Origin of the sequence: Brucella sp. MAB-22 (assembly GCF_025908475.1) — a bacterium.
GTDB classification, from domain to species: domain Bacteria; phylum Pseudomonadota; class Alphaproteobacteria; order Rhizobiales; family Rhizobiaceae; genus Brucella; species Brucella anthropi.
In genome coordinates this window covers 57,672-173,014 of sequence record NZ_CP109782.1, presented here as the reverse complement: position 1 = coordinate 173,014, position 115,343 = coordinate 57,672, and the positions used below count along the sequence as shown (strand labels likewise).

Genomic DNA, 115,343 nt, shown 5'->3' with positions numbered 1-115,343 from the left:
TCTCAGCGGCGAAAATGGCAGCAAGACAAACGGCCGCTCATCTCAGGCCGCAGCATAGGTTTTTCAGTAAATGAGTTTGGTCAAAAAGTTCGCCACGGTCGCGTCCGGAACGCTGATGAGCCGCATTTTCGGCTTCACACGCGAGATGTTCATGGCGGCAGCGCTCGGCACCGGTCCAGTAGCCGACGCCTTCAATGCCGCTTTCCGGTTCCCGAACACCTTTCGCCGGCTCTTTGCCGAAGGCGCGTTTAATTCAGCCTTCGTGCCGCTTTTTGCCAAGGAAATCGAAAAGAACGGCATGGACGGCGCGCGCCGTTTTTCCGAAGAAGTGTTCGGCGTTCTCTTCACGGTGCTTCTGTTCCTGACCATCGTGATGGAACTTTCGATGCCCTTCATCGTACGGACGATAATTGCACCGGGTTTCACCGACGATCCGGTGAAGTTCGACAATACGGTGCGTCTCGCCGTTATCATGTTCCCCTATCTCGCCTGTATGTCGCTGGCGGCGATGATGGGCGGGATGTTGAATTCGCTGCATCGCTATTTTGCAGCGGCCATTGCGCCGGTATTCCTCAACATCATCCTGATCGGGGTTCTGGCTTTCGCGTGGTGGCGTGGCTATGACGCGCTTTCGGTCGGCTATGGCCTTTCGTGGGGCGTGATGGCTGCAGGTCTGGTCCAGCTTGCCATCGTGTGGATTGCCGTGCGCAATGCAGGCATCAAGATCGGCTTTCGCCGTCCACGCCTGACCTCGAACGTCAAACGGCTTCTCGTGCTGGCACTGCCTGCAGCGATCACCGGCGGCATCACGCAGATCAACCTGCTCATCAACACGAATATCGCATCGGGCATGGAAGGCGCGGTGTCGTCACTTGTCTATGCGGACCGCATCTATCAGCTTCCGCTCGGCGTCGTCGGGATCGCGGTGGCGACCGTGCTTCTACCGGAACTGTCACGCGCACTGCGTGGCGGGCACATGAAGGAAGCGTCGAACCTTCAAAACCGCTCGGTCGAGTTCACCCTGTTTCTGACCCTGCCAGCCGCAGTTGCTCTGCTCGTCATGTCGGAACCCATCGTCCGGCTTTTGTTCGAACGTGGCAAATTCAGCCCGGATTCCACGCTCGTCGTTTCCAATATTCTGGCCATCTACGGCCTCGGCCTGCCCGCGTTCGTGCTGATCAAGGCGTTCATTCCTGGTTTCTTCGCCCGCGAAGACACCCGCACGCCGATGATCTTCGCTGCCATTTCGGTGGCGGTGAACGTCTCGCTTGCGATCACGCTTTTCCCGCATTTCGGTCCAACCGGCATCGCCACCGCTGAAATCGTTGCCGGATGGGTCAATACCGTTCTGCTGTTTGCAACGCTGGTGAAGCGCGGCCACTGGGGACGCGACATTCCACTGCTCACCCGTATTCCGCGTCTCCTCATCGCTGCCGCGATCATGGCATTCGGCATCCATTATGCCATCGGCTATTTTGCCTTTGAGCTTTCCTCCGCAGCGCCGCTTGTCGTGCGGGCGGGAACCGTCACGGCAATCGTTGTTGCGGCAATGGTGGTCTATTTCGGTTTGGCCTTCGGTCTTGGCGGCGCCAATACGGGAATGATCCGTCGCAACATCAAGCGCGATGCGGCAAAGAAAGCCCCTGAAAGCGAGCAATAATTCACGCTTGAAAGGCGGCTGCGTCTCTGCGAAAAGACCAGCATTCAAAATCCCCGCTCTCCACCGGCGGGGCTAACTTTTTAGGGTAAAGCCATGAGCACGTTCAAACCGCTTGTCTTCTCCGGCGTCCAACCGACCGGAAATCTTCACCTCGGCAATTACCTCGGGGCGATCAAGCGGTGGGTCGAGGTTCAGGAAACGCAGGAATGCATCTATTGCGTCGTGGACATGCACGCGCTGACCATTTCGCCCGATCCGGCTGAGCTGATGCAATCGACCCGTGAAGTCACCGCGGCTTTCCTTGCTGCCGGTATCGACCCGAAGAGAAGCATCGTCTTCAACCAGAGCCGCGTCATGCAGCACGCAGAGCTGGCATGGGTATTTAACTGCATCGCGCGCATCGGCTGGATGAGCCGCATGACCCAGTTCAAGGACAAGGCAGGCAAGGACCGCGAAAACGCTTCGCTCGGTCTGTTCGCTTATCCAAGTCTGATGGCCGCCGACATCCTGCTTTATCGCGCCACCGCAGTGCCGGTGGGTGAGGACCAGAAGCAGCATCTGGAATTGACCCGCGACATTGCGCAGAAATTCAACAACGATTATTCGGATCGCATCGCTTCGCTCGGCGTGGGCGTGGATATGCAGGTTGGTGACGAGCAGGTTTCCGGCTTCTTCCCGATGACGGAACCGATGATCTCCGGCCCTGCCATGCGCATCATGTCGCTGCGCGACGGCACCAAGAAGATGTCGAAGTCCGATCCGTCCGATCTGTCGCGCATCAATCTGATCGACGACGAAGAGACCATCACCAAGAAAATCCGCAAGGCAAAGACCGACTCGGACGGCCTGCCCACCGAGCTCGACGGTCTCGCCGGTCGTCCGGAAGCCGATAATCTGGTTGGCATCTATGCAGCACTTTCCTCCCAGTCGAAGGAAGATGTGCTCAACGAATTCGGCGGTCGCCAGTTCTCCGAATTCAAGGCATCGCTCGCCGATCTGGCCGTAGCCAAGCTTTCGCCGATCACTCATGAGATGCGCCGGCTGGTTGCCGATCCCGCCCATATCGACAGCGTTCTGCGCGACGGTGGTGAGCGGGCTGGCGTGATTGCCGAACAGACCATGCGTCATGTTCGCGACATCGTCGGCTGGCTGCAGAACTAAACTTCTCAATGATCAAGCGAGCGGCAACATTTTTGCTGCCGCCGCTCTTCACTTGAAAATCATCATCCGATCTTCAAGTACCTAGTAGAGCGCGTTTCGATCTGATTGAATCAGATCGGCGCATCACATTTTTTGACGTGCATCTTGTCCGAAAACCGTTTCACACTTTTCGGGATGCACTCTAAATGTCAGCTTGCAGACGGTTAATCCCGATGGCAAATTGCGGCCATGGTATCAAAACGACTTAGCCGGGAAGCCGGTCACCGCCGCAAGTTTCTTGCCGTCATCGATGAGACGCCCGAATGCGGACGCGCCGTTGCCTATGCCGCGCGCCGTGCAAAAAATACGGGCGGCTCTCTCATCCTGCTTTTCGTGATTGATGACTCTGATTTCCAGCAAATTCTGGGCGTCGGCGAAATCATGCGCTCCGAAGCGCAGGAACGTGCTCGCGCAGCGCTGGAAAAATTCGCCGCAACTGTGCGTGCAGCCCAGGGCATCGAGCCGGAAATCAACATCCGTGAGGGCGAAACCGCCTCGGAATTGATTAGCCTCATCGAAGAAGATCAGGACATCGCCATTCTGGTTCTGGCTGCCGGTTCGGGCAAGGAAGGCCCCGGCCCTCTCGTGCAATCGCTTGCCAGCCGCTCCCAGTTCCCGATCCCGGTTACGGTCATTCCGGCAGGTATGAGCGACGATGACATTGATGCGGTGACCTAATCACCCTATATTGATGACAACTGATACACGCAGCATCGGGACAGCACTTGCGTCCATGAGTATCTGCGCTTACGAGAATCGTTCCAAAATCTGAAAGCGGGACAACTGGCATGTTCATCCAGACTGAAACCACGCCCAACCCGGCGACCCTGAAGTTTCTTCCCGGCAAAGTCGTGATGCCGGAAGGTACCGCCGATTTCCGCGACGCCTCCACCGCAGGCAACACGTCGCCGCTCGCAGCCAAGCTTTTTTCGGTTCCGGGCGTGACCGGTGTTTTCTTCGGTTATGACTTCATCACTGTCACCAAGGAAGACGGCGAGTGGCAGCATTTGAAGCCCGCCATTCTTGGCACGATCATGGAACATTTCATGTCGGGCGCACCTGCAATGGCTGGCAACAGCAATGCAGACGCTGCCGCCGCTCATGGCGAAGAAGAATTTTTCGATGAAGCCGATGCCGAAACCGTCGAGATCATCAAGGAACTGATCGAGACCCGCGTTCGTCCGGCAGTTGCACAGGATGGTGGCGACATCACATTCCGCGGTTTCGAGAACGGCACCGTGTTCCTGAACATGAAGGGTGCATGCTCTGGTTGCCCGTCGTCGACTGCAACGCTGAAGCACGGCATTCAGAACCTCCTGCGCCATTTCGTGCCGGAAGTGCAGCAGGTCGAACAGATCTGACCTTGCTGAGACTTGTAAAGAAAAAGGCCGCTTGAAGCGGCCTTTTTCATATCTGTCATCATCTGGACTTATTGCTTCACGATGACCTTGGCACCCTGTTCGGTGCGGTCGTAAAGATCCATGATGTCCTGATTCATGAGGCGGATGCAGCCGGAAGACATTGCCTTGCCGATGGACCACCATTCCGGCGTTCCGTGCAGACGATAGCCCGTGTCGCCACCCTTATTGTAGAGATATAGAGCGCGCGCACCGAGTGGGTTGCGCAGGCCGGGGTCCATGCCGTTGCGATATTTTGCCAGTTCCGGTTGGCGCTTGATCATGGCGGAAGGCGGCGTCCAGGTCGGCCATTCCCGCTTCATGGCGACGCGCGCCGTACCGGACCATTCAAATCCTTCACGACCAACACCAATGCCGTAACGCATGGCCTTGCCTTCCGGCATAATGAGATAGAGGAACTTTTCCCGCGTATCGACGATGATCGTGCCGGGGGCTTCGTCCGTTGGATATTTGACGATCTGGCGGCGATATTGCGCCTGGATCTTTTCGCTCGGGATGGCCGGGACGACATAGCCGGCGTCGGTGACCGAAGAATAGGAGGCAGTATAGAAAGTGCCGCCTACGGTCGAGCAGCCTGCCAATGCACCTGCCAGAAAAAGAGCCGTCGTCAGTTTAAGGACGCGAGAATTCATGCATTCCCCCAGATTGGTTCATTCCGTCAATGGGACCACGATGGGCCGGAGATAGAAGCGAATCGCTCATTCATGTCGAAGATGCGGTAGTATTGTTAACCAGGCGTTAACCGTAAATTGAAAATTCCTTGAATAAGACATTTTTTGGCCATGTTTGCCTTGGTAGCGCGGTTTTCGTACGGCTCGTCCCAGTTTTCCGATTGTTTCGATCTGAATCCACGCACAAAATGCGCCCATGCCAATCGTGATTCCCAACCAGACCCATCCTCTTTCCGACGGCCGACAGTCGGAGAACGCCATGCTGGTGCGGCGTGGCGTGCAGCGTCTTTTTCTGGAAATGGGGCTTGCAACATTGCCTGAACTGCCGCTGGCATCCGGCAGGCGCGCCGACCTGATTGCGGTCAACCGCAAGGGTGAAATCTGGATCGTGGAGATCAAATCGTCGATCGAGGATTGGAAGGCAGATCACAAATGGCCCGAATATCGCGCTTACTGCGACCGGCTGTTCTTCGCCACTCATCCGGCGGTGCCGCGCGAAATATTTCCGCAAGAATGCGGCTTCATTCTCTCTGATGGATATGGGGCGGAAATTATGCGTGATGCGCCAGAGCATAAATTGCCCGGCGCAACGCGAAAGGCGTTGATGCTGCGCTTTGCGCGGGCGGGCGCCGCCCGCCTGACAATCGCCGAACTTGCGGGTCTCGACGTGCCCGAGACAGAAATAGATTGATTTAGCTGTCCAAATTAACGAGGCGCGCGTTTGGCCAGAATGCGCTGCAATGTACGGCGATGCATGTTGAGACGACGTGCGGTCTCGGAGACATTGCGTTCGCACATTTCATAGACGCGCTGGATATGTTCCCACCGAACCCGGTCGGCAGACATCGGATTCTCCGGCGGCGCAACCTTTTCGCCGGGACGGCGGGTCAATGCTGCGAAGACCTCATCCGCATCGGCAGGCTTCGACAGATAGTCGATTGCGCCGAGCTTAACAGCGTTCACAGCAGTTGCGATATTGCCGTATCCGGTGAGAACGATGGCGCGCGTATCGGCACGGCGCGAGCGAATAGCTTCTATGATGTCGAGGCCGTTTCCATCCCCGAGCCGCATATCCACGACCGCATAGGCCGGGGCGGCGGCCTTGGCGGCAGCAATGCCTTCCTCAACCGATTCCGCAATTGTCACCTGAAAACCCCGGCTCTCCATGGCGCGGGCAAGGCGCTGCAAAAAGGGTTTGTCGTCATCAACCAGAAGGAGGGTCGGATCGTTGCCTATGGCTTCGGTGTCTTCCTGCTTCAAGTCGTCCATCGGGTGCTTCCTGCCTGTATTTTTCTTTCCTTATTGATACCCCTGCGTCAAAAAGTCAAATAGCCATTGAATTGTTGAAGCAATTTCAGCATTCGCCCATACGCAGGAACAATGCAAGCCATTGTATTTTCAGAATATTTTTAAAAATGGACACAAGGAATTGATAGCAAAATCGTGCGTAAGCCGCAGTCCTTTGCTCAGATGGCCCAATATTGCCGAGCCTCGGCGGATAGCCCAGCCAAAAAGCTGTCGAGCTCCACTTGATCGATATGCGCACGCAGCGCCTTGGCAACATCGTAAATAGCTGAATCCGGTGCAAAATTATGATCTTTGCGCAGAGATTGCACTTCACCGGTCAAGACTTGTCGGTTCTGAAATGGCCGTTTAATTTCGCCAATATCCCAGTTTGCTACAAAAACCGCACGAAGAACGGGTGGCAATATCGTGGCAAAGCGAATCGCTTGATCGACCTCCAACCGGTGGCGGAAGGTGAGCAGCACAGCTTCCACCATCGTATAGGCCTGATTGCGTGTAGCGAGCCCTGCCTCATCCCGAGCCATATGGAGAAACTTGTCGAACTCCTCCGTCGCCCTCTGGATTTCAAGCGGAATCGTCATGCTGCATCCTTCTTCAGCCTGATGTGAATGCTGAACGCGGCCACACCACCTTCACTTCTGCGCCCTGTCCGGGATTGTTGCGATTGCGGAAGGTGATATGCGCGCCTGAACGTTCCAGCAAAGTCTTGGCGATGAACAGACCAAGGCCGAGTCCGCCGCCGTTCCGCGTATTGTCGCGACTCGTCATATAGGGCTCGCCGATACGGTCGAGGATTTCCGGTTTGAACCCCTCGCCATCATCCTGAATGGTCACGCTCACATTACCGTCGGTCCAGCCCCAGGTTACGTTGACCGTACCTCGCGCAAAATCGACGGCATTTTCCACCAGATTGCCGAGACCGTAGAGAAGGCCGGGATTGCGCCGGGTGACGGGTTCCGGTTTCGGACCTTCCGTCTTCTGCACGTCAATCGTGATACCGAAGTTGCGGTGCGGCGCAATCACCTCTTCGATAAGCGATGAGAGCGGCAGGCGCGACATGTGTTCCTCGCCCTCCGAGGAAAGACTGGTCAGCCGCTGAAGAATTTCACGGCAGCGCTGGGTCTGGGAATGGAGCAAGGCGATGTCTTCGGCAAGGCCCGGATCGGTGGTGCGGGCGCGCTGCATTTCCTTTACCACCAGTGCAATCGTTGCCAGCGGTGTACCCAATTCATGGGCGGCTGCGGCAGCCAGTCCGTCCAGCGCCGACAGATGCTGTTCACGCTGGAGAATAAGTTCGGCAGCGCTCAATGCATCGCCCAGCTGACGCGCTTCCTCGGCGATACGATAGGCGTAAACGCCAGTGAATCCGAGCGCCGAAATAATGGCGCACCAGATGCCGATGACGAACAGAAACGGCAGGTCCAGCGTTTCGCCCGGATACCAGGGCAGCGGTTCGTGCCTGATGGTAAGCACCGACGTACAGGCAACCACCAGCAAGGCGAGTACCAGCGTATGACGAGCCGAAAGCGACGTCGCCGAGATAATGACGGGCACGATCATCAAAATGATGAAAGGATTCTGCAGCCCGCCAGTGAGATAGAGAAGACCTGCCAGTTGCAGAACGTCGAACGCCAGAACCAGGCTTGCCGCCGCCGGATTGAGCCGGTGGTTGGTCGGAAAGCGGAAGGCCAGATAAAGGTTGAGCCATGCTGAACAGGCGATCAGAGCAAAACAGATGCCGACTGCAAAAGGAAATTGCAGATAGAGCGCCACGAACATGACGGCGGCGGTCTGGCCGGCAATGGCCAGCCAACGCACACGTATCAACGTGGTCAGGCGCGGGCGGCGCGAAAGATTGGAAGCGCGATTCTCGAATTCTGCGTGCATGAGTCCCTCTACTCGCTCCTTATGAGACAAGGTCGGGTCTCAACGCAAGCGGAACTGCGTTATCCGGTCGCAGGTTGGAATCAGGTTCCGCGTGGCTTGGCGCGACGCGTCGCTTCCGCATTGGCCGGGTCTTCCGGCCAGACATGCTTCGGGTAGCGTCCGCGCATGTCGGAACGCACATCGGCCCATGATCCCTTCCAGAAACCGGGAAGATCACGGGTGATCTGGATCGGGCGGTGGGCTGGCGAAAGCAATTCCAGCAAAAGCGGTACTTTGCCGTTGGCGATGGCCGGGTGACTTCCAAGCCCGAAAAGCTCCTGGACACGAACTGCGATCACCGGCTCTTCGGCGTCATAGCGGATCGGAATATTCGATCCGGTCGGCACTTCGAAATGCGTCGGCGCAAGCTGGTCGACACTACGCTGCAGGTCAAACGGCACAAGGCTCATCAATCCATTTTTTAGCACATGCGTCGGAATGCGGTCGAGCTGTGCCTCGCCGGTCAGAAACGGCAAAAGCCAGTCATCTAGACGCTCGATGAGATTGTCATCATCCATCGACGGCCATGGATCGCCAAGCCCGCGATTGAGCCAGCCAAGGCGACGGCGTAGGATTTCAGCCTCCTTGCCCCAGGGAAGAATATCAAGCCCATGCTCGCGCACGGCAGCGATCACACCTTCATCGGCAATCGCGCCTGAAGGAGCAGCCAGCGGCTTTTCCGACAGAGCAATCGCACCAATGCGCACAGCTTCACGAGCCCGCAGGGCGTTCTTTTCCGCGTCATAGACGACCTGTCGTCCACTTTCGATCCTGTTACCAAGGGCTGCGCGGATTTCGGTTTCCGAAACTTCCGCGGCAGAAAGAATGCGGGCGCGGCCCGCTCTTCCAGACATATCGGCAACCACAAGCCATGGCGCCCTGCTGAGGCTGATAGCGGGATCGACCTCGCCGCCACGTCCATTGGCCAGAAGAAACTGCCCCATCTGCCCGCGAGCCTTGGCTATGCGGTCCGGATAAGCATCAATGAGCATACGACCTACGCTTGAGCCTGCCACCTCACCCTTGTTTGGGACATTTGCTGCAAGCCGCCGTGCCAGCCCTTTTGCACGCTGTGCACGATCTGATCGGTCATTGCGGAACCGCGACATGCGCGTATCAAGGTCGGTTTCATTGCCGCCAAGGCCGCGTTCGGTCAACAAAACAGCGAGTTCAGCAGCCTTTTGCACCTCGCCGCGCTTGCCAGCTTCTGCAACCATATGTGCCAGACGTGCAGGCAGGGCCAAAGAGCGCATGGCTTCACCGTCGGGCGTCAATCGTCCCGCTTCATCCAGCGCACCGAGCCGCATAAGCAGCGCCTTGGCTTCTTTGAGCGCAGGTGCCGGCGGTTTGTCGAGCAGCGATAATATTGCCGGATCGGTCACACCCCACGCAGCCGCATCCAGCACAAGGCCCGACAAATCAGCTTCGAGAATTTCCGGTGGTGAAAAAGCGGGGAGCGACGCCGTCTGCCCCTGATGCCAGAGGCGAATGGCAATGCCCGGCTCGGTACGACCCGCACGGCCGGCACGTTGATCGGCGCTCGCACGCGAAGTCCGCACGGTTTCAAGCCGGGTGAGGCCGGTGGCCGGTTCATATTTCGGCTGGCGTGCAAGCCCGCTATCAATCACCACGCGCACGCCATCAATCGTGATGGAGGTTTCAGCAATCGAGGTCGCCAGCACCACCTTACGGTGGCCTGCCGGTGCAGGCTTGATTGCCGCATCCTGATCGCGGCCTTCCATTGCACCGTAAAGCGGTGCCAGAATGATATTGGCAGGCAGTAATTTTTCCAGAATGCCTGCCGTGCGCTCAATCTCGCCCTGCCCCGGCAGGAAGGCGAGGATACTGCCGGTTTCATTTGCCAGCGCATCACGGATCGTACGCACCATCGCGTCCTCGACCCGTTCATCCGCTTTGCGATCGCGATAGCGAATATCGACGGGATAAGCGCGCCCCTCACTTTCGATCACCGGCGCATCGCCCAACAGTTGAGCCACGCGAGCGCCATCCAGTGTTGCCGACATGACAATAATTTTGAGGTCGTCACGCAAGGCTGCCTGCACATCCAGCGCCAGCGCCAGTCCAAAATCCGCATCGAGACTGCGTTCATGGAACTCATCAAACAGGACTGCGGCGACACCCTTGAGGTCTGGATCGTCCAGGATCATGCGCGCAAAGACGCCCTCAGTAACGACGAGGATCCTGGTTTTCCCTGATACCTTGCTTTCAAGGCGCATCCGGTAGCCGACCGTTTCACCCGGTTCCTCGCCCAGGAGCTGCGCCATGCGGCGAGCAGCTGCACGTGCCGCCAGACGACGCGGTTCAAGCAGCACGATCGTGCCATCCTTGCGCCAGTCCGCGTTCAGCATATGAATAGGTACCAGTGTCGTCTTGCCCGCACCGGGCGGCGCGACAAGGACTGCGCTCGCATGATGCGCCAATGCCTCATCCAGCTGAGGCAGAATTCGTGTCACAGGAAGATCAGGCAGGCTCGTCAAAATAATTTCCGTCAGATAAGGCTTCCGCTTTCGTGCTTATCACACAGGGAACGCACATGATCCATATTCGAAAATCGAACAAGGCCGATGCACCCGCGTTGACCGAAATCTGGCGCGCCAGCGTTCTCGCTACGCATGACTTCCTGAGCCGCGATGATTTTCTGGAAATCGAAAAGCTGGTGGCCGAGCAATATCTGCCGAACGTCGAAGTCTGGCTTATTGAAGACGCTGGCAAGCCGGTCGGCTTCATGGGCATGAGCGAGCGTCATATCGACAGCCTGTTCATCGCACCTGATCAGCGCGGCAAAGGCATCGGCAAACAGATGATAGCGCATGCAAAAACGCTCGGCAGTCCGCTGACAGTCGATGTGAACGAGCAGAACCTGCAGGGTGTCGGCTTTTACCGGCATATGGGTTTTATCGAAACCGGACGTTCAGAGACAGACGACCAGGGACGCCCCTATCCACTCCTGCATCTGCGGCTGGCGACCAACAATTGACATACTCCCCTAGAGTATATAGATTTCGCTGATATCGGGAGTTTCCATGCCGCATTCACCGGAAGACAAGAAGCGCGCCTTGACTCGCCTGCGCCGCATTCGCGGACAGGCCGAAGCGCTGGAGCGCGCGGTGGAGGCTGGCACGGAATGCGCGGCATTGTTGCAGCAGATTGCAGCACTGCGCGGTGCGGCCAACGGGTTGATGGCGGAAGTGCTGGAAAGTCACTTCCGTGAGACATTTGGACAGGAAACCAAAGCTGATCCCGATACACAAATCGACGAAATCATGCGGATTCTACGCACCTACCTCAAATGAGTGCGTTGCTCTAAGATAGACTGAAAGGGAGAAACATCGTCATGAAATCACGCGCAGCCGTTGCGTGGGAGGCGAAAAAGCCGCTCACCATCGAAACAGTCGAGATTGGCGGTCCACGGGCTGGCGAAGTGCTGGTCGAAATCATGGCGACGGGCGTTTGCCATACAGATGCCTACACCCTTTCGGGTCTCGATTCCGAAGGCAAATTCCCGGCGATCCTTGGCCATGAAGGCGCGGGCATTGTTCGCGAAGTGGGCGCAGGCGTGACCTCGGTCAAGCCGGGCGATCATGTGATCCCGCTTTACACGCCGGAATGCCGCCAGTGCAAAACCTGCCTGTCGCAGCGCTCGAACCTCTGCACCTCGATCCGTGCCACGCAAGGCCAGGGCCTGATGCCTGACAGGACCACGCGCTTTTCCTGCGATGGCGGCGAAGTGTTTCATTATATGGGCTGCTCGACCTTCTCGAACTTCACCGTCCTGCCGGAAATCGCCGTCGCCAAGGTGCGTGAAGACGCGCCATTCGACAAGATCTGCTATATCGGCTGCGGCGTCACCACCGGCATTGGCGCGGTGATCTACACGGCAAAAGTTCGTCCCGGTTCCAATGTCGTGGTGTTCGGTCTGGGCGGTATCGGTCTCAACGTCATTCAGGGTGCCCGCATGGTCGGTGCGGACAAGATCATCGGCGTGGACATCAATCCATCCAAGGTCGAGATGGCCAAGAAATTCGGCATGACCGACTTCATCAACCCGCGCGAGATCGGCAATGACAAGGTGGTACAGGCCATTCAGGACCTGACCGACGGCGGCGCGGACTATTCCTTCGACGCCACCGGCAATACCGACGTCATGCGTCAGGCGCTGGAATGTTGCCATCGTGGCTGGGGTGAATCGATCATCATCGGTGTGGCGGAAGCGGGCAAGGAAATTGCCACGCGTCCGTTCCAGCTGGTCACAGGCCGCGTCTGGAAAGGCACCGCATTCGGCGGCGCACGCGGTCGCACGGATGTGCCGAAAATTGTTGACTGGTACATGGACGGCAAGATCAACATCGACGATCTTATCACCCACACCATGCCGCTTGATGAAATCAACACGGCTTTCGATCTGATGCATGAAGGCAAGTCCATCCGTTCGGTGATTGTCTACTGATGAGTGAAAAGCTTCTCGTTTCCCAATGGGATGAACTCGACAATCTGAGCCCGCGCGCGCTTTATGCGATGCTGAAGCTGCGCGTGGACGTTTTCGTGGTGGAGCAGAAATGCCCTTATCCGGAAATCGACGGCAAGGATTTCGAGGCGTTTCACCTGCGCATTCTCGACGGCGAGGAACTTGCAGCATCGCTGCGAGTTCTGCCGCCTGAACAAGCTGGCAAGCCGGTGAAAATCGGACGCGTCGTCGTGGCGCCGGATTATCGCGGTTACAAGCTTGGCCAGCGCCTGATGAAAGAGGCAATCGATTTCGCTCATGCCCGTTTTCAGGGCATAGCGGTCGAACTTGGCGGACAGAGCCATTTGCAGAAATTCTATGGTTCGTTCGGCTTCGTGGCTATTTCTGAAGAGTATCTAGAAGATGGTATACCGCATGTCGATATGCGGTTAGATCCAAAGGAAGTAGCAGCCTGATGTTTCTGCTGCGCCGCCATATGTCGTTCTATCTTGGCGCTCTTGGTGGCGTAACAACATTCATCATTGCCTGGCTTTTCAAAAGCCCTCTTGCCCCGGTCATCGGTGCAAACTGCTTCTTCGTGCTCTATCTGGGGCTGGCGGCGTCTGCCTTGCCAAAGCTCACGGTCAGCTTTTTGAAAAAGCACGCCGCAAGTGCTGACGAACCTGTCTGGATCATCTTTCTGGTGACTTTCGCGACCGTTCTCGTCGCAATCGTCTCGCTGTTCCTTCTCATCAACAGCGAAACAAAGGCCGATACATTCTCACTGGTCATGACACTTGCGTCTGTCCCACTCGGCTGGTTCACCATTCATATGATGACGGCCTTGCATTATGCACACGTATACTGGCAGCCGGGCGAACCGGCTGGCGACGATACCAGCCATGCCAGCCGTTATCGCGGTGGCTTTGAATTTCCCGGAACATCGGAACCTTCCGGCTGGGATTTTGCCTATTTCGCCTATGTCATCGGCATGACGGCGCAAACCTCCGATACGAGTGTGACGACGCCTGCGATGCGCAAGGTCACGCTGCTGCACAGCATCGTCTCCTTCTTCTTCAACACCGTGCTGGTCGCCGCGTCTGTCAATGTCGCAGTGGCGCTCGGAAGCTGAACACAACTGGGAATTCTCTATGGAAACCATTTCGACCGCAAAGAGCTTCGCCGGGATGCAAGGCGTCTATCGCCACAAAAGCGAGACGAACCAGTGCGACATGACCTTTGCCGTCTTCCTGCCGCCGCAGGCAAAAGGCGGTCCGGTACCGGTACTCTGGTATTTTTCCGGCCTTACCTGCACGCATCAGAATGTCATGGACAAGGGCGAATATCGGCAAATGGCCGCAAAGTTGGGAATTGCCGTCATTTGCCCAGATACAAGCCCGCGGGGCGATGACATTCCGGATGAGCCGGACAACTGGCAGTTCGGCAAAGGTGCTGGTTTCTACGTCGATGCCACGCAGGAGCCATTTGCCAAAAACTATCAGATGTATAGCTACATCACCCAAGAACTGACCGATCTGGTGGGACGCGAGTTCCCGCTCGATATGTCGCGACAGGCGATCACCGGCCATTCCATGGGCGGACATGGTGCGCTGACAATTGCGCTCAAGAACCCGGACCGCTTCAAGTCAGCATCCGCCTTTGCACCCATCGTCCAACCTTCTACTGCAGGCTGGTCCAGACCGGCACTGGAAAAATATCTCGGACCGGAAGAACGGGCTTGGCGCGCCTATGACGCCACCCTGCTCATCGAAGACGGCTATCGGTTCCCGGAATTTCTGGTCGATCAGGGTACCGCAGACGGTTTTCTCGATGATGGCTTGCGTCCGTGGCTTCTGGAAGAGGCTTGCAAGAAGGCTGGCATTCCTCTCACGCTCAATATGCGTGAAGGCTATGACCATTCATATTTCTTCATCTCGACGTTCATGGATGATCATCTGAAATGGCACGCTGAACGCCTTAAGAGCTAATCAGCGCTTCATCACTTTCATCGGTAGACCACCTTGCGGCTGAGTAGTGAGCTTCTGCACGGGCCATGGCTTCGTCGTTTCCAGCACCTCGAAACGACGACCGTCGAGCAGGATGGCGAGTGCAATCACAGCCTCCTGCAAGGCAAAGCTTGCGCCGATACAGACGCGCGGGCCTGCCCCGAAGGGCAAATATTGAAAGCGGTCGAGCTTGTCGCGGTTTTCGGGCCAGAAGCGTTCAGGCATGAAAGCGTCCGGCTGATCCCAGTAGAGCCTATGACGATGAATGACCCATGGCATAACCAGCACGGTCGCGCCCTTCGGGATTTTCAAGTCATCGTATGTATCGTCGGTCGCCGCCTCGCGATTGATCGACGGCGCTGGCGGATATAGCCGCATAGCCTCCTCGAAGGCCGCACGTGCGAAAGGCAGCGATGCCAGCCATTCCTGCGGCGGCAGATCACGTCCGCCTTTTGCAAAAAAGCCGTCGATTTCCAATTCGATGAGTTCGCGCTCTTGCGGTGCCTTGGCGAGCAGATAAAGCGTCCAGCCAAGCGCTCGGGCGGTTGTCTCGTGACCGGCGCCAATGAAGGTGATGATGTTGTCCTCAATCTCGGAGCGGCTCAGGCCGTCTGGTCCTTCGGCCCGCAACAGCAGGGTAAGGAAGTCGCTCGGCACGTCTTCTTGCCTGTCCATGCGCGTTTTACGCAGCGCGATGGTGTTTGAGACCAGCTCGCGGAAGAAACCCAGCGATTGCTGTCCGCGCAACCGCGTGAGGCGCGGCAGCCAGTCGGGCAGCCCCAGAAGGTCGAACGGATCGACCCGCCCCATGGTCTCGAACAGCTTGTCGATCTGATGTGCGAAATCGTTTGGATCGCCTGCGATCTCACCGGAAAACAGCGTCTCCGCCAGAATATCATAGGTCAGGAGCGTCATGTCATGGGCGACATCGGTAATCGTACCGGGGGTCTTGTATCGCTCAACGAACTGCAGCGACCGGTCCCGCATGGCCTCGGCAAAACCACCGATATGACGCGGCGTGAAAACCGGCGCCATGGCTTTTCGCGACCGCTTCCACACCTGGCCTTCAGCCGTCAGCAGGCCGTCGCGCAACAAGGGGCGCAGCACGCGCTGACGAATGGCGGACATGGGATAATTGGCTGCATTGTCGACCAGCACATGGCGGATCAGCCCCGGATCATTGGCGATGATGGTTTTCATGCCGAACCAGCTGACGGAAATCCACCGCTCGTTATAGGAAGGCTCACCCCAAAGCTCGAGCGGGTTCTTGTAGACGACGCGCATCATCTCGAAACGCCCCACCGGCTTTTCGCGCGGGCGCGGTGCGGGCGGCACAAATGGAACCGGTCTTTCGCTCATGACGTTCGCAATTTCCATCAAGCGTTCCTTTCGTCATAAAACAGGTCGAGAACGCCCCCGTCAAACCCGATATAAGCGTCAATTGTGGCGGTTCCAGAAGCCAAGCGGTGCCGGTACTGTTCTCATATGAACCAACTGCCGGAATCCCCGGCAAATTTACCGCCAAAATTTGGAAAAAAAGCCTTTAGCACCTATATTAAAGCCATGTTTGTCGCGTGATTCGACATATCTTTGAAGCTGCATTCGCAGCGCGTTTTTCGAAAGATTTTCATGAGCGAGATGCCCGAGATGAATTCCGAAGCCCCCGCCGAGTATGGCGCGGATTCCATTCGTGTTCTGAAAGGCCTGGATGCTGTTCGCAAGCGTCCCGGCATGTATATCGGTGACACGGATGACGGCTCCGGCCTGCATCATATGGTCTACGAGGTCGTGGACAATGCGATCGACGAAGCGCTGGCAGGACATGCCACGCTTGTCACCGTCGCCCTCAACCCGGACGGCTCCTGCACCGTGACCGATAATGGTCGTGGCATTCCGACCGACATCCATAAGGAAGAAGGCGTTTCAGCGGCCGAGGTCATCATGACCCAGCTTCACGCCGGTGGTAAGTTCGACCAGAATTCCTACAAGGTTTCCGGTGGTCTGCACGGAGTTGGCGTTTCGGTTGTGAACGCGCTGTCGATCTGGCTGAAGCTGAAGATCCGTCGTGCCGGCAAGATTCATGAGATGAGCTTTACCCATGGCGTGGCCGATGCCCCGCTCGTGGTAACCGGTGATGCCGGTGCGGAGACGGGTACGGAAGTCAGCTTCCTGCCCTCGCCCGATACCTTCAGCATGGTCGAATTCGATTTCGATACGCTGGAGCGCCGCCTGCGCGAACTCGCCTTCCTCAATTCCGGCGTTCGCATCAAGCTCACCGACCGCCGCCATGCGGACGTGGTCGAGCATGAGTTGCACTATGACGGCGGGCTTGTGGAATTCGTGAAATATATCGACCAGAGCAAGAAATCGCTTCTGGAAGAGCCGATTTATATCCGCAGCGAAAAAGATGGCATGACGGTTGAAGTCGCCATGTGGTGGAACGATTCCTACCACGAGAAGGTGCTGTGCTTCACCAACAACATCCCGCAGCGCGATGGCGGCACGCATCTGGCCGGTTTTCGCGGCGCGCTGACCCGTCAGGTGACGGGCTATGCCGATGCTTCGGGCATGACCAAAAAGGAAAAGGTGACGCTGACCGGCGATGACTGCCGCGAAGGCCTGACCGCCGTTCTTTCGGTCAAGGTTCCTGATCCGAAGTTCTCGTCGCAGACCAAGGACAAGCTGGTTTCCTCGGAGGTTCGCCCGGTTGTGGAAAGCCTCGTCAATGAAGCGCTTTCGACATGGCTGGAAGAACATCCGGCTGGCGGCAAGATTGTAGTCGAAAAGGTCATTCAGGCAGCCGCTGCCCGTGAAGCTGCCCGCAAGGCGCGCGACATCACCCGCAAGAGCAATCTGAGCGTGACGTCCCTGCCCGGCAAGCTCGCCGACTGCCAGGAGCGCGATCCGGCCAAATCTGAAATCTTCATCGTCGAAGGTGACTCGGCAGGTGGCTCTGCAAAGAGCGGTCGTTCGCGCCAGAACCAGGCCATCCTGCCGCTGCGCGGCAAAATCCTCAATGTGGAACGCGTCCGCTTCGACCGCATGATCTCATCCGATCAGGTTGGCACGCTGATTACTGCGCTCGGCACATCAATCGGCAAGGATGAAACGCACGGTTTCAACCCGGACAAGCTGCGCTATCACAAGATCATCATCATGACCGATGCTGACGTCGACGGCGCGCATATTCGTACATTGCTGCTAACCTTCTTCTTCCGGCAGATGCCGGAACTGATCGAGCGCGGCCATATCTATATCGCCCAGCCGCCGCTCTATAAGGTCTCGCGTGGCAAGTCCTCGCAATACATCAAGAACGAGGCCGCCTTCGAAGACTTCCTCATTGAGACGGGTCTTGAAGAAGCCACGCTGGAAATGGCAAGCGGCGAAGTTCGCGCCGGGCCTGACTTGCGTTCGGTGGTGGAAGATGCACGCACCATGCGTCAGCTTCTGGCGGGTCTTCACACGCGCTATGACCGTCGCGTGGTGGAGCAGGCTGCCATCGCGGGGCTCCTGCATCCGGATGCATCAAGGGACAATGCAACCGCACAGCGTTCCGCCGATACTGTTGCAAAGCGTCTCGACATGATCTCGGAAGAAACCGAACGTGGTTGGGAAGCACATGTGACGGAAGATGGCGGCTATCGCTTTGAGCGCATGGTGCGCGGCGTGAAGGACATTGCCATTCTCGACATGGCATTGCTCGGTTCTGCCGATGCTCGTCAGATCGACCGCGTGGCTTCGCGTCTGTCAGAGGTCTTTGCCGAGCCGCCTGTGCTGCGCCGCAAGGACAAGGTGGAGACACTTTCCGGCCCGATGGGCCTGCTCGACGCAATCTTTGCGACGGGCCGCAAGGGCCTGACCCTGCAGCGCTACAAAGGCTTGGGCGAAATGAACGCCGAACAGCTTTGGGAAACCACGCTCGATCCGAACGTGCGTTCGCTGCTGCAGGTCAAGGTGACGGATGCGACCGATGCTGATTCACTCTTTTCGCGCTTGATGGGCGATGACGTGGAACCGCGGCGCGAGTTCATTCAGGAAAACGCGCTGAGCGTTGCCAATCTCGACGTTTAAAAAACACAAACCCCGAAAAGCCGGAAAGCTTCTCGGGGTTTTATAATACCCAAAGAAAAGCCCGCTATTTAGCGGGCTTTTCTTTTATCGTGGTTATTTACTCGCCGCGACGCTTCTTGCTGTAACCGCCGCCTTCAGGCTTTTTACCGCCCTTTTTGAAACCATCTTTCTTGAAGTCGTCTCCACGGGAGAAATCACGTGGCTTGTCCCACTTGTCGCCTTTCGAGCGGTCGCCTTTATAGCCGTCGCTCTTGTAGCCATCCCGGAAGCCGCCTTCCTTGGACTTGTCGCCGCGTGGTTTGAAACCACCCTTGCCTTCGCGCGGAGCAGCGTCACCGCCTGCACCTGCAACGGCAGTGCGGATCACAAGACCCTTTTCACCGGTGCCGCGTTCTTCGACAGAACGGCGGAACTCATCGGCCTTCGAAGCCGTGATTTCGAAGCGGGTTTCATTGTCGAAAATCTTGATCGAACCGACATCGCGCTTGGAAACATCGCCCGCCTTGCAGATGAGCGGCAGCAGCCACTTCGGATCAGCGCGATGCTTGCGACCGGCAGAAACCGAGAACCAAACGCCGTCAAAGTGTGCATTGCGGTCGAAACGTTCGCCCGGCTCGCCACGCTCACGACGCTCGCCGCGTTCGAAGCGGTCGCCACGGTCAGAACGTTCGCCTTTTTCAAAACGATCTCTGGGTTTCTTGCCACCAACCGGATGCACCGGTGCATCGGAAACTTCTTCCGCTGCCGGATAGGAAGCCACTTCGCGGTTGAGGAAAGCAGCGGCAATCTGTTCCGGCGTATAACGCTCGGTCAGCGCCTTCAGGAGATCCTGATATTCTTCTTCAACCGGCTGGTTGAAGACTTCCGCATTCAAAATACGCTCATTGGTCTTGGCCTGAACAGCAGCGATGCTTGGTGCCGGAACCGTCTGCGCATCGAGCTTCGCCATATGCAGAAGGCGCTCTGCAGTGCGGCGACGCGAGAACGGCACAACCAGCACACAGGTGCCCTTGCGACCGGCGCGACCCGTACGCCCCGAACGATGCAGCATCGTCTCGGGATTGTTCGGAAGATCGGCATGAATGACGAGGTCGAGATTGGGCAGATCGATGCCGCGCGCGGCAACGTCGGTTGCCACGCAGACGCGGGCACGACCGTCGCGCATTGCCTGCAAGGCGTTGTTGCGTTCGGCCTGGCTCAGTTCGCCCGACAGCGCAACCACCGCAAAGCCGCGATTGGAAAGCCGGCTTGCCATATGCTTCACCGCTTCGCGGGTGGAGCAGAAAATGATCGAGTTCTGTGAATCGTAATAGAGCAGCGTATTGATGATCGCGTGGTCGCGCTCATGCGGCGGCACCGGCATGGCGACATAGTCGATATCGGCGTGCTGGCTGGTTTCGCTCTGGACGGTGAGGCGAAGCGCATCGTTCTGGAAGCGCTTGGCAAGCTGGGCAATCTGCTTCGGCACGGTTGCCGAGAACATCAGCGTGCGGCGGTCTTCCGGTGCTTCGCCGAGGATGAATTCGAGATCTTCGCGAAAGCCCATGTCGAGCATTTCGTCGGCTTCATCGAGAACGACAGCACGCAGCTCCGACATGTCGAGAGCGTCACGGGTAATATGATCGCGCAGACGTCCTGGCGTACCGACAACGATATGAGCGCCACGTTCCAGCGCGCGACGCTCGGTGCGGATATCCATGCCGCCGACGCAGGATGCGATGCGCGCGCCGGTATCGGCATAAAGCCATTCCAGCTCGCGGCGAACCTGAAGTGCCAGTTCGCGCGTCGGCGCGATGATCATGGCAAGCGGCGCACCGGCATCGCTGAAACGCAGCTCGTCTTCGAGGATGGTGTTGGCCATTGCGAGGCCGAAAGCAACCGTCTTGCCCGATCCGGTCTGTGCGGAAACGAGAAGATCGGCATCAAGCGTTTCAGGCGCCAGAACGGCGTTTTGAACGGCGGTGAGTGTATTATAACCGCGAGCGGCTAATGCTCCGGACAGAGCCGGAGCGATGGTTTCGGGCAAAGACATGAACCACTTTCACGAAAAAAGCTTCTCAAGCCGTATACCCATTGGTCGTGAACCCACTTGTCCACGACTCCCCTGACGACCACCGAAGCAACAGAATTGATGCTTCCCTATAGGGTTGGACCGCTCAGGTCAACCGGCCAAACCTCAGAGCGCAATTCGATCCGATTGAATCGTACCGCCGCTCTGGTCCTTTTTGACGCGCATTTGGCCCGAAAACCGCTTCACACTTTTCGGAATGCGCTCTAATGCGCCTCATCCCAGTTATGCGCTGCGCGCGCATCGACATGCAGCGGCACCGCAAGCGAGACGGCAGGCATCGCCGCATTTTCCATAATGTGACGAACGACCGGTATGGTCTTTTCGACTTCATTATCAGGCACTTCGAAGATCAGTTCATCGTGCACTTGCAACAACATGCGCGCGGCAAGATTTTGCTCCGCCAGCGCATCTTCCATGCGGATCATGGCGCGGCGGATAATGTCGGCGGCGGAACCCTGTATCGGCGCATTGATGGCCGCGCGCTCATTGAACGCACGAACCTGCGGGTTGGATGCCCTGATATCGGGATAATGCGCACGACGCCCGAAAATCGTTTCGACATAGCCATTCTCGCGCGCGAAAGCTTTGGTCGCCTCCATGTAATCCTTGATGCCGGGGAAGCGCTCGAAATAGGTGCGGATATACTGCCCTGCTTCTTCGCGCGGAATCGACAACTGGTTGGCGAGGCCGAATGCAGAAATGCCGTAGATGATGCCGAAATTGATCGCTTTGGCACGGCGGCGCACTTCCGACGGCATACCTTCCACCGGCACGCCGAACATTTCGGATGCCGTCATGGCGTGAATGTCTATGCCGTCGGCAAAGGCCTGCTTCAGTTGCGCGATATCGGCCACATGGGCCAGCACGCGCAGTTCGATCTGGCTGTAATCGGCAGAAACCAGCTTGTTACCGGGCTCGGCAATGAAGGCCGTCCTGATCTTGCGGCCTTCTGCGGTGCGCACCGGAATATTTTGCAGGTTCGGGTCGGATGACGAAAGACGTCCGGTCGAAGTGGACGCCATCGCATAGGACGTATGAACGCGCTTTGTCTCCGGGTTGATGAACCCCGGCAGCGCATCGGTATAGGTGGATTTGAGCTTGGTGAGCTGACGCCAGTCGACGATCTTGCGCGGCAGCGGATGACCTTCGGCAGCAAGGTCTTCCAGCACCTGCGCAGACGTGGACCATTGACCGGTCTTGGTCTTCGACGCGCCCGACAAGCTCATCTTGCCAAACAGAATGTCGCCAAGCTGCTTGGGCGAACCGATATTGAATCTTTCACCTGCCAGTTCGTAAATCTCGTCTTCATAGGCAGCGGCAGCCTGTGCCAGATCGCCGGAAAGACGCGACAGTACCTGGCGGTCAACGGCAATGCCGCGTTCTTCCATGCGCGCCAAAACATCGACCAGCGGACGTTCCAGACGCTCATAGACCGACATCAGCCCTTCAGCTGCAAGACGCGGTTTCAGAACTTGCCACAGGCGCAAGGTCACATCGGCGTCTTCTGCCGCATAAGCCGTGGCACGGTCGAGATCGACCATGTCGAAGCTGACAGCGCTCTTGCCGCTTCCCGCCACATCCTTATAGGGAATTGGCGTATGACGGAGCCAGCGCTCGGACAACGGGTCCATGCCATGGCTACCCGTGCCAGCATCCAGCACATAGGAAATCAGCATCGTATCGTCGAACGAGACTGTATTGATCCCATGGCGGCGCATGACCAGCCAGTCATATTTCATGTTCTGCGCGATCTTGAGAACGGAAGCATCCTCAAGCACGATCTTCAAAGCGGCCAGCGCCTCATCCAGCGGAATTTGTCCTTCGACCATGCCGCCGCCGAGAAGATCACCGGCGCCAGACTTGTGTTGGAGCGGAATATAAGCGGCTCTGCCCGGCGCCAAGGCCAGAGAAAAACCAACCAGCTCCGCCTGCATCGGATCAAGCGACGTCGTTTCCGTATCGAAGGCCAAAACACCGGTTTCAACCGCCTCTGCGAGCCAGAGTTTCAGCGTGGCGATATCGCGAATGCAGGTATAAGCGCTCGTATCGATTGTCTGTGCGGCTGCTTCTGTCGCCCGCTTTTCTGCGAGCGCCTTCGGCGTGTAGCCCTGATCCGAGGCAGCGACAGCGGATGTCGGTTGCGACGCAGCATTATCAGCCTTGGCGGGAACATCGACATCGGGACCATGGGCGTCCGCGCCCCAGTCTGTCTCCACATGGCACGGCTCGACAGCCGATGCGTCGGTGTCAGTCGCTTCGGCCACCCGGCGAGTGAGCGAAGTGAATTCCATAGCCTTCAGGAAGCCGATCAGCTTCGGGCCGTTCTGCGGCTCCAGCACCAGACTGTCCAGATCGACATCCAGCGGCACGTCGGTCTTGAGTGTAACCAGCTCGCGCGAAATCTTCGTCTGGTCGGCAAACGCCAGAATGTTCTCGCGACGCTTGTTCTGCTTGATTTCGGAAGCGCGGGCCAGAAGCGTATCGAGATCGCCGAATTCTTCCAGCAATTGCGCCGCCGTCTTCGGCCCGATGCCGGGAATGCCGGGAACATTGTCGGTGCTGTCGCCGGTCAGCGATTGCAGGTCGATCATCTTTTCCGGCGGAACGCCCCATTTCTCGATCACTTCCGGGATCGAAATCTGCTTGTCCTTCATGCTGTCATACATCGATACGCTTGGCGTCACGAGCTGCATGAGATCCTTGTCGGACGAAACGATGGTGACATCGCCGCCAGCCTGCTCGGCAATACGGGCATAGGTCGCGATCAGGTCGTCAGCCTCGAAACCTTCCTTCTCGATGCAGGGCAGATTGAACGCGCGCGTTGCCTGACGGATGAGGCCGAACTGAGGAATGAGATCTTCCGGCGGCGCGGTGCGATTGGCCTTGTATTCAGGATAGATTTCATTGCGGAACGTCTTCGACGAATAATCGAAGATGACCGCAAAATGGGTCGGCACCACGCCCACATCGGTGTTGCGCGCATCTTTCAAGAGCTTCCATAGCATGTTGCAGAAGCCCGAGACGGCGCCGACCGGCAGACCATCCGTCTTGCGGGTCAGCGGTGGCAGGGCATGATAGGCGCGGAAAATATAGCCCGAGCCGTCAACGAGAAAGAGATGATCGCCTTTTTTCATAAGCTAGAATTAGAGGAAATGACGCCTAAAGAAAACCACTCCCGTGTCAGGAGAAACATCCGTCCACGTGAAAGAAAACCCATCACGTCGCGGTAACACGTTTGTTACAGATTTGTAATCTTCCGTGCCCTTGAATAGCCACAGTTGAAAGGCCAAATCTCAGTCATCGACAGTTCGTCGGTCGCCGGTTTTCTGACCCGTCCCCCGTTGGATGCCGGATGCTAGCGGTAGCCTCATTCCCCTCTCCGGGCTACCGCTTTGAGTGTAGTGACATGGCCGTTGCGGTACCCCCTCACCGTAACGGCCAATTCATTTTATCGAGGCTCTTCTTTCTTCCAAACCGGGTTTCATCCTGACGACGCTGGTTGTAGTGTGCCGCCAGTTTACGTTACGACTCGTCAGGAAATTTCCATGTCCCAGCAATCGTCTGCGCAATCGCTCGACAAAGTACTCAGCCACCTCGACGCCAATCTCGATCAGAGCCTCGATCGCCTGTTCGATCTTTTGCGGATCAAGTCGATTTCGACCGACCCGGCCTACAAGGCCGATTGCCGCAAGGCTGCGGAATGGCTCGTCGAAGATTTGAAGACAATCGGTTTCGATGCCAGTGTGCGCGACACGCCCGGCCACCCGATGGTGGTTGCCCATCATGAAGGCGCGACACCGGATGCGCCGCACGTGCTGTTCTATGGTCACTATGACGTGCAGCCGGTCGATCCGCTAAATCTTTGGGAAAACGATCCTTTCGATCCGGCTATCAAGGACGTGGGTAATGGCCGCAAGATACTGACCGGTCGCGGCACGTCCGACGACAAGGGCCAGCTCATGACCTTTGTGGAAGCCTGCCGCGCCTACAAGGCGATCAATGGCAATCTGCCAGTCAAGGTGACACTCCTGTTTGAAGGTGAAGAGGAATCCGGCTCGCCATCGCTGAAGCCGTTCCTCGACGCCAACAAGCAAGAGCTGAAGGCCGATGTGGCACTCGTCTGCGACACGGCCATGTGGGACGCAGAAACACCTGCCATCAGCGTGGGCTTGCGCGGTCTCGTCGGCGAGGAGATCGTCATCAAGGCAGCCGATCGCGATCTCCATTCCGGCTTCTTCGGCGGTGCTGCGGCAAACCCGATCCACGTCCTGACAAAAATTCTGGCCGACCTGCACGACGAAACCGGGCGCGTGACAGTTCCCGATTTCTATGAGGGCGTCGAAGAAACACCGACGCAGATTCTGAAGTCATGGGAAAGCCTTGGCCGCACGGCTGAAAACTTCCTCGGTCCGATCGGTCTGTCCATTCCATCCGGCGAAAAAGGCCGCAGCGTTCTGGAACTGACATGGGCGCGCCCGACCGCTGAAGTCAACGGCATCACCGGCGGCTATACCGGCGAAGGTTTCAAGACCGTCATTGCAGCGGAAGCTTCCGCCAAGGTTTCGTTCCGTCTTGTCCACAAGCAGGACCCGGTCAAAATCCGCGAAGCCTTCCGCACATTCGTCAAGGAACGTCTGCCAGCCGATTGTTCGGTCGAGTTCCATCCGCATGGTGGCTCGCCAGCCATCCAGCTACCCTACGATTCACCGCTTGTTTCCAAGGCCAAGAATGCGCTTTCCGACGAATGGCCGAAGCCAGCCGTGTTGATCGCCATGGGCGGCTCGATCCCGATTGTCGGCGACTTCGACAAATTCCTCGGCATGGAATCGCTGCTCGTGGGCTTTGGCCTCGAAGATGACCGCATCCATTCGCCCAATGAAAAATACGAGCTGAACTCCTTCCACAAGGGACAACGCTCTTGGGCACGTATTATGGCGGCAATCGCCGCGAAGTAAGGATAACTGAATGACCATCCGTTTTCACAAGAACGATCTGCCGAACCTCGACAACTATCAGGTCGATGCGGTCGCCATCGACACCGAAACGCTGGGCCTGAACCCGCATCGCGACCGGCTTTGCGTGGTGCAAATTTCGCCCGGTGACGGCACGGCAGACGTGATTCAGATTGAAGCCGGTCAGAAGAAGGCCCCCAATCTGGTCAAGCTTCTGAAGGATCGCTCGATCACCAAGATCTTTCATTTTGGCCGCTTCGATCTGGCCGTGCTGGCGCAGGCTTTCGGCACCATGCCGCAACCTGTGTTCTGCACCAAGATCGCATCGAAGCTGACCCGTACCTATACGGACCGCCATGGCCTGAAAGAGCTTTGCAACGAGCTTCTCGACGTTTCGATTTCCAAACAGCAGCAATCATCGGACTGGGCCGCGGAAACACTGTCGGCTGCGCAGCTCGAATATGCGGCTTCCGACGTGCTCTATCTGCACCGTCTGAAAGCCGTGCTCGAACAGCGGCTGGAACGCGATGGCCGTGCGAAACAGGCCGAAGCCTGCTTCAAGTTCCTGCCAACGCGCTCGGAACTCGATCTGATGGGCTGGCCCGAGGACGACATTTTCGCCCATTCGTGATGAGATCAAACGGCGGCGGTAGCCGCCGTTTTCTTTTGCGGCACCTGATCGATATAGGCCCAGCCGGGACGGCGGAACAGAAACTGTCCGTAACCGCTCCACTGGATAAGGCCATAAAGAATGACCGGACCGATGACACCGCTGGCTGTCGTCAGGAGCGAGACTGTACCGATATCGCCAATGCCAAGTTTCAGCAGCGCTGTGCGGGCAATGGCCATCGGCAGGAAGAAAGCCAGATAGACGACAATCGAATGCGCACCGAGCCAGCTCAAGCCTCGATGCAGCCAGTTTCTGGCCGACAGCAGGCTGAGGAGCGAAGATATGGAAATGATTGCCAGCGCACCCACCAGACCCAGGAGAAGTGAAACGACCGGCAGATCGCTGATTGCGCCCCGCCCATCCAGAAGGTCGCTTGCGGGTGATATCAGCGCGGCAAGGCTTTCCGGCACTGGCATGAAGACGAGCTTGTATTCGATCAGGCCCCAGACCAGCAGTCCGGCAACACCGATGAGCGGGCGCTGTCGAAGCCAGTCCGCAGCCCGGAAGATGGCGGGAGCAAAAGCATAGCCCGCATAGAAATAGACGAAACGTGAGCAGAATTCGTCGACCATAATCCAACCCGTATGAATCGGCAGGATTTCGAGAAATGCCAGCGCCGTAAAGGTCACGCCTACCGGCACGCGCTTCAAAAGCCGTGTCGCGATGAAGAAAACAGGCAGGATATAGATGAACCAGAGCGTTCCGAACGGTTCGATGAACGCCATCAGATAGGCGTTCGCCACACCGGAAACTCCGGCTTCGCTGGCAATGCCCGGCGCCTTGAACGCAAACTGGATCGTCAGCCACAGAATATAGAAATAGAGAAAATGCACGACCTTGCGGTCAAGATAGCGCCGCCATGGCCGGTCGATCACAAGACTGAGAAACAAGCCTGATATCATAAAGAAATCCGGCATACGGAAGGGTTTGGCAAAGGCGACCACATAGTGCATCCAGCCCTGGGCGCCGGCTGCTTTCTCCACGCCCAGCGTCGAATGCATCATGACCACGAAGATGATGCAGATACCCTTGGCAATATCGACCCAGTCGACCCGCCCATTCATGCCCTTCGCGTCATGCATTTCCGTTTCCCCCGCAAGTTCTGTCGCTTTCTATAACGCGACAACGGCGGAATTACATCCGGTATAACTTGCGCGTGTCTGCGCCATATTGCGCCTGACGACATCAAGACTCCTCACAGGGTGCTCACGCTAACGTGTACCGCTCTGGCGACATTCCCCTTGATGTGTCTCGTTTGCTACAGACTTTTGACAGCAATCGCTTATATTAGGGACAAATATTGGTTCTGAGACTTTCCTTCAGGAGGTTTATCATGAAGCTCAAGGCCCTTCTTCTTGCATCGACTGTTGCCCTTGTGGCCGCTACAGGCGCAAAGGCTGCCGACGCTGTCATCGAGCAGGAACCAGTTCCGGTTGTGGTTGCACCAACCTTTACCTGGAGCGGTGCTTACATCGGTGGCCAGATCGGCTACGGCTGGGGCAAGTCCGATTTCAGCGGCGACGTCTATAGCTTTGGCAACGTCAAGCCGGATGGCTTCCTCGGCGGCATCTATGCCGGTTACAACTTCGATCTCGGCAACAGCATCGTTCTCGGTATCGACGGCGATGTGACCTACAACGATGTTTCCAAGGACATCGATGTCTACAGCGGTGACCTCGCAGTTGGCGATTTCGAAACCAAGCTTCGCTGGTCCGGTGCCGTTCGGGCACGTGTCGGTTATGCGGTTGATCGCTTCATGCCCTACCTCGCCGGCGGTGTTGCATTCGGCAACATCAAAAACAGCGGCAGCATTGACGGTATCGGCAGCTTCTCCGAAAGCAAGACGCTTACCGGCTGGACTGCAGGCGCCGGCGTTGACTATGCCGCAACCGACAACCTGATCGTTCGCCTCGAATATCGCTACACCGACTATGGCGATAAGGACATTGAGTTTGGCGGCCTGAATGTCAATCAGGACTTCAAGACCAACGAAGTTCGCCTCGGCGTCGCATACAAGTTCTAATTCTGGTTGAATACATATCTGAAAAGGCTCCGCATCGCGGGGCCTTTTTTTCGTTGGCATAGGCCTGAATTTATTTGGATAAATTTTATTGATAACTAAAATACATAGAACGAAAAACATTCGGAGTTTGCTTTTTAGTAAAGCAAAAATTGAATAATAACAAATTGTATATTAAGTTATTTCTAAACTATATTTATGTTGCCATAATGCTACATACATCATGACATAGAAATACTATCTAAAAATCCATATCGAACATATTTTATAGGAGTTTTCGATGAAGTTCAGAATTCTACTTGGCGCTTCCCTGCTCGCAGTCGTCGCCAGCACCGGTGCTTATGCAGCCGACGCAATCGTTTCGCAGGAACCTGCCCCAATGGCAGCTCCCGCCTTCTCATGGGGCGGCGCTTATATCGGTGGTGAGATTGGCTGGGGCTGGGGCCGCGCCAAGCTTGACGACAAGTCCACGGATCAGTCCAACGAGTTCAAGCCGAACGGCTTCATCGGTGGCGTCTATGCTGGCTATAACTTCGACATGGGCAACAATGTCATTCTCGGCGTTGACGGCAACTTCGACTACAACGACCTGAAGAAGTCGCACGACTATATTTCGAACAGCAACGCTGTTCAGACTTCAGCTGAAACGAAGCTGCAGTGGTCGGGCGCTGTTCGCGCACGCGCTGGTTATGCCGTTGACCGCTTCATGCCCTACATCGCCGGTGGCGTTGCTTTCGGCGGCGTGAAGAACTCGCTCAATGTCGGCGGCAGCGACTATAACAACGACAAGACCCTGACCGGCTGGACTGTTGGTACCGGCGTTGACTACGCTGCGACCGACAATGTCCTTCTGCGCCTCGAATATCGCTATACCGATTTCGGCAACAAGGATTTCGACCTTGGCAACACCGCAACACGCGGCTCGTTCAAGACCAACGATATCCGCCTCGGTGTTGCTTACAAATTCTAAGCACATAATCGGGCTTATAACTGAGAAAAGGCTCCGCCCCCGCGGAGCCTTTTTTGTGTGTGAACGATTTACGTCCCTTTAAACTGCCGCATTTACCCTGCACCGGATTAGGCCCTTATTTGCTTTTGCGGCACAAAATCCCGTAAAGCACGCAGACATTATTCAGAATGACCGGTCCACATCACGATTGGACCGGCAAACGGGTGGGCGGATCCAGGCTGACATGACATCGCGTGACGATAAAAACCGGCGCATCGAACCTTCCTTCGGTGGCGAAGAGAAAAAAGATGACGAGGTTTTTCGCGTCGACGAGGAGGATCGCATGGCACGCTCACAGCAGCGCCGACGCAGGCAATCAGAAGAACCGGAACCACGCGCTTCACGACGTGGCAAGAAGAAGCCGCATGGCTTTTTCGGCTTTCTGCGCCGCTCGATCTACTGGTGCCTCGTGCTCGGCCTCTGGGGCGGTATCGCCTTTGCAGGCATGCTGGTCTATTTCGCCGCCAAGATGCCGCCGACGACGGATTGGGCCATTCCTGATCGTCCACCGAATGTGCGTATCGTTGACGTCAACGGAAACCTGATCGCCAATCGCGGGACTACCGGCGGCGAGGCCGTGGGCTTACATGAAATGTCGCCCTTTATCCCGAAGGCCGTCATCGCTATCGAGGATCGCCGCTTCTATTCGCATTTCGGCATTGACCCCATCGGCCTTGCCCGCGCAGTAGTAACCAATGTTGTTTCAGGCCGCGCTGTTCAGGGCGGATCAACGCTGACCCAGCAGCTTGCCAAGAACCTCTTTCTTTCTCCCGACCGCACACTTGAGCGCAAGGTGCAGGAAGTCATGCTCGCGCTCTGGCTTGAGCACAAATACACCAAGGACCAGATTCTTGAGATGTATCTGAACCGGGTTTATCTCGGTTCCGGCGCTTTCGGTGTTGATGCAGCCTCCCGGCGTTATTTCAGCAAGCCCGCCAAGGATGTGAACCTGATGGAAGCGGCAACCCTTGCCGGTCTTCTGAAGGCACCGTCGCGCCTGTCGCCTGCCCGCGATCCGGAAGCCGCCGCTGCACGTGCCAAGCTGGTGCTGGGCGCCATGCGCGAGGAAGGCATGATCGACGACAGCCAGATGGCCATCGCCGAAAGCGAACCGATGACGCGCGCTCCATCCTACTGGCAGGGCTCGGAAAACTATGTTGCCGACAAGGTTGTGGCGGAACTACCCGAGCTGATCGGTGAAGCAAAGGAAGACATCACCGTCCAGACCACCATTGATCTGAACCTGCAGCGCGCAGGCGAAGAGGCGATCAAGGACCAGATTTCCCAAAACGGGAAAAAGATGAATGCCAGCCAGAGCGCGCTCGTTTCCATCGACAGTACCGGCGCAGTGCGCGCCATGGTCGGCGGGGTCGATTACGCCACAAGCCAGTTCGACCGTGTCACCGATGCTCACCGCCAACCTGCATCATCCTTCAAGCCCTTCGTCTATCTGACGGCGCTCGAACAGGGGCGGACACCGGACTCGGTACGCAACGATGCTCCGGTTCGTATCGGCAAATGGACGCCGAGCAACGATAACGGCAAATATATGGGACAGGTGACGCTGGCTACCGCCCTTTCTCATTCACTGAATTCCGTTGCCGCGCAGCTCGTGATGGAAGTCGGCCCACAGACCGTGATCGACACGGCCCATCGGCTCGGCGTTCAGTCCAAACTCGAAGCCAATGCCTCGCTGGCACTCGGCACGTCGGAAGTGACCCTGTTGGAACTGACCGATGCCTATGTGCCTTTTGCCAATGGCGGCTATCGCGCACCTGTCTATTTCATCACCAAGGTGACGGATTCGGACGGTAAGGTGCTTTACCAGAAAGAGGACGGCGTCGGTCCGCGTGTCATCGATGAGCGCAATGTCGGCATGATGAATGCAATGCTGCGGCGAACCGTCGAGGACGGAACGGCAAAGCGCGCCGCTTTCGGGTGGCCTGCCGCTGGCAAAACCGGTACCAGCCAGAATTTCCGCGATGCATGGTTTATCGGCTATACGGCTAATCTCACGACCGGCGTGTGGTTCGGCAATGACGATGGCAAGGGCATGAAGCGCGTGTTCGGTTCGACCCTTCCCGTGGCAGCCTGGAAAAACTTCATGAAGGAAGCGCATAAGGGTGTGCCTATCGCCGAGCTTCCCGGACATTACGATATCCAGAACGTTGTCCCCGGCGGCAGCGATGGCATCGACCCGAATGCGCCGTACGATCCCGGCATGATGCCGCAGGATTCCTATGGCAATCAGCCAATGGCGAGCACTGGCGACGATGGTTACTGGCCACCTGCGCCGGATTCCCCGGTTCGCAGCGGTATCCAGCAGTCGGGCCAGACGGGACGCCCGCTCACCGAACAGCCCGGTGCCGCGACATATCCTGCCAATGCCAATGAAAACTACCGCCCGATGCCGCCCGGCGATGTGGGTGCCGGGCAGCAGCCACAGTCAGGAAAATCCACGACATTGCTCGATATCATCATGGGTAATTCACAGTAACATCAGTAAGGGCCGCCGGTGGCGGCCTTTACTCGCGCCCAAGTGAAGCAGCTTCAATGCAAGCTTGTTGAAGCGCTTTTCGATCTGATTGAATCAGCTCGGCCCTTTTACTAATTTCGTTAGAGTGCATCACGAAAACCGTTTCACACTTTTCGTGATGCGCTTTAATTCCCCTCGAAATCTTGAGCGGCTTGGTCTATTCAAGATTGGAGAGCGAGGTTTCTATGTCCCAAGTTACCAAATCAGACGTTGCCGGTTCCGATGCTCCCAAGGCGGATGCCGAACGTAAAACGCTGGTCCTGACCGGCGCCAGCCGCGGCATCGGCCACGCGACCGTAAAACGTTTTTCGCGGGCCGGGTGGCGCGTCATCACCTGCTCGCGACAGGATTTTTCCGACAATTGCCCCTGGCCTGCCGGTCCGGAAGATCACATCAAGGTCGACCTCGCCGATCAGGAAGACGTCGGCAAGGCAATCGCCGAGATCCGCCGCCGTCTCGAAGCCGATGGTAGCAAGCTTCATGCACTGGTCAACAATGCAGGCATTTCGCCGAAGGCGGAGGGCGGACGCCGCATGAATTCCATCGAAACGCCCATGGCGGTCTGGCGCGATGTATTTCAGGTCAACTTCCTTGCCTCGATCATGCTGGCACGTGGCCTGTTCAAGGAACTCGAGGCTGCACATGGCTCGGTGGTCAATGTGACCTCGATCGCGGGGAGCCGCGTGCACCCCTTTGCCGGAACCGCCTATGCTACATCGAAGGCCGCACTTGCTGCCCTGACCCGCGAAATGGCCTCCGACTTCGGCCCTTACGGTATCCGCGTCAATGCCATTGCACCGGGAGAAATCGATACGGCGATCCTTTCACCGGGAACCGACAAGCTGGTGGAACAGCTTCCGATGCGCCGCCTCGGCAAGACATCGGAAGTGGCGGAAACCATCTACTTCCTCTGCTCCGAGGCCTCATCCTATGTGACGGGTTCGGAAATTCATATCAATGGCGGCCAGCACGTCTGACATCTTAACAAAGCGCGGAGATTGAAATTCTTCGCGCTTTTGTGGTTATGTCTGTTTCAATCGATTTAACAACTGAGTTGTGCCTTCATGATCCTTTGCTGCGGTGAATCCCTGATCGACATGCTGCCACGCGAAACCGCAACGGGGGAAACCGCGTTCCAGCCTTTCGCAGGTGGCTCCGTCTTCAACACGGCCATCGCACTTGGACGCCTTGAGGTCCCAACCGGTTTCTTTTCAGGCATTTCCTCCGATTTTTTCGGCGAGGTGCTGCGCGATAATCTGGCGCGATCCAATGTCGATTATTCTTTTGCCGCAATCTCGGACCGCCCAACGACACTGGCTTTCGTGCGTCTGGTCGATGGGCAGGCGCGTTACGCCTTCTATGATGAAAATACTGCTGGCCGCATGCTGGCCGAGAGCGACATGCCCTATGTCGATGATGCCATCGACGCCATGCTGTTCGGCTGCATCAGCCTGATTTCCGAACCGTGCGGCAGCGTCTATGAAGCGCTGATGACGCGTGAGGCACCAAGGCGGGTCATGTTCCTCGACCCGAATATCCGTGCTGGCTTCATCACCGACCGCGAAAAACATCTGGCGCGCATGAAGCGCATGATCGCGCTCGCCGATATCGTGAAACTTTCAGACGAAGATCTCGCCTGGTTTGGCGAAAAGGGCAGCCACGACGAAATCGCAGCCGAATGGCTGAAGCTCGGACCGAAACTGGTGGTCATTACCAAGGGCGCGCATGGCGCTGACGCCTATACGACCAAGGCAACCGTGCGCGTGCCGGGTGTGAAAGTGGACGTGATTGACACCGTTGGCGCCGGCGACACGGTCAATGCGGGCATTCTCGCCAGCCTTCACAATCAGGGCCTTCTCGACAAGGACGCGCTTGCCGAACTGACTGAAGACCAGATTCATTCCGCTGTCGCGCTCGGGGTCCGGGCTGCTGCCGTCACCGTCTCGCGTGCAGGTGCAAACCCGCCATGGGCGCATGAGATGAAGGATTGACGCAAGGCAAAGCCGTGACATGATGCGTCCGGCCTGCGTCGACCTTTTCCGACAAGGTCCGAACAGGAGTCCAGAACATCATGAGCATCGAATTTCTGCTGACATCCTTCATCATTGTCGCCTCCCCCGGCACTGGCGTGCTGGTAACGCTTGCGGCAGGGCTGTCCCGTGGCGCACGGGCCTCGGTCATTGCCGCGCTCGGCTGCACGCTCGGCATCGTGCCGCATATGCTGGCTGCCGTGACAGGGCTGGCAGCTCTGCTCCATACCAGCGCACTTGCTTTCGAGGTCATCAAATATGCAGGCGTTGCCTATCTGCTCTATATGGCGTGGATGACGCTCAAGGAGCATGGCACACTGAAGATCGAAACCAACGACGCACCGCGTTCGGACCGTGAGGTCATCTGGTCGGCAATTCTGGTCAATCTGCTGAACCCCAAACTGTCGATATTCTTCTTTGCCTTCCTGCCGCAATTCGTAAATACGCAGCAGGGCGGGACGGTTGCCCGCATGGTGGAACTGTCTCTCGTCTTCATGGCGATGACATTCGTGGTGTTTGCGTTCTACGGTGTGTTCGCAGCCGCCGTCCGTAACCAGATCATCTCGCGCCCCGCTGTGCTTGCATGGATGCGCCGCAGCTTTGCTGCCGCCTTCGTCGCGCTCGGGGCAAAACTCGCACTGACCGAACGATAGACCATGGCCCAGAATATTTATGATCGCGACGACTTCTTCGCCGCTTACAGCCAGTTGCCACGTTCCGTGCATGGGCTGGAAGGCGCGCCTGAATGGCCACTTGTCCGTTCGCTTTTGCCTGATCTGACCGGCCGTGACGTTGCCGATCTCGGCTGCGGCTTCGGCTGGTTTTGCCGCTTTGCCCGCGAACAGGGTGCTGCATCCCTCACCGGCTACGATCTTTCGGAGAACATGCTCGAACGCGCACGCCGCGACACACAGGATGACGCCGTTCGCTACATTCAGGCCGACATGGAAGGGCTGGAACTTCCAGAAGCAAGCTTCGATCTCGTCTACAGTTCTTTGGCCTTTCACTATATCCGCGACTTCCCGCGTCTTTTGAAAGCGATCCATGCAGCTTTGCGGCCAGAAGGTCGCTTTGTTTTCACGATTGAACATCCGATCTTCATGGCACCGCTTACGCCTAGCTGGATCGAGGAAGGCAACGGCCAGAAGCGCTGGCCGGTCGATCATTATGCAGTGGAAGGTGAAAGGCGAACCGATTGGCTGGCAGAGGGTGTCATTAAATATCACCGCCGCCTCAGCACCTCCGTCAATGCGCTGATTGAGGCCGGATTTGCCATCAACCGGCTGGAGGAATGGCATCCATCGCCAGAGCAGATCGCGGCATGGCCAGCACTGTCGGAGGAGATGGAACGACCTATGCTGTTGATAGTTTCCGCTAGCCGACAGACTGCTTGACCAGCCACATTTCACGCCTTTTATAGGGGTGGGCGGGACACGAATCAGACTGGCGAGGAGAAACCATGGACGTGTTGCGCATTGCTGCCTTTTCGCAAGGCAATCAGGGCGGCAATCCCGCTGGAGTGTTGATCGCCGATCGCCTCCCCTCCCCGCAAGATATGCAGAAAATTGCAAAGGATGTGGGCTTTTCCGAAACCGCCTTTGCTGCACCGGAGGACGATAGCTGGCGCGTTCGCTATTTTGCACCGGAAATGGAAGTGCCGTTCTGCGGTCACGCTACCATTGCTCTCGGCGCCGCGTTGGCCATGCGCATGGGCGATGGACGTTTCGCACTCAAGCTCAACAATGGCGATATCAGCGTCGAAGGCCGCAAGGAAGGCGAGCTGTTTGCGGCCAGCCTGCAATCGCCGCCGACGCGCCAGCGTGCCGCCAATGATGCGGAAGTGGAACAGGCGCTGGCACTGTTCAGTTTCGAACAGGATGATCTGGCACCCGGTCTGGCACCCGCCCTGATCCATGCCGGGGCGGATCATATCGTGCTTCCGCTTCGTTCACGCGAAAAGCTGGCTTCGATGCATTACGACATGGCGCGCGGGCGCATCCTGATGAAGCGGCAAGGCTGGACGACGATCCTGCTCATCTATTCCGAGACGCCGAAGCGCTTCCACAGCCGCAACCCGTTTGCCTCCGGCGGAGTTTATGAAGACCCGGCGACTGGCGCGGCCACGGCGGCCTTTGCCGCCTATCTGCGTGATAGCGGCTGGCCGCATGGCGGCGAGATCGAAGTCTTTCAGGGCGAGGATATGGGCAGTCCGTCACATCTGCGCGCCCTGATCGGCAATGAGCGCGGCGGCTCTATCCGCGTTTCCGGCACCGCACGGTTGATGGAATAGAGCGCATCCCGAAAAGTGTGAAACGGTTTTCGGATAAGATGTGCGTCAAAACAAAAGATTAGGGCGCCGATCTGATCCAGTCAGATCGAAACGCGCTTTAATCGCTCGTTGCAGCTCGTCACACGCGGACGAGCTGCTCCACCCGCTCCTCATTTCCAAAGAACTTGAGATAACGCGCCACTTCCTTGGGATCGCCGGTCGCCTTTTGCGGATTGTCGGAAAGCTTGACCGCCGGATGGCCGTTGGCATCCGTCACCTTGCAGACCAGCGAGATGGCATTCAGCCCTTCGATTTCCTTCGGGGCGCAACCTGCAAAATCATTGGTGAGATTGGTGCCCCAGCCGAAGCTCATGCGCACACGCCCTTCGAAATGACGGTAAGTCTCCTCGATCGTGTCCACATCAAGCGCGTCGGAAAAAATCAGCAGCTTTTCGCGCGGATCCTTGCCGCGGGACTTCCACCATTCGATGATGCGCTCGCCGCCTTCGATGGGCGGGGCGCTGTCGGGGCGGAAGCCGGTCCAGTCGGCAACCCAGTCCGGCGCATTGCGCAGGAAGGCAGCCGTGCCGAAAGCATCGGGCAGAACGATCAGAAGATTGCCGCCGTAGTAGCGGTTCCAGTCCTGCAGCACGCGATAGGGGGCTGAGCGCAGTTCCTCGTCATTCTTGGCGAGTGCTGCCAGCACCATCGGCAATTCATGCGCATTGGTGCCGAGCGCTTCCACGTCGGTATCCATAGCCAGAAGCACATTGCTGGTGCCGGTAAAGGCATCGCCGATGCCTTCCTTCAGCGCTTCGACGCACCAGCGCTGCCACAGGAAGGAATGGCGGCGGCGCGTGCCGAAGTCGGAAATCTTCAGCCCCGGCAACTGGCGCAGGCGTTCAACCTTGCTCCACATCTTCGCCTTGGCGCGCGCATAAAGCACGTCGAGCGAAAACGGTCCGAGGTTCTTCATCGCCGCGCGCGAACGCAGCTCGTTGATGATGGCAAGTGCGGGAATTTCCCACATGGTCGTGTGCGACCACGGTCCATGGAAATGCAGCTCGTACTGGCCGTCCTTGCGGCGCAGATCATATTCCGGAAGCTGGAAATCGTGCAGCCAGCTCAGGAACTCGGGCTGGAAAATCTGCTTGCGGCCATAGAAACTGTTACCCGCCAGCCAGATCATTTCCTTCTTGGAGAAGCGCAGCGTGCGGGCATGGTCGAGCTGCGCACGCAATTCGCCCTCATCGATCTCATCGGCAAGGCGTACCGAGGTCGTGCGGTTGATGAGCGAGAAGGTTGCGTCCACCTTGGGGTAAAGGCCCCAAATCATCTGCAGCATCAGAAGCTTGTAGAAGTCCGTATCCAGAAGGCTGCGGACGATGGGATCGAGCTTCCATGCGTGATTGTAGACGCGGCGCGCAATATCAGTCTTGGCCATGACGGCCTCCAGAAAAAGCATGTTTCCGATAGCACAAACATCCGGCTTTACTTCGCCGAGTCGTGCAAAAGGCGGGTTTTCACCCGCCTTTTTAATCGGTTCACTTCTGTTTGGGAAGCTCTACGACGATTTCGTGTTCTCCGTCCGGCTTGATCGGCACACCCTCTTCCGGCTTGCCGACCTTGCGACCGTTGAGCTTCACCACCTTGTCCTTGGCACTGGGGGCACCTACCACGACCTTCACGCGGTAGAGCGCTTCGCCGAAGCGGAGCTCGGCTTCATAGCCATCCCATTCCGGTGGCAAGGCCGGGTCGAGATGCAGGCGGTCGCCGCGTTTTGTGACGCCGAGGATACCCTCCGTCGCAACGCGGTAGAACCAGCCGGCGGAACCGGTGTACCAGGTCCAGCCACCCTGCCCGCGACGCGGCTCGACGGAATAGATGTCGGCTGCGATCACATAAGGCTCGACGCGGTATATGTCCGGGTTGCGGCCATGGCTGACCGGGCTGATGAGCGAGAACAGACGCCATGCTTCAGCCGTCTTGCCCATGCGGGCGAGCGCCATGATGGCCCAGGTCGCGCCATGGGTGTACTGGCCGCCATTCTCACGAACGCCCGGCGGATAGCCCTTGATGTAGCCCGGCTCCTGAATGGTGACGTCGAAAGGCGGCGTAAAGAGACGCAGCAATTCGCCTTCGTCATCCAGCAGGTACTTTTCGAGCGAAGCCATCGCCTGTTCGGCACGTTTCGGATCGGCAACGCCGGACAACACGCTCCACGACTGTGCGATGGCATCGATCTGGCATTCGTCACTGTCCTTCGAGCCAAGCGGTGCGCCGTTGTCGTAGAAACCACGGCGATACCACTGGCCATCCCAACCATCGCGGTCGAGCGCTTCGGTCAGGCTTTCCAGATGTGCTTTCCAGATATCGACGCGCTTCTTGTCCTTGCGCGCTTCAGCAATCGGGATGAATTTACCGAGCGTATAGGCGAGGAACCAGCCAAGCCAAACGCTCTCGCCCTCTCCCTTCACGCCGACGAGATTCATGCCGTCGTTCCAGTCGCCGCCAAGGATCAGCGGCAGGCCGTGCTTGCCGGTGCGCTCCACAGCAAGGTCGAGCGCCAGGGCGCAATGCTCATAGAGGCTTGCCGTCTGCTCGGAGATTTCCGGCTGATAGAAGGCATCGTGTTCGCCCTCCTCCAGCTTGCGCCCTTCGAGGAACGGCAGCTTTTCATCGAGGATCGAGCGGTCGCCCGTCGTCTCGACATAAAGCGAAGCGCCATAGCCGAGCCAGACAACATCGTCCGAGATCAGCGTGCGGACGCCCGCCCCGGTCGCTGGCAGCCACCAATGCTGCACATCGCCTTCCGGGAACTGGCGCGATGCCGCATTGAGTATCTGCGCGCGGGCAAGCGTCGGATCGATCAGAAGCAGCGACAGCGTGTCCTGCAACTGATCACGGAAGCCGAACGCACCACTTGCCTGATAGAAGGCAGCGCGGGCCCATATACGGCAGGCAATCGCCTGATAGGGCAGCCAGCCGTTGACCAGAAGGTCGAAAGCCGGGTCCGGCGTCTTCACCTGAACGCGGTCGAACAGACCTTCCCACTGCTGTCTGGCAGCAGCAAGCTTGTCACCGAACGACACCTTGCGGGTTTCGGCGATCAGCGCCTTCGCCTGTCTCTGATCGGCGGCATTGCCGAGCAGGAAGACGATCTCGCGTGCTTCACCCGGCCCCACTTCGATATCAAGAGCGAGCGCCGCACATGGATCGCGGCCTGCTTCGACCGTACCCGAAAGCGCCTTGCCAGCCAGCACGACTTCCGGCTTGTCCACCGAACCGGTGGTGCCGATGAACTCGCTGCGGTCGGCAGTGACGGATTGCGGCTTTTCGGTTGCTGCAAAGAAAGCGATCTGCCCGGACTTGTCCGGATGATACGGATTGCCTGCAAAGAGTGCGCCCAATTCCTCGTCCTGCGAAGGTACAATGAAAGGCACGTTCTTGGAGCGGGCATTGCCCAGCACCCATTCCACATAGCCATAGACGCGCAGCTTGCGCTTGGAACGCCCGTTATTGGTGACGGTCAGGCGTGACAGGCGCACCGGCTTGTCCGCATCCACGATGTGGGTGAGGTCGAGTGCCAATTCGCCATGCTGTGCCCCGAAGCTCGAATAGCCGTGGCCATGACGCGCTTCATAGGTCACGGCCTCATCGCGCAGCACACTTGCCGTCGGCGCAAAGGTGCGGCCCGTTTCGCGGTCGAGGATATAGATCGCCTCGCCCGGACGGTTCGTGACCGGATCGTTCGCCCATGGGGTGAGCTGATAATCGCGGCTGTTGCCTGCCCAGGTGAAGGCCGAACCTTCCGCCGAGACATGGAACCCGAAATTCGGATTGGCGATCACATTGATCCACGGATGCGGCGTGTTGGTGCGGTTGTTGACGCGCACCACATAGCTGCCGTCCTCGGCAAAGCCACCATAACCATTCCAGAAACGAAGATCGTCCCCGAACGGCGCAGGACGGTTTACTACAGGCTTGACCACAGGACGGCGTTCTTCCGTCCCGCGTTCGATGGCGACAGGCGCAAGCCCCGCAGCACCCAGCCCCTGAGCGGACATCTGAGCCGAAGCCTGACCGCCAATGGAAGTCTTGGCATCGCGCGCCGCCAGATCGACGGTGATTTCCTCGCTGCGACGAAGCTGCTCGGCCAGCGAGCCGTTCTGCGCATGCATGACGATGCGCGCCGAGGCGAGCAGCGTGTTGTAGCTTTCGTCGCTCATCTGGTCGCGGCGCACCGCGAAGATGTGCGGCTGGCCACCGCCACGGGCGCGGAAACCTTCCACGATCCAGTCGATGGCGCGCTGCGTGTCCTGCGCATAGGAGAAGGCACGCTCGTTGACCGCCACGACATCGACGGTTAGGCCCTTCGAGCGCCAGTATTCCTGCGCGCGCAGCACGCCGCGCAACACGTCGAGATCAGCTTCGTTGTCGATGCGCAGCGCGAAGATCGGATAGTCGCCGGAAATCGACATTGGCCAAAGGTCGGACTGCTTGCCGAGGCCGCTGGCGATGGTTTCCGGTGGCTGGCGCAGGGTCCGCTCCGGATAGAGCAGATAGGCAGCGACCTTCTGATAATCGGCAGCTTCGGCAGGCTTGATGCCGATATGGTAGAGCTGCACCTGCGAGCTGGTCCATGACAGCGAATATTCGCGGGCGAAGGTTTCTGGATGCCGATGCAGCGCCACGGCGTGTTCTACCGCATCGCGGCTGCCGCCTGCGAAGGTCCAGAAAACGAGGCTCACCTTTTTATGCGCCGGAACGCGGACACGTGTACGCACCGAAGCGATCGGGTCGAGCACGCAACCCTGGCTGCCGTTGAACTTGGCACCCTGATCGAAGGCAGCCGCATCGCGCAAGCTGCGGCCACGACCGACAAAGGCACGGCGGTCAGTTTCGACTTCCGTTTCGCGGATCGAGCCGGAAAGATCGGTCACGAAATGCGCGACGTGGATATCCGGATCGGACGGCGCGCGCTTGCGGCGCTTGGCATAGATGGTCGAACCGTTATCGGAGATTTCGGTCTCTACGAACATCTTGGCAAAGGCCGGATGGGCGGCATCGCTGTCGCTGTCGGTCAGCACCAGTTCCGCATAGGAGGTGACCTCGATCATGCGGTCGCGGGCGGACGTGTTGATGATGTCGAGCCTGCGGCCTTCGCCGTCCGATTCCGACGACACGATCACTTCCATGACGGTCTTGATGTCACCGGCGGTCTTGTAGAATTCCGCCTTGTCTTCGGTGAAGACCGTCTTGGTTTCCTCTTCCGGGTTGCGAACCGGTTCGCCGGTTGCCGACCACCAGTATCCGCTTTCCATGTCGCGCAGGAACAGGAACGTGCCCTGAAGGTCTTCCGACGCATCGGCGTGGAAGCGGGTAATGTCCCAATTGTGCCAACGACTGTAGCCCGAGCCGTTTGCCGTCACCATCAGAGCATATTGCCCGTTCGACATCATATGCGTGGTACGCGGCGCCTTGAATGGCTTGTCGACAATCCGCATCGGCGCATCGTCGAAGCCGCCGGAATCCACGCGCATCGGATTTTCCGTCTTGGCGTAGATCATCGGGATTTCGCGTGGCGCCTTTTCCTGCAGGAGCAGTTCGGCAGCCTCGATCACCGGATCGGAGTGGAAACGCTCGCGCATCCGGCCTTCAAAGATCACGTTGTTGACCGCGATGATCGCCATGCCATGGTGATGGGCGTAGTAGTTCTTCACCACAGCACAGAGTTCGCCTTCGCGAACACGTGACGGCGTGAAGTCCACCGAATCGTGGAAGCCATAGCGTCCGAGCGCGCCAAGCTTGGCAAGGCGCTTCAGGTTCGCGACAGCGGCAGCAGGCTGATACTGCGCGGCGAGCAGGCTCGCATAGGGCGCAATGACCGCATTGCGCGACAGGCCGCGCTGCAAACCAAGATTGGGCACGCCGAAGTTGGAATACTGGTAGTTCATATGCGCGTCGCGCGCATTGAACGCTGCTTCCGAAATACCCCATGGCAGGCCGCGCGAGGTCGCATAGTCGATCTGGCGCTGCACCACGAGCTTGTTGGTCTGATCGAGAAGCGAACCGAGTGGCTCCGACATGACCAGCGGCGGCATCAGATATTCGAACATCGAGCCGGACCAGGAGAGCAGAGCGCCCTTCCAGCCCACCGGCACCAGAAGACGGCCAAGCTTGAACCAATGTTCGACCGGAACGTCGCCCTTGGCGATGGCGAACAGGCTTGCCAGACGCGCTTCGGACGCCAGAAGATCGTAGCAGCTTTCGTCCAGTTCGTTTTCCTGCACACGGAAACCGATGGAGAGAAGGCGGCGTTCCTTCCGTTCAAGGAAACCGAACTGCATATCGAATGCGAGCTGGCGCGAACGGGTAGCAAGATAGCGCAAACGCTCACGCAGCGCGTCCGTATCGTGCTCGCCGATGGAATCCTCGGTATGCGCCTTGCAGGTATCGACGAGAATGCGCGCCCATTCCACGGCTTCAGCGCTTGCCGGGGTTTCGATTTCGCCATCGAGTTCGTCCATCAGGCGAACGATGTCGGTTGCAAACAGCGACAGGTTGATGGTGCGGAAGGAGGCCGTTTCCGGCTCATCCTTGATGGAAATCACGGCGCGGCGGAAATTGGCAATCCGCTCTTCCAGACGGCGGCGCAGCGGACGCAGAATCCGGCGATCATCCGGGATTTTCGCGATTGTCTCTTCAAGGATGTCGTTGACATCAAGGATACCGTCGAGATCGCCCTGCATGTAGACGGATGGTGCTTCCGCCCATTCTTCCAGCGCCGACGACAGCGTGACCAGATGCCCGGCAAGGTTGCCGCTATCCACCGCAGAGACATAAAGCGGGCGCATCGGCGTCAGCGTGTTGGTCTCGTACCAGTTGTAGAGATGGCCCTGATACTTCTCCATCTTCTCAAGCGTATCGACAGTGGCTTGAACGCGGTCCAGCGTTTCACCGAAGCCGATCCAGCCGAAATCGCGCGCGGCGACGACGGACAGGAGATAGACGCCGATATTGGTCGGCGACGTGCGCTGCGCGACAATCGGCGCCGGATCTTCCTGGAAGTTGTCCGGCGGCAGATGGTGGTTTTCCTCGTTTGCGAACTCGGCGAAATAACGCCAGGTCCGGCGTGCATAGCGGCGCAGGTCCGACTTGTCGGAAGAAAGCACTTCCAGCGTGTCCTGCGGCTTTGCCGAACGGCTGACCAGCCATGCAATCAGCGGCGAGGCAAACCAGATGACGGCAAACGGCGCCGCGATCATTGCCGCATGACTTTGGGCAGCAAGCGGGATGAAGATCGCCAGACCCGCAATGGCTATGGCCGGCCACATCAGCTGGAAATAAAACAGCAGCGTATCGGGCGAGGTTCTCGCCTGCGCAGCCGTGCGCCATTCCAGAAGATTGCGATGCGAGACGAACAGGCGATAGACGGTACGCACAATCGCATCCGCCATCAGGAACGCCGAATGGGCGATGAAGGTGGTGCGCAGCGCCACATCGGCCGTGCCGAGCGCGATGTCAGTCAGCACCGACTGCGCATGACCTTTCAGCGAATAGTCCATGTTCGATGGAATGAGATTGGTCACAATGCCGAATGTCGGCGCAACGAACATGGAGAGAATGAGGAAGCCCTGCCAGACGGCAGCAGGCCCGATTGGCAGCACGCTCCAGCCGACGACGGCTGCGATCAGCCACAGGATCGGATTGAGCGAGCGGCGCAGGTTGTCGACCATCTTCCAGCGCGTGATGTGGCTGACGCCACGGCTTGTCGAAAACAGCCAGGGGAGAAGCTGCCAGTCGCCACGCGCCCAGCGATGATGACGCGATACGTCGACATTGTAGCCGGTCGGATAATCCTCGACCACTTCGACATCGCTGACCAGAGCCGCGCGGGCATAGCCGCCTTCGAGAAGATCGTGGCTGAGCAGCGTGTTCTCAGGCACGCGGCCCTTCAGCGCTGCCTCGAAGGCATCGATGTCGTAAAGTCCCTTGCCGGTGAAGGTACCTTCACCGAGCAGGTCCTGATAGGTGTCGGACACGGCGAAGACATAAGGGTCGATACCGCGATTGACCGAGAAGACGCGCTGCAGGAACGATGCCTCGTCACCGGTGGTGAGCGAGGGCGTGACGCGCGGCTGGAGGATGCCGTAACCGCGCACGACCTTGCCGGTCTTTTCGTCGATGATCGGACGGTTCAGAGGATGGCTGAGCTTGCCGGCCAGATGCGTGACGGATTCCGGCGTCAGACGCGTGTCGGCGTCCAGCGTCATCACATATTTGATTTCCTTCGGCAAACGTTCGTCCGGCGGGAAAAAGCTCGTATCCTGATCACCGCGCAGCAGCAGGTTCAGCTCGTGCAGCTTGCCGCGCTTGCGCTCCCAGCCCATCCAGCAATTCTGCTTCTCATTGAAGAGGCGACGGCGATGCATGAGGAAAAAGCGTGGCTGGTCGTCGCCGGTATAATGCTCGTTGAGCTTGGCGATTTCCTCGCGCGCATATTCATAGATTTCCATATCCGCAGGGGTGATTTCCTGCTTCGCATCGGTCCAGTCACTGACCAGTGCAAAGTAGATTTCACCACGCGGATTGGTGAGATAATGAACTTCCAGATTGCGAATCTGCTCGTCGATGGAATCACGCGAGGTGATGAAGGTCGGCACCGCGACCAGCGTGCGCGCCTCCTCCGGCAAGCCTTCCTTATATTCGAAACCGATGAGCCGCGTCGGCTGGACAAACCACGGCACCAGCGCATTGAACAGCGAATAGGACGCGTCCATTGCCGGGAAGATCGCCAGAAGCGTGAACAGCGTGCGCAGATCAGTCGAAAGACCGGCGCGGATCATGCAGTAATTGACGAGCAGAAGGATCAGGATCGTGAAGATCGCCGTCGGGATGAACAGCCCCCAAAGACCGAGACCACGATAGAAGCGCAGCGCCTTGACGCCGAACGGCGCCTTGTAGCCACAGACCTTTTCCAGCTCCTTGCGCCCTTCGCCGGACAGGTAATAGGCGATTGCGCCCTTGCCCTCGGCTTCCTGATGACCGGCCTTTTCCGCACGATGTCCGTCTTCGGCCAGTTTCAGCGCAGCCCATGTGATGTCGATTTCGCTCATGTCCGAATAGCGGGCGAGCTTTTCGATGGTCACGCGATAGGCATTGCGGGAACGGAAATCCAGAAGTTCGAAATCGCTGTGGTCACGCAGGATCGCATCAACCTCGTTGACGGTTTCGAACCAGGTCTCCCAGTCCACGTCATCGATGGATTTCAGGCTGCGGATGACATTGCCCATCGTGACGCCGCCGGTAGACTGGCGGGCATGTTCCTCAACGATGGCGTCTTCCGGATTGCTGCCTTCCTGCTCCAGAATCCGTTCCAGCCAGCTGGCAGCAGCCGTGGTGTCGGTCGATGAGGAACGCAAGCGATAAAGAAGGTGGGTCGCGAAAGTGCTGTCGCGGGCGGCATCGGCATATTGCGCCAGAACCGAATCCAGTTCGGCACCGTCGGTGGCAACCACGATGCGGTCGGCGGCCGTATTGGCGAGATTGCGCATGATGCGCGCGCGATCGACGCGCAGCGCCAGACGGCGTGCATTCTCGATCAGGAAATAGCGCACCGCAGAAGGCAGCGCCCACAACTCACCGATCTTCAGGGGCTCCACGGTCTGGAAACCCTTGACGATGGCCGTCAGCGTCTTCAGTGAGAAATTGCTGTCCGTATGGGCGACATAAAGCCAGGCCAGCGCGAAAATGCGCGGCATGCCTTCATATTTCTCAACCGGCGCCTTGTAGAGCGGCAGCTGACGGATGAAGCGGCGTGGCAGGTCGCGGCGGGCCTGCTGCACGTTCTTGTCGATCTGGTAATGATTGTCGAGCAGCCATTGCGCGGCTGGCGTGATGGTCTCGCCCGCACGCGATGCGGCATCGGAGGCGCGATAGGCATGCAGGATCAGCTTGCCGTTTTCGGAAAGGCGCTGATCGAACGGGAAGGCGATATAGCCCGGCAGCGGAATGTCTTCGCCCCGCGCCACGGCAGCGGCAAGCGCGCCAAGCTCTTCCTCGGTTTTATACAAGGCCCGGATGGGGGATGGTTGTTCGGGCGGAATCCGGCCCGATGCATCGGGCTCGCTGGATTTGGGTTCCATCGAAGGTTTCTGCATCGGCGATTTATTCTCGGTAGAGGTTGAATTGGAGAGCGAAGAAGACAATTCCGGCATCTGCCTTAACAGCCTTTCCGAAGGAAATGAGTTATCTGCGGCGGGTGGATACTGACATTATTCCGAATTTTCATTTCAGGGAAACGGCAGTATCCGTGATCGGTTCCCTGAATGTCGACCGCATTTGGCCAAAATGCGACGGCGCAATGTGCTGATATTCAAACCGTTTGAATCGCAACGCACAATTCTTTCCGCCCATTAATGTTGCGTTATGGAACACCCCGTTTCCTGCAACCCTAACATATTGAAAATAAAAATAATACTACCGCAGGTAACGTGTCAGAAAATTTCAGCGCGGCCCCACCACGCCCGTCGATAGAGAAAAGCCCGACAGGTCTGCGGGAATCACCGCGCATCTGCCGGGCCTCATATTTCACTTCACCGGAAAGTGACGATCAGGAACCTGTTCCGGAACCGGTTTCACTGGCAGGAAAAAGCTTCCAGTAACGCGGTCGGAAGGCGATGCGACTCTTTTCCGCGGCCGGATGTTCGGCTGGAATTTCGATCTCCACCCGCTCACGTGCGCCGCCTACTTCCAGTTCGACACGCCGCTTGCCGCCCGAGCGACGGCTCGCCACCACCGTGCCTGCGATACAGCCGCCGCAACCGTCCAGCAATTCAACATCGTGCGGACGGAAGAAGAGCTGCGCGTCACCATCCGCCACATCCTGGGCTGTCAGGCCGATATTGCGATCCACCAGCCAGATCTCGCCCTTTTCGACCCGCACCGGAAGCGTGCTGGACTCGCCGATGAAGCCATAGACGCCCGGGGAATTCGGATTGTCATAGACTTCGTCGGGCGTACCGACCTGCTCGATACGCCCCTGGCTCATCACCACCACGCGGTCGGCGAGCTCCAGCGCCTCGTCCTGATCGTGGGTCACGAAAACGGTCGTATGGCCGGTCTTGTCGTGAATCTCGCGCAGCCAACGGCGCAGTTCCTTGCGCACCAGCGCATCAAGCGCGCCAAACGGTTCATCAAGAAGCAGGACTTTCGGTTCAATCGCCATGGCGCGGGCAAGCGCCACGCGCTGGCGCTGACCACCGGAAAGCTGCGCCGGATAGCGCTTCTCCAGTCCCTGTAGCTGGACGAGATCGAGCAATTCCAGCGCGCGGTTGCGAATATCGTCACTCGACGGACGTGTCGCGCTTGGACGCACCTTCAGACCGAAGCCGATATTGTCCGCCACCGTCATATGACGGAACAACGCATAATGCTGAAAGACGAAGCCGACATTGCGCTCCTGAACGCTCTTCTGCGAGGCGTCTTCGTCGCCGAAGAAGATGGTACCTTCGGTCGGCGTTTCCAGCCCGGCAATCAGGCGCAAAAGCGTGGTCTTGCCCGAACCGGAAGGCCCCAGCAAAGCGATCAGCTCGCCGGAACGAATATCCAGCGAGACATTATGCAACGCCGGGAAGCGAGCGAACTCCTTACGCACACCGGCAACACGAACTTCCATTCCCAATCCTTTCATCTGCCATAGCAGGACTATGCTTTATTTCTGCCGCCGAGCGGCTAATTGCCAGTTTGGGTGTCAGTGCCCGTTTCCACTGCCAGCCAGTTCATCGCCATAGCGCAGTTCCAGCGCCGTCTTGATTGCAAGCGTCAACAACGCCAGGAAAGCCAGCAGCGACGCCACCGCAAATGCACCGACGAAGTTATATTCGTTGTAGAGGATTTCCACATGCAGCGGCATCGTATTGGTGAGGCCGCGAATATGTCCAGAGACAACGGAAACAGCGCCGAACTCGCCCATTGCACGGGCATTGCAGAGCAGCACACCGTAAAGCAGCCCCCATTTGATATTGGGCAGCGTCACATAGCGGAAAGTCTGCCAGCCATTGGCGCCCAGCGAAATTGCCGCCTCTTCATCGCCGGTTCCCTGTTCCTGCATCAGCGGGATCAGTTCGCGCGCGACAAAGGGAAACGTGACGAACACCGTCGCCAGCACGATGCCCGGAACGGCGAACAATATCTCGATGCCGTGCCGTGACAGCCACGGCCCAAGCAGGCTGTGACTTGAGAAAAGCAGTACGAAAACAAGACCGGAAATGACCGGCGACACGGAAAACGGCAGATCGATCAGCGTCGTCAGCAGCGCCTTGCCCTTGAACTCGAACTTCGCGATTGCCCATGCAGCTGCAATGCCGAAGACCAGATTGAGCGGCACGGCAATGGCCGCCACCATGAGGGTGAGCCTTATCGCAGCCCAGGCATCCGGCTCGACCAGTGCCGCCAGATATTCGCCTGCCCCCTTGCGGAAGGCTTCCACGAAAACCGCTATCACTGGCAGGATGAGGAACAGGGCCAGAAATGCCAGCGCCAGAGCGATCAGCGTGATGCGCGTCGCCGGGCTTTCCGTGACAGCGCTTCGGCTGTTGCGAGGAGCGGCAGAGACAGGTTCATTCGCCATGACCATATTTCCTCCGTGTCCACGACTGGATGAGATTGATGAAAAGCAACATCGCAAAGGAAAGCGCCAGCATCACCGTGGCGAGCGCCGTCGCCCCGGCATAATCATATTCCTCCAGCTTGATCACGATCAGAAGCGGCGCGATTTCCGAGACATAAGGCGTATTGCCCGCAATGAAGATCACCGAGCCATATTCGCCGACGCCGCGTGCGAAGGCGAGCGCGAAGCCGGTCAGGATGGCGGGTTGCAGGCTCGGCAGCAGCACCCGCCAGATGGTCTGAAACCGGGATGCGCCAAGCGTTGCCGCCGCCTCTTCGACCTCGCGGCTGATTTCCTCCATGATCGGCTGGACCGTGCGCACCACGAACGGCAGACCGATGAAGATCAGCGCAATGATAATGCCCGCCCGCGAAAAGGCGATGCGAATGCCGAACGGAGCCAGCAGGCTGCCGATCCAGCCATTCGGCGCATAGATCGCGGCCAGCGCAATACCGGCCACTGCCGTCGGCAGCGCAAAGGGAATATCGACGATGGCATCAACGAAGCGGCGCCCCGGAAAGCGATAACGCACCAGAACCCAGGCGAGGATGACGCCGAAGACCACATTGACCAGCGCCGCGATGAAGGCGGTGCCGAAGCTCGTTTCAAGCGCTTTCAATGTGCGCTCGTCGGTGACGAGGCGCCAGAAGCCGTAAAACCCGACTTCGGTGGAACGCAGCACCAATGCCGCAAGCGGAATGAGAATGAGAAGGGTCAGATAGGCAACACTGAAGCCGAACGTCAGCCCGAAACCGGGAATGACGCTCGGCTTTCTGAAGTGCGACCCTGCTCTGGCCCGTGCAGGGAGCGAAGACATGCGTTGGTTTGTTCCCTCTTCAGTACTTATTGCTACTGATTGCTCTCGAACTCCGGATTATTTTCCCGGCTTGTAGAGCTGGTCGAACGTTCCTCCATCGCCAAAATGATAGGGCTGTGCCTTGGCCCATCCACCGAAAATCGGATCATCGATCGTCACCAGCGTCAAGTCCGGAAACTTGCGCTGCTTGTCGGCAGGGATGATGTCAGGCTTCGACGGACGGTAGAAATGTTTGGCGGCAAGCGCCTGACCTTCCGGCGAATACAGATATTCAAGATAGGCCTGCGCCAGCTTGGTGGTGCCGTTTTCCTCGGCATTCTTGTCCACCACCGCGACTGGCGGTTCAGCCAGAATGGATTGCGGCGGAACAACGATGTCGAATGCATCCTCGCCAAATTCAGCCACCGAGAGATAGGCTTCGTTTTCCCAGGCAAGCAACACATCGCCGAGCTGACGTTGCACGAAAGTGGTTGTCGAGCCGCGCGCACCAGTATCGAGCACTGGCACATGGCGGAACAGTTCGCCGATGTAATCCTTGATCTTCTGCTCGTCGCCACCGTATTGCTTGTAGGCCCAGGCCCATGCGGCGAGATAGTTCCAGCGGGCACCGCCGGAGGTCTTCGGGTTCGGCGTGATGACCTCGACGCCGTCCTTCACCAGATCGCCCCAGTCCTTGATGCCCTTCGGATTGCCCTTGCGCACAAGGAAGACGATGGTTGACGTATAGGGAGCCGAATTGTTGGGCAGGCGCTTGCGCCAGTCCTTGTCGATCTTGCCTGAAAGTGCGGCAATCGCATCGATATCGCTTTCAAGCGCCAGCGTCACCACATCGGCCTTGATGCCATCGATCACCGAGCGCGCCTGCTTGCCCGACCCGCCATGGGAAGCGCGAATGGTGACGGTTTCGCCGGTTTCTGCCTTCCAGTGGGCGGCAAAAGCGGCGTTGTAATCCTTGTAAAGTTCACGCGTCGGATCGTAGGACACGTTCAGAAGTGTCTGATCGGCAAAGCTTGCCTGAACCGTTCCGGTCAGCGAAGCCGCAGCCACCAATGCTGCCAAAGTGAGCGAGAATCTCGATATCTTCATGACCGCCTCCATGTTTCACTGGCCAAGACAGTATCAGAGCTCTTTGAAGACAGGATGCCACAAGCCGGTCGTTATTTGAAACGACTTCGAAAAATCTACTCATTTTGTTGGAGAATTCGGAGATAATTTTTCCACCGGCATGTCGAAACACGCCGATGATAGTATCATTAACTCATTGAGCCGACACCGGTCCGGCAGCCGGTGAAGTTTGGGTGGGGAGGCTGCTCGTGGCCTGCCCCAGTTGGAGCGGAGGCTGCTTCGGCTCATTCCAGCCCATGAAGTTGTAGAGCGTATAGCGCCAGACTCCGATCTCCTCGTGAAGCGCCAGATCGGTCATGAGGAAATACAGGCCCGGCGAAGACATGTTGGTATGCGATCCGGTCAGATAACCGGCCGCAACCGGCTCAGGCTTCACACCAAAATGTGCCAGATAAAGAAGATCGCGCTTCATCATCGGCGCAGCCTGTAGCAGAACAACTTTCGCCGGTCTGATCTCGCGCAGGATTGCTGCCACGTTCCTGGAGTTCTGCCAGCTGTTGCGGCTTTTCTCGTCAAGCAGGACGGAAGCCGGATCGACACCGGCCTTTTCCAGCTGCGTGGCGATTGATGCGGCTTCGGAAGCACCCGTTCCGGCTACATCGGCGCCGCTGGCGATGAACTTGCAGCGAAAACCCTTCTCGACACATTGTCGGTTCATGGCGACCGCCGCCAAAATCGGCCCGTAGGAGAAGGCAAGTGGTTCGACCACCTTCTGACCGTCGCCATCGACTGTCTGGGTTCCCATGCCGAAGACGACGAAGGCAGTATTGTCTTCAAGCTGCGTCTGCAATTGCGATGAATAGGCCGATTGCAGGCGGCTCATCAGCGTGTCGGGAAGAATTGCCGAAGCAATTGCACCGTAAAAGATGGCCGCAAGGCCGATCAGAACGATTCCGGTCTTACGCCAATTGAAAAAATGAAGGAGCAATCCGGTAACAACAAAAGCCACGATCAGATTAAGCGTCATATGGGATCACCAGGCTTCAGTATAAATTTCTAAATCAAGCTCACCCGATATAAGTGCCTGCTATGAGTACGAACAATCCCAATAATTTCAGATACAATCTTTCCAACCTCGGAAGTGAGGCCCGGACTGGGGTTGCGGGGGGCAAGTATTCATCCGGGCCTCCGCCAATCTCGCGACCGGCAGGCTGATAACGGGCGAAACCTGTTTCGGTTGCAGGAAATCGGTCGCAGGCTGATTATTTTTGCTGTCGGGTTACAACTTTACCGCGCCATATGATCGCTCTTGAACCGGGCCGCCGAAGAGTTATTTTCCCTGTATCGATTGGCTGACCAGAGGATTTTTCACCATGGCATATGGCAAGCGTTCCAATTGCACCCTTTTCGCGGTTATAGCAGGCCCGGCAATGCTCTTCGCGCCTTCTGTTTCGGCGCAGGCTCAGGATGCAAACCCCATCGAGCGGGTCGATTACATCTGCGAACGTGGGGTCGTCGTGCCTGTCACCTATATCCGCAATGGTAGTGCGCCCGGCTTTGCGGTTCTCGATGCGGAAGGCAAGATGATCGCGCTGCAATGGCATGACAGTCTCAAGAAATATGTCGCCATCGATGAGCAGGACAGCTACCGCTGGAGCGACAAGGACGGTCAGGCTGTGCTGAGCCATCTCGAAGCCGATCACACCGCCAAGGAAGTGACGCTGCTGTCAGCCTGCCGTTCGGACGACTCGGAAGAATAGACGGCCCTGTTATGGGACGAGGTAGTGCTTGTCCCACTGGTTCTGAGGCACTTCATCGCCGATATCGTAGCGAAACGAAACGATATTGATATGTTCCTCATCCGTCTTGCAGACAAAGGACAGCTTGTACCAGTGCTCGCGGCTGCGGAAGGCAGCGCCATCGGCCTCGATCGAATTCTTCGTGGTCACGGGATCGGAGAAGGCATAGGCCAGAACCTTGTCGACCGAAAACTTTTGTTCCCGCGTGATGCGTTCCATTGCTTCCACGTCGCAACGTTGCTCAAGGCGGGTTGCCGGATCGAGCTTCTCGAGCTGGGCCTTTTCTGAAGCATTCATTGCAAAAGACGGGGAAACCGCCGGGCCGAACGAGAGGAGACCAACAACAGCGGACACAGGCAACACAAGGGATTTGAATTTCATCGGACTTTCGGGAACTCCTCGGTACTCACATTATCGGCGGCGATAATAAGCATGATTTGCGGCAATGTGCGGATCATCACCGGAAAGTTATCGAAGGCCACCCGTAAAAACCGCCATCCCCAAAATTCGTCCGCTCTGTGAACTATCCGTCGCTGTTCGGGTTCAACCCTTCCACATAGGTGCGGTTGCGTCCTTCTTTCTTGGCGGCGTAGAGGATTTTGTCGGCCTTATCGACCGCCTGCCAGAAATCACCCTGCTCCGGCAGACGGACACAGCCTATGCTGCATGTGACGCTGGCTTCCTTTGCGAGGCGCTGGAACCGGTGCCTCTCGATGTTCTGCCGCACGCCTTCCATAAGCTGGAAGACATTATCGGCATGCATGTCGTCGACACAGATCACGAACTCCTCGCCGCCAGTACGCGCAATCAGTGGCCGTTCGCCGATGAGCTTGCGCAGGATTCCAGCGAATTCCTTCAAAACCGCGTCGCCCGCCGCATGGCCATAGGCATCATTCAGCGCCTTGAAGTAATCGATATCGCAAACGGCAACCCAGCCGGGCACGCCCTTTTTCGTCTGTGAAAGCGCATCGTAGCGCATTTCCAGTCCGCGCCGGTTGAGGAGCCCGGTCAAGGGATCGCTGTCACGTTCATGCGACAGTTCGCCGATACGGTCGTAACCGGCAGCGGCCAGCAAGGCGAAGCCGGTGACAACCGCTGCGATAGCGGTAGAAAACACCGTCCATTGCCAGAAAACAGTCGCTGCGAAATCGTCGCCATCGACATCGCCGAGCAGGGAGCGGGCGGTCAGAAGCGTGCGCGGCACGAATTGCAATGCCACCAGAACGAGCATGACCAGCAGCAGCTTGTCCACCAGCGGCCCCTTGAACAGCCGCCGCGCCTGCCATGCGAAAGAAAGGATCAACGTGGCCATGCCCAGATTGAGCACATAGACCCGCGACAGAAGATCGGGCTCAATATAGCAATAATACCAGACACCGCCGACGATGAGGGCAAAGCTCAATATGTAGAAGGCAGATGTAAGCCGCAGCCCGCTTCGCTGCAAAATGCCATAGCCGCCAACCAGCGTGCCTCCGACATAAAATGCGGCGGAAAGCACCGTGTTCAGATTGTCGTCCGAAGGGAAATCACCAAGCTGGACCAGCATTGCGAGGCCGATCAGCAGGAAACAAGCGCCGCAGGACACCAGAAACTGGCGACCGCGATCGGAAAGCCACGCCGAGAAAAAGGCGAACGCGAACAGCAGCAAAACGGCGGGAAGTACAAATTTCATATAAATCGGACGCGCAAATTACAATTTCTGGGAGAAGTCTTATTGCGCCCTCTCAAGAAAATTACAATTGAGTAAATTAAAACCTCCGCGTGAACCAGCCATGCGTGGAGGACAAACCTGCTGCGCCAAACATCGCCATCCGCTATGCTTTCGCTCTTGATTTCGGCGGGCTGTCCGTGTTTGTAACCTGCAAACACTGCTGTGATATCCGCCACGCAGTCCCGTCGCGAAAGGAAGAGACATGAAGCCCGTTTTCCTGCAACTGCAGTGCGCCCCCGGCAAGACCTACGAAGTTGCCGATACGCTCTTTCAGCGCGAAATCGTCTCCGAGCTTTATTCCACCAGCGGCGAATTCGACCTTCTGGCCAAGATCTACATTGCCGAGGATCAGGATATCGGCAAGTTCATCAACGAGAATGTTCTCAACATTCCCAACATCATTCGTTCACTGACGACGCTGACCTTCACCGCCTTCTGACATCGCGGCCTCCAAAACCGGTAAAGGTTTGATTCACCATTAACGAATTATCATGCCGGCGAAGGGAACCTCTGCTTGCGCTCGCGCATTTCTTGCGTGAAGGGCTTACCTCAAAAAGGGAGGCAGCGAGACAAGTGATGAACGATCTTGGACAGCGGCGGGTATTGGTGGTGGAAGACGAGATTTTCGTCGCCCTCGATGTCGCCGCGACTGTCGAGGATGCGAACGGAACCGTTCTCGGTCCGGTCGGCACCGTCCGGCAAGCAATAGATATCATCAATCGCAATGAAGTTGATGCCGCCATTCTCGATGTGAACCTCGCCGATGGCGATGTGGAAGCCGTGCTGGACCGGTTGAAGAGCCGTGATATCTTCGTGGTCATCCATACCGGCGGTGGCCTTCCAGCGCGCCTTGCGGCACGTTATCCCGGAATACCGGTCTTTCAGAAGCCTGTGCTGCCATCCCGGCTGACGCGCGCTCTGGCTTCCGCCTTTTCGTCGCATAGGGTGCAGCAAGCCTGATGCTGCGGAACCGCCCGGATTTCGCAACGGTTCTGAAGGAAGTCGAGGCTGACGCAAGCCCCGAGGAAAACACCCGCCCGCCGCAATTCGGGTTTGCTTCCGCCGTCTTTTCCGTGGGTTTCGGCGATACGCCAGCAACACCCCGCCAGCCGGACAATCTTGAAAGCCTGTTCGATATTGAGAGCGTGCCGGAGGCTGCGCCCGAGCCTGAACAGGAAAGACAGGCGATAGAAGCGCGGATGCAGAAGCAGTCGCCGGATGCAATCCGCCAGGAGCTGGACCTGCATTCCGGCCTGAAACGCTCCGAACTGCAACGGCGGCGGCGCAGCTTTGCCGCCAGCAATCATCCGGACCGCCTGCCGGAAGAGTTTCGCCTTGCCGCGGAACAGCGGATGAAAACGGCGAATGCCCTGCTGGATGCCGCCATGGCTGACGCACCATCTTAAGGCTGAGCAACTTCCTTACGTTTTCAGAGCAATATCTTTTGCATTATAACAATAACGTGCTAGATTGCCGTGTCTGTGCCTGCGAAAGCTGTCGCACGCCGGAACCCTTTCCGTTGTCCGCAAGTCTGCGAATGGTTCAGCCCCGATAGTATGGGGCAATTTGCGCTTTGCTCAGCGGGAACGGTTCTGTCATATCGACGTTACACATTGGAATAGTTCCTAAAAGGTTTGAAAATGCCTCCTTATCGTTCGCGTACAACCACCCACGGTCGCAACATGGCCGGCGCGCGCGGCCTATGGCGCGCCACCGGAATGAAGGATGAGGATTTCGGCAAGCCGATTATTGCCGTGGTGAACTCGTTCACCCAGTTCGTGCCCGGCCACGTGCACCTGAAGGACCTCGGCCAGCTCGTTGCGCGCGAAATTGAAAGCGCTGGCGGCGTGGCAAAAGAATTCAACACCATTGCGGTCGATGACGGCATAGCCATGGGTCACGACGGCATGCTCTATTCGCTGCCGTCGCGTGAACTCATCGCCGACTCGGTCGAATATATGGTCAATGCCCATTGCGCCGATGCGATGGTCTGCATTTCCAATTGCGACAAGATCACTCCCGGTATGCTGATGGCCGCTCTGCGCCTCAATATCCCGGTCGTGTTCGTTTCCGGCGGTCCGATGGAAGCAGGCAAGGTCGTCTGGGACGATCAGGTCAAGAAGCTCGACCTCGTCGATGCGATGGTTGCAGCCGCCGACGACAGCTACACCGACGATCAGGTCAAGGCGATTGAGCGCTCCGCCTGTCCGACTTGCGGCTCGTGCTCTGGCATGTTCACCGCAAACTCGATGAACTGTCTGACCGAAGCGCTCGGCCTGTCGCTGCCGGGCAATGGCTCGACGCTCGCAACCCATGCCGACCGCAAGCGCCTCTTCGTGGAAGCCGGTCATCTGGTTGTCGATCTCGCCCGCCGTTATTACGAGCAGGACGACGAAAGCGTGCTGCCACGCTCGATTGCGAGCTTCCCGGCTTTTGAAAACGCCATGACGCTCGACATTGCCATGGGCGGTTCGACCAATACGGTTCTGCATCTGCTTGCAGCCGCACAGGAAGCCGAGATCGACTTCACCATGGCCGATATCGACCGCCTGTCGCGTCGCGTGCCGGTGCTCTGCAAGGTTGCACCTGCCAACAACACGGTTCACATGGAAGACGTGCACCGCGCAGGCGGTATCATGGGTATTCTCGGTCAGCTCGATAAGGCAGGCCTGATCAATACCGATCTGCCGACCGTGCACAGCGAAACGGTTGCAAAGGCGCTCGATCATTGGGACGTGACCCGCACCAACAGCGACATGGTGCACAAGTTCTATTCGGCTGCGCCCGGTGGCGTGCCGACGCAGGTTGCCTTCAGCCAGGAACGCCGTTTCGACAGCGTCGATGCCGACCGTGAAAAGGGCGTCATCCGTTCGAAGGAACACGCCTTCAGTCAGGATGGCGGTCTGGCCGTACTTTACGGTAATCTGGCCGAAGACGGCTGCATCGTGAAGACGGCAGGCGTGGACGATTCCATCCTGAAATTCTCCGGTCCTGCCCGCATCTTCGAAAGCCAGGATTCGGCTGTGCTCGGCATTTTGAACGGCAAGATCAAGGCTGGCGACATTGTGCTGATCCGCTATGAAGGCCCGCGCGGCGGCCCCGGCATGCAGGAAATGCTCTACCCGACCAGCTATCTGAAGTCGAAGGGCCTCGGCAAAGCCTGTGCGCTGATCACCGACGGACGTTTCTCGGGAGGTTCATCGGGTCTTTCGATTGGTCACGTTTCGCCGGAAGCAGCCGAAGGCGGCACCATTGGTCTGGTGCGCGAAGGCGATATCATCGATATCGATATTCCGAACCGCAAGATTCATCTGGCCGTTGATGATGCAACGCTGGCCGAACGCCGCGCCGAGCAGGATGCGACCGGCTGGAAGCCAGCGGAGACACGCAAGCGCAAGATTTCCACCGCGCTGAAAGCTTATGCCTCCATGGCAACCAGCGCCGCCAAGGGCGCGGTACGGAAGTTGCCGGATTGATGTCAATTAGAAAGAGAAGTAGTTTATTAACTACTTCTCTTTTTACATTAGCGCACACAAATATAAACGGTATTTTTCTATAAAACACTTGAAACAGAACACAATAAGCGGAACGCTATCCTCTTAAGTGAGGAGCGATTCGTGCAGAGCGTATTTTTTTCATATTCGCATGTCGATGAGGCATTGCGAGACGAACTCGAAAAACATTTGGCTGTACTAAAACGACAAGGCGTAATTGACACTTGGCATGACCGTCGAATTGGGGCAGGTCAAGAGATCGATCAATCGATAAACGACCGCATTAATACAGACGATATAATTCTACTGTTAATTAGCTCAGATTTCCTTGCATCGGATTACTGTTATGATCGTGAGATGACTCGCGCTCTTGAAAGGCATAATGCTGGCGAGGCTGTCGTTATACCGGTAATTCTGCGGCCTTGCGATTGGCATACCAGTCCTTTCGGTAAGCTAAACGCTACACCACCGGACGGCAAGCCAATTACAAAATGGCCCAATCGCGATGATGCTTTTTTGGAAGTCACAAAAGCCATCCGAGAAGTTCTAACAAAACGCCCTACTCGTCGAAATGCAGTCGAGAACAGCACTCTAGCTGTCAAAGGTGCGACGGAACGTCCGCTACCTCTTCAAGTTCGCTCATCCAATCTACGAGTTGCAAAAAGCTTTAGTGAACGAGATAAGGATAAGTTTAAATACGAAGCATTCGAATACATTGCTCATTTTTTTGAAAACTCTCTAGCTGAATTGGAAAGCCGAAATCCAGATATAGAAACACACTTTCGGCGTATCGATGGTGCTCGGTTCTTTGCTGGCATTTACCAGAACGGCAATACAAGATCAAAATGTACTATATTTATTGGTGATAGCTTTGGAAACGGAATTTGCTACGTAGATGGTGAAACGACCCAAAATAACACCATGAATGAGTCCCTACATGTAGAAGCGGATGAAAATTCAATGTTCTTTCGTAGCATGGGAATGTTTTCTAGACAGAGAGAGAATAAGCTCACATTTGATGGAGCTGCGGAACTCTACTGGGCAAATCTAATAGAACCTATTCAACGTAATTGGTAGAGAAAATAATGCTGTCACCTCATGAGTTCGAAGTCGGTTCATTAAACGACGCGAAGCCAAATTCAATACTCTTGAGGGCTGAAGATCCACGTGACAAAATATTAGTTGTCGGCAACGAAGGTGCGCGATTTGCTATCTTTATTGAAAGAAATTTTGAGTATTTTGATTATAAAGAAAATAATTATTATAGAGGCCTGATAATCCAAGACGTCAAATTCGAAGTAGACGAAACGAGCATTGGTGGCCTGAATACAGCTAGTGAGCCACTTGGCGCAATTATCGCATCACGAACGATGCTCAAGATTCGAGCTGTACAAGCAGAGCGCTTTAGATCACAATCTTCAATTCCGATATATGGGAAGGAAGATAATAATTACTCTGTTGACAGAATATTCTTCAAAAGATGGAGTATTTACATCAATTCCGACGGCGAGAAAAAAATAATTCACTCAGTGAATACAGACGAAATTTAAAAAATTACTGATCTGAAACCTGCTTTTCCACCGCAGGCATCAGGTCGTTCTTCACCGAATCCGGCGTAAACGGCCCGACGTGCTTGTAGACGATTTTGCCATTCTGATCGACGAGGAAGGTTTCTGGCACGCCGTAGACGCCCCATTCGATGGCTGAACGCCCGGCGCGGTCGGCACCGACTGCGGCAAAGGGATTACCGAGATCGCCGAGAAAACGGCGCGCATTTTCCGGCTGGTCCTTGTAATTGAGGCCAACCACGCGGATGCGCTCGTCCTTGGCGATTTCCATCAGGAGCGGATGTTCCTGACGGCAGGGAACGCACCACGATCCCCAGACATTCACTAGTGTCAGCTTGCCCTTAAACTCTTCGCTGTTGAGGCCGGGAACAGGCACGCCATCACGCACCAGCCCCTCGACGGGCGGCAGGTTCGTCTGCGGTGCCTGCTTGCCGATCAAAGCGGAAGGGATCGTCGTATTGTCCTTGCCCGACAGAAGCTGGACCGCAAACACCGCCGCCAGTCCGACGAAAATCGCCAGCGGCAGCAGGGCAACCCATGTGGAGCGCTTTTTCGGCGCGGCTGGCTTCTCGCTCGTTTCGGTCATTGTGCTTTACCGGGGGCTTTTGCAGAACGGCGGCGCACGCCCTGCGCCTCAAGCTGCTTCAGTTCGTTTTTCTGGATACGCTGATCGATCAATATCCAGCCGATGGTGACGGCGAGTGCCGCGACCGTGATGCTATAGGATGCGAGAACATAGCCAAGATGGTTCATACTGCACCCTCCTGTGCTTTGCGATTACGGTCGGCATTCCGTGCGGCAAGCTTCTTCATCGACGCCACGCGGCGGCGCCAGATTTCATTGCGCATGACCATCATATGCAGGGTGAAAAACAGAAGCGAGAAGCCGATAGCCATCACGAAAAGCGGGCGCAACATGGAGCCGTCGATGGTCGGGCCATCCATGCGGAACACCGAGGCTGGCTGGTGCAGCGTGTTCCACCAGTCGACCGAGAATTTGATGATCGGAATATTGATGAATCCGACCAGCGTGAGCACGGCCACAGGTTTGGCGCTTTTCGCCGGATCGTCCATGGCGCGCGACAGCGCGATAATGCCGAGATACATCAGGAACAGCACGAAAACCGAAGTCAGTCGCGCATCCCACACCCACCACGTGCCCCACATCGGCTTGCCCCAGAGCGAACCGGTGGCGAGCGCAAGCGCGGTGAAGACGGCACCGAGCGGAGCGGCTGCGCGGATCGAGACATCGGCCAGCGGATGTCGCCAGACCAGCGTGCCCAGCGCCGAAACAGCCATGATCGAATAGCACATCATGGAAAGCCATGCGAAAGGCACATGGATATACATGATGCGAACCGTCATGCCCTGCTGGTAGTCTTCCGGCGACAGGAAAAAGACCATATAGAGACCAGCCGCCAGAAACAGCGCCGAAAGCACGGCCAGCCATGGCAACACCTTGCCTGCAAAGGCAAGGAACCGCGTGGGATTGGCCAGATCGAGCCAGCTCGTGGTTTTAACGGCGTCTTTGGTCATGTCTTTTTCCATGGCCTATACTTACCTTCCACCCCCGTGCCGTTCAATTGACCGTAATCAACTGCGTCAATCCGCCGAACTTGATCGATTCTGATCGTAGCGGGATCAGAAAACAGTCCAGTGGACTGTTTTCCCCGCGAAGGCGGTTCCCACTTTTCGGGATCATGTTCAATCCGCCGAACTTTTCAGTGCCGCGCTCGCGGCCAGAGGCCCGAGGACGGCAAAGAACAGGGTGAGTGCTGCAAGAATAAGGAATGGCGCCAGAAAGGGCGCGTTGTCTACTGTCGCTCCATGCGAAGCTGATACACCGAAAATGAGCACCGGAATGGTGAGCGGCAAAACGATCACCGACACCAGCAACCCGCCACGCGGCAGCGCCACGGCAAGGGCTGCACCCACAGCGCCAATGAAGGCGATGGCGGGCGTTCCCACCAGAAGCGTCAGCGATGTTGCGCCGATTGCCGATGCATCCATGTTCATGAACAGGCCGAGCATTGGCGATGCGATTACCAGCGGCAGCACACTTGCCACCCAATGGGCCACGCATTTCACAAAAACCGTGAAGGCCAGCATGTGACTGTCCGCGCCGATCAGCAGCAGGTCGAGCGAACCATCCTCCCGGTCAGCCTGAAACAGCCGATCGAGCCCCAGTAGCGTTGCCAGCAACGCGCCGACCCACAGCATGGCAGGGCCGATGCGTGCTAGAAGATTGAGATCAGGCCCGACGCCGAAGGGCATCACCGAAATCACGGCCAGAAAGAATAGGATTCCGATCAGCGCGCCACCACCAGCGCGGAAACTGAGGCGCAAATCTCTCAGGAAAAGCGCCAGCATCAGGCAGCCTCGACTGAACAGGCGGCCATGTCGAGTGCGCTGACACCTTCAAGGCCAAGAGGAATATGCGTTGCAGCGACGATCATGCCGCCGTCCCGCATATGTCCGCGCATCAGCTCGGCGAAGCGGGCTTCGGACGCCTTGTCGAGACCGGCGGTCGGTTCATCGACGATCCAGAGCGGACGATGACTGACCAGAAGCTTGGCGATGGAAACACGGCGCTTCTGCCCCGTCGACAGATAGCCGAAAGGCAGGTGCCCCACGCCGGGCAGATCGACGGCTTCCAGCGCCTCATCGATCTCCGTTTGTGCAGCACCATTGAACTTCTGCCAGAAGGACAGGTTTTCACGCACACTGAGCGCCGGTTTCATCGCGTTCTGATGGCCGAGATAATGGCAGGCGGCGCGCACCGGAAGAACTGTGCCATCCTCGCGAAGTTCCACCTTTCCTGCTTCTGGCAGAAGCAGGCCGCAGATGATTCGCAGCAGCGTGGACTTGCCCGAGCCATTCGGGCCGGTCACCACCAGCGCCTCGCCTTCACTGAGAGCAAAAGACAGGCCAGCGAAAATCGTTTCCCCGCCTCTCTCGCCCGCCAGATTTTCGGCTTCAAGCCGCATTTTATACCCTCTAAGCCCCGATAGATAATTGCCAGACCAATAGAACCGGAACCCCGGAAGATCTATGGAAAGGCATCGCAACATTTCGCCGCAAGGGGCCGAATTTACGATATTCTGTCTGGAATCGTTTTAGAAAACTCTCTATATGAGGGCTACCACGCCAGCGGTCGGCGTGGAAACCATTTTTGGCCGATCTCAACCTGTTGCCCTCAAGGACGCAGGCATCGGGACGGACAGCGGAAATGACTGCACCCGCACCTTGGCGCGTCCTTGAAACGCAGCAGAGGCGTTCGTCCTGGTTTTCCGGCCAGTAGCATGAAGGACGAACGCAGTGTCGCACATCGACAGCTTTAAATGCCGCAAAACCCTTACCGTAGGTGGTAAGGATTATGTTTATTACAGCCTGACCGAAGCCGAAAAGAACGGTCTCGAAGGCGTTTCCAAGCTTCCATTCTCCATGAAGGTTCTGCTCGAGAACCTGCTCCGCTTCGAGGACGACCGCTCCGTCAAGAAGTCGGACATCGAAGCTGTTGCCAAGTGGCTGAACGACCGCGGTTCCGCAGGCGCAGAAATCGCCTACCGCCCGGCCCGTGTGCTGATGCAGGACTTCACCGGCGTTCCTGCCGTCGTTGACCTTGCAGCCATGCGCGACGGCCTCAAGGCTCTCGGCGGCGATCCGGAAAAGATCAACCCGCTCGTTCCCGTCGATCTCGTCATCGACCACTCGGTCATCGTCGACGAATTCGGCAATCCAAGCGCATTCAAGGCCAATGTGGACCTCGAATATCAGCGCAATGGCGAACGCTACCGCTTCCTCAAGTGGGGCCAGCAGGCATTCAAGAACTTCCGCGTCGTTCCTCCGGGCACCGGCATCTGCCATCAGGTGAACCTCGAATATCTGGCCCAGGCTGTCTGGACCAAGGAAGAAGACGGCGAAGCGATAGCCTATCCCGACACCTGCGTCGGCACCGACAGCCACACCACCATGGTCAACGGCCTTGGCGTTCTGGGTTGGGGCGTTGGCGGCATCGAAGCTGAAGCGGCCATGCTCGGCCAGCCGGTTTCCATGCTTCTGCCGGAAGTCGTCGGCTTCCGCCTGACCGGCAAAATCAAGGAAGGCGTGACCGCGACCGACCTCGTTCTCACCGTCACGCAGATGCTGCGCAAGAAGGGCGTTGTCGGCAAGTTCGTCGAGTTCTTCGGCGAAGGACTCGAAAACATGACGCTGGCCGACCGCGCAACCATCGCCAATATGGGTCCGGAATATGGCGCGACCTGCGGTTTCTTCCCGGTTGACCGCGAAACGCTCAACTACATGAACACCACCGGCCGCGACGAGCATCGCATCGAACTCGTCGAAGCTTATTGCCGTGCACAGGGCATGTGGCGTGACAAGGGTGCTGCCGATCCGGTCTTCACCGACATTCTCGAACTCGACATGAGCGACGTCGTTCCGTCGATGGCCGGTCCGAAGCGTCCGGAAGGCCGCATCGCGCTGGAAAACATCGGTTCCGGTTTCGCAACCTCGCTCGAAAGCGAGTACAAGAAGACCACCGGCCAGACCGCGCGTTATGCCGTTGAAGGCGAAGACTATGACCTCGGCCATGGCGATGTGGCGATTGCCGCCATCACGTCGTGCACCAACACCTCGAACCCGAGCGTGCTGATCGCTGCCGGCCTTCTGGCCCGCAACGCAGTTGCCAAGGGTCTCAAGACCAAGCCTTGGGTCAAGACGTCGCTGGCACCCGGCTCTCAGGTCGTTGCCGCCTATCTCGAATCCGCTGGTCTCCAGAAGGATCTCGATGCGCTCGGCTTCAACCTCGTCGGTTTCGGCTGCACGACCTGCATCGGCAATTCCGGTCCGCTGCCTGCACCGATCTCCAAGACGATCAACGAAAAGGGCCTGATCGCGGCTGCCGTTCTTTCCGGCAACCGTAACTTCGAAGGCCGCGTTTCGCCGGACGTTCAGGCCAACTATCTGGCTTCGCCGCCGCTCGTCGTCGCCCACGCTCTTGCCGGTACGGTCACAAAGGATCTGACCAAGGAGCCGCTCGGAGAAGACAAGGACGGAAACCCGGTATTCCTGCGCGACATCTGGCCTTCCTCTCAGGAAATCCAGGAGTTCATCGCCAAGAACGTGACCCGCAAGATCTTCTCGGAAAAGTATGCGGACGTCTTCAAGGGCGACGAAAACTGGCAGGCCGTTCAGGTGCCCGCAGGCCAGACCTATGCATGGGACGACAACTCGACCTATGTGCAGAACCCGCCTTACTTCGTTGGCATGGGCAAATCGGCCGGTACGATCGGCGACGTCAAGGGTGCCCGCATTCTGGGTCTCTTCGGCGACAAGATCACGACCGACCACATTTCGCCTGCCGGTTCGATCAAGGCACAGTCGCCAGCTGGCAAGTACCTCATCGACCATGGTGTCGGCGTTGCAGACTTCAACCAGTACGGCACGCGTCGCGGCAACCATGAAGTGATGATGCGCGGCACCTTCGCCAACATCCGTATCCGCAACCACATGCTGGGCGAAAACGGACGTGAAGGTGGCTACACCATCCACTATCCGTCGAAGGAAGAAACCTCGATCTATGATGCTGCCATGCAGTACAAGGCCGAGGGCGTGCCGCTCGTCGTCTTCGCAGGCGTCGAATACGGCAACGGTTCTTCGCGTGACTGGGCTGCCAAGGGCACCAACCTGCTCGGCGTCAAGGCCGTGATCGCGCAGTCCTTCGAGCGTATCCACCGCTCCAACCTCGTCGGCATGGGCATTGTGCCTTTCGTCTTTGAGGAAGGCACCAGCTGGCAGACACTGGGCCTCAAGGGCGACGAAATGGTCACCATCGAAGGTCTTGCAGATGTACGTCCGCGCCAGAAGGTCGACGCTTCGATCACTTTTGCCGATGGCACGGTGAAGAAGGTTCCGCTCATCTGCCGCATCGATACGCTGGACGAGCTCGACTACATGAAGAACGGCGGCATTTTGCAGACCGTTCTGCGCGATCTCGCTGCTTAATCAGCACGCGCTTGAAATTCAGAAGCCGCCGGAGAAATCCGGCGGCTTTTTTATTTTAAGATTAGACATGGAGCCTATCGGCCTGATCGGATCATTTCTCTGATTTTTACCGCTTTTTCAAAGTGATCGAGGGTATGGGTCTTGATCCACCACTCGGCAGCTTCCATGAGCAATTCAGGCTCCGTGTTCTTGTTGGCAAAGAACGCATAGAACGAGATACCGACCGTATCGCCCTTTTTCGCTATCTTCTCATCGCAAATGGCGATGGCTTTTTCTCTCAAGCTCGATCTCATGTTCAGCCAGTCTCGTTCTCGCACAATCTGTTGTGGGCTATTTTGGTGATATTCGCCCTTAAGGGTGAGATATGGGAATCGTAACGCCTGCGAATCTCACCGCAACGTGAATTCCTATTGATTGCAGGACTTCTTACATAATAGATGTCAGCGACAATTATTGCAGGATGAAACGAAGTGATACTCCACGCCCCCTTCTATGGGACAGGTTCATGGCTTACCGGCGAGCATTTGCCCGGCTGGCGTAGCATCTGTGCCGTTCTGGGGCTGGCATTCACCGGCTGCATCTCCATGCAGGGGCCGGCCAAGGCACAAGACAGTGGCAAGAAGACCGCCGTTCTGGAGCTCTACACCAGCCAGGGCTGCAAGTCCTGCCCCAAGGCTGACCAGAATTTCGCGAAATATGCCGACGATCCCAATGTTCTGGCGCTGTCGTTCCATGTCAATTACTGGGATTATATGGGATGGCGCGACACGCTTGCCACCCAGGAAAACACCGACCGGCAGAACGCCTATCGCAACTCCTTCAATGCGCGCATGATCTATACGCCGCAAGCCATCATCAATGGTACGACGGAAGTGAACGGTCGCGACAGTGAAGCCGTTCAGGCGCAGATTGCGGCCAACAAGCTGGATGTGCCGGTTTCGATCACACAGCTTGATGATGGGCGCCTGTCCATCGATATCGGTGCAGGCAAGAAGCCGGAAGCGCCGGTGCATGTCGTGCTGTTCTATTTCCGCGATTCCGTGACCATTCCGATCACCGAAGGTGAAAATGCCGGTGAGGCTGTCACCTATCGCAACACTGTCCGCGATACCAATACGATCGGCATGTGGGACGGCAAGCCGCTGAAGATCGAAATCCCGGCGTCGGAACTGAAACGCAAGGATGTTTCAGGCTGTGCGGTGGTGCTGCAGGAAACGCGCGATGACAATTCGCTCGGCCCTATCCATGGCGCGGCCATGTTCAAGCAGAAGAAGCCGATCGGCCTTTGAGCTTTCTGCGATCCTCATCGCTCTTGCGCGATTTACAGCAAGAAATGCGTTTCGATCAGATCGAACAGATTCTCATTTTGGGCTGATGTAGCGTCGGGCATCTGGGTGCGTGTTGCAACTTGGTTCAGCGGGGCTGGAAAAGGTTGGTTCGGCTCGGGCAGTCCTTTGGGCGGGGGGCTTGGGGTCGGACATACCCGAACCGAACCGTCTCAGGCAACGTGTAGATGCTGAAGCCATAATCAGGCTGGAATGCGAAGCTGACAAGGCGAAAATGTGGCCGACAATCACCATTCCAAACAGGCATTCTCTTTTCGTGAATAACTAATATAGAGCCCATAATCCCTATTTATTGGGGCTTTCCCCGCCAGATAATTGGCGATGAAAACCGGCCTGCAAAAGCCTCCCCTTGAAATTGCTTCACAAAAGCATCACCCTGTTGTCATGCGCCGGTTCGGTTCGCTTCGTCGCCATTGCCGAATATCCAAACCGGTTGCGCGCAGTTTGTTCTTGATCCCGCCCGGTCTTCGGTCCGGCTCTGCAAAAGGCTGAAAGGAACGACATGAATACGTCAAGCGTGGCGAATGAGGATTTGTCATCCCCTTCTCCCTCGTCTGCTTCGCCAAAGGTCGTTCCTATCGACCGTGTGCGACCGGCTCCCATCAGTTTCAACCGGCATGAACTTGCCAAAATCCTGAACATTTATGGCCGCATGGTTGCCTCCGGCACGTGGCGTGATTACGCCATTGATCATCTGGCTGACCGTGCGGTGTTTTCCATCTTTCGCCGCGCAAGCGAAGTACCGCTCTTCCGCATTGAGAAGAATCCGAAGCTGGCGCAGAAACAGGGCGCTTACTCGGTCATCGCTGCAAGCGGGCTTATCATGAAGCGCGGCCATGAGCTGGAACGCGTGCTGCGCGTGTTCGACAAGAGCCTCAAGCTCGTCGAAAGCTGATTTCGGCAGCGACTACAGGATCATGAAAGCGGCGGCGTCCCCGGCTCGATTGAACGCCCGCCGTTGAGCGGTAACTGCATCAACACCGTATCCAGCCAGCGTCCATGCTTGAAGCCGGAGCCCTCGATACGTCCGCAATGGGTGAAGCCAAGGCTCTCATGCAGCTTGACCGAACCGATATTGTGTTCGCCATCGCCGATGACCGCCAGCAATTGCCGGAACCCCAATGCAGCAATACGGTCGATGAGTTCCCGCAGCAAAAGCTTGCCGATACCCTTTCCCTTCGCATCCGGGGCGATATAGATCGAATCCTCCGCAAGCCAGCGGTAGGCTGGTCTGACGCGGAAATAACTCGCATAGGCATAGCCCAGAACCCGGCCATCCTCCTCCGCGACGAGGATCGGAAAGCCCTGCTCCACGAATGCCTCAAAACGCTTCACCATTTCGTCCATTGTCGGCGGCTCGATCTCATAGGAGCCCGCGCCGGTCAGTACGGTTTCCGTATAGATGGTGGTAATCGTTTCAATATCGGCAGGCTGGAAATCACGAATGACGGGCATGGGAGGAACCGGAGTAAAGTGTTTTGATAAGGCTTCTACCATGCATCAGTAATCATATGGACAAAAGCAAAAAGGGCAGCGTTTCCGCTGCCCTTTTGTTCAATCACTCTTCAGTCGACTATTCGCGGTTGCCCATGAACTGCAGCAGGAAGGTGAACATGTTGATGAAGTCGAGATAGAGACGCAGCGCGCCCATTACGACCTTGCGGCCATGCGCATCCGAAGAATCGCCTTCGTAGTACATTTCCTTGATCGACTGCGTGTCGTAGGCGGTGAGGCCTGCGAAGATCAGAACGCCGATCACCGAGATCGCGAACTGCAGCGCGGTGGAGCCGAGGAAGATGTTGACGACCGATGCCAGGATCAGGCCGAACAGGCCCATGATCAGGAACGAGCCCATGGCGGACAGGTCGCGCTTGGTCGTGTAACCGTAGAGCGACAGCGCGCCAAAGGAAGCAGCCGTCACGAAGAAGGTGCGAACGATGCTCTGGCCGGTGAAGACCAGGAAGATCGACGACAGCGACAGACCGACGAGAGCTGCATAGCCCCAGAAGACGGCGTTAGCGGTCGAGACCGAAAGACGTTCGATGCGGAAGCTCAGGAAGAACACTGCCGCAAGCGGCGCAAGCATCACGACCCAGCGAAGCGGAGACGTGTAGAGCGCTACACCGAGACCGGTGAGCATCTTGCCGTTGGCGAGCTGGGCGACGGCTGCGGACGGGTCCGTGGTCGTTGCGAGTGCTGCAACGGCAAATGCGGCAAGGCCGGTAACGGCCAAGCCGATAGCCATCATGTTATAGACGCCAAGCATATAGCTGCGCAGGCCCTGATCGATGCCTGCATCAGCGCGAGCGCCGCCTACCGGCCTCTGCTGCGCCTGAATATTGCGAAAGTCAGCCATGACTTAAATCCTCTTGCCATGTCCCGTCCGGTGTCGGGGGCGCTCAAAAGGTCGAGCCGCCGCCAGGCGCCGCTGGCGGGACCCCAGCATGCCTGCCTGACATTATGGGGATTTCGGCCTTCGCGTACAAGTACCACCTGTAAAAAAACGTGATGCAGCAGCCTGGAAGTGTAAACGCTTTCTCCATACGATCCAATGACTTACGTTTTTCTGCCCGTGACGATTACAAATCGTTCATATCGTCCTGAGTACCTGGGCAGGCTTTTGGCCGAGAACGCGCCATGTCCCGGCCAAGCCGAAACCGACAGTCAGCACCAGCGCGATGGCAACGGTCATCAGCGCGACATCAGGCAGGAAGCTCGCTTTCAGCTTCATGATTTCCACCACGACATACCAGCCAGCCACGCTGCCGGCGACAAGCGCAAAGAGCGCCGTTGCAAGTCCGAGCAGCATATATTCAAGCACATAGGCCGTGATCAGCGTGCCGCGCGTGGCGCCCAGCGTCTTCAGCACCACGGCATCGTGGACACGGGCGCGGTTGCCCGCAGCCAGCGCTCCGCCCAGCACCAGAACGGATGCAGCCAGCGCGATGGAAGCCGCAGCGCGAATGGCGGTTGCAAGCTGGCTGATCAGATCATTGGCGACATTGAGCGCATCGGTCACGCTGACCGTCGTAACGGCGGGCCATGTCTTGGTGACCTGCCGCAGCACATCAGGCGCAAGGTTCTTCTGGCTATCGGGAATGGTGAGCGTCGCCAGCCAAGTCGCAGGCGCACCGGCAAAGGTATTGGGCGAAAACACCATGACGAAATTCATCGCAAGCGTTTCCCACTGAACCTGACGGAAGCTTGCAATCTTCGCGGTGATGTTGCGGCCCAGCACATTGACCGTCACCGTGTCGCCGAGCTTCAGGCCCAGTTCCTTGCCCTCGCGCTCCGCGAAGGACACCAGTGGTTCGCCACTATAGTCGTTCGGCCACCATTCGCCTTCCGTCAGTGTCGAGTTTTCGGGGACCGTATCGGAAAAGGTAATGCCACGGTCGCCGCGCAGCACCCAGGCTGCTTCCGGCGGGATGGTCATGTCGCGCACATTGGTGCCGTTGAAGGCAACGATACGCCCGCGCAGCATCGGACCGGAGGTCAGCTTGCCATCGGGCACGATGCCGCTGACCAGCTTGGTGAAATCGCCGATATCGCGGTTCTGGATATCGACGAAGAAAAAGTCAGGCGCCTGCGCCGGAATGTTTTCCGTTACCTGGCGGCGCAGATTGCCATCGATCAGCGCGATTGCCACCATCAGCGTCAGGCCAAGGCCCAGTGAAAGCACCACAGAAGGCGTGAGCGCGCCGGGTCGATGGATGTTGCCCACTGCGAGCCGGAGCGACGTCGAGCGCACGCGCGGAACCCGGCGGGCAAGCCAGCGGATGCCGTCGGCGACTAGCCGCAGCACGCCGAAGGCAGCGATTGCCGAGACAATGAAGATTGCAGCGATACGCCGGTCATAAGCAACGTAGAGCGCCAGACCGGCGAGTGCAGCAATCAGCAGAACCGCAAGGGTGAGATAGAGGAACGGTGGCAGGCCGCGCTGTTCAAAACCTTGTTCGCGGAAAAGCGCCGTCGCCGGAATATCGCGTGCGCGGCCCAGCGGAATAATCGCGAAGGCAAGCGTGGTGATGAGGCCGAAGACAGCGGCAAGCGCCAACGCATCGGGAAAGAAACCGCCACCACCGGCGACCGGCAGATAATTGGCAAGCGCCATCGCGGCAGCAAACGGGATAATCGCCGCCAGTATCAGCCCGAGAACAATGCCTATGAAGCCGATCACCATAATCTGCACGAGATAAACCAACACCGCGAAGCGCGCTGGCGCGCCGAGCGACTTGAAGGTGGCGATCACGCCGCGCTTGCCGTCAAGATAGGCGCGCACCGCATTGGCGACGCCGACACCGCCGACGATCAGGGCTGTCAGGCCCACCAGTGTCAGGAATTGCGAGAAGCGCTCGATATTGGCGCTCAGCGCCGGAGCGGCATTGGTGCGGGAACGGATGTTCCAGCCTGCATCGGGGAAATCGGCAGCGGCCTGCCGCCTGACTTCGGCAATTGCTGCATCCGGCGCGCCGTCCGGAAGGGCAACCTTGTAGATATGATCGACAAGGCTTCCGGGCTGAATGAGACCGGAAGCACGCAGGCCATCCAGCGAAACCAGAAAGCGCGGCGCAAAATTGAAGCCGGACGACAAGAGGTCCGGTTCGCTCTCGATCAGGCCACGCAATTCAAACATTTGCGAGCCGAGCAGCACTTTTGCGCCAAGCGACAAGTCCATGCGGTTGAGAAAATCCTGGCTGACGGCAGCACCATAGGTGCCATCTTTCTCACCGGTCATATCGGCCAAAGATTGCTGCGGCTGGACTTTCAGTTGACCATAAAGCGGATAGGCAGCGTCGACAGCCTTCACCTCGACCAGCGACTGGTCGGAACCATCGGGCATGCGCGCCATGGAGCGCATGGTGGCGCTTTCCGCCATTCTGCCCTGTTTTGCGATGAAGGCGCGTTCTTCCGCCGTTGCTTCCCGCTGATTGAGCGCGAAGCTGACATCACCGCCCAGAATGCTCTGGCCTTCCGACGCAATGCCGGTGCTGACCGAGCGCGCCACCGAGTTGACGCCGCCGATAGCGGCAACGCCAAGCGCGATACAGGCGAGGAAAATATAGAAACCGGACAGGCCACCGCGCATTTCACGCAGCGCAAAGCGGAGAGCAAGCGAGAACGATTTTGCCGCACTCATGCGCCAGCTGCCAGAGATTCGAGAACGGAGCCGCCCTGTGCAGGCTCTTCGATCCGGCCCGAGCGCACCGGAATTTCGATGTCACAGCGCGCCGCAAGCGCCGGGTCATGCGTGACGAGCACCATGGTGAGGCCGTTTTCGCGCTGCTTGGCGAACAGAAGATCAGCGATCTGGCGCCCCGTCGTGGTATCGAGATTGCCGGTCGGCTCATCCGCGATCAGAATTTTCGGGCTTGGCGCAAGTGCGCGCGCAATCGCAACGCGCTGCTGTTCACCGCCGGAAAGCTCCGATGGATAATGGGTGAGGCGCTCGCCAAGGCCGACAGCGCGCAATTCGCGTTCCGCCACCTCGAAAGCATCGCGACGCCCGGCCAGTTCCAATGGCACGGCGACATTTTCAAGCGCGGTCATGTTGGGAATCAGGTGGAAAGACTGGAACACGATGCCGATATTGGCGCCGCGGAAAGCGGCGGCCTGATCTTCGCTCATCTGGCTGATCGTCTCACCGGCAATCTTCACAGTTCCGTTATCGACATGCTCCAGACCGGCCAGAACCATCAGCAGCGTGGACTTGCCGGAACCGGACGGACCAACGATGCCAACCGACTGTCCTTGCGATATATGAAGGGAAACGCCCTTCAGCACATGCACCAATGAGGCGGCGTGACCAAGGGTTAGATGAACGTTCTCAAGTTCGATAATCGGGCCAACAACCTGTTCCGTCACGCGGTTTTTATCCTATATGAATCTTTAGAACCAAACAGCGCGCCACAAATTTGAACTTATGTTGCGCCAATTATTGAAGAGAAGTCCGGCGGGCCATTTGCCCACAGCCCCTCAAATATGGGTTTTCGACGATGCGTTTCAAACTCTCAATTCCGGCATGGCTCCCGATTTTTGCGATGATGGCGTCTTTTATGGCGGCAAGTCCCATCACTACGGCGCAGGCGCAGGAAGATCCGACCGGCCTCGAAGACGCACTGCCGACCGAGCAATTGTCGCAGGTGAGAATTGTCGGTTTCGGCGACAGCCTCATGGCAGGCTATCTGCTGCCGGCCAATGCCGCCTTTCCGCAGCAGCTTGAAAAGGCACTCAACGACAAGGGTGTCGAGGTTTCGATCGAGAATGCGGGCGTGTCGGGCGACACGACCACGGGCGGGCTTTCGCGCATCGACTGGTCCGTTCCCGATGGCACCGATCTGGTCATCCTTGAACTGGGTGCGAATGACGCGCTGCGCGGCATCGAACCCGACATTACCGAAAAGAACCTCGACGAGATGCTGGCGCGCCTGAAGCAGCGCGGCATTTCGGTCATTCTTGCCGGCATGATGGCCCCGCCCAACATGGGCAAGGACTATGCCGCCAAGTTCAACCCGATCTATCCGAAGCTGGCACAGAAATATGGCGTGCCGCTCTACCCGTTTTTCCTCGACGGCGTAGCAACCAAGAAGGACTTTCTGCTCGAGGACGGAATGCACCCCAATGAAAAGGGCGTCGAAACGATGGTGTCTAACTTTATGCCCACTATCGAAAAGAGCCTGACGAACATGCAAAATAAGGGGACATCGGGAGGCTGACGCCGGTCGGGAGCATAAACAGCTTGCTCCCGGACTCAAACTTTGATTCGCTGCAGTTGCATCAACTTAACCGAATCAATTCGGCAGGTACGGTGCACTGACTCTCTAGGCTAGAGTGTCCTTTATGCATCCTTTGGATGCCCGGCGCTCTGGCATGGAACGCTTCGAGGAGGATGCCTTATGCCGCGTCTTTTCACTGCCCTCGAAATCCCGCGCGACGCCGCGCTTTCGCTCTCGTTGTTGCGAGGCGGTCTTCCCGGCGCACGCTGGATTGATGTCGAAAACTACCACATAACGCTGCGTTTTATCGGAGATGTGGAAGGCCACGTGGCCGACGAGGTTGCCAATGCGCTTGATCGCGTGCGGCGGCCGGAATTCATGCTCAACCTGTCGGGTGTCAATGCTTTCGGTTCCAAAAAGCCGCACAGCATCTATGCGGGTGTATCCCCCTCGCCTGAGCTCAACGCATTGCAGGCGGAAATCGAACGGATCTGCCGGCGACTTCACATTCCCGCCGACCCGCGCAAGTTCACGCCCCATGTGACACTGGCGCGGCTGAGAAATCCCCGCATCGAGGATGTGGTGCGCTATCTCTCCTCACGTGGCAACTTCGCGACGCTGCCCTTCAAGGTGGGACGGTTCGTGCTGATGTCGTCACGCGATTCCGTTGGTGGCGGACCTTATATCGTGGAGGAAGCCTGGCCTTTGGTTGCCCGTTCCGGCCAGAACTGGTCGGCAAGCGCGATGGAGGCTGCCAGAACCATCCGGTAGACCTTTTCGAAGTCCCCGGTCCCGCCATAATAGGGATCGGGGATTTCAACTGCCCGCCCTTCTGCAATCTCCGTGAAAAGCCCGATATGCGCGCTTGCAATTGCAGGCCTGCGCTCAGCGATCATCCGCATATTGTAACGGTCCATCCCAAGGATCAGGTCAAAACGGCTGAAATCACCGGCGATGAGCTGTCGGCAGCGCTGTGCAGAAATATCGAGACCATGATGCGCTGCAACGCTGATGGAGCGCTCGTCCGGCTCCTCGCCGGTATGATAGCCATTGGTTCCAGCAGAATCGACCAGCACATGGCGGATGCCGCGCTTTTCCAGCACATGCCCCATCACGCCTTCGGCAAGCGGAGAACGGCAGATATTGCCTGCGCAAACGAAAAGAATGCTGGTCGGGGCTTGTGCGGCTACGGATACGATCACGGAACTCTCGCGCTCATGATAAGTTAGTTCAGGAACCGCAACATAGGCGAAAGACGATGGCACGCAACCGGCTGACAGAAAATGAACTGAACGAAGCGCTCACTGAACTGGATGGCTGGCGGAAGGTCGACGGACGCGAGGCGATTGCCAAGAGCTTCAAGTTCAAGGATTTCAATGCCGCCTTCGGTTTCATGACGCGCGCAGCGCTCCATGCGGAAAAGCTCGACCATCACCCCGAATGGTTCAATGTCTACAACCGCGTCGATGTCACGCTTGCTACCCATAGCGAGAACGGCATTACAGAACTCGACATCAAGCTTGCGCGCAAGATGAATGCGATAGCCTGAATTTAGAGCTTTGAAATATAGACGTAAATCTTCCGGCGATCATAATTGAAGCTGCCATCTGGATTGCGGCTGGAATAGGGTAGAACGCGGGTAAGATTGATGCGATCCTGCCAGTTCTGCCCGAGTTTGCCGCCATGGACACCCCGGATATGAACATCGCCGAGCGAAATTGCGGCATGGAAAATGTGCCCCGCCTGCACGTCATAAAAGCCGATTGCCTGACCGAAGGGTAGAGCCGAATAACCGTTCCATTGTTCGCCCGCCCTGAAATTCAGGATCGGTATCCAGTTCTGGCTGGATGTGCCGCGCAAAGTGTTGAGCGAAATTCCGGCTCCGAAGAGAAACCGCAGATAGACGGCGGCATCGTAGCATCCCGCCTCCGACAGATCGACGGTGATGTAATTATCTTCGCTTCCAGCAGCCAGTAGCTGGTTGCCGCGAAACAGCCGTGTTGAACGGTCGCTGCGGATGAAATTTTCCCCATAGCCGGTCAAATGCATCAAAACCTCCATTCGTTCGGCATCGCTCCAGCGCGGTCCAAGCCGTTTGGTGAGCAATCCGGTCGAATCTGTATTTTGGGGATTTGACGGGGGCGTTGTAGCTGATGGTTCTTGCAGGATAGGACTACGGGGAAATCGAACTGGCCTTGCAAGAGCGATACAAACTCCCCATTTTTTACCGGTCAGAACCCGCATTCGACGATTGGAATCGGGACGACAGGAGTTGAACGAGAATGGATGACGTCAGAATCGGTGAAATCCTCGAACCCGGCAGCGAGAGCGAATTCAAGAAGCGCAGCGAACGGGTGAAGAACGGATTCTGGAAGGCCGCGCGCCGCGCCGGTCGCATGGTGCCATTCATGGATGAGGTGGTGGCAGCCTATTACTGCGCGCTCGACCAGAGGACCCCAACCCGTGTGCGCATGACCCTGATGGCGGCGCTCGCCTATTTCGTCCTGCCCTTCGACGCCATTCCCGATATTCTGGCCGGTATCGGCTTCACCGATGACGTTGCCGTGCTGATGGCAGCGCTGACAGCCGTTCGTGCCCATATCACACCGGCGCACCGGCTGGCCGCGCGACAGGCACTTGAGGATGAGGGAGCAAGGGAATAGCGGCGGCTGATCACAGCTATGTGATTCTGGCTACTTTGCTTCAATTGCCCCCCGCTTTTTTCCTTATTTCCCTAGTTCCGACATCCTATCCCCCTTCAACATATTGCCTTAATCCCCTGCTGCCTTATTGCCTTATCCCCACGAACACACTCTCGCCGCTTTCTTTTAATTCAAGTGGAGCCAAGGGATGGCGGGGCGACTTAGCTGCTCATTCAAGTTTTCTTTCGAAACTTCACCGTTTGGTAACCCAGATTAAGGCAATTTAATCGGCAACTGAGCGGGACGGCGTGATGAACGGCGGCATCCCGATATTCAAGTTTGAAGCAAACGAAAGAGAACCGGTAAAAACCAATGCTTGGAAAATCGATCGTCGCGGCTTCTGTGTTCATGATTGGGATGGCGGGTTCGGCACTCGCCCAGACCCCGAGCCAGATCAGCCAGTTCAATGCCTGGGGCGCCTACAGCTATCAGTCGGGCAACGGCAAGGTCTGCTATGTCCTCTCCGTACCGACCCAGAAGGCTCCGGCCAATGTCGATCACGGTGACAACTTCTTCCTCGTGAGCCAGAAGCCCGGCCAGAACATCTCGTTCGAACCGCAATTCATGGCCGGTTACGACCTCAATACCAATGCCAAGGTCGTCGTCTCCATCGGCAACCGCAACTTCAACATGTTCGTCAACGGTAAGTCCGGCTGGATGGAAAATGCAGCGGAAGAGCCGCAGCTCATCGCAGCCATGCGCGGCGGTTCGGAAATGAAGGTGCAGGCACAGTCGAAGCGCGGCACCAAGACCAACTATACCTATTCGCTGAAGGGTATTTCGGATGCGCTGAAAGCCATCCAGAAGTGCAAGTAATCCTCACGATTGGACAACTTTCAAAGCCGGGCTTGCGCCCGGCTTTTTCTTTTGCAGCCTTGCTCCCGGCCGTCACGCATAGCGACCGGATTTCATGTGGCCGGATTTCATGTGGGATGACGAATGCGATATTGTGTGCTAAGAGCGCGCGCAACAGGGTAGCAAAGCCAAGTGCCGGACCCTATTTATCCATGAATTCGGGCCAGATTATCTGGCGAAGCTTATCGACGCGCTTCAGCCGTCGTCTCCAACAGTTGAAAACAGATGTCCATTTCGTTCGACCTTACCATTGATGATACGCGCGACCAGCTTGCCCGCCATGCGCGCGCCAGCCTGGAGGCAAAGCCGTCGCTCATCGGCATGTCGCGCGAGGAAATGGCCGACGCGCTGATCAAGGCCGGCGTGCCCGAGCGTCAGGTGAAGATGCGTATCAGCCAGCTCTGGCATTGGCTCTATGTGCGCGGCGTTTCCGATTTTGCCGACATGCGCAATATTTCCAAGGATTTGCGCGCTATGCTGGCGCAGCATTTCACCATTGCGCGGCCTGAAGTGGTCGAAGAACAGATTTCGCAGGACGGCACCCGCAAATGGCTGTTCCGTTTTCCGCCGCGGGGTGCCGGCCGTCCGGTCGAAATCGAAAGCGTCTACATTCCCGAAGAAGGCCGTGGCACGCTCTGCGTTTCCTCTCAGGTCGGCTGCACGCTCACCTGCTCGTTTTGCCATACCGGCACGCAGAAGCTGGTGCGCAATCTGACCTCTGAAGAAATTCTGGCGCAGCTTTTGACCGCCCGCGACCGGCTCGGCGATTTCCCGGACAAGGACACGCCCGACGGTGCCATGGTTCCCGCCGAAGGTCGCAAGATCACCAATATCGTGATGATGGGCATGGGCGAGCCGCTCTATAATTTCGAGGAAGTGAAGAAGGCTCTGCTAATCGCCTCCGATGGCGACGGCCTGTCTCTCTCCAAGCGCCGCATCACGCTTTCGACCTCCGGCGTCGTTCCGGAAATCTATCGCACCGGTGACGAGATCGGCGTCATGCTCGCCATTTCGCTGCACGCCGTGCGCGACGAGCTGCGCGACATTCTGGTGCCGATCAACAAGAAGTATCCGCTGGAACAGCTCATCAAGGCTTGCCGCGAATATCCGGGCCTGTCCAATGCAAAGCGCATCACCTTCGAATATGTGATGCTCAAGGACATCAATGACAGCCTTGAGGATGCCAAGCTGCTGGTAAAGCTTTTGCAGGGCATTCCGGCCAAGATCAACCTGATCCCGTTCAACCCATGGCCCGGCACCAATTACCAGTGCTCGGAATGGGAGCAGATCGAGCGTTTCGCCGATTATGTGAACGCGGCAGGCTATGCATCGCCGATCCGCACCCCGCGCGGTCGCGACATTCTCGCCGCCTGCGGCCAGCTTAAGTCGGAATCGGAGCGCATGCGCAAGAGCGAGCGCCTTGCTCTCGAAGCCATGATGATTGCTGGACACGGTGAATAACGGGGTGAATAAACCGATGGGTGAGCGTGCTTGAACGATACTTTCGACTACATAACGCGCTTCGCCATCGTGGTATTCGGCTATTGCTGCGGTGTATTGACGGCAGGCTGGTTTCTCGCCGCTATCCTTTTCCGCACCCTCGGGATCGATTCCTTCATGAATGATTTCGTCATGATGGCAAGCGATGCGGATGCCGGTTCGCTCTTTGCAGCCACCAGCTTTTGGAGCGCCGTCTTCGTTGGCGGTTTTGCCATTGCAGCCATGGCTGGCGGGTTCAGCTTTGTGCCCGCCCTCATCCTCATCATTCTGGCTGAAGCGCGCGGTTACAAATCATCCCTGTTCTATTGCGTTGCGGGCGCCCTGATCGGGCTTGCCGCCGCAGGCGCATCGCTTCCGTTCAGCGATGGCCGGAGCGTGCCGGAAAGCTCGCTCTGGATTGCAACCATTGCAGGCGCCGGTGTCGTCGGCAGCTTCGTCTACTGGCTGCTGGCAGGGCGCAATGCCGGGCGGCTTTTATCCCGCCCGGTTGAATAAAATCCATCTTCTTTTTCGCATTGTCCTACGCATCGAAGCGGGATCAGAAATCAGTCCAGTGGACTGATTTCCCCGCGGAGACGCTTCGCACTTTTGCTGGAAATGCTCTATTTCGCCTGTGCGGTGATGATCTTCAGCGCGAAGGCTGAGAATACGCCCGCAAACATCCAGTCCACGATGCGCGTCACTGTCGGGTTCTTTTTCAGGAGCCCGGCGAAACGATCTGCCGCCACGACCATCGGAATGGTGAAGGGCAGCGCCATCGGAATGAACGACAGGCCGAGGAAGAACAATTTACCCATGGCGTGGGGATCGTCCACCGACACGAACTGCGGCAGGAAGGTCATGTTGAACAGGATGATCTTCGGGTTCAGAAGGTTGATGCCGAGACCCGTCAGCCAGTTCTGGAACAGCGTATGCTTCTTGCCGCCATTCTTTTCCGGCGAGAAGGCCGATCCCTTGCGGATCGCCTGTACGGCCAGCCAGACCAGATAGCCCGCTCCCACCACTTTCAGTGCCGTAAAGGCTGCAGGAGACGCCAGAATGAGCGCCGAAAGGCCGAGCGCCACCATGGTGGTATGAATGACGATGCCGGTGCTGGCGCCAGCCATACAGGCAAAGCCTGCGGCCTTGCCTTCGGACAGGGCACGCCCGACGAAAAGCGTCATGTCGGGACCGGGCGTGATGGAAAGGATCGCGGTTGCTATCGCGAACTGGACAAAAATCGTCCATTCGGGAATGAAGGTCAGGTTTGTCAGAAAAGACATCGAAATGTGCTCCAAGAGATGGCGCACGCTAGAATAATTTCCATGCAAATGGAACCGTGGAATGGAGGCCGAAATGCTGCTGATCGTAGGGACTGTCCGCCTGCCGCCGGAAAATCTTGACCGGGCGCGCGAGGCCATGCAGCGCATGATCTTGGCCAGCCGGGCGGAGGATGGCTGTGTGGACTATGGCTATGCTGCAGATATTCTCGAACCGGGGCTCATCCATGTGAAGGAGATGTGGCGCGACCGTGCTTCGCTCGACCGGCATTTCGCGTCCGCCCATATTGCCGAATGGCGTGCGGCCTGGCCTGAACTTGGTATCGGCGACCGCAATCTCGTTGTTTATGAAGTTGGCGAACCACAGATCACGTAATCCGCATGAGTTTTCGCGATAAGTCGCAGCCCTTCGGCTTGCACGCTGCTTGGCAACTGCTAAAAGAACTACGGACAAATTTTGGGCGCCGCTCTGGAGCGCCTGATGAGACGGAAGTTTATTATGAGCAAGTGGAAAGACGTTAAGAAAGTCGTTCTCGCCTATTCGGGCGGCCTCGACACCTCGATCATCCTGAAGTGGCTTCAGACAGAACTCGGCGCGGAAGTTGTGACCTTCACTGCCGATCTCGGTCAGGGCGAAGAACTTGAGCCAGCCCGCAAGAAAGCGGAAATGCTGGGCATCAAGGAAATCTTCATCGAGGACGTGCGCGAAGAATTCGTGCGCGATTTCGTTTTCCCGATGTTCCGCGCCAATGCCGTCTATGAAGGCGTCTATCTGCTCGGCACCTCGATTGCCCGCCCGCTGATCTCCAAGCACCTGATCGAAATCGCCAGGAAGACCGGCGCCGACGCAATCGCACACGGCGCGACCGGCAAGGGCAACGACCAGGTTCGTTTCGAGCTTTCGGCCTATGCGCTGAACCCGGACATCAAGATCATCGCCCCATGGCGCGACTGGTCGTTCAAGAGCCGCACGCATCTGCTCGAATTCGCCGAACAGCACCAGATCCCGGTTGCCAAGGACAAGAAGGGCGAAGCGCCGTTCTCCGTCGACGCGAACCTGCTGCACTCTTCGTCCGAGGGCAAGGTTCTGGAAGATCCGGCTGTCGAGGCACCGGAATATGTGCATATGCGCACCATTTCACCGGAAACCGCGCCCGACAAGGCAACGATCATCAAGATCGGCTTTGAAAAAGGTGATGCCGTTTCGATCAATGGCGAACGTCTGTCGCCTGCGACGCTTCTTGCCAAGCTCAACGACTATGGCCGCGACAACGGCATCGGTCGTCTCGACCTCGTGGAAAACCGCTTCGTCGGCATGAAGTCGCGCGGCGTCTACGAAACGCCAGGCGGCACGATCTTGCTGGCAGCTCACCGCGCCATCGAATCGATCACGCTTGACCGTGGCGCTGCTCACCTCAAGGACGAGCTGATGCCGCGCTACGCCGAGCTGATCTATTACGGCTTCTGGTTCTCGCCGGAACGCGAAATGCTGCAGGCCGCCATTGATCACAGCCAGCGCCATGTTGAAGGCGAAGTCACGCTCAAGCTCTACAAGGGCAACGTGATGGTGATCGGTCGCGAATCGGACAAGTCGCTCTATTCCGACAAGCTCGTCACCTTCGAAGACGATCAGGGTGCTTACGACCAGAAGGACGCCGCAGGCTTCATCAAGCTCAATGCACTGCGTCTGCGTACGCTTGCTGCGCGTGATCGCAAATAAGCATATCCAATCCAGACAAAAGCCCGCCTTCCCGGCGGGCTTTTTGTTTTTAGAGCAGGACGTGAATTTTGTCTTTCTATCTGGCCCTGCCTGCCTGCATTCTGCTTGGCATTTATCTGCTGGTGCGCTGCATTGCCATCCTGTGGAAAGTGATCGTGCCGGATGTCCGCCACCAATTTGCGGGCAGCGACCGGCCACATAGCTTTCCTTTGCCAAGAGCCGGGCGATACGCGATCAGCATCGTATTTCCGCCATTTACCGTTCTCACAGGAACAGCCTATTTCTCAACGCAATTTGCCATCAAGGCGCGCGCGACCGGCGCCCCGATTGCCTATCATTCCATAAGCCGTTTTCTGTTGAGTGTCCGGCGGACGGACATGCGCGGCTATGCCTCTCACGTCTTGGGATATTTCGACTGCACGACACCCGGCGATTACGAAATTACCTGCCTGACCCCTGAAAAGATCAGGGCGAATTTCCGGCTGGAAATAACGCCCCATGTTTCGGTCCTGAAACTCGTGCCCGTCATCGCAGGGACTATTCTTGCCGCTGGAATGAGTGTGGGCGGGACGATTGTCTTTGTGCTCTGGATGGCGGGCAGAATCGCATGAGATCAAGCGGCGTGTTTTATACCCGTCAGCATCTTTTCTTCACCGGGACGCAAGGTCAGCACCCGCACGCCATTCGCGGTGACTGCAACCGTATGCTCGAACTGCGCTGACAGTTTTCCGTCACGCGTCACCACCGTCCAGCCGTCCTTTTCGGTCTTCACCTTGGCCGTTCCCTGATTGAGCATCGGCTCGATGGTGAACACCATGCCTTCGCGCAGACGAACGCCGGTGCCGGGCTTGCCGAAATGCAAGACCTGCGGCTCCTCGTGCATCTCGCGACCGATACCGTGGCCGCAATATTCCCGCACGATGCTGTAATCATGCCGCTTGGCGTGACGCTCGATGGCATGGCCGATATCGCCCAACGTCGCGCCGGGTCGCACGGCAGCAATCCCTTTCCACAAGGCCTCATAGGTCACGCGGACCAGCCGCGAGGCAAAGGGAGCAACGTCACCGACCATGTAGGTCTTGCTGGAATCAGCGATATAGCCATCCTTTTCCAGCGTGATATCGAAGTTGATGATCTCGCCGTTTTCAATGATCTGGTCATTCGACGGCATGCCGTGGCAGACGACTTCATTCTTCGAGCTGTTCAGCACATAGGGATAGTCATATTGCCCCTTGCTGGCAGGCCGCGCCTGCAATTCGCGGGTAATATAATCCTCGACCAGATCGTTGACCTGCATCGTGGTCATGCCCGCCAGCGGCGTGCGGTCGAGAAGTGTAAAAACGGAGGCGAGCAGCGCGCCGGATGCCGCCATTTTCTCCACTTCGGCAGGTGTCTTGGTCATGACGATTGCACCGCCAGAACCGACAGCTCGACCTGTGCGGCGCGCAACTGCATCTGCACGATCTCGTTGAACGACAGGTCGGGATAAGCCTGCGCCAGCATGCCGATCTTCATCCAGTATTCAGCCTGCGCATTGATCGAACGGCACATGACGTCACTCGCCTTGCGCAGTTCCTCATGCAGTTCGTCAGCGATTTTCACGATACCCATATCATTGTCCAGACCATACGGTTCATATATGGATCATATATAAACCGCATATATCCATCGATCAAGCTCCCCTGATTTTCATTCGCATGTTCAAATCCGCTTGCATTTAATACGGCACCTTACTATCAGGTACCGTATGGAGATAATCGAACAAAAGCATCGCGCCCTTCTGGGTGAAATGGAACGCCGGCACAGCCCGTCCACCGACGCGCTGAAAACCTGCTTTGAAGTTTTGTCGCTTGCTGCGGCCATTGACCGGGATTGCGCCAGCCGGCTGGCACCGCACAAGCTTTCGGAGGGCAAGTTCGTCCTGCTGTTTCTGCTGCACAATGCGCCCGGCGGCCTCTCGCCGCACGAGCTTTCAGAACGCGCAGGTGTCACGCGCGCCACCATCACCGGCCTGCTGGACGGGCTGGAGCGCGATGGTTTCCTCAAGCGTCACGCGGATAGCGAGGACCGCCGCAAACTGACTGTCCGGCTGACATCCGAAGGGGCGCTGCTGGCGCAACAGCTTTTCGAACAACATACCGCATGGATTGCAAGCCTGATGAGCGATCTCTCGTCAGGCGAACAGCAGCTTCTCAGCACCTTGCTGCGCCGTATCTGGAGCCGCACCGATGCCGGTCGCTCTTTCAAGATCAATGAAACCCTAAGGGATATGACATGACCTATTACCTCGCCGAGCTTTATTCCCCGAAATCGAGCTGGCACGCGCTCGATGCTGAAGGCAGGCAGGCCTTCTTTGAGAAAGTCGGCGCGGGTATGGGCGGGCTTGGCGCGCTCGGTATCGAGGCCTTGGCATTAGGTCCCGTCGACGCGACAAAGTCTTTTGCGCCCAGCCAGAGTTTCTTCGCCATCTGGCGTTTCCCGGATGAAGCAGCTCTCGACATGCTGATTGCCGGAATCACCGCCACCGGCTGGCATGATTATTTCGACACGATCAATGCGGCGGGTGCAGGCACCGACCTTCCCGGCCATCTGGCGCAACTGGCAGGCGTGCCTTTCAGGGACGCCGCCTAATCCAAAACCACTATCGCGATGATAGAGCGTATCCCGAAAAGTGTGAAACGCCTACGCAAGGAAATCAGTCCACTGGACTGATTTCTGATCCCGCTTGACTCTTGCCTCGCTCGATTCAATACTAGAACATATAGAGAACAAAAAGATGGAATCTAGACGTGAGCGGCATCGACATCGCGGCGCTGCGGCGCATGGTTACGACCATTGAAGGCAACGATCCGCAAGGCAGTTTTGCAAATCAGGGGCAAACGGGCTTCGGGCGGGCGCGCAGTTTCACGCTCGGCCTTGCCGGAGCGGATGCTGCCTTTCCGCATGGTCTGGCAGGCGACGCGCTGCATGAGGTTTTTGCCGAAAACCCCGGCGCGCATATGGCTGCGACCGGCTTTGCGCTCGCCTTTGCCGCCCGTGCGGCAGAACGCGCCATAGAGCCTCGTCGCCCGATTATCTGGATCGAGGAAGAAAGTGCTGCAAGTGAATATGGCGGGCTTTATCCGCCGGGACTTCATGCCTTCGGGATCGATCCGTCGCGACTTCTGATCGTGCGCTGCCCCACGGCACAGGATGTCCTGAAGGCGGCAAATGATGCGCTGGAAGCCGGAACCGGCGGCAAGGCTTCGCATCTTGTTTCCGGCGTCGTCGCCTCGGTGACAGGCCAGCCGAAATGCCTCGACCTGACCGCTTCGCGTCGTCTGCTTCTGGCAACAGAAACCGCGCAGCTGCCCGTCATCCTGCTCCGGAGCCACCGGACGGCTGTGCAAAGCGCTGCCGTCAGCCGCTGGCGGGTGGCGCCCGCGCCGTCCCGTTCAAGTGGAGCGAACGCACCCGGCAAGCCTGTCTTTTCGGCGGTTCTGGAACGCAATCGCCACGGCACATGCGGGCAATGGATCATGGAATGGAACAATGAAACCCAGGAATTTGGTGCTAACGAACGGGATGGCAGAACGTCTGTTTCTCGCCCTCTGGTTTCCGTTTCTGCCGACCGACCGGCTTCGCAACAGCGCTCCGCCTGACGGCAAACCGCGCCTGCCTTTGGTTGTGACCGAACGCACGGCCAATGCGCTGCGCCTGACAGCAGTGGATGCCGGAGCGGCAAAGCTCGGCCTTTTTCCCGGTATGGCACTGACGGATGCGCGCGCCCGCGTGGAACGGCTTGAAGTGGCAACGGCAGCACCGGAACATGATGCGGCATTGCTCAAGCGTCTTGCCCATTGGTGCGAGCGCTACACGCCGCTTGTCGCCTTCGATGAGCCGCATGGGCTGATGCTCGACATAACCGGCTGTGCGCATCTTTTTGGCGGGCTCGACGCCATGCGTGCCGATGCAATCCGGCGTCTGGAACGGGCCGGGCTTGGCGTACAGGCGGCGATTGCCGATAACAGTTTTGCCGCGCGACTTCTGGCACGGGGAACGAAGGGCAGTGTCTTCAGCAGAGCAGAGGCCGACCGGCTGCTTCCCCGCCTGCCGCTCTCCGCGCTTGAACTGACGCAAGCTGCGGAAACCGGCCTTAAACGCGCCGGATTGAAACGCATCGGCGATGTGATGGGGCTTCCGCGCGCCGCACTCACCGCCCGCTTCGGCACCGATCTTGCGACCCGGCTCGACCGGCTGGCGCGGCAGGAGCGCGCGCCGATTTCCCCCATGCGCATCATGCCGCTCAGTACCGTCGAGCGCCGCCTGTCAGAGCCGGTTACCGCAATGGAACTGGTCGAACGCATCTTGCAGGAACTGGCGCAGGAGCTTTTTGCGCAGCTTGAACCGGAGGGCAAAGGCGCGCTTCTGATTGAGGCCTCCTTCTTCCGTGTCGACGGCGAAATGCGTCATATCCACATCGAGACCGGCCAGCCCTTGCGCAGCGACAAGGTTTTCCTGCGCCTTGCGCGTGAAAGGCTCAACGCCTTGACCGACCCGCTCGATGCAGGTTTCGGCTTCGACATGATCCGGCTGGCAGCGCTGCGCAGCGCGCCAATCGCCCAGCGCCAGACGGGGCTCGACCAGCATGAGGAAGATGAAGCGGGGTTTAGCCAGCTTGTCGACCGGCTTTCGGCGCGGCTTGGACAGAACCGCGTTCTCGTCTCCTTTTCGCGCAACACGCATATTCCTGAACGGGCTTTCGGCCTGCGCCCTGCTCTGCACACGGACAGCAAGGGCGAAGCCGATTACGAAAACACAGCAGCACTTCCCCCAGCACTTCCCAACGACCCGCCTCTGCGTCCCATAAAACTGTTTCGCCCGCCGCAGTTGATTGAAAGCGTGGCGGAAGTGCCCGACAGTCCGCCTTCGTTTTTCCTGTGGCGGCGGGTGCGCCATCATGTGCGCCTTGCCGAAGGACCGGAAAGGATCGAACCGGAATGGTGGCTCGCAATCGGTCACACGGTTCCGGAACTGCGCGATTATTACCGGGTGGAAGACGAGAACGGCCAGCGCTTCTGGATTTTCCGCGAAGGCCTTTATGACGGTGCCAATCATCCGCGCTGGTTTTTACACGGACTGTTTGCGTGATGGCTCCTTATTTCGAAATGGCTGCTGCCAGCAATTTCTCCTTCCTGTGCGGTGCGTCGCATCCGCAGGAACTGGTAGCGCGTGCGCATGAGCTTGGTCTGTCCGGTATCGGCATTGCCGACCGCAACACGCTGGCCGGTGTGGTGCGGGCACATGCGGCATGGAAGGATTTTCGCGACAAGAGCGATTTCCGGCTTTTCATCGGCTGTCGCCTGTCCTTCACCGACGGCACGCCGGATATGGTCGTCTATCCGCGTGATCGCGCTGCCTATGGGCAATTGTGCCGCCTGCTGACGGAGGGCAAGGCACGCGCTGCCATCAAGGGCGAATGCCATCTCGAATGGAGCGACCTGCTGTTTCGCGCCCGGCAGTTCCAGATCGCGGTTTTTCCGCCTGAAGACGACAGACCGGATTTTGCCGCGCGCCTGACCGAGATTGCGCAAGCTGCCCCCGGCTCGGTCTGGTTGGCGCTCGCCATGCCGCATCAGGGCCATGACGGACGCCGGGCCGAACGCATCGCCCGTTTTGCAGCCGAAGCCAATGTGCCGCTGCTCGCCACCAATGACGTGCTCTATCATCATCCCGACCGCCGCGCGCTTCAGGATGTGCTGACGGCAACCCGCCACCACACGACTGTTTTCGCAGCCGGGCAGCTTCTCGAAAAGAACGCCGAACGCCACCTGAAACCACCAAAGGAAATGCTGCGGCTGTTCCGCGACTACGCTGAAGCAGTCGAGGCTACCGCCGATTTCGTCGCGCCCATCACCTTCCAGCTTGATGAGCTGAAATATGATTATCCCGACGAGCCGGTGCCGCCCGGCAAGACGCCGCAACAGCATCTGCATGATCTCACCTGGGAAGGTGCTGCCCGTCATTACGGCGCTAACAGCATCCCGCCGAAGGTGCAGACGCTGATCCACAAGGAACTGGCGCTGATCGAAAGGCTGCAATATGCGGCCTATTTCCTCACCGTCTATGACATTGTGCAGTTTGCAATTTCCAAGAAAATTCTGTGTCAGGGGCGCGGTTCGGCGGCCAATTCCGTTGTCTGCTTCTGCCTTGGCGTCACCGGTGTGGACCCGACACAGGTTGACCTCCTGTTCGAGCGCTTTCTTTCGGTCGAGCGAAAGGAACCGCCGGATATCGACGTCGATTTCGAGCATGAGCGACGCGAAGAGGTGATGCAATATGTCTATGACCGCTACACCAGAGATCGCGCGGCCATTGTCGCAACCGTCATCAGCTATCGGTCCCGCAGTGCGATCCGTGATGTCGGCAAGGCGCTGGGGCTGACTGAGGATGTGACGGCAGCACTCGCCAATACGGTCTGGGGCATATCCGGCGGCGGCATCGACAAGCAGCATATCAGACAGGCGGGTCTCGACCCCGACAATCCCATCATCCGACGCGCGGTGGAACTGGCCATCACGCTGATCGGCTTTCCGCGCCACCTGTCGCAGCATGTCGGCGGCTTCGTGCTCACCCGCGACCGTCTGGACGAGACCGTGCCCATCGGCCCGGCAGCAATGGAAGACCGCTCCTTCATCGAATGGGACAAGGACGATATCGATGAGGTGGGGCTGATGAAGGTCGATGTGCTGTCGCTCGGCATGCTCACCTGCATCCGCAAGGCTTTCGACCTCATTCACCAGCACAAGCCGCAGCTTTATGGCGGCGAAAAGCTGACGCTGGCCAATCTGCCGCGCGAAGACGAAGCCGTGTACGACATGCTGTGCAAGGGGGATTCGCTCGGCGTGTTTCAGGTGGAAAGCCGCGCCCAGATGAACATGCTGCCGCGCCTGCGCCCGCGTGAGTTCTATGATCTCGTCATCGAGGTCGCCATCGTGCGGCCCGGTCCCATTCAGGGTGACATGGTGCATCCCTATCTGCGGCGGCGAAACAATGAGGAACCCTGCACCTTGCCATCGCCAGCGCCGGAATATGGGCCGCCCGACGAGTTGCTACAAATTCTCGGCAAGACCAAGGGCGTGCCGCTGTTTCAGGAACAGGCGATGCGTATTGCCATGGAGGCTGCAAAATTCACACCGGATGAGGCCAACCAGTTGCGCCGCGCCATGGCCACTTTCCGCAAGATGGGCACCATCCATACGATGGAGACAAAGATGATCGAAGGCATGGTCAATCGTGGCTACGACCGGACCTTTGCCGAAAACTGCTTCAACCAGATCAAGGGTTTCGGCGAATATGGCTTTCCCGAAAGTCATGCGGCAAGCTTTGCGCATCTGGTCTATATTTCTGCGTGGATCAAGTGCCACCATCCGGAAGTGTTCGCCGCCGCACTTCTGAATTCCCAGCCCATGGGTTTTTATGCGCCCGCCCAGATTGTGCGCGATGCCCGCGAACATGGTGTGACGGTGCTGCCCGTCGATGTGAACTTCAGTCACTGGGATAATATTCTGGAGGATACGCTCGATATTCGACCGGCGCTCCGGCTCGGCTTCCGCCAGATCGACGGCTTTTCCAAACGGGACACCGAACTCCTGATTGCCGACCGGCAGGAGCCTTACCGCACCATCGAGGACATGCATCGGCGGCTCCGGCTCGACCGGCGCGCCTTCACGCTTCTGGCTGATGCCGATGCCTTCGGCTCGCTTGACATCGACCGCCGCGCAGCACTTTGGGCCGTGCGCCGTCTGCCCAATGATGAAACCCTGCCGCTGTTCCGCGCCGCCGCAACCAGCGAACTGGCGGAGGAACCGCGCACAAAACTTCCTGAAATGGCCGCGTCCGAACATGTGATTGCCGATTACGAGACGACGCGGCTCTCGCTGAAAGGGCATCCGCTGCAATATCTGCGCGAGGGTCTGGCGGCGGAAGGCGTTTCAACCTGTCGTGCTGTGCAGGAAGGTGCCGACGGACGCCGCATGAAAGTGGCGGGCGTCGTCACAGTGCGCCAGCGCCCCGGCAGTGCCAAGGGCGTGGTGTTTCTCACCATCGAGGATGAAACCGGCATCGCCAATATTGTCGTCTGGCCGAAGATTATGAAAGCGTTTCGCCGCGAAGTGATGGGCGCGCGGCTGATCCATATCGAAGGTCGCCTCCAGCGCAGCCCCGAAGGGGTCGTGCATCTGGTGGCGTCAAAGCTGCAGGACCGTTCGGCAGCATTGATCGAAATGAGCGGACGCGAAGCGCAGCGCCTCGTCGCTCCATCCCAGATGGCGCATCATCCGCGGAATGTAAAAATCATGCCGAACTCGCGAGACTTTCATTGAGCAATCACGCGCTCCGAAGCCCGTTCGCTATTTTGGCTATGACGCGACGAAAATGGTGCAATTCGAGAACCGGAGCGGAGTGTACTTTAAAGTGTGTCGCATTTTATCGTAGTCATACGACACGCTTTAAGTTTTTGTTTTCCTGCATGTCTTTATCCCAAAACCGGTTCCCACTTTTGGGAGACATGCATTAGGTACATGAGCACCGGAAGCGCAGAAGTGCGCCATTTGCAGACCGTCAGAGCCGAAATAGAGCGGGCTTCAGTTCCATGCGCCAACGAAAAACACAGCACAATAATGCAGTGCCGCGCCCACCACGACAAAGCCGTGCCAGATGGCATTCTGAAACCGCAGGCGCTCCCAGACATGGAAGATCACCCCCAACGAATAGACCATGCCACCGGCTGCAATCAGCCAGAAAACGGCTGGCGGCAGCGATTGCACCATGGTGTCGTAGACCATGACGCCGCTCCAGCCGAGCGCCAGATAAAGCAGGATCGACAGCCGGTCGAAACGTCCCGGCATGAACAGTTTCAGCATGATGCCGACGAAAGCCACGCTCCAGACGAAGAGAAGCAGCGGCAGAGCGCGGTCGCCCATATGCATGGCAAAAGGCGTGTAGGTTCCGGCGATCAGCAGATAGATCGCCGAATGGTCGAAACGGCGCAGGAACCATTTGGTCGGGGAAACCGGCCAGATATTGTAGACGGCCGAAATGCCGAGCGCCGCCAGAAGGCTCGCGAGATAGACCCCCGACGAAATCGAGGTCGCCGCAGGCATGTTCGGCAGGAAATAGATCAGCATGGCAATGGCGCCCGCAAGCGCCAGCCCGACACCCAGAACATGGATGACGCCATCGGCCCACAATTCGGCCCGGTCATATTTCCATTTGACTGGATGAGGCAGTCTTACATTCATGAAATTTCCCTGTCGTCGGTTCCAGAGCGCGTTTCGATCTGATTGGGTCAGATCGGCGCTCTAGTCCTTTGTTTTAACGCGCATCTTTTCCGAAAACCGTTTCACATTTTTCGGGATGCGCTCTCAACAGGAAACTGCCATCGCTTTGCAGCGTCAAGATGACAGTTGGTTGATAGGAAGTTTATTGCGCTGCCGGTGCGTAGGAAGCCTGAATGGGAGCGACGCCGGGGAGCGGTGCTGTCCCACCTTCCGGCAAGGATGCCGGCTGGATGGAAGCGGCTGCGTCACGGGTCGGTCCGTTGCGCTTCCAGCTTCCGTCGAGGCCGGTTTCCTGCAACAGTCCCTTGCGCTTGGCATCGTAATAATAGCCCCGCGCATAATAGCGGACTGCCTGGCTTTCATCACCGCCCGCGACCTTATAGGCGCCGGACAGATAGCGAACCGCATATTTCAGATTGGTTTCCGCATCGAGCAGACCCTTGGCCGCGCCCGTATAACCCATGCCGCGCGCAGTCGGATGGCTGATCTGCATCAGGCCCCAATAAGGTCCGTTGCGGGCGCCCGGATTGAACCGGCTTTCGCGATGCACGACCCGGCGCACAAGGCGTTCCGGCACGTCATAGGCGACGGAATATTTGGTGATCAGCGCATCGAGTTCTTCCGGCGCATGATCCGGTGTCTCAAACGCCATATTGGCGGCAACGGATGCCGGCGAAGCGGCAGCCTGCGCACCGGCATAGGCCATCATCGGTTCGGACTGGCCACGAATGCCGGGAATGGGAACAACGGCAGGCAGGACCGGATCGGAAGGATCGGTCACGGCTGCGACGGTCTGCGTTCCGGCAGCAGCGCCCGCATCGGCAGTCGCCGTGCCTGCGGCATTGGCCGTGGCACTGGCAGCGCTGCCTGCTGCGGAAGCGGTCTGGCTGGAGGTATCGGTCTGCGTGATCAGCGCCGTTTTCACGGGCTTGCCGTCATTGGTGGTGTTGCAGGCGCTGAGCGCCACGGCACAACCAAGAAGCATGAGGCCCTTGCGGACCAGACCAGCGGAGGAAGAAGAGGAAAGCGCGTAACGCATGACCGGATCCGTTCTCAGGAATCGAAATCTTTTTCGATGCGTTTTTCAAGCTCGACCAGATCTTCAGGCAGAGGCAAACCACTGGCCCGCAGCGTATTGAGCTTCTCGCGAACCGTTTCACGGATTTCATGAGCGTCTTGCGGCTGATTCACCATTTGCTCGAAAAGCAGCGCAATTTCCGCCTTGATGTCCTCGAATGCCATCCAGATCCTCTTGGCTTTACAGGCATCGGAAAGCGCCCGTTTCAGTCAATATTCTTTCGGTCGATGAGGATCATGTACCATGCAAAAGACGGCAAACGGAAGCGCTAAACGTCGGGGCTCGGCCAAAATGAATATTTCAAATGGTAACAAAAAGATTAACGCACTCACAAAATGCGCGGTGACACTGCATCTACCACATTGAAATCAAAAGCAAAAATACCGAGATCATCGAAGTCTAGACCGCCGTTTGGATCGAAGAGATAAATGCTCATCCAGACGAGCGCGATCACGAGCACAATTGCCAGAATCATGAGAATCAAAAGGCGTCGCCCGAGCGCGGTCTTGCGACCCGCTCCTTCCGGCGGCTGTTTGGCCATAGTCAATTGCTGCCTTGTTCAATCGTCATTGGTCGCGTTCAGTTCATCCGGCGGTGTGCCGTGTTCGGGCTCCGCCGACAGATAGCCCTCGCGCACCAGCCATTTGCGCAGGATAAGCGTCATCGCCTCGGTCTGGTTGAGACCAGGATGCTTTTCGGCGATGAAGCGCTCCAGAGCGTCGTGCACGTCATCAGGAAGATAGATGCTCATTCATGCTCCTCCACGTGAAGAGAATCAGACTACGGTAACGGTGAGGGTTGCCACGCCGTCGACCTTGCCTTCCAGACGGTCGCCGCGCTTCACCGGTCCGACGCCCGCAGGCGTACCCGTAAAGATAAGATCGCCGGGTTGCAGCTCAAAGAGCGAAGACAGGTAGGAAATGGTTTCCGCCACCTTCCAGATCATCTGATTGAGGTCGCCCGACTGGCGGGTTTCGCCATTGATGGCGAGCGAAATCGCAGCCTTTTCCGGGTGGCCGATTTCCGACACCGGCACGATGGCCGAACAGGGTGCGGAGTGTTCGAAAGCTTTCGCGACTTCCCACGGGCGCCCGGCCTTCTTGGCCACGGCCTGCAGGTCGCGGCGCGTCATGTCGATGCCAACGGCGTAGCCATAAACATGGTCCAGCGCCTTTTCGACAGCAATGTCGGTGCCCCCGGCCTTCAGCGCCACCACAAGTTCGATCTCGTGATGCACGTCCTCGGTCTTCGGCGGATAAGGGAAATCACCGCCTTCGATCACGAGGCTGTCCGGGTTCTTCTGGAAGAAGAAAGGCGGGTTGCGAGTCGGATCACCGCCCATTTCGATGGCGTGATCGGCGTAGTTCTGGCCGACGCAATAGATGCGATGCACGGGAAAGCGCGCGTCCGTTCCCTTCACAGGCAAAAAAGGCTGCGGGGGCGGCGCAAAAACATAAGTCGTCATGGGGAACTATTCCGGTCGGAAACTGATGAAGCGATTTTCCCATCATGCAGACGCAAGCGCATCGCCGCAACCCTTGAAAGGTGCAATTCCCTGTTATCGCCCGTCCGAGACCACGACAAAATCCGCCTTGCGCGACTGCGCTACCACGAGTTCGGCATTGGGAATGTCGTTGGAAAGGGCGCGGTTTCGGGCGGTTTCGGCATCGAAGCCGAAGCTGAGCCAGCGTTCGATCAGGCGACGCTCCAGCTCTGCAAAGGGCACATCCAGATAGAGCGTCATGTCGAAAAAGGGAGCAAGCTGCGTCCATGGTTGCTGATCGAGCAGCAGATAATTGCCTTCGACCAGAAGCACGCGATGCTCCGGGCCGACCACGGATGCCGCAGCGCGGGACAGCTCCAGAGAACGGTCGAAAACCGGAATGAAGATTTCGCCCTCTGCCTGTTTCAGTCGCTGCAGCAACACCGCAAATCCGGCGCAGTCGAAAGTGGGCGGCGAGCCCTTGCGGCTCAGCAATCCACGCTGATCGAGAATCCCGTCATCAAGATGGAACCCGTCCATGGGCACGACGATGGACGGCGTTTCGTCGCCCTTGTTGATGGCATGGAGCAGATAGTCGGAAATGGTGGATTTTCCGGCTCCCGGCGGGCCTGCGATGGCCACGATCAGGCGCTTGTCGGTTTCCGCCAGCCGCGCAAGAATTTCCGAAGGCAGGGCTTCGCGCTCAATAGGCGTCATGTCCGGTTTCCGTGATTCGTCCTGTCACCGTGTTAAAGGCGCAGCAACCCTGTTCAAGCGCAAGTGGTCAAGCCGCTTCCTTCGGTCTCATCGCCCCGGTCATCAGCGCCACGGCATCAGACATGGAATATTCCTTCGGGTCGATGACCGTCAGGCGGCGTCCGAGCCGGTGAATGTGGATGCGGTCGGCAACCTCGAACACATGCGGCATGTTGTGCGAGATGAGCACGATGGGCATGCCGCGCCGCTTCACGTCTTGAATAAGCTCCAGTACGCGGCGCGATTCTTTGACGCCAAGCGCCGCCGTCGGCTCGTCCATGATGACCACCTTGGAGCCGAAGGCGGCGGCACGCGCCACCGCAACGCCTTGACGCTGGCCGCCCGAAAGGGTTTCCACCGCCTGGCCGATGTTCTGGATCGTCATCAGGCCCAGTTCGGACAGTTTTTCGCGCGCGATCTTTTCCATCGCACCGCGATCCAGCATGCGAAACAGCGAGCCAAGCGGCCCCTTGCGGCGGATTTCGCGGCCCAGAAACAGATTGTCGGCGATGGAGAGCGCGGGCGACAAGGCAAGGTTCTGATAGACCGTCTCGATGCCCGCCTGTCGCGCTTCCATTGGTGAATGAAAGCTGACCGGCTTGCCGTCGAGAAGGATTTCCCCTTCATCCGGCTTGATCGCGCCGGACAGCGCCTTGATGAGCGAGGACTTGCCGGCGCCATTGTCACCGATGACCGCGAGGATTTCGCCGGGATAGAGATCGAAGTCGGCATGATCGAGTGCGGTGACGCGACCATAACGCTTGACCAGACTTCTGCCAGACAGAACAGGCGTGGTGTTCGTTTTCATGCGGCAGCCTTTCTGATCCACTGGTCGATGGCGACGGCGGCAATGATAAGAACGCCGATCAGGAGATAGGTCCATTGCGGATCGGTGCCCCACAGGCGCAGCCCCAGCGAAAACACGCCGACGATCAGCGCACCGAACATGGTGCCCAGAATGGAACCGCGTCCGCCGAAGAGCGAAATGCCGCCGATCACCACTGCGGTGATGGATTCGATATTGGCGAACTGGCCTGCGGTCGGCGACACAGAACCGAGACGACCGATCATCGCCCAGCCTGCAAGCGCGCAGATGATACCGGCCAGCACATAGACCGACATGAGGATCGGCTTGACCGAGACGCCGGAAAGCTGTGCCGCTTCGGGATCGTCACCGATGGCATAGACGTGCCGTCCCCAGGCAGTGTGGTTCAGCACATACCAGAACAGCAGAACCAGAAGCACCATCGCAATGACGCCATAGGTAAAGACCGCGCCACCAAAGCGGATGCTCTCGCCGAAGAATTGCAGGATCGGCGCTTCCGCCGTGATTTCCTGCGCGCGGATCGTCTCGTTGGCGGAATAGAGGAAGTTTGTGGCGAGGATCACCTGCCACATGCCGAGCGTTACGATGAAGGGCGGAAGGCGGACATAGGCCACCAGAAAGCCGTTGATGAAGCCGCATAGCGCGCCGGTAGCAAAGCCGCACAGAACGGAAAGTTCGGCGGGAAGCCCATAGCGGAAGGTGAACTGGCCCATCACCACCGATGACAGGACCATGATGGCACCGACCGAAAGATCGATACCTGCGGTCAGGATCACAAGCGTCTGCGCCACGGCAATGATGCCGGTGATGGCGACCTGTTGCAGAATGAGGGTCAGTGCGAAGGCGGAGAAGAACTTGCCGCCAAGCGTGATGCCGAACACCAGCAGCGACAGGACGAGCACGATCAGCGGCACGGCAGCGGGATTGTGATGCAGGAAATTCCGCATCCGATAAAGCAGCGACTGGTCGCCCGCATCGAAAGAGGCGACATCAGCCGCGCTCTGCGCCAGCGTCTTTTCATAGTCCTGCATAGACGGTTTTTGTGCAGCGGAAGCCGCCTGTGGCTCACTCATGTCTGTCTCCTGCCTTCACCTGCAGAAAGGTTCGGCAAATCCTACGACCTGCCGAACCAGAACCCAAAGAGCCTATCAGCCCCAGCACTTGTCGAGTGCGGTCTTCGTGTCGATGGACGGAACGCCCTCCACCGGCTTGTCGGTGACAAGCGACACGCCGGTATCGACGAAGTCCTTGCCTTCGGTCGGCTTCGGCTTTTCACCCGTATCGGCAAACTTCTTGATCGCCTCGATGCCGAGTGCCGCCATCTGCAGCGGATATTGCTGCGAGGTCGCGCCGATCACACCGGCCTCGACATTCTTCACGCCGGGGCAGCCGCCATCGATGGAAACGATCAGCACGTCTTTTTCGCGACCGACGGCCTTCAGCGCCTCATAGGCACCGGCGGCGGCAGGTTCGTTGATGGTGTGGACGACATTGATGTTCGGATCCTTCTGGAGAAGGTTTTCCATCGCGCGACGTCCGCCTTCTTCGTTGCCATCGGTCAGGTCGCGACCGGCAATGCGCGGATCATCCTCGTCACCGAGTTTGGTCTTGTCTTTCGGGTCGATGCCGAAACCGGTGGCAAAACCCTGATCGCGCAGAACGTCGACGCTCGGCTGCGATGCGGTGAGGTTGAGAAAGGCAACCCGCGCATCCTTGGCCTTGTCACCGAGTGTTGCCGCTGCCCATTTGCCGACCAGTTCACCGGCCAGGAAATTGTCGGTTGCAAAGGTTGCGTCCGCCGCATCGGCAGGCTCAAGCGGCGTATCGAGCGCGATGATGAGCAGGCCCGCATCGCGTGCCTTCTGCAGCGACGGCACGATGCCCTTGGTGTCGGAAGCCGTGATGAGAATGCCCTTGGCGCCGTCGGCCATGCAGGTTTCGATGGCCGCAACCTGGCTTTCGGAATCGCCGTCGATCTTGCCCGCATAGGTCTTGAGATTGACGCCCAGCTCCTTCGCCTTGGCGATAGCGCCTTCCTTCATCTTGACGAAGAACGGATTGGTATCGGTCTTTGTGATGAGGCACGCGCCGACATCGGCAGCATTGGCCGAACTCAGTGGAATGGCGGCAGCGCCAAGCGTGAAGGCAGCAAAGGCTGCCGACAGAACTGTCTTCTTCATGGACTCCTCCCAGATTGAAACCGGTCCTCTTCCCCCGGCAGAAGAGAAGCAAAACACGGCTTCAAAACAGAGTCAATTAATAAATCCACTTGATTTATTAATATGCTGTGTCACTCTGGAAGACGGAGGAGAGAGGATCGGCAAAGCGAACGGCAGGCTGGTCGTTTCATTACGTGGTCCATCTTAAGCGTTTGTTTTTATTTTATATCCCTCACAATGAGGGCTTTTTCTCCTCCGATGGTTGGTTTAGGAATTCCGGCATTCCATGGCTGCATTTCGAGATTGCATTCCATGGCACGGAATCTGGGAGAGGCTATGGTCAGGCATAAAGTTGAAGGCGAACCAGACAGCGGGTCTGCCGATACGCTTTCCAGCACCCTTTCTGGCACCCTTTCCGGCACTCCGGGTCCTGCCATGCTGCAATTCGCCGGGCCGGGCGCGAGCGTCAATCGCGGTTCAAACCAGATCGGCGTGCGCGCCTATAATGAGCGGCTGGTTCTGGCGCTCGTGCGCCGGCATGGCGCTTTGGCCCGCGCCGAAATTGCGCGCCTGACCGGACTTTCGGCACAAACGGTTTCCGTCATCATTCGTGCGCTGGAAAAAGACGGCCTCATTACGCAGGGCGAACGGGTGCGCGGTCGTGTAGGCCAACCTTCCATGCCGATGCGCCTTGCCGCCGACGGGGTTTTCTCCTTCGGTCTCAAGATCGGGCGGCGCAGCGCGGAAATCATCCTGATGGATTTTCTGGGAGCGATCCGCGAACGGCGGCACATTACCTATCGCTGGCCTGTACCGGGTGAAATCCGTCGCTTCGCCGTCGAGAGCGTCGCCGCTTTCACGGCAGCCCTCGAACCGGCCAAGCGCGACCGCATTGCAGGGCTCGGCATCGCATTACCCTTCGAATTGTGGAACTGGGTCGAGGAAGTGGGTGCACCTGCCGAAGATCTGGATGCATGGCTCGGCGCCGATCTCGTCGGCGATTTCGCCAAGGCGTTTTCGTTTCCGGTCTTCGTGCAGAATGACGGAACGGCAGCTTGTGGTGCGGAACTGACCTTTGGTCGCGGGCCAGAATTCACCGACTTCGTCTATTTCTTCATCGGCTCGTTCATCGGCGGCGGCGTGGTGCTGAACAACACGCTCTATCCGGGCCGCACGGGCAATGCGGGCGCGCTCGGCTCCATGCCGATGCGGATGCGCGGCACGTGGGAGCGCGGCGAAACCTTGCAGCTCATCGATACGGCTTCGCTGTTCGTCCTCGAACGCATGTTGCAGGAGCGGCACCTGCCCTCCGACGATCTGTGGCTTTCACCGGAAAACTGGCGCAACTTTGGTACGCCGCTCGACGAATGGGTAGCGCTTGCCGCACGCGGGCTGGCCCATGCAACGGTAGCTGCCGCCTCCGTGATCGACTTTCCCGCCGCCGTCATCGATGGCTGGTTGCCGGGTAATGTGCGTCACCGCATCGTGGAAGCGACCCGCGTGGAGCTTTCATGCCTCGACTTGCAGGGCCTGCGCGCGCCGAAGATCATCGAGGGCAAGGTTGGTGTGCATGCCAAGGCGATGGGCGCGGCAAGCCTGCCGCTTTCCAACCGCTATCTGTTCGACCAGAGCGTCCTGTTCAAGGATGCAGGTTAGTTCCCTTGATCGCCTTGTCGATATCTTTCTTTGGGCCGTAAAGCGCAAGGCCGACCAGATCGGGTGCGTCGGCATTTTCCGCCTTGAATACAGCGCGGTTGGCGACGTCATACCCGGTCTCGAACATGGCGCGCACATAGGGCGCACGGATAAGATCGCGCTGGATCGATTGCTGCCATGCCCGTTGCAGAACGTCCGGTGTTGCCGAGAAGATCAGCATCGGCTGGCCGAGCAGACGCGTATGCTTGCGGCCTGCCGCATCCTCATAAGGATCGCCCATGGCGTGCGGCACAGCGCCGGATATGCCGGTCGCGATAAAGGCAGTCACGTTCAGCTTCTGCCAGACAGGCAGATCATGCAGGACAAGAATGGCTACTTTTGTATCGAAAATCATAAGCTTTTCCTCTTTTCGAGGACAGGGCTAACGGCTTTTCGCTGCAATTTCTGGAACGTTTGTGCGTCCCTTGCGATAAGCAGCAGGCGTCATGCCATAGGCGCGGCGGAACCAGCGCCCCATATGGCTCTGGTCGGCAAATCCGCTGAGCGCGGCTGCTTCTGCTGGCGCCACTTTTTCGCGCAACAGGCGCCGTGCTTCAGCAAGGCGCAACTGCACCAGACAGGCATGTGGCGAGGTGCCGTATTCACGCCGGAACCCGCGTGAAAGCTGGAAACGGTCGGCGGCCCCAACCGCTTCCGCCAGTTCATCGAGGCCGAACTCCTCGTCGAAGCGCGCCCGCAGATAGTCCATCGCGCGTGCTGCGACCGGATGCGGAGCCGACCCTTTTTCTGTCACGTCCTGCCCAAGATGTCGGGCAAGATGGTTCGTCACCTGATCGCGGCAGTCTTCAATCATCAGGCGCGGCGCTTCGAGGAAGATTGCCTCGCAGGTGCGGGCGACCGCATGAAACAACTGTCCGTCATCGGCCAGCGTCTCGCGAAAACCGATATGCGCATCATTGCCACCCATCGCGCTTCTGACCAGCGATTGCGGCATATAAAGCATGTTATAGGCAAAACCGTCCGCGGCGACCGCCTGCCCGTCGTGGCGTTCGCCCGGCTCGATGAGAATCACTCGCCCCGGCGTGCTCTGCCGCCGCTTGCCCCGGCAGAAAAAATCCTGCACGCCCGCATGGGTCACGCCGACGAGCCATTCGTCATGAAAATGCATGTCATAGGCATGGCTGTGAAAACGGGCGGCCACGGCTTCCAGGCCGGTGGTATCGTCGCGTTTCAGCCGCATCACATCGCGCGGGCCATTGATGGGGCGAGCATTGTCGGTCATGGCAGAATTTGTAGCATGGCCAGCGACAACCACACAGTTTGTTATTTTCAATCAATAAGTTTGATCTATGTTGTCTTGCAATGACCGCAAATGCCAACACATTGACTGCTTAATTCATTTAATCGAACGGGAAAGATATGACCGTCAAGACAATCGCCACCACGCCATACCAGGACCAGCAGCCGGGCACTTCAGGCCTGCGCAAGAAGGTTCCGGTTTTCCAGCAGCCCAATTACGCTGAAAACTTCATCCAGTCGGTTTTCGATGTGCTGGAAGGTTTTGCCGGCAAGACGCTCGTGGTCGGCGGCGACGGACGCTATTATAACCGCGAAGTGATCCAGAAGCTCATCAAGATGGCCGCCGCCAATGGCTTCGGGCGCATCATGGTGGGGCAGGGCGGCATTCTTTCGACGCCTGCCGCCTCTAACATGATCCGCAAATACAAGGCTTTCGGCGGCATGATACTTTCGGCAAGCCACAATCCCGGCGGCCCGAATGAAGATTTCGGCATCAAATACAATATCGGCAACGGCGGACCGGCACCGGAAAAGATCACCGAGGCGATCTTCGCCCGCTCGAAAGTGATCGACCAGTACAAGATTGCCAATGTGGCCGATATTGATATCGACACGATCGGCACGAGCCGGATCGGCGACACCGAAGTCGTCATCTTCGATCCTGTCGCCGATTATGCCGAGCTGATGGAAAGCCTGTTCGATTTCGACGCAATCCGCGCCATGATCAAGGGCGGTTTCGGTCTCAAATTCGATGCCATGCATGCGGTGACCGGGCCTTATGCCAAGGAAATCTTCGAGCACCGTCTCGGCGCGCCGGAAGGCAGCGTGATGAACTTCGTGCCCCTGCCGGATTTCGGCGGCCACCATCCGGATCCGAATCTCGTCTACGCAAAAGATCTCTATGATCTGCTCATGTCCGACCACGCGCCGGATTTCGGCGCCGCCTCCGATGGCGACGGTGATCGCAATCTCATCATCGGGCGCGGCATCTTCGTCACGCCATCCGATTCGCTTGCCATGCTGGCCGCCAATGCGCATCTGGCGCCGGGCTACAAGGACGGCATCAAGGGCATTGCCCGTTCCATGCCGACAAGTGCTGCCGCCGACCGCGTGGCTGACAAGCTCGGCATCGGCATGTTTGAAACGCCGACGGGCTGGAAGTTCTTCGGCAATCTGCTCGACAATGGCAAGGTCACGATTTGCGGCGAGGAAAGCTCCGGCACCGGGTCCGACCATGTGCGCGAGAAGGATGGCCTGTGGGCCGTACTGCTCTGGCTCAATATTCTGGCGGTGCGCAAGGAAAGCGTGAAAGACATCGTCGAGGAACATTGGGCGCGTTTCGGGCGCAATTATTACACCCGCCACGACTATGAAGCTGTCGATTCCGATATCGCCAAACAACTGGTGGCCGATCTTCGCGGCAAGCTTGCAAGCCTGCCCGGCACGACCGTCAATGGCCTCACAATCGAGAAGGCCGACGACTTCGCCTATCACGATCCGGTCGACGGCTCGATCAGCGAACATCAGGGCATCCGCATCTATTTCCCGGATGGCGGTCGTGTGGTGCTGCGCCTGTCCGGCACCGGTACGTCAGGTGCTACCATCCGCATCTATGTCGAGCGCTATGAAGCGGATACCACCAGGCACAATCTCGACACGCAGGAAACGCTGGCCCCATTCATCGACGCGGCAGAACAGATCGCCGAGGTGAAAAAGCGCAGCGGGCGGACAGAGCCGAGCGTTATCACCTGACAAAAGAAAAAGGGCCGTTTCCGGCCCTTTTTTCATTCGAAGACAATCGCCGGCGCGGGCTTTCCAGCCCACTTGCCGCCCTTCATGTTGTCCCAGACCTTGCGGGCGATCTCGCGATAGATTTTCGCGTGTTCGCTGTCCGGTTCATGGACGGTGATCGGCGTGCCCGCATCCGAATAGGCGCGCACATCCATATGCAGCGGCACTTCGCCCAGGAACGGCACCTCGAGACGCTCCGCCTCCCTGCGCGCGCCGCCATTGCCGAAAATATCGTAGCGCGCACCGGTGTCGGGCGCGATGAAGTAGCTCATGTTTTCGACGATGCCCAGAAGCGGGACATCCACCTTGCGGAACATGTTCAAGCCCTTGCGCGCGTCGATCAACGCCAGGTCCTGTGGTGTCGAAACGACCACGGCACCCGCCAGCGGCACCTGCTGCGCCATGGTGAGCTGTGCGTCACCGGTGCCCGGCGGCATGTCGACCACCAGAACGTCCAGTTCGCCCCAGGCCACTTCGCGCAGCATCTGCGTCAGCGCCGACATGACCATCGGCCCGCGCCAGATCATCGGCGTTTCCTCATCGACCATGAAGCCCATCGACATGACCTTGATGCCGTAATTTTCCATCGGCTTCAGGATGCGGCCCTCGACCGTTTCCGGACGGCCGGAAAGGCCGAGCAGGCGCGGCATGGATGGTCCGTAAATATCGGCATCGAGAATGCCGACCTTCAGCCCGTTGGCGGCAAGACCGAGCGCAAGATTGACCGCGGTGGTGGACTTGCCGACGCCGCCCTTGCCCGATGCAACAGCGATAATCGCGCCAACGCCCGGAATGCCGGGCTTCGTCGCTGCGCGCTGCGGCTGTGGCGGGTGGCGATGCTGAACCGGAGCGGCTGCAGGTCTGGCCTGCGGCTTTGGTGGTGGGGGCGCATCGTCGCTGGTACGTCCGCCTTTCTTTTCGGCGGTGAGCGTGACCAGCGCGCCAGTGACGCCCGGAATTTCCTTCACGGCCTTTTCAGCGGCAAGCCGCATCGGCTCCAGCGCATCGGCGCGCGCTGCCGGAACCGTGATGGAGAAGAAAACCTTGCCGTCGGCAATAAAGATATCCGACACCAGTCCGAGCGACACAACATCGCTTTCGAAATCCGGTCCCGTCACGGTCTTCAGCCGTTCCTGAACCTGTTCGCGTGTTACGCTTGTCATTTCGATTCCTTTAATGAAGGCAGCAAGGGAATACCGGAGTAAGGAAGTATGTCCGATGTAAGAACATATTGCCCTACTCCCTATTCCCTTTTCATCAAAAGGCCAATGCCCGTTTCAGGCCTCTGTCAGGCTGCCTCCTCGCAGACGGCAGCCTCGGGACGATGACCCATGAGATAGAGCGCGCAGGTGGTGCGCAGCATGGAGGCAAAATTCGGGATCGCGCCATTGGCCTCCAGCGCTTCGTCGTAAAGCGTCGATATGAAGCGGGGCGTGGTCAGGTTCTGGCTGGCCGCGATCTCATCCAGCAGGCGCCAGAAGGTGGCCTCCAGCTGAATGCTGGTGGAATGGCCGCCTATGCGCACGGAGCGATTGATCTGCCGGTAGCCTTCCGGGTCCTGCTCGGCGAAAACCTTGCACATGGGTTCCTCCCTTCATTAAGAGCACGAACTTGGCTGTGGTAGCCGATTGCCACCACGCCGTCGCTTTTTCTTTCATAATCGACAACCAGCAAGACAATCGCAAGCCGCTTTTGAGGAAGCGGCAAAAGAAACAGGAGTAGCTTGTGGCTAAAGCCATTCATTCGATGATCCGTGTTCTCGACGAGGAAAAATCCGTTTCCTTCTATAATCAGGCTTTTGGCCTCGATATTGCCGAGCGCATTGATTTCGAAACCTTCACGCTGATCTATCTGCGCAATGCCGAAGCCGATTTCGAAGTCGAGCTGACGGTCAACAAGGGCCGTACCGAGCCTTACAATCTGGGCGACGGCTATGGTCATCTCGCCGTGGCGGTCGATGACGTCGATGCCGAACATGCCCGTTTCACGGAACTTGGCTTCAAGGTCGGCAAGCTTGTCGATTTCAAGAATAACGGCGTGCAGCTTGCCCGCTTCTTCTTCGCGGAAGATCCGGACGGCTACAAGATCGAAGTTCTGCAACGGGGTGGCCGCTACCAGTAAGCCGCTCCCTATCGTCTTTTCTGGCCGGGAGGAGCGGCCATGGAAGACGGGAAAGCCAGCATTCCCGGTGGTGAGAATCTCCGGGAACGCATAGCCAGCCCGCCCATTCCGGACGGGCAAGCAAAGGAGGAGAACCGAATGACTACCGTTTTTGACGGTCTTTCCACCCGAGAGAAAAAGACACTGTCCCGCCGCGATATTCTCAAGCGCGGCGCAGGCCTCAGCCTCGGCGCCATGCTCGTTGTCAGCGGCAATGCCGTTATCTGCCCGCAATTCGCATGGGCGCTTGAAACCACCACGCTCAAGCCCGAAACCATGGCGACCCTGATCCAGCTTGCGCGCGACATCTATCCGCATGACAAGCTTCCCGACCGTTTCTATGCCATTGCCGTCAAACCTTATGACGCGGATTCCGCCAAGGACGAGACGCTCAAAAAGCTGATCGAGGACGGTGTTGCCGATTTGAACAAGCGGGCTGGAGCCGGAGGCTATCTGGGGCTTGGCTGGGAGGAAGAGCGCGTCGCGATCCTGCGCGAGATCGAGAAAAGCCCCTTCTTCCAGAAGGTGCGCAGCGGGCTTGTGACCGGCCTTTATAACCAGAAGGATATCTGGCCGCTCTTCGGCTACGAGGGCGAAGCCTATTCCAAGGGCGGTTACATCCAGCGCGGCTTCGACGATATCGAATGGCTCTAGGCGCCCCCGGCGCAGAACATACCAATTTCAAAGCGGCACCACCGTCCTGCAAGCGCCTTGCGTTTTGCGGAAACGGGAAAGCATTGGGAGGAAACAATGGCTGCTCCATACAATCTCAAGGACGACAAGGTCGTCGTTATCATCGGCTCGGGCGCTGGCGGCGGCACGCTCGGCAACGAACTGGCCCAGAAAGGCATCGACGTCGTCATTCTCGAAGCCGGAAAACGCCACGAGTTCGAAGATTTTATCAATGATGAATGGGATAGTTTTGCCCAGCTCGCCTGGCTCGACAAGCGCACGACATCGGGCAGCTGGCGCGTGGCGAACGATTTCCCGAACCTGCCCGCATGGATCGTGAAGGCTGTCGGCGGCACCACCACCCACTGGGCTGGTGCATCCTTGCGTTTTCAGGATTACGAGTTCGAGACCCTGACCCATTACGGCAAGATCGAAGGGGCAAATCTGCTCGACTGGCCGATCACGCTGGCCGATCTGGAGCCTTACTACGCCAAGGCCGAGGACAAGATGGGGGTCACCCGCACCAACGGCATTGAGGGTCTGCCCGGCAACAATAATTTCAAGGTTATGAAAGCCGGTGCCGACAAGCTCGGCTACAAGGAATGCCATACGGGTCGCATGGCTATCAATTCCGCCCCGCGCGACGACCGCATGGCCTGCCAGCAGACCGGCTTCTGCTTTCAGGGCTGCAAATGGGGCGCAAAATGGTCGACGCTCTATACGGAAATTCCCAAGGGCGAGGAAACCGGCAGGCTGGAAGTTCGCCCGGAATGCACGGCGCTCAAGATCGAGCACAATGCGGCAGGCAAGGTGACGGGCGTGCTCTATGCCGACAAGGATGGCAAGCAGCACTTGCAGAAGGCGCGCGTCGTCTGCGTGGCAGGCAATTCGATTGAAAGCCCGCGCCTTCTGCTCAATTCGGCTTCGTCGAAATTCCCGGACGGCCTCGCCAATTCGTCAGGGCAGGTCGGGCGCAACTATATGCGCCACACCACCGGTTCGGTCTATGCCTCGTTTGAAAAGCCGGTTCATATGTATCGCGGCACCACCATGGCAGGCATCATCCGCGATGAGGCTGCGCATAATCCGAAACGAGGCTTCGTCGGCGGCTATGAGATGGAAACCGTTTCGCTTGGCCTGCCCTTCATGGCTGCCTTCCTCAATCCGGGCGGTTGGGGGCGCAGCTTCACCTCGGCACTCGACGATTATGTCAACATGGCCGGTCTCTGGATCGTCGGCGAAGACATGCCGCAGGAGAAAAACCGCATCACGCTGAGCAAGGACGTGAAGGACGAACACGGCTTGCCGGTTCCCGACGTCTATTACGACGATCACCCGAACGATATCGCCATGCGCGATCATGCCTATGCGCAGGGCAAGGCGCTTTATGAGGCCGTTGGTGCCGTCCGTACCTTCCCGACCCCACCCTATCCGTCAACGCATAATCTGGGCACCAACCGGATAAGCGAAAAGCCGCAGGATGGCGTCGTGAACAAGCACGGACAGACGCATGACATCAAGAATCTGTTCGTTTCCGATGGCAGCCAGTTCACAACCGGCGGCGCGGAAAACCCGACCCTGACCATCGTAGCTCTCGCTATCCGTCAGGCTGATTATATCGCGGAACAGATGAAGAAGCGGGCGATCTGACCTCGATATCTATTCTCCCGACCGCTGAAAAACAGAAACGGCGCGACCAATTCGCGCCGTTTCTGTTTGATGCTTGGCAAAGACAGCTCCTTTAGGCTAGGTAAATTCGGCTTGAATGGAGAAGCTTTGAGTTGAAGACAAGCATCGGCCAATATCGGATATCCTTGGCTATACGCGTCCTTAGCGTATTCGCCCTGATGTTCGTCGCCTTTGCGCACAAGCCCATCGACCTCAATGCGCCCGACAGCTACCTGCTTGCCCAATACCAGTTGCCTGATGGAACCTACCCGGTGCTCTGCATCGGCGATCATGGTTCCGATCCCAACCATCAGGGTCACGACAAGCATCTGAGCAACAATAGTTGCGAAGCCTGCCGGATTTCATCGGCCTTCCTGTGCCCTGCGCCTACGGGTTCAACCGGTGCAGCCCCGCATATCGCCATGGCGGATGGCATCGTGCCGCCGCAACCGATCCTGCAGCACAACACCTATCCGCCATCGGCACCGCCGCAAGCGCCGCCGCTCGCCTGAATAATATCGTTTGAGCGAATGCGCTCCCCGGATCGCATTCGGGAATGAAACGCGCCTGAACCCTGTTCCCCCGAACTTGGTACCGGCGTGCCTTCCAATGATTATTCAGGTTTGACACAATGAAGAACTATCGTCTTTTCGCCTCCGCCATCTCGATTGCCGCACTGTGCGCCTCTGCTGGCCTGGCCCAAGCCCACTCCTCCCTCGACCAGAGCGAAGCCAAGGCAGGCGGCTTCTACAAGGCAACCTTCCGCGTACCGCATGGCTGCGACGGCAAGGCCACGACTGAAGTGAAGGTCGAGCTGCCTGAAGGCTTCATTTCGGCCCAGCCGCAGGTCAAGGCGGGCTGGAAGATCGAGACCGTCAAGGGTGACTATGCCCAGAGCTACAAGGTGCACGGCAAGGATGTGACTTCCGGCGTCCGCGAAGTCCGCTTCACCGATGGCAACCTGCCCGGTGATTTCTACGACGAGTTCACCGTTGTCGGCCAGCTCGCCAAGTTCGACAAGGACACCACCCTCTCCTTTCCCGTGACGCAGGTCTGCGGAAGCGACGCTTCGGTTGCGTGGACGGAAGTGCCCAAGGATGGCCAGAACCCGCACGATCTGGCGCATCCGGCACCGCAGCTGCTCGTGAAGGCCGCGGGCGCTGACGATGGGCACGGCGGCCATGGTGGGCACGACAAGATGGGCCAGATGGATGGGGCCTCCATGCAGGCAGCAATGCCGACGAAGCTTGGCGAACTGGAAATCACGGCACCTTCGGTGCGCGCCATGGTTCCCGGTGCCAAGGTTGCAGGCGGGTTCATGACCATCGCCAATGACGGCAAGGATGCCGACAAGCTGGTCTCCGTCACCACCGGCGGTGTCAAGCGCGTCGAAATCCATGAGATGTCGATGCAGAACGACGTGATGAAGATGCGCCAGCTTGAAGGCGGTCTGGATATTCCGGCAGGCGAGAAGGTCGAGCTGAAGTCCGGTGGTTATCACCTCATGTTCATCCAACCGGAAAAGCCATACAAGGAAGGCGAGACCGTTCCTGTCACGTTGGAATTCGAAAAGGCCGGCAAGGTCACAATCGATTTCCCCGTCACCGCGCAAAGCGGTCAAAAGGGCGGCCAGAAAGATGGGGAGCATTCGGGTCACTAGAGCGCGTTTCGATCTGACTGAATCAGATCAGCGCGTCTCGGCTTTTTGTTCTAAAGCGCATCCTGAAAACCGTTTCATACTTTGCGGGATGCGCTCCAGCACCACAGTTGCAAATTCGTCAGACCGTGGCGAGAAGAGTGATTTTCGAGTACCGGAGCGGAGCGTGCTTCCAGGCATAGTCCCGAAAAGTTGCGGACTTTTCGGATAAGGCTAAGCGCCAGAGAAAGCTACGTGAGCACCGGAACGGGGAAGATTGCTCTTTGCAACCCGGCATCACGAAGAATGCGACTGTGGTGTTAGCAAAGGGGCGAATGATCCGCGTCCTCTCTCCTTCGCGCATTATGCGCCCGTTTGCCGCAACCGCTGCTCCCCCACAGCGGTTGCGTTCCTTCTCGAATGCTGTAAACATGAGTATTAAAGTCTAGAATAATTCCAAACAATTGAAATCTAATAAGATTTTAAACTTGAGTAATTGACTCCAGATGGATTTTCTGGCTTTTATGCATGGTGCAAATTCACAACCTTTGATGTCTGGGCCTTGAACCCTTTCGATTGGAGGACCCTATGATTGGTCTCGGCGAATGCCGGTCCGCAAATGTCGACGGCCTGCCTTGGCAGCTCAGTCTCTTGCCGACCGGATATTGCAATGTGCGGGGGGAAACCGAACGTCCCTCTGTAAAAATGCAGGGTTCACGCCCCGCATGCATCTCTTCATTCCGTAGCTTCTACGGGAGGCGGACATGAATATGCGCATATCCCAACTGAACGGCGCCAACACTGCGGGCTATTTCGATCGCCTGCCGGAAAAGCTGGTGCTGGAAGGTTATCGCCGCTGGACTGCGGGTTTCGAGACAGGCTCGATCATCCCGTGGGAAATGACCTGGGGCCTCTATTCGGAAGTGCTTGGGCCTTCGGAAGCAAAACGCGCGGTGGGCGAGCTGTCGCATTTCATCCGCGTGCTGCGCCATTGCGCCAGCTGCCAGTTGCGTGCTTTCCCTTTCGACTCGCACCATGTCTGCCGTGAGGAATGCCTGACGCTGGGGCTGATTTCCGGCATCCAGAATCAGGACGCGCTGCTGCTTGATACCTGCCTTGAAGCCATTGCCTGCCATCGCCGCTGCGACGATGTGGCAGGGGCTGCCCGCAATTTTGCCGACACGCTGGCTGATTTCGGCCAGACTTTGTTGCCAATACCGATCCATGCCATCGACAGCGCTTTGAATTTTACGCCGCGCGCGACTTTTCACTGATTGACCCAAGATCGACCCCAGATCGATCCTTGGCCGGAAAGTCCCAGCGTTTTGCGAATGAATGTGATTCCAGATTTCAAGTCGCCGTCACCCGGCGCAAGGAGATAGAAATGCAGGCCAGAACCGAACGACGCCTCGGCATTGCCGCCGCCCTCGTCCTGACCGCAGGAGCGTTTGTCATGCCGGGCGTATCCACCCAGATCGTGCAGAACGATGTGGTGCCGCAGAGCCAGATTCATATGGCTTCGGCAGAAAATCTGCGCGCCGGGCTGCGCCATTTCGTCAATCTCGGCGAAGCCATGCCGAAGTCGGTGCGCTACGAGTAATCGTATCGAACCTGATACAAAAAGGCCGCGCCAGATCTGGCGTGGCCTTTTTATTTGCAGCAGAAACGCTTCAATTTCCAACAGACGCTGATGCACCGTGCGGACCGTTGAGATTTCGGTTATGACGAGCCGAAAATGGTGGGGTGCGACCACCGGAGCGGAGTGTACTTTAGGTACATGAGCACCGGAAGCGCAGCACAACGCCATTTGCAGGCCGTCAGAGCCGGAATTCCTCCGGTCCGGCTATCCGACGATGATCGGAGCCTTGCCCTGTACGCGGTTATAGAGATCGATGATGTCCTGGTTCATCAGGCGGATACAGCCAGATGACATGGACTGGCCGATCGACCACCATTCCGGCGAGCCGTGGATGCGATAGCCGGTGTCCCGCCCGTTCTGGAAAATATAGAGCGCGCGCGCACCCAGCGGGTTTTGCGGGCCGGGCTCCTGACCGTTGCGATATTTCGCCAGTTCCGGCTTGCGCTGGATCATTTCCGGCGGCGGCGTCCAGACCGGCCATTGTTTCTTGTACTGGACATTGGCCGTGCCCGACCATTCGAATCCGGCCTTGCCAATACCGATACCGTAACGCAGCGCTTCTCCACCCGGCAGAACGTAGTAGAGAAGATGATCCTTGAGGCTGACGACAATCGTTCCCGGCGCCTGCCCTGTCGGGTCCGGCACGATCTGACGGCGGAATTGCTTCGGCACCTTCTCGTATGGAATTGCGGGCAGTGAATACGGCCCTTCCTGCACGGCGGCGTACATGACATCCGGCGTCGTGATATCGCGGTCGACGCTGATCTGCGGACGCATCGGCGTAATCCCGCCCGTCGACATCGGATCGACATTCATCTGGAAGGCCGACATATCCATCGTTTGGTTACAACCGGCAGCACCGGTGAGGAGGACGGCACCGGTGCCGAAAAGGAAGCGGCGGCGGCTCAGATCGTCAATGAACTTGGTCATGCAAATTACCCGGACAGAAGGGTTGAAACACAGCCGTCAAGCGACCGCCATACTCAACAGCAATTTGCGTTCTTATGGTTGAAGAACGGTTAAACAACTCGCGCAAACGTGTCTGAAAATTCCGTTTGAAAGCATAAATTGCAGTGAATGTAAAAATTCAATCGATTTAAGTTTCATGGCAAATGCGACGAACGTATGTATCTCATGGCTATTTGATGGCGAAAATGTGGCTTTGCCTCAAAACCGCTATTCTGAATTGTAGCCGGATAGCAAAAGGCCGGGTCATGAAACCCGGCCTTGATTACCTTCAATATTTTGCGGCGATCAATAATCTTTTTCGTAGAAGATACCGCCGCTGGAATCGCCTTCCGCTCCCAGTGAACCCTTGGCTTTCAGGTTACGGGTGATGTCGAGATTGACGGTGCCCTTGGTTGAGCCGCCTGAACCCGCTTCCACGCCCAGATAGATATTGTCGCGGATATAGCGACCGGCACGAACTGCTGTCTGGCCCTTGTCATCCGTCACGACATCAAGATCGTCGAGACCTGTCCCGGCGCGCAGCTTGTTCATGAGCGAGTTGTTGGAGCCGCCCGCAAGTTCGGCGGCGGCAGCGGCAAGCTGTGCGATCTGGAAGGCCGACAACTCGCCGATTGAGCGCTTGAAGATCAACTGCGCCAGCACTTCATCCTGCGGCAATTCCGGCGTCGACGAGAATTTTATGTCGAGATTATCAACCGTACCCGTCACCGTCACGATTGCAGTGATTTCATTGCCTTCCGAACGGGCGACGAAGTTGAGCTGCGGATTAAGATCGCCCACCAGCGTGACATTGCCTTCATCGAAGGTAATGCGCTGCCCGAGAATACCGATGCGGCCGCGGATCATGTCGAACGCGCCGACCGGCTTGATATCGGTCACAGGCCCGGTCAGGCGAAGACGTCCGCCCAGCTCCGTATCGAGGCCGCGACCGCGCACGAAAATCTGGTTGGGCGCATTGATGACAACGTCGAGGCGCGGCACGGTCGGACGCGCTGTCGGCGTCGGCACTTTGCTGCGACGCGTTTCGACCTTGGCGCGATCAAGCGTCACCTGAACGTTCTTAGGCGTGTTCTTGTGGCGAACCGGAACATAGGCTGCGCCGCCGCCCAGATTTTCCGGCACCGAGATTTCTGCCCTGTCGACATCGATGCGGCCTGAAATCAAAGGATCTCGCATCAGCGGCCCGCTGATCGTGATCCCGCCGTCGACGGTCGCCACAACCAGCTTGCCGTCGGCATAGCGGGCACGATTGAGCTTGATCTCGATATTGGCCGGGAAACTCGCTTCGGCATTGGTCGAGATCGTACCGCTGGCAGAAACCGATCCGCCGCTGCCGAGCGCGGCATTGACCTGACGCAGCGTGACGGTTTCGCCATCCAGGCTGCCCATGACATTGATATTGTTCAGGCGAACATTGGTGTCCGGATCGACAAAGGTTGCGCCATTGGTGGAGAACATGCCGCGCAACTGCGGACGGTTGAAGCCGCCCGAAACGCTGGCCGTCAGCGTCAGCGTACCGTTTACCTGCGCACCGCGATCGGCCAGGAAGCGGTTGGCGAGCGCCAGCGGAATGCTACCATTGACATTGACTCCAAGCCCCTGCCCCGAGAACGGAACCTTGCCATTGGCGGTGACATTGAGGCCGCGCGGACCGTCGACGGTCAGCGACGAGAAGTCGATAGCCATGGCCGCATAGCTGCCTGCAGCTTGCAGGGTGAGCGGCGCAAGTCCGTTATCGCGCAGCGGCTTGGCCGCAAGACCTGTACCGCGCAGATTGAAGGTTGCCGCAGGATTGGTGAGAGGGCCCGTGACACGCGCCGTTCCGGTCACATTGCCCGCGAGATCCTGTCCCTTGACCGCACCGTTCAATGCCGTCAGCGGAAGATTGGCGAGATTGACGTCAATGGCAAGATCGCCCTTACTGAGCGGCACGCCGCCATTGGCGCGGACATCGATGCCGCCGCCTCCGGTTACATGCGCATCGACATTGAGCCGATTATTGGCCGAGGTGCCCTTGGCATCGGCATTGAGAGCCGCAATGCCCTGCTTTTTGAGCTCTGCTGCTGTCACGCCTCGCGCCGCCATGTCGAAAGCGACATTGGGCGCTTCTTTCGTGCCGGTGATGCGGGCTGTGCCGTTGACCGTGCCGCCAAGCCCTAGTTCCGGCTTGAACGTATTGGCGAGAGCCAGCGGCAGATTGGAAAGGGCGACCGAAAGATCGAGACGACCATCGACCACGCCATTCACCTTGACCTGCCCCGCGCTGGCATCTGCGCCCGTATTGATGATGATATCCCCGAAGGAGATTTCCTCGCCCTTCATGGAAATGGTGGCGGGCGCGGCCAGATTGGCGCTGAGTGTGCCCTGCTTCACGTGGGCCGAAGCCAGTCCCAGTTCAAAACCGCCATTTTTCGGCTCAAGCGAACCGGCAGCGCTGGCGACTGTGCCGATTTTCAACTTGGTATTGGCAGTAAAATCGGTTTTCGACCCGGTCGCATTGGCCTTGGCATCGAAGCTGTCGATGCCGAAAGTGCCGACCATTATGTCGCGCGCCGCAGCATTGCCGTCCACCACCGGCACGCCGAACAGGTCCTTTGCCGTCAGGGCAATATCAGCCGAGGTGATACGATTGCCATTGACCTTGATGTCCTTGGCATTGGCAGTGACCGATGCATTCTGGCGACCGTCATAGGCGTCGAGCGTGATATCAGCATTGGCCGCACCGGTCGCCTCTGCCAGCGCCAGGGCTGCTGCCGTGGAAATATCCGGCGCATCGAGCTTCAGCGCGCCGGTCAGGAGACCTTTCGCGGTCTGGGTGACATTGCCCGAAAGATGCGCACCGCCTGCATTGAAAACGAGATCGGTCAGACGCTTCTCGTCATTGACGATGTCGATAAGCGTTCCAAGATCAACACGCTGGCCATTAAGGAATGCACTGCCAGCAAGTTTGCCGGAAAGGGCAGCACCTGTCTTTGCATTTCCATCGAGCATGGCATTGAAATCGAGGCCGCCTTCGGAAAGCTTGCGACCGGCCAGAGTGCCCTCCGGCGCATCGGCGCGCAGCGCCAGCGCGATCAGCTTGTCGTCGCCGCGCGCACTGCCCTTGACGGTCATCCGCCCCGATGCCTGATCGGAAAGAAGCTTCAGATCGGACAGCATGACGCCGAAGTCGAAACTTGCCTTGTCGGATGCAAAGGAACCATTGGCAGTGATTTCGCTCAGCTCATTGCCGATACGGAAATCACGCGCCGAAAACCCTTCGCTGCTGCGGCCAAGCGCGCCGCTGAGATTGACGGCACCATCGAGAATGCGGTCGACTGCTTCCGTGCCGGTGCGCATGTTCTGTGCTGTGCCGTTAAGGTCGAGCTGGAATGCACCGCTGACCGGGCGAACAATGCCCTTGGCGTTGACATCGATGCTGCCTGCAAGGTCACGGTCAGCCAGAGCGCCGAACGGCGCAAGGCTTGTAATCTTGGCGGCGATATCGCCATTGAAGGCAAAGTCGTCGATATTGCCCTTGAGATCGAGGCTGAGACCGTTACCGGCAATATTGGCTTGCGCCAGCTCGACCGGCGAACCGGCGCGCCATGCGCCGTCGATGGCGAGCGCAATCTTGCTGCCAAGCGCCTCGGCAATTTCCGCCCGTTCTGCCGAAATGCCATCCATCCCGCCATTGACCTTGAAGGTGATATGGCGATTGGCGGCATCGCTCAGGTTCTCGGCAACGCCGCCCATATCGAGCGCGATGCTGTCGGCGGAAATCGTTGCGTTCTTGAGACCGGCAATGGCAAGCGTTCCCGTCCAGTCATTGGTCGGGCGATCACCGTAAGCGACCTGGAACTTTGCATTGTCGATATAGGTTTCAGCGCCCTTGACCGGCAGGAGGACGCGGCCCTTGCTCTCATCGGCAATGGAGGCATCAATGCGCAGCTTGTTCAGGAAGCGGTCATTGCCGGTTTCGGCAGAAGCCTTCAGTTTCAAGGCAGCGCTGTTCAGCGCCAGATCATCAAGGCGGAAGCCGCCTGCATCCTTCAGGAAGCCATCCGCCGACAGTACGGTTTCGGCACCGAAGAAATCGCGGAATACAGGCGGTACAAGAACCGCGATCGGACCGTTGAAACGGGCAGAGAAAACACGTCCGCCATCGGGCGCCTGACCTTGCCGGTTGAGCGCGAATTCGCCTGTCAACGTGCGGCTACCGTTGGTGTCGAGCGCAAGATCGACCCTCAACTCGTCAAGCGGACCGGCGCCTTTCAAAGTAAGATCGACCGGAGGACGGCCATCGATGTTCAACAGGTTGGCGACGATGCCGTTAGCCGGTTCCGAGACTTTCAGGTCGAGATCGACCTTCTGGTCAGAATTGGCATAGGCCGCGCGAAGGGCAAAATTTCCGCCGGGACCGTCGAGACGCTTGATGTCGAAATTTGAATCGAGCGAACCATCGGCAAGCGACAGGCTGCCATTGGCAGAAACTTCCGATTCAAGACCGAAAATGTCAGGCCCGAAATGCAGGCGCGCAATGGCGAGCTGGTCGAGGCTGATTGAAATCGGCAGTTCCGGCAGGCTGAACGTGGACGATTCCGGCGACGGCAGGCTGTTGTCAGGCAACGGCTTGCGAATGATATCGATACGCTCGGCAGCAAGCGACTGGATGCTGAGACGACCAACAAGAAGTGCGGTACGGCTCCAGTTCAGCTTGGCATTCTCGATGCGCAGCCAGAC

106 protein-coding genes (2 of these 106 cut by a window edge) are annotated in these 115,343 nt (G+C 57.9%); 57 read left to right on the top strand and 49 right to left on the bottom strand.

Annotated features, from left to right (window positions below; translation table 11 throughout):
- The 5 genes from OHI65_RS10350 to OHI65_RS10330 form a co-directional block, all read left to right on the top strand.
- On the top strand, positions 1–58 hold the 3' end of the coding sequence (locus OHI65_RS10350; RefSeq protein ID WP_125300546.1) for a [protein-PII] uridylyltransferase. Its footprint begins 2,747 nt before the window's first position; the window shows 58 of its 2,805 coding nt (coding positions 2,748–2,805); its start codon lies off the left edge, out of view; its stop codon occupies positions 56–58.
- Between the two features lie 12 nt (positions 59–70).
- Entirely contained in the window at positions 71–1,660 is a 1,590-nt protein-coding gene (gene murJ / locus OHI65_RS10345) for a murein biosynthesis integral membrane protein MurJ (RefSeq protein WP_264358817.1), read from the top strand.
- A 93-nt stretch (positions 1,661–1,753) separates the two neighbouring features.
- On the top strand, positions 1,754–2,821 hold the full coding sequence (gene trpS / locus OHI65_RS10340) for a tryptophan--tRNA ligase (RefSeq protein ID WP_071632907.1): 1,068 nt from the start codon (positions 1,754–1,756) through the stop codon (positions 2,819–2,821).
- A gap of 228 nt (positions 2,822–3,049) precedes the next feature.
- Positions 3,050–3,538, top strand: coding sequence for a universal stress protein (locus tag OHI65_RS10335; RefSeq protein ID WP_010657989.1), 489 nt, complete (start codon positions 3,050–3,052; stop codon positions 3,536–3,538).
- 110 nt (positions 3,539–3,648) lie between these two features.
- A complete protein-coding gene (locus tag OHI65_RS10330) occupies positions 3,649–4,221 on the top strand; it encodes a NifU family protein (RefSeq protein WP_010657988.1) in 573 nt (190 codons plus the stop codon).
- A gap of 68 nt (positions 4,222–4,289) precedes the next feature.
- Here the strand turns inward: OHI65_RS10330 and OHI65_RS10325 are convergent, their stop codons facing one another.
- Positions 4,290–4,910 carry a L,D-transpeptidase gene (locus OHI65_RS10325; protein ID WP_010657987.1) on the bottom strand — a complete coding sequence of 207 codons (621 nt, stop codon included), beginning with the start codon at positions 4,908–4,910 and terminating at the stop codon, positions 4,290–4,292.
- Positions 4,911–5,145: 235 nt separating this feature from the next.
- Here OHI65_RS10325 and OHI65_RS10320 point away from each other — a divergent pair, with 235 nt between their 5' ends.
- A complete protein-coding gene (locus OHI65_RS10320; RefSeq protein ID WP_071632905.1) occupies positions 5,146–5,640 on the top strand; it encodes an MmcB family DNA repair protein in 495 nt (164 codons plus the stop codon).
- Positions 5,641–5,654: 14 nt separating this feature from the next.
- Here OHI65_RS10320 and regA read toward each other — a convergent pair whose 3' ends face one another.
- From regA to hrpB, 4 genes are all read right to left on the bottom strand, one after another.
- Positions 5,655–6,218 (bottom strand): global response regulator transcription factor RegA, encoded by a 564-nt coding sequence (regA, locus tag OHI65_RS10315; protein ID WP_125300544.1) that lies wholly within the window; start codon positions 6,216–6,218, stop codon positions 5,655–5,657.
- Positions 6,219–6,415: 197 nt separating this feature from the next.
- Positions 6,416–6,835 (bottom strand): DUF2267 domain-containing protein, encoded by a 420-nt coding sequence (locus tag OHI65_RS10310; protein WP_125300543.1) that lies wholly within the window; start codon positions 6,833–6,835, stop codon positions 6,416–6,418.
- A 13-nt stretch (positions 6,836–6,848) separates the two neighbouring features.
- A complete protein-coding gene (locus OHI65_RS10305) occupies positions 6,849–8,141 on the bottom strand; it encodes an ActS/PrrB/RegB family redox-sensitive histidine kinase (protein WP_010657984.1) in 1,293 nt (430 codons plus the stop codon).
- 80 nt (positions 8,142–8,221) lie between these two features.
- The gene (gene hrpB / locus OHI65_RS10300) at positions 8,222–10,678 is read right to left on the bottom strand and encodes an ATP-dependent helicase HrpB (RefSeq protein WP_125300542.1); all 2,457 of its coding nucleotides are present in this window, start codon (positions 10,676–10,678) and stop codon (positions 8,222–8,224) included.
- A gap of 56 nt (positions 10,679–10,734) precedes the next feature.
- Between hrpB and OHI65_RS10295 the strand changes: the two genes are divergently transcribed.
- From OHI65_RS10295 to fghA, 6 genes are read left to right on the top strand one after another with little or no spacing between them, the layout of a single operon-like run.
- Positions 10,735–11,178, top strand: a complete 444-nt coding sequence (locus OHI65_RS10295) for an acetyltransferase (protein ID WP_125300541.1) — start codon at positions 10,735–10,737, stop codon at positions 11,176–11,178.
- 46 nt (positions 11,179–11,224) lie between these two features.
- Complete coding sequence (locus OHI65_RS10290; protein WP_010657981.1) at positions 11,225–11,494, top strand: metal/formaldehyde-sensitive transcriptional repressor; 270 nt, start codon at positions 11,225–11,227, stop codon at positions 11,492–11,494.
- A 41-nt stretch (positions 11,495–11,535) separates the two neighbouring features.
- The gene (locus OHI65_RS10285; RefSeq protein ID WP_125300540.1) at positions 11,536–12,648 is read left to right on the top strand and encodes an S-(hydroxymethyl)glutathione dehydrogenase/class III alcohol dehydrogenase; all 1,113 of its coding nucleotides are present in this window, start codon (positions 11,536–11,538) and stop codon (positions 12,646–12,648) included.
- On the top strand, positions 12,648–13,121 hold the full coding sequence (locus OHI65_RS10280; RefSeq protein WP_264358816.1) for a GNAT family N-acetyltransferase: 474 nt from the start codon (positions 12,648–12,650) through the stop codon (positions 13,119–13,121). The genes OHI65_RS10285 and OHI65_RS10280 overlap by 1 nt, the downstream gene beginning before the upstream one ends.
- Positions 13,121–13,777 (top strand): DUF1345 domain-containing protein, encoded by a 657-nt coding sequence (locus OHI65_RS10275; RefSeq protein WP_125300538.1) that lies wholly within the window; start codon positions 13,121–13,123, stop codon positions 13,775–13,777. Before OHI65_RS10280 ends, OHI65_RS10275 begins: the two co-directional genes overlap by 1 nt.
- Before the next feature lie 19 nt (positions 13,778–13,796).
- Complete coding sequence (fghA, locus tag OHI65_RS10270; RefSeq protein ID WP_125300537.1) at positions 13,797–14,633, top strand: S-formylglutathione hydrolase; 837 nt, start codon at positions 13,797–13,799, stop codon at positions 14,631–14,633.
- On the opposite strand, the gene OHI65_RS10265 is transcribed toward fghA, so the two are convergent.
- Positions 14,634–16,028: a cytochrome P450 gene (locus tag OHI65_RS10265; RefSeq protein WP_185757977.1), complete on the bottom strand. Its 1,395-nt coding sequence runs from the start codon at positions 16,026–16,028 to the stop codon at positions 14,634–14,636.
- Positions 16,029–16,280: 252 nt separating this feature from the next.
- On the opposite strand from OHI65_RS10265, the gene gyrB reads away from it, so the two are divergent.
- Positions 16,281–18,722 carry a DNA topoisomerase (ATP-hydrolyzing) subunit B gene (gyrB, locus tag OHI65_RS10260; RefSeq protein ID WP_125300536.1) on the top strand — a complete coding sequence of 814 codons (2,442 nt, stop codon included), beginning with the start codon at positions 16,281–16,283 and terminating at the stop codon, positions 18,720–18,722.
- 97 nt (positions 18,723–18,819) lie between these two features.
- On the opposite strand, the gene OHI65_RS10255 is transcribed toward gyrB, so the two are convergent.
- Both OHI65_RS10255 and polA read right to left on the bottom strand, forming a co-directional pair.
- Positions 18,820–20,754, bottom strand: a complete 1,935-nt coding sequence (locus tag OHI65_RS10255) for a DEAD/DEAH box helicase (RefSeq protein ID WP_010657974.1) — start codon at positions 20,752–20,754, stop codon at positions 18,820–18,822.
- A 242-nt stretch (positions 20,755–20,996) separates the two neighbouring features.
- Entirely contained in the window at positions 20,997–23,927 is a 2,931-nt protein-coding gene (gene polA / locus OHI65_RS10250; RefSeq protein ID WP_125300535.1) for a DNA polymerase I, read from the bottom strand.
- Positions 23,928–24,338: 411 nt separating this feature from the next.
- Here polA and OHI65_RS10245 point away from each other — a divergent pair, with 411 nt between their 5' ends.
- A complete protein-coding gene (locus OHI65_RS10245; RefSeq protein WP_125300534.1) occupies positions 24,339–25,748 on the top strand; it encodes a dipeptidase in 1,410 nt (469 codons plus the stop codon).
- A gap of 10 nt (positions 25,749–25,758) precedes the next feature.
- Entirely contained in the window at positions 25,759–26,376 is a 618-nt protein-coding gene (locus OHI65_RS10240; RefSeq protein WP_011982348.1) for a ribonuclease D, read from the top strand.
- 5 nt (positions 26,377–26,381) lie between these two features.
- Here OHI65_RS10240 and OHI65_RS10235 read toward each other — a convergent pair whose 3' ends face one another.
- Positions 26,382–27,497 (bottom strand): acyltransferase family protein, encoded by a 1,116-nt coding sequence (locus tag OHI65_RS10235; RefSeq protein WP_125300533.1) that lies wholly within the window; start codon positions 27,495–27,497, stop codon positions 26,382–26,384.
- A 251-nt stretch (positions 27,498–27,748) separates the two neighbouring features.
- Here OHI65_RS10235 and OHI65_RS10230 point away from each other — a divergent pair, with 251 nt between their 5' ends.
- The 8 genes from OHI65_RS10230 (at position 27,749) to OHI65_RS10195 (ending at position 36,300) form a co-directional block, all read left to right on the top strand.
- Positions 27,749–28,438, top strand: a complete 690-nt coding sequence (locus tag OHI65_RS10230) for an outer membrane protein (RefSeq protein ID WP_010657969.1) — start codon at positions 27,749–27,751, stop codon at positions 28,436–28,438.
- Positions 28,439–28,715: 277 nt separating this feature from the next.
- Positions 28,716–29,405: an outer membrane protein gene (locus OHI65_RS10225; RefSeq protein WP_011982346.1), complete on the top strand. Its 690-nt coding sequence runs from the start codon at positions 28,716–28,718 to the stop codon at positions 29,403–29,405.
- Between the two features lie 223 nt (positions 29,406–29,628).
- The gene (locus OHI65_RS10220; protein WP_125300532.1) at positions 29,629–31,941 is read left to right on the top strand and encodes a transglycosylase domain-containing protein; all 2,313 of its coding nucleotides are present in this window, start codon (positions 29,629–29,631) and stop codon (positions 31,939–31,941) included.
- 224 nt (positions 31,942–32,165) lie between these two features.
- Positions 32,166–32,957: an SDR family NAD(P)-dependent oxidoreductase gene (locus OHI65_RS10215; RefSeq protein WP_125300531.1), complete on the top strand. Its 792-nt coding sequence runs from the start codon at positions 32,166–32,168 to the stop codon at positions 32,955–32,957.
- 87 nt (positions 32,958–33,044) lie between these two features.
- Entirely contained in the window at positions 33,045–33,971 is a 927-nt protein-coding gene (locus tag OHI65_RS10210) for a carbohydrate kinase family protein (RefSeq protein ID WP_125300530.1), read from the top strand.
- An 80-nt stretch (positions 33,972–34,051) separates the two neighbouring features.
- Positions 34,052–34,663: a LysE family translocator gene (locus OHI65_RS10205; RefSeq protein WP_010657964.1), complete on the top strand. Its 612-nt coding sequence runs from the start codon at positions 34,052–34,054 to the stop codon at positions 34,661–34,663.
- Positions 34,664–34,666: 3 nt separating this feature from the next.
- Positions 34,667–35,404, top strand: coding sequence for a class I SAM-dependent methyltransferase (locus OHI65_RS10200; protein WP_125300529.1), 738 nt, complete (start codon positions 34,667–34,669; stop codon positions 35,402–35,404).
- Between the two features lie 65 nt (positions 35,405–35,469).
- The gene (locus OHI65_RS10195; protein ID WP_125300528.1) at positions 35,470–36,300 is read left to right on the top strand and encodes a PhzF family phenazine biosynthesis protein; all 831 of its coding nucleotides are present in this window, start codon (positions 35,470–35,472) and stop codon (positions 36,298–36,300) included.
- A 118-nt stretch (positions 36,301–36,418) separates the two neighbouring features.
- Here OHI65_RS10195 and pncB read toward each other — a convergent pair whose 3' ends face one another.
- The 7 genes from pncB to OHI65_RS10160 all read right to left on the bottom strand — a co-directional run bounded on the left by pncB (position 36,419) and on the right by OHI65_RS10160 (position 51,861).
- The gene (gene pncB, locus OHI65_RS10190) at positions 36,419–37,723 is read right to left on the bottom strand and encodes a nicotinate phosphoribosyltransferase (RefSeq protein WP_125300527.1); all 1,305 of its coding nucleotides are present in this window, start codon (positions 37,721–37,723) and stop codon (positions 36,419–36,421) included.
- Positions 37,724–37,823: 100 nt separating this feature from the next.
- Complete coding sequence (locus OHI65_RS10185) at positions 37,824–46,499, bottom strand: GH36-type glycosyl hydrolase domain-containing protein (protein ID WP_125300526.1); 8,676 nt, start codon at positions 46,497–46,499, stop codon at positions 37,824–37,826.
- A gap of 395 nt (positions 46,500–46,894) precedes the next feature.
- A complete protein-coding gene (locus tag OHI65_RS10180) occupies positions 46,895–47,959 on the bottom strand; it encodes a sulfate/molybdate ABC transporter ATP-binding protein (protein ID WP_011982340.1) in 1,065 nt (354 codons plus the stop codon).
- A gap of 75 nt (positions 47,960–48,034) precedes the next feature.
- Positions 48,035–48,913 (bottom strand): sulfate ABC transporter permease subunit CysW, encoded by an 879-nt coding sequence (gene cysW, locus OHI65_RS10175; protein WP_010657958.1) that lies wholly within the window; start codon positions 48,911–48,913, stop codon positions 48,035–48,037.
- Complete coding sequence (gene cysT, locus OHI65_RS10170) at positions 48,903–49,769, bottom strand: sulfate ABC transporter permease subunit CysT (RefSeq protein ID WP_094514636.1); 867 nt, start codon at positions 49,767–49,769, stop codon at positions 48,903–48,905. The genes cysW and cysT overlap by 11 nt, the downstream gene beginning before the upstream one ends.
- A 57-nt stretch (positions 49,770–49,826) precedes the next feature.
- Positions 49,827–50,855 carry a sulfate ABC transporter substrate-binding protein gene (locus OHI65_RS10165; RefSeq protein ID WP_010657956.1) on the bottom strand — a complete coding sequence of 343 codons (1,029 nt, stop codon included), beginning with the start codon at positions 50,853–50,855 and terminating at the stop codon, positions 49,827–49,829.
- 172 nt (positions 50,856–51,027) lie between these two features.
- Positions 51,028–51,861 (bottom strand): YdcF family protein, encoded by an 834-nt coding sequence (locus OHI65_RS10160; protein WP_125300525.1) that lies wholly within the window; start codon positions 51,859–51,861, stop codon positions 51,028–51,030.
- 346 nt (positions 51,862–52,207) lie between these two features.
- Here OHI65_RS10160 and OHI65_RS10155 point away from each other — a divergent pair, with 346 nt between their 5' ends.
- On the top strand, positions 52,208–52,594 hold the full coding sequence (locus tag OHI65_RS10155) for a hypothetical protein (RefSeq protein WP_125300524.1): 387 nt from the start codon (positions 52,208–52,210) through the stop codon (positions 52,592–52,594).
- Positions 52,595–52,603: 9 nt separating this feature from the next.
- Here OHI65_RS10155 and OHI65_RS10150 read toward each other — a convergent pair whose 3' ends face one another.
- Both OHI65_RS10150 and OHI65_RS10145 read right to left on the bottom strand, forming a co-directional pair.
- A complete protein-coding gene (locus OHI65_RS10150) occupies positions 52,604–53,014 on the bottom strand; it encodes a DUF930 domain-containing protein (protein WP_071632882.1) in 411 nt (136 codons plus the stop codon).
- 142 nt (positions 53,015–53,156) lie between these two features.
- Positions 53,157–54,305, bottom strand: coding sequence for a diguanylate cyclase domain-containing protein (locus OHI65_RS10145; protein WP_125300523.1), 1,149 nt, complete (start codon positions 54,303–54,305; stop codon positions 53,157–53,159).
- Between the two features lie 241 nt (positions 54,306–54,546).
- Here OHI65_RS10145 and OHI65_RS10140 point away from each other — a divergent pair, with 241 nt between their 5' ends.
- The 6 genes from OHI65_RS10140 to OHI65_RS10115 all read left to right on the top strand — a co-directional run bounded on the left by OHI65_RS10140 (position 54,547) and on the right by OHI65_RS10115 (position 59,388).
- Positions 54,547–54,783, top strand: a complete 237-nt coding sequence (locus tag OHI65_RS10140; protein WP_010657951.1) for an Lrp/AsnC ligand binding domain-containing protein — start codon at positions 54,547–54,549, stop codon at positions 54,781–54,783.
- 137 nt (positions 54,784–54,920) lie between these two features.
- A complete protein-coding gene (locus OHI65_RS10135; RefSeq protein WP_125300522.1) occupies positions 54,921–55,304 on the top strand; it encodes a response regulator in 384 nt (127 codons plus the stop codon).
- Positions 55,304–55,750 (top strand): hypothetical protein, encoded by a 447-nt coding sequence (locus tag OHI65_RS10130; protein ID WP_011982334.1) that lies wholly within the window; start codon positions 55,304–55,306, stop codon positions 55,748–55,750. The genes OHI65_RS10135 and OHI65_RS10130 overlap by 1 nt, the downstream gene beginning before the upstream one ends.
- A 234-nt stretch (positions 55,751–55,984) precedes the next feature.
- Positions 55,985–57,820: a dihydroxy-acid dehydratase gene (gene ilvD, locus OHI65_RS10125; protein ID WP_125300521.1), complete on the top strand. Its 1,836-nt coding sequence runs from the start codon at positions 55,985–55,987 to the stop codon at positions 57,818–57,820.
- Positions 57,821–57,961: 141 nt separating this feature from the next.
- On the top strand, positions 57,962–58,915 hold the full coding sequence (locus tag OHI65_RS10120; RefSeq protein WP_125300520.1) for a toll/interleukin-1 receptor domain-containing protein: 954 nt from the start codon (positions 57,962–57,964) through the stop codon (positions 58,913–58,915).
- Between the two features lie 8 nt (positions 58,916–58,923).
- Positions 58,924–59,388: a hypothetical protein gene (locus OHI65_RS10115; RefSeq protein WP_125300519.1), complete on the top strand. Its 465-nt coding sequence runs from the start codon at positions 58,924–58,926 to the stop codon at positions 59,386–59,388.
- 4 nt (positions 59,389–59,392) lie between these two features.
- On the opposite strand, the gene OHI65_RS10110 is transcribed toward OHI65_RS10115, so the two are convergent.
- The 5 genes from OHI65_RS10110 to ccmA all read right to left on the bottom strand — a co-directional run bounded on the left by OHI65_RS10110 (position 59,393) and on the right by ccmA (position 62,392).
- Positions 59,393–59,992 carry a DsbE family thiol:disulfide interchange protein gene (locus OHI65_RS10110; protein ID WP_125300518.1) on the bottom strand — a complete coding sequence of 200 codons (600 nt, stop codon included), beginning with the start codon at positions 59,990–59,992 and terminating at the stop codon, positions 59,393–59,395.
- A complete protein-coding gene (ccmD, locus tag OHI65_RS10105) occupies positions 59,989–60,159 on the bottom strand; it encodes a heme exporter protein CcmD (RefSeq protein WP_125300517.1) in 171 nt (56 codons plus the stop codon). The genes OHI65_RS10110 and ccmD overlap by 4 nt, the downstream gene beginning before the upstream one ends.
- Positions 60,156–60,941, bottom strand: a complete 786-nt coding sequence (locus OHI65_RS10100; protein WP_185757976.1) for a heme ABC transporter permease — start codon at positions 60,939–60,941, stop codon at positions 60,156–60,158. Before OHI65_RS10100 ends, ccmD begins: the two co-directional genes overlap by 4 nt.
- Positions 60,942–61,109: 168 nt before the next feature.
- Positions 61,110–61,775 carry a heme exporter protein CcmB gene (ccmB, locus tag OHI65_RS10095; protein ID WP_125300515.1) on the bottom strand — a complete coding sequence of 222 codons (666 nt, stop codon included), beginning with the start codon at positions 61,773–61,775 and terminating at the stop codon, positions 61,110–61,112.
- Positions 61,775–62,392, bottom strand: coding sequence for a heme ABC exporter ATP-binding protein CcmA (ccmA, locus tag OHI65_RS10090; protein WP_125300514.1), 618 nt, complete (start codon positions 62,390–62,392; stop codon positions 61,775–61,777). Before ccmA ends, ccmB begins: the two co-directional genes overlap by 1 nt.
- 331 nt (positions 62,393–62,723) lie before the next feature.
- Between ccmA and acnA the strand changes: the two genes are divergently transcribed.
- Positions 62,724–65,411, top strand: coding sequence for an aconitate hydratase AcnA (acnA, locus tag OHI65_RS10085; protein WP_125300513.1), 2,688 nt, complete (start codon positions 62,724–62,726; stop codon positions 65,409–65,411).
- Positions 65,412–65,485: 74 nt separating this feature from the next.
- Here acnA and OHI65_RS10080 read toward each other — a convergent pair whose 3' ends face one another.
- Entirely contained in the window at positions 65,486–65,704 is a 219-nt protein-coding gene (locus OHI65_RS10080; RefSeq protein ID WP_040129021.1) for a DUF6500 family protein, read from the bottom strand.
- A 261-nt stretch (positions 65,705–65,965) separates the two neighbouring features.
- Between OHI65_RS10080 and OHI65_RS10075 the strand changes: the two genes are divergently transcribed.
- Positions 65,966–66,700 (top strand): DUF1223 domain-containing protein, encoded by a 735-nt coding sequence (locus OHI65_RS10075; protein ID WP_029375846.1) that lies wholly within the window; start codon positions 65,966–65,968, stop codon positions 66,698–66,700.
- Positions 66,701–67,259: 559 nt separating this feature from the next.
- A complete protein-coding gene (locus OHI65_RS10070; protein ID WP_010657937.1) occupies positions 67,260–67,652 on the top strand; it encodes a DUF2794 domain-containing protein in 393 nt (130 codons plus the stop codon).
- Between the two features lie 20 nt (positions 67,653–67,672).
- On the opposite strand, the gene OHI65_RS10065 is transcribed toward OHI65_RS10070, so the two are convergent.
- The 4 genes from OHI65_RS10065 to OHI65_RS10050 all read right to left on the bottom strand — a co-directional run bounded on the left by OHI65_RS10065 (position 67,673) and on the right by OHI65_RS10050 (position 72,622).
- Entirely contained in the window at positions 67,673–68,212 is a 540-nt protein-coding gene (locus tag OHI65_RS10065) for a GNAT family N-acetyltransferase (RefSeq protein ID WP_264358815.1), read from the bottom strand.
- A gap of 118 nt (positions 68,213–68,330) precedes the next feature.
- The gene (locus tag OHI65_RS10060; RefSeq protein WP_011982324.1) at positions 68,331–69,113 is read right to left on the bottom strand and encodes a Bax inhibitor-1/YccA family protein; all 783 of its coding nucleotides are present in this window, start codon (positions 69,111–69,113) and stop codon (positions 68,331–68,333) included.
- A 234-nt stretch (positions 69,114–69,347) separates the two neighbouring features.
- Complete coding sequence (locus OHI65_RS10055; protein ID WP_125300512.1) at positions 69,348–71,897, bottom strand: ABC transporter permease; 2,550 nt, start codon at positions 71,895–71,897, stop codon at positions 69,348–69,350.
- Positions 71,894–72,622 carry an ABC transporter ATP-binding protein gene (locus OHI65_RS10050; RefSeq protein ID WP_010657902.1) on the bottom strand — a complete coding sequence of 243 codons (729 nt, stop codon included), beginning with the start codon at positions 72,620–72,622 and terminating at the stop codon, positions 71,894–71,896. The genes OHI65_RS10055 and OHI65_RS10050 overlap by 4 nt, the downstream gene beginning before the upstream one ends.
- A gap of 131 nt (positions 72,623–72,753) precedes the next feature.
- Here OHI65_RS10050 and OHI65_RS10045 point away from each other — a divergent pair, with 131 nt between their 5' ends.
- Both OHI65_RS10045 and thpR read left to right on the top strand, forming a co-directional pair.
- Positions 72,754–73,473 carry an arylesterase gene (locus OHI65_RS10045; RefSeq protein ID WP_125300511.1) on the top strand — a complete coding sequence of 240 codons (720 nt, stop codon included), beginning with the start codon at positions 72,754–72,756 and terminating at the stop codon, positions 73,471–73,473.
- Positions 73,474–73,653: 180 nt separating this feature from the next.
- Positions 73,654–74,244 (top strand): RNA 2',3'-cyclic phosphodiesterase, encoded by a 591-nt coding sequence (gene thpR / locus OHI65_RS10040; protein ID WP_010657900.1) that lies wholly within the window; start codon positions 73,654–73,656, stop codon positions 74,242–74,244.
- Here the strand turns inward: thpR and OHI65_RS10035 are convergent.
- Positions 74,154–74,675, bottom strand: coding sequence for a low molecular weight protein-tyrosine-phosphatase (locus OHI65_RS10035; RefSeq protein ID WP_125300510.1), 522 nt, complete (start codon positions 74,673–74,675; stop codon positions 74,154–74,156). The two genes, thpR and OHI65_RS10035, sit on opposite strands and share 91 nt — an antisense overlap.
- Before the next feature lie 56 nt (positions 74,676–74,731).
- Between OHI65_RS10035 and OHI65_RS10030 the strand changes: the two genes are divergently transcribed.
- A complete protein-coding gene (locus tag OHI65_RS10030; protein ID WP_125300509.1) occupies positions 74,732–75,022 on the top strand; it encodes a 4a-hydroxytetrahydrobiopterin dehydratase in 291 nt (96 codons plus the stop codon).
- Between the two features lie 2 nt (positions 75,023–75,024).
- On the opposite strand, the gene OHI65_RS10025 is transcribed toward OHI65_RS10030, so the two are convergent.
- Positions 75,025–75,522: a hypothetical protein gene (locus OHI65_RS10025; RefSeq protein WP_226622377.1), complete on the bottom strand. Its 498-nt coding sequence runs from the start codon at positions 75,520–75,522 to the stop codon at positions 75,025–75,027.
- 233 nt (positions 75,523–75,755) lie between these two features.
- On the opposite strand from OHI65_RS10025, the gene OHI65_RS10020 reads away from it, so the two are divergent.
- The 4 genes from OHI65_RS10020 to OHI65_RS10005 all read left to right on the top strand — a co-directional run bounded on the left by OHI65_RS10020 (position 75,756) and on the right by OHI65_RS10005 (position 79,025).
- On the top strand, positions 75,756–76,136 hold the full coding sequence (locus OHI65_RS10020; protein WP_010657896.1) for a YkvA family protein: 381 nt from the start codon (positions 75,756–75,758) through the stop codon (positions 76,134–76,136).
- Between the two features lie 351 nt (positions 76,137–76,487).
- Positions 76,488–76,991, top strand: a complete 504-nt coding sequence (locus OHI65_RS10015) for an invasion associated locus B family protein (RefSeq protein ID WP_010657895.1) — start codon at positions 76,488–76,490, stop codon at positions 76,989–76,991.
- Between the two features lie 264 nt (positions 76,992–77,255).
- Positions 77,256–78,491: a 23S rRNA (adenine(2503)-C(2))-methyltransferase RlmN gene (rlmN, locus tag OHI65_RS10010; RefSeq protein ID WP_125300508.1), complete on the top strand. Its 1,236-nt coding sequence runs from the start codon at positions 77,256–77,258 to the stop codon at positions 78,489–78,491.
- Positions 78,492–78,521: 30 nt separating this feature from the next.
- Entirely contained in the window at positions 78,522–79,025 is a 504-nt protein-coding gene (locus OHI65_RS10005; protein ID WP_125300507.1) for a hypothetical protein, read from the top strand.
- A 107-nt stretch (positions 79,026–79,132) separates the two neighbouring features.
- On the opposite strand, the gene OHI65_RS10000 is transcribed toward OHI65_RS10005, so the two are convergent.
- On the bottom strand, positions 79,133–79,792 hold the full coding sequence (locus OHI65_RS10000; RefSeq protein ID WP_125300506.1) for a LysE family translocator: 660 nt from the start codon (positions 79,790–79,792) through the stop codon (positions 79,133–79,135).
- A 73-nt stretch (positions 79,793–79,865) separates the two neighbouring features.
- Here OHI65_RS10000 and OHI65_RS09995 point away from each other — a divergent pair, with 73 nt between their 5' ends.
- From OHI65_RS09995 to OHI65_RS09985, 3 genes are all read left to right on the top strand, one after another.
- A complete protein-coding gene (locus OHI65_RS09995) occupies positions 79,866–80,165 on the top strand; it encodes a putative quinol monooxygenase (RefSeq protein WP_125300505.1) in 300 nt (99 codons plus the stop codon).
- A 123-nt stretch (positions 80,166–80,288) separates the two neighbouring features.
- Positions 80,289–81,509, top strand: a complete 1,221-nt coding sequence (locus OHI65_RS09990) for an argininosuccinate synthase (protein WP_040129026.1) — start codon at positions 80,289–80,291, stop codon at positions 81,507–81,509.
- A gap of 68 nt (positions 81,510–81,577) precedes the next feature.
- Positions 81,578–82,120, top strand: a complete 543-nt coding sequence (locus OHI65_RS09985; RefSeq protein ID WP_235824404.1) for a hypothetical protein — start codon at positions 81,578–81,580, stop codon at positions 82,118–82,120.
- 2 nt (positions 82,121–82,122) lie between these two features.
- Here OHI65_RS09985 and map read toward each other — a convergent pair whose 3' ends face one another.
- Both map and OHI65_RS09975 read right to left on the bottom strand, forming a co-directional pair.
- Complete coding sequence (gene map / locus OHI65_RS09980) at positions 82,123–82,911, bottom strand: type I methionyl aminopeptidase (RefSeq protein ID WP_125300504.1); 789 nt, start codon at positions 82,909–82,911, stop codon at positions 82,123–82,125.
- A complete protein-coding gene (locus tag OHI65_RS09975) occupies positions 82,908–83,120 on the bottom strand; it encodes a ParD-like family protein (protein ID WP_125300503.1) in 213 nt (70 codons plus the stop codon). Before OHI65_RS09975 ends, map begins: the two co-directional genes overlap by 4 nt.
- 136 nt (positions 83,121–83,256) lie before the next feature.
- On the opposite strand from OHI65_RS09975, the gene OHI65_RS09970 reads away from it, so the two are divergent.
- The 5 genes from OHI65_RS09970 (at position 83,257) to OHI65_RS09950 (ending at position 89,872) form a co-directional block, all read left to right on the top strand.
- Entirely contained in the window at positions 83,257–83,787 is a 531-nt protein-coding gene (locus tag OHI65_RS09970; RefSeq protein WP_094514615.1) for a MarR family winged helix-turn-helix transcriptional regulator, read from the top strand.
- A complete protein-coding gene (locus tag OHI65_RS09965) occupies positions 83,784–84,140 on the top strand; it encodes a DUF6616 family protein (RefSeq protein ID WP_011982310.1) in 357 nt (118 codons plus the stop codon). Before OHI65_RS09970 ends, OHI65_RS09965 begins: the two co-directional genes overlap by 4 nt.
- A gap of 158 nt (positions 84,141–84,298) precedes the next feature.
- The gene (locus OHI65_RS09960; RefSeq protein ID WP_094514613.1) at positions 84,299–85,150 is read left to right on the top strand and encodes an ImuA family protein; all 852 of its coding nucleotides are present in this window, start codon (positions 84,299–84,301) and stop codon (positions 85,148–85,150) included.
- On the top strand, positions 85,086–86,639 hold the full coding sequence (locus tag OHI65_RS09955; protein WP_125300585.1) for a Y-family DNA polymerase: 1,554 nt from the start codon (positions 85,086–85,088) through the stop codon (positions 86,637–86,639). Before OHI65_RS09960 ends, OHI65_RS09955 begins: the two co-directional genes overlap by 65 nt.
- Positions 86,639–89,872, top strand: coding sequence for an error-prone DNA polymerase (locus tag OHI65_RS09950; protein WP_125300502.1), 3,234 nt, complete (start codon positions 86,639–86,641; stop codon positions 89,870–89,872). The genes OHI65_RS09955 and OHI65_RS09950 overlap by 1 nt, the downstream gene beginning before the upstream one ends.
- A 261-nt stretch (positions 89,873–90,133) precedes the next feature.
- Here OHI65_RS09950 and trhA read toward each other — a convergent pair whose 3' ends face one another.
- The 10 genes from trhA to OHI65_RS09900 all read right to left on the bottom strand — a co-directional run bounded on the left by trhA (position 90,134) and on the right by OHI65_RS09900 (position 97,152).
- Positions 90,134–90,790: a PAQR family membrane homeostasis protein TrhA gene (gene trhA, locus OHI65_RS09945; RefSeq protein ID WP_010657882.1), complete on the bottom strand. Its 657-nt coding sequence runs from the start codon at positions 90,788–90,790 to the stop codon at positions 90,134–90,136.
- A gap of 181 nt (positions 90,791–90,971) precedes the next feature.
- On the bottom strand, positions 90,972–91,868 hold the full coding sequence (locus OHI65_RS09940; RefSeq protein WP_040129029.1) for a lytic transglycosylase domain-containing protein: 897 nt from the start codon (positions 91,866–91,868) through the stop codon (positions 90,972–90,974).
- Positions 91,869–91,882: 14 nt separating this feature from the next.
- Positions 91,883–92,071, bottom strand: coding sequence for a hypothetical protein (locus tag OHI65_RS09935; RefSeq protein ID WP_010657880.1), 189 nt, complete (start codon positions 92,069–92,071; stop codon positions 91,883–91,885).
- Between the two features lie 164 nt (positions 92,072–92,235).
- Positions 92,236–92,448: a hypothetical protein gene (locus tag OHI65_RS09930; RefSeq protein WP_029375838.1), complete on the bottom strand. Its 213-nt coding sequence runs from the start codon at positions 92,446–92,448 to the stop codon at positions 92,236–92,238.
- A gap of 18 nt (positions 92,449–92,466) precedes the next feature.
- Positions 92,467–92,658, bottom strand: coding sequence for a hypothetical protein (locus OHI65_RS09925; RefSeq protein ID WP_010657878.1), 192 nt, complete (start codon positions 92,656–92,658; stop codon positions 92,467–92,469).
- 24 nt (positions 92,659–92,682) lie between these two features.
- Positions 92,683–93,372: a fumarylacetoacetate hydrolase family protein gene (locus tag OHI65_RS09920; protein ID WP_011982304.1), complete on the bottom strand. Its 690-nt coding sequence runs from the start codon at positions 93,370–93,372 to the stop codon at positions 92,683–92,685.
- A 93-nt stretch (positions 93,373–93,465) separates the two neighbouring features.
- Positions 93,466–94,107, bottom strand: a complete 642-nt coding sequence (locus OHI65_RS09915; RefSeq protein ID WP_125300501.1) for a nucleoside/nucleotide kinase family protein — start codon at positions 94,105–94,107, stop codon at positions 93,466–93,468.
- Positions 94,108–94,174: 67 nt separating this feature from the next.
- Positions 94,175–94,954: an ATP-binding cassette domain-containing protein gene (locus tag OHI65_RS09910; RefSeq protein ID WP_125300500.1), complete on the bottom strand. Its 780-nt coding sequence runs from the start codon at positions 94,952–94,954 to the stop codon at positions 94,175–94,177.
- Positions 94,951–96,045, bottom strand: coding sequence for an ABC transporter permease (locus OHI65_RS09905; protein WP_010657874.1), 1,095 nt, complete (start codon positions 96,043–96,045; stop codon positions 94,951–94,953). Before OHI65_RS09905 ends, OHI65_RS09910 begins: the two co-directional genes overlap by 4 nt.
- 75 nt (positions 96,046–96,120) lie before the next feature.
- Entirely contained in the window at positions 96,121–97,152 is a 1,032-nt protein-coding gene (locus OHI65_RS09900; protein WP_125300499.1) for a sugar ABC transporter substrate-binding protein, read from the bottom strand.
- A gap of 315 nt (positions 97,153–97,467) precedes the next feature.
- Here OHI65_RS09900 and OHI65_RS09895 point away from each other — a divergent pair, with 315 nt between their 5' ends.
- A complete protein-coding gene (locus OHI65_RS09895) occupies positions 97,468–98,787 on the top strand; it encodes an ROK family protein (RefSeq protein WP_011982299.1) in 1,320 nt (439 codons plus the stop codon).
- On the opposite strand, the gene OHI65_RS09890 is transcribed toward OHI65_RS09895, so the two are convergent.
- Together OHI65_RS09890 and OHI65_RS09885 are read right to left on the bottom strand one after the other, a co-directional pair.
- Positions 98,771–99,181, bottom strand: coding sequence for a DUF2000 domain-containing protein (locus OHI65_RS09890; protein ID WP_011982298.1), 411 nt, complete (start codon positions 99,179–99,181; stop codon positions 98,771–98,773). The genes OHI65_RS09895 and OHI65_RS09890 overlap by 17 nt on opposite strands.
- Before the next feature lie 27 nt (positions 99,182–99,208).
- On the bottom strand, positions 99,209–100,069 hold the full coding sequence (locus OHI65_RS09885) for an AraC family transcriptional regulator (protein ID WP_125300498.1): 861 nt from the start codon (positions 100,067–100,069) through the stop codon (positions 99,209–99,211).
- A gap of 137 nt (positions 100,070–100,206) precedes the next feature.
- Here OHI65_RS09885 and OHI65_RS09880 point away from each other — a divergent pair, with 137 nt between their 5' ends.
- A complete protein-coding gene (locus OHI65_RS09880) occupies positions 100,207–101,838 on the top strand; it encodes an alpha-D-glucose phosphate-specific phosphoglucomutase (RefSeq protein ID WP_125300497.1) in 1,632 nt (543 codons plus the stop codon).
- Between the two features lie 32 nt (positions 101,839–101,870).
- Here OHI65_RS09880 and apbC read toward each other — a convergent pair whose 3' ends face one another.
- Entirely contained in the window at positions 101,871–103,040 is a 1,170-nt protein-coding gene (gene apbC, locus OHI65_RS09875) for an iron-sulfur cluster carrier protein ApbC (protein WP_125300496.1), read from the bottom strand.
- A 125-nt stretch (positions 103,041–103,165) separates the two neighbouring features.
- On the bottom strand, positions 103,166–103,459 hold the full coding sequence (locus tag OHI65_RS09870; RefSeq protein WP_006471202.1) for a ribbon-helix-helix domain-containing protein: 294 nt from the start codon (positions 103,457–103,459) through the stop codon (positions 103,166–103,168).
- A 143-nt stretch (positions 103,460–103,602) separates the two neighbouring features.
- On the opposite strand from OHI65_RS09870, the gene OHI65_RS09865 reads away from it, so the two are divergent.
- The 7 genes from OHI65_RS09865 (at position 103,603) to OHI65_RS09835 (ending at position 109,613) form a co-directional block, all read left to right on the top strand.
- Positions 103,603–103,998 carry a VOC family protein gene (locus OHI65_RS09865; protein ID WP_011982294.1) on the top strand — a complete coding sequence of 132 codons (396 nt, stop codon included), beginning with the start codon at positions 103,603–103,605 and terminating at the stop codon, positions 103,996–103,998.
- Positions 103,999–104,136: 138 nt separating this feature from the next.
- On the top strand, positions 104,137–104,691 hold the full coding sequence (locus tag OHI65_RS09860) for a hypothetical protein (RefSeq protein ID WP_029375836.1): 555 nt from the start codon (positions 104,137–104,139) through the stop codon (positions 104,689–104,691).
- Positions 104,692–104,787: 96 nt separating this feature from the next.
- Positions 104,788–106,359, top strand: a complete 1,572-nt coding sequence (locus OHI65_RS09855; RefSeq protein WP_264358814.1) for a GMC family oxidoreductase — start codon at positions 104,788–104,790, stop codon at positions 106,357–106,359.
- Between the two features lie 131 nt (positions 106,360–106,490).
- A complete protein-coding gene (locus OHI65_RS09850; protein WP_011982291.1) occupies positions 106,491–106,889 on the top strand; it encodes a hypothetical protein in 399 nt (132 codons plus the stop codon).
- A 119-nt stretch (positions 106,890–107,008) separates the two neighbouring features.
- Positions 107,009–108,037, top strand: coding sequence for a DUF1775 domain-containing protein (locus OHI65_RS09845; RefSeq protein WP_011982290.1), 1,029 nt, complete (start codon positions 107,009–107,011; stop codon positions 108,035–108,037).
- Between the two features lie 740 nt (positions 108,038–108,777).
- Positions 108,778–109,287, top strand: a complete 510-nt coding sequence (locus OHI65_RS09840; RefSeq protein WP_011982289.1) for a hypothetical protein — start codon at positions 108,778–108,780, stop codon at positions 109,285–109,287.
- 110 nt (positions 109,288–109,397) lie between these two features.
- Positions 109,398–109,613, top strand: a complete 216-nt coding sequence (locus tag OHI65_RS09835) for a hypothetical protein (protein ID WP_125300495.1) — start codon at positions 109,398–109,400, stop codon at positions 109,611–109,613.
- Between the two features lie 243 nt (positions 109,614–109,856).
- Here OHI65_RS09835 and OHI65_RS09830 read toward each other — a convergent pair whose 3' ends face one another.
- Entirely contained in the window at positions 109,857–110,582 is a 726-nt protein-coding gene (locus tag OHI65_RS09830) for a L,D-transpeptidase (RefSeq protein ID WP_125300494.1), read from the bottom strand.
- A 324-nt stretch (positions 110,583–110,906) separates the two neighbouring features.
- Positions 110,907–115,343 carry the 3' portion of a translocation/assembly module TamB domain-containing protein gene (locus OHI65_RS09825; RefSeq protein WP_125300493.1) on the bottom strand. Its footprint extends 300 nt past the window's final position, so 4,437 of the gene's 4,737 nt are visible here — the last part of the coding sequence; the start codon falls outside the window, past its right edge — the gene reads right to left on this strand; its stop codon occupies positions 110,907–110,909.

What these genes read in the sequence shown, in the direction of transcription:
- murJ (WP_264358817.1), top strand. Translation starts at nt 71, where the DNA reads ATGAGTTTGGTCAAAAAGTTCGCCACGGTCGCGTCCGGAACGCTGATG.
- trpS (WP_071632907.1), top strand. Translation starts at nt 1,754, where the DNA reads ATGAGCACGTTCAAACCGCTTGTCTTCTCCGGCGTCCAACCGACCGGA.
- OHI65_RS10335 (WP_010657989.1), top strand. Translation starts at nt 3,050, where the DNA reads ATGGTATCAAAACGACTTAGCCGGGAAGCCGGTCACCGCCGCAAGTTT.
- OHI65_RS10330 (WP_010657988.1), top strand. Translation starts at nt 3,649, where the DNA reads ATGTTCATCCAGACTGAAACCACGCCCAACCCGGCGACCCTGAAGTTT.
- OHI65_RS10325 (WP_010657987.1), bottom strand. Translation starts at nt 4,910, where the DNA reads ATGAATTCTCGCGTCCTTAAACTGACGACGGCTCTTTTTCTGGCAGGT.
- OHI65_RS10320 (WP_071632905.1), top strand. Translation starts at nt 5,146, where the DNA reads ATGCCAATCGTGATTCCCAACCAGACCCATCCTCTTTCCGACGGCCGA.
- regA (WP_125300544.1), bottom strand. Translation starts at nt 6,218, where the DNA reads ATGGACGACTTGAAGCAGGAAGACACCGAAGCCATAGGCAACGATCCG.
- OHI65_RS10310 (WP_125300543.1), bottom strand. Translation starts at nt 6,835, where the DNA reads ATGACGATTCCGCTTGAAATCCAGAGGGCGACGGAGGAGTTCGACAAG.
- OHI65_RS10305 (WP_010657984.1), bottom strand. Translation starts at nt 8,141, where the DNA reads ATGCACGCAGAATTCGAGAATCGCGCTTCCAATCTTTCGCGCCGCCCG.
- OHI65_RS10295 (WP_125300541.1), top strand. Translation starts at nt 10,735, where the DNA reads ATGATCCATATTCGAAAATCGAACAAGGCCGATGCACCCGCGTTGACC.
- OHI65_RS10290 (WP_010657981.1), top strand. Translation starts at nt 11,225, where the DNA reads ATGCCGCATTCACCGGAAGACAAGAAGCGCGCCTTGACTCGCCTGCGC.
- OHI65_RS10285 (WP_125300540.1), top strand. Translation starts at nt 11,536, where the DNA reads ATGAAATCACGCGCAGCCGTTGCGTGGGAGGCGAAAAAGCCGCTCACC.
- OHI65_RS10280 (WP_264358816.1), top strand. Translation starts at nt 12,648, where the DNA reads ATGAGTGAAAAGCTTCTCGTTTCCCAATGGGATGAACTCGACAATCTG.
- OHI65_RS10275 (WP_125300538.1), top strand. Translation starts at nt 13,121, where the DNA reads ATGTTTCTGCTGCGCCGCCATATGTCGTTCTATCTTGGCGCTCTTGGT.
- fghA (WP_125300537.1), top strand. Translation starts at nt 13,797, where the DNA reads ATGGAAACCATTTCGACCGCAAAGAGCTTCGCCGGGATGCAAGGCGTC.
- OHI65_RS10265 (WP_185757977.1), bottom strand. Translation starts at nt 16,028, where the DNA reads ATGGAAATTGCGAACGTCATGAGCGAAAGACCGGTTCCATTTGTGCCG.
- gyrB (WP_125300536.1), top strand. Translation starts at nt 16,281, where the DNA reads ATGAGCGAGATGCCCGAGATGAATTCCGAAGCCCCCGCCGAGTATGGC.
- OHI65_RS10255 (WP_010657974.1), bottom strand. Translation starts at nt 20,754, where the DNA reads ATGTCTTTGCCCGAAACCATCGCTCCGGCTCTGTCCGGAGCATTAGCC.
- polA (WP_125300535.1), bottom strand. Translation starts at nt 23,927, where the DNA reads ATGAAAAAAGGCGATCATCTCTTTCTCGTTGACGGCTCGGGCTATATT.
- OHI65_RS10245 (WP_125300534.1), top strand. Translation starts at nt 24,339, where the DNA reads ATGTCCCAGCAATCGTCTGCGCAATCGCTCGACAAAGTACTCAGCCAC.
- OHI65_RS10240 (WP_011982348.1), top strand. Translation starts at nt 25,759, where the DNA reads ATGACCATCCGTTTTCACAAGAACGATCTGCCGAACCTCGACAACTAT.
- OHI65_RS10235 (WP_125300533.1), bottom strand. Translation starts at nt 27,497, where the DNA reads ATGCATGACGCGAAGGGCATGAATGGGCGGGTCGACTGGGTCGATATT.
- OHI65_RS10230 (WP_010657969.1), top strand. Translation starts at nt 27,749, where the DNA reads ATGAAGCTCAAGGCCCTTCTTCTTGCATCGACTGTTGCCCTTGTGGCC.
- OHI65_RS10225 (WP_011982346.1), top strand. Translation starts at nt 28,716, where the DNA reads ATGAAGTTCAGAATTCTACTTGGCGCTTCCCTGCTCGCAGTCGTCGCC.
- OHI65_RS10220 (WP_125300532.1), top strand. Translation starts at nt 29,629, where the DNA reads ATGACATCGCGTGACGATAAAAACCGGCGCATCGAACCTTCCTTCGGT.
- OHI65_RS10215 (WP_125300531.1), top strand. Translation starts at nt 32,166, where the DNA reads ATGTCCCAAGTTACCAAATCAGACGTTGCCGGTTCCGATGCTCCCAAG.
- OHI65_RS10210 (WP_125300530.1), top strand. Translation starts at nt 33,045, where the DNA reads ATGATCCTTTGCTGCGGTGAATCCCTGATCGACATGCTGCCACGCGAA.
- OHI65_RS10205 (WP_010657964.1), top strand. Translation starts at nt 34,052, where the DNA reads ATGAGCATCGAATTTCTGCTGACATCCTTCATCATTGTCGCCTCCCCC.
- OHI65_RS10200 (WP_125300529.1), top strand. Translation starts at nt 34,667, where the DNA reads ATGGCCCAGAATATTTATGATCGCGACGACTTCTTCGCCGCTTACAGC.
- OHI65_RS10195 (WP_125300528.1), top strand. Translation starts at nt 35,470, where the DNA reads ATGGACGTGTTGCGCATTGCTGCCTTTTCGCAAGGCAATCAGGGCGGC.
- pncB (WP_125300527.1), bottom strand. Translation starts at nt 37,723, where the DNA reads ATGGCCAAGACTGATATTGCGCGCCGCGTCTACAATCACGCATGGAAG.
- OHI65_RS10185 (WP_125300526.1), bottom strand. Translation starts at nt 46,499, where the DNA reads ATGCCGGAATTGTCTTCTTCGCTCTCCAATTCAACCTCTACCGAGAAT.
- OHI65_RS10180 (WP_011982340.1), bottom strand. Translation starts at nt 47,959, where the DNA reads ATGGAAGTTCGTGTTGCCGGTGTGCGTAAGGAGTTCGCTCGCTTCCCG.
- cysW (WP_010657958.1), bottom strand. Translation starts at nt 48,913, where the DNA reads ATGGCGAATGAACCTGTCTCTGCCGCTCCTCGCAACAGCCGAAGCGCT.
- cysT (WP_094514636.1), bottom strand. Translation starts at nt 49,769, where the DNA reads ATGTCTTCGCTCCCTGCACGGGCCAGAGCAGGGTCGCACTTCAGAAAG.
- OHI65_RS10165 (WP_010657956.1), bottom strand. Translation starts at nt 50,855, where the DNA reads ATGAAGATATCGAGATTCTCGCTCACTTTGGCAGCATTGGTGGCTGCG.
- OHI65_RS10160 (WP_125300525.1), bottom strand. Translation starts at nt 51,861, where the DNA reads ATGACGCTTAATCTGATCGTGGCTTTTGTTGTTACCGGATTGCTCCTT.
- OHI65_RS10155 (WP_125300524.1), top strand. Translation starts at nt 52,208, where the DNA reads ATGGCATATGGCAAGCGTTCCAATTGCACCCTTTTCGCGGTTATAGCA.
- OHI65_RS10150 (WP_071632882.1), bottom strand. Translation starts at nt 53,014, where the DNA reads ATGAAATTCAAATCCCTTGTGTTGCCTGTGTCCGCTGTTGTTGGTCTC.
- OHI65_RS10145 (WP_125300523.1), bottom strand. Translation starts at nt 54,305, where the DNA reads ATGAAATTTGTACTTCCCGCCGTTTTGCTGCTGTTCGCGTTCGCCTTT.
- OHI65_RS10140 (WP_010657951.1), top strand. Translation starts at nt 54,547, where the DNA reads ATGAAGCCCGTTTTCCTGCAACTGCAGTGCGCCCCCGGCAAGACCTAC.
- OHI65_RS10135 (WP_125300522.1), top strand. Translation starts at nt 54,921, where the DNA reads ATGAACGATCTTGGACAGCGGCGGGTATTGGTGGTGGAAGACGAGATT.
- OHI65_RS10130 (WP_011982334.1), top strand. Translation starts at nt 55,304, where the DNA reads ATGCTGCGGAACCGCCCGGATTTCGCAACGGTTCTGAAGGAAGTCGAG.
- ilvD (WP_125300521.1), top strand. Translation starts at nt 55,985, where the DNA reads ATGCCTCCTTATCGTTCGCGTACAACCACCCACGGTCGCAACATGGCC.
- OHI65_RS10115 (WP_125300519.1), top strand. Translation starts at nt 58,924, where the DNA reads ATGCTGTCACCTCATGAGTTCGAAGTCGGTTCATTAAACGACGCGAAG.
- OHI65_RS10110 (WP_125300518.1), bottom strand. Translation starts at nt 59,992, where the DNA reads ATGACCGAAACGAGCGAGAAGCCAGCCGCGCCGAAAAAGCGCTCCACA.
- ccmD (WP_125300517.1), bottom strand. Translation starts at nt 60,159, where the DNA reads ATGAACCATCTTGGCTATGTTCTCGCATCCTATAGCATCACGGTCGCG.
- OHI65_RS10100 (WP_185757976.1), bottom strand. Translation starts at nt 60,941, where the DNA reads ATGACCAAAGACGCCGTTAAAACCACGAGCTGGCTCGATCTGGCCAAT.
- ccmB (WP_125300515.1), bottom strand. Translation starts at nt 61,775, where the DNA reads ATGCTGGCGCTTTTCCTGAGAGATTTGCGCCTCAGTTTCCGCGCTGGT.
- ccmA (WP_125300514.1), bottom strand. Translation starts at nt 62,392, where the DNA reads ATGCGGCTTGAAGCCGAAAATCTGGCGGGCGAGAGAGGCGGGGAAACG.
- OHI65_RS10080 (WP_040129021.1), bottom strand. Translation starts at nt 65,704, where the DNA reads ATGAGATCGAGCTTGAGAGAAAAAGCCATCGCCATTTGCGATGAGAAG.
- OHI65_RS10070 (WP_010657937.1), top strand. Translation starts at nt 67,260, where the DNA reads ATGAATACGTCAAGCGTGGCGAATGAGGATTTGTCATCCCCTTCTCCC.
- OHI65_RS10065 (WP_264358815.1), bottom strand. Translation starts at nt 68,212, where the DNA reads ATGCCCGTCATTCGTGATTTCCAGCCTGCCGATATTGAAACGATTACC.
- OHI65_RS10060 (WP_011982324.1), bottom strand. Translation starts at nt 69,113, where the DNA reads ATGGCTGACTTTCGCAATATTCAGGCGCAGCAGAGGCCGGTAGGCGGC.
- OHI65_RS10055 (WP_125300512.1), bottom strand. Translation starts at nt 71,897, where the DNA reads ATGAGTGCGGCAAAATCGTTCTCGCTTGCTCTCCGCTTTGCGCTGCGT.
- OHI65_RS10045 (WP_125300511.1), top strand. Translation starts at nt 72,754, where the DNA reads ATGCGTTTCAAACTCTCAATTCCGGCATGGCTCCCGATTTTTGCGATG.
- thpR (WP_010657900.1), top strand. Translation starts at nt 73,654, where the DNA reads ATGCCGCGTCTTTTCACTGCCCTCGAAATCCCGCGCGACGCCGCGCTT.
- OHI65_RS10030 (WP_125300509.1), top strand. Translation starts at nt 74,732, where the DNA reads ATGGCACGCAACCGGCTGACAGAAAATGAACTGAACGAAGCGCTCACT.
- OHI65_RS10025 (WP_226622377.1), bottom strand. Translation starts at nt 75,522, where the DNA reads ATGCATTTGACCGGCTATGGGGAAAATTTCATCCGCAGCGACCGTTCA.
- OHI65_RS10020 (WP_010657896.1), top strand. Translation starts at nt 75,756, where the DNA reads ATGGATGACGTCAGAATCGGTGAAATCCTCGAACCCGGCAGCGAGAGC.
- OHI65_RS10015 (WP_010657895.1), top strand. Translation starts at nt 76,488, where the DNA reads ATGCTTGGAAAATCGATCGTCGCGGCTTCTGTGTTCATGATTGGGATG.
- rlmN (WP_125300508.1), top strand. Translation starts at nt 77,256, where the DNA reads ATGTCCATTTCGTTCGACCTTACCATTGATGATACGCGCGACCAGCTT.
- OHI65_RS10000 (WP_125300506.1), bottom strand. Translation starts at nt 79,792, where the DNA reads ATGTCTTTTCTGACAAACCTGACCTTCATTCCCGAATGGACGATTTTT.
- OHI65_RS09995 (WP_125300505.1), top strand. Translation starts at nt 79,866, where the DNA reads ATGCTGCTGATCGTAGGGACTGTCCGCCTGCCGCCGGAAAATCTTGAC.
- OHI65_RS09990 (WP_040129026.1), top strand. Translation starts at nt 80,289, where the DNA reads ATGAGCAAGTGGAAAGACGTTAAGAAAGTCGTTCTCGCCTATTCGGGC.
- map (WP_125300504.1), bottom strand. Translation starts at nt 82,911, where the DNA reads ATGACCAAGACACCTGCCGAAGTGGAGAAAATGGCGGCATCCGGCGCG.
- OHI65_RS09975 (WP_125300503.1), bottom strand. Translation starts at nt 83,120, where the DNA reads ATGGGTATCGTGAAAATCGCTGACGAACTGCATGAGGAACTGCGCAAG.
- OHI65_RS09970 (WP_094514615.1), top strand. Translation starts at nt 83,257, where the DNA reads ATGGAGATAATCGAACAAAAGCATCGCGCCCTTCTGGGTGAAATGGAA.
- OHI65_RS09965 (WP_011982310.1), top strand. Translation starts at nt 83,784, where the DNA reads ATGACCTATTACCTCGCCGAGCTTTATTCCCCGAAATCGAGCTGGCAC.
- OHI65_RS09950 (WP_125300502.1), top strand. Translation starts at nt 86,639, where the DNA reads ATGGCTCCTTATTTCGAAATGGCTGCTGCCAGCAATTTCTCCTTCCTG.
- trhA (WP_010657882.1), bottom strand. Translation starts at nt 90,790, where the DNA reads ATGAATGTAAGACTGCCTCATCCAGTCAAATGGAAATATGACCGGGCC.
- OHI65_RS09940 (WP_040129029.1), bottom strand. Translation starts at nt 91,868, where the DNA reads ATGCGTTACGCGCTTTCCTCTTCTTCCTCCGCTGGTCTGGTCCGCAAG.
- OHI65_RS09935 (WP_010657880.1), bottom strand. Translation starts at nt 92,071, where the DNA reads ATGGCATTCGAGGACATCAAGGCGGAAATTGCGCTGCTTTTCGAGCAA.
- OHI65_RS09930 (WP_029375838.1), bottom strand. Translation starts at nt 92,448, where the DNA reads ATGGCCAAACAGCCGCCGGAAGGAGCGGGTCGCAAGACCGCGCTCGGG.
- OHI65_RS09925 (WP_010657878.1), bottom strand. Translation starts at nt 92,658, where the DNA reads ATGAGCATCTATCTTCCTGATGACGTGCACGACGCTCTGGAGCGCTTC.
- OHI65_RS09920 (WP_011982304.1), bottom strand. Translation starts at nt 93,372, where the DNA reads ATGACGACTTATGTTTTTGCGCCGCCCCCGCAGCCTTTTTTGCCTGTG.
- OHI65_RS09915 (WP_125300501.1), bottom strand. Translation starts at nt 94,107, where the DNA reads ATGACGCCTATTGAGCGCGAAGCCCTGCCTTCGGAAATTCTTGCGCGG.
- OHI65_RS09910 (WP_125300500.1), bottom strand. Translation starts at nt 94,954, where the DNA reads ATGAAAACGAACACCACGCCTGTTCTGTCTGGCAGAAGTCTGGTCAAG.
- OHI65_RS09905 (WP_010657874.1), bottom strand. Translation starts at nt 96,045, where the DNA reads ATGAGTGAGCCACAGGCGGCTTCCGCTGCACAAAAACCGTCTATGCAG.
- OHI65_RS09900 (WP_125300499.1), bottom strand. Translation starts at nt 97,152, where the DNA reads ATGAAGAAGACAGTTCTGTCGGCAGCCTTTGCTGCCTTCACGCTTGGC.
- OHI65_RS09895 (WP_011982299.1), top strand. Translation starts at nt 97,468, where the DNA reads ATGGTCAGGCATAAAGTTGAAGGCGAACCAGACAGCGGGTCTGCCGAT.
- OHI65_RS09890 (WP_011982298.1), bottom strand. Translation starts at nt 99,181, where the DNA reads ATGATTTTCGATACAAAAGTAGCCATTCTTGTCCTGCATGATCTGCCT.
- OHI65_RS09885 (WP_125300498.1), bottom strand. Translation starts at nt 100,069, where the DNA reads ATGACCGACAATGCTCGCCCCATCAATGGCCCGCGCGATGTGATGCGG.
- OHI65_RS09880 (WP_125300497.1), top strand. Translation starts at nt 100,207, where the DNA reads ATGACCGTCAAGACAATCGCCACCACGCCATACCAGGACCAGCAGCCG.
- apbC (WP_125300496.1), bottom strand. Translation starts at nt 103,040, where the DNA reads ATGACAAGCGTAACACGCGAACAGGTTCAGGAACGGCTGAAGACCGTG.
- OHI65_RS09870 (WP_006471202.1), bottom strand. Translation starts at nt 103,459, where the DNA reads ATGTGCAAGGTTTTCGCCGAGCAGGACCCGGAAGGCTACCGGCAGATC.
- OHI65_RS09860 (WP_029375836.1), top strand. Translation starts at nt 104,137, where the DNA reads ATGACTACCGTTTTTGACGGTCTTTCCACCCGAGAGAAAAAGACACTG.
- OHI65_RS09855 (WP_264358814.1), top strand. Translation starts at nt 104,788, where the DNA reads ATGGCTGCTCCATACAATCTCAAGGACGACAAGGTCGTCGTTATCATC.
- OHI65_RS09845 (WP_011982290.1), top strand. Translation starts at nt 107,009, where the DNA reads ATGAAGAACTATCGTCTTTTCGCCTCCGCCATCTCGATTGCCGCACTG.
- OHI65_RS09840 (WP_011982289.1), top strand. Translation starts at nt 108,778, where the DNA reads ATGAATATGCGCATATCCCAACTGAACGGCGCCAACACTGCGGGCTAT.
- OHI65_RS09835 (WP_125300495.1), top strand. Translation starts at nt 109,398, where the DNA reads ATGCAGGCCAGAACCGAACGACGCCTCGGCATTGCCGCCGCCCTCGTC.
- OHI65_RS09830 (WP_125300494.1), bottom strand. Translation starts at nt 110,582, where the DNA reads ATGACCAAGTTCATTGACGATCTGAGCCGCCGCCGCTTCCTTTTCGGC.